The organism is Geomonas diazotrophica, assembly GCF_019063885.1.
GTDB lineage: Bacteria > Desulfobacterota > Desulfuromonadia > Geobacterales > Geobacteraceae > Geomonas > Geomonas diazotrophica.
Genome location: NZ_CP077684.1, coordinates 3,171,111 through 3,286,453 on the forward strand (window position 1 = coordinate 3,171,111; position 115,343 = coordinate 3,286,453).

The following is a 115,343-nucleotide window of genomic DNA, read 5'->3' on the forward strand; positions in this document are numbered from 1 at the left end:
GGAAGCAAAAAGGCCGCCAGAAGCGGCCCGCAGATAAATGGTGTCAGGTATCGTCTCATTGGACAGGGATCTGTAGGCTTTCCTGGTGGTAGACCTTGTTCTTGCCGCAGCGCTTGGCGAGGTAAAGCAACGAGTCCACGATATTGAACAGCTCGTCCATCTTGTCAGCGTTCTCGGGATAGCTCGCCACCCCGATACTCACCGTTACGCCGCGATTGGTCCCCTCCACCAGCCTGCTGGCGGTGCCGTTTTGCACGCTGTCGCGCAGACGCTCCGCCGCGAGGATGGCCTGCTCCAGGCGCGTCTCCGGCAAGAGCACGATGAACTCCTCCCCGCCGTAGCGGAAGGCGACGTCGACGCCGCGGATGGTCTGCAGGATCAGTTCACCCATCAGCTCCAAAAGACGGTCGCCGGCGGCGTGGCCGTAGCTGTCGTTGTAGGACTTGAAGTCGTCCACGTCCATCATGATGATGGAAAACGGCTTGTGGTAGCGCCTGGCGCGCGCCATCTCCTGCCGGAAGTACTGCTTGAAGTAGCGGTGGTTGTGCAGCCCGGTCAGCGAGTCGGTGATCGCCAAAAGCTTGGTCTGCTTGTGCAGCGTGGCGTTGTGGATCGCCATGGCGGCAAAGGAGGCCAGGATGGAGAGCAGGTTCAGCTTCTCCCGGTCGAACTGCCTCGGGGCGAAGTCGTCCAGGTAGAGAATACCCACGATCCGCTCCTGGAAGATAAGGGGCACGCAGACCAGCGAGCGGATCCCCTCGTTCAGGGCGATCGGGTTGTTGAAGAAGGGGGTTTTCTCGGTGTCCTCTATATAGAAGATCTCCCCCCCCCTGAGCACCTGCTCGGTCAGCCCCCCCGGGGCAACCTCCCAGCGCTCCTTCTTCACGAAGTCGGCCGTAAGACCCGAATGCGCGTGCAGACTGAGCTCGCGCTTCGCATCGTAATAGAGCGCAACGCTCCCCGCCGGGGTTTCGGCAAATCTCATCGCGGAGGTGAGGATGGCTTGCAGCACCGTGTCCAGGTCGAGCGTAGAGACGACGGCTTTGGCAACCTCAATCAGGTCTTTGAGCGCCTTAACTTGGGACTCGAGCGACTCTTTCTGGCTGTTGCAATCACACTGGGTCATGGAGGCTCCCGGCAGGAAAATTAGCCAGCCATTAATATCACAGCGACGCCGTGCTTGTAAATGGCCGAGCTGTGTAAACATCGGCAATTTCGTTTTTTATGAGGGGCGGAAATTTTAATCTATTAACGCTTGACTTCGTCATACATCTTGTGGTTTATTTCTGGCCGCCCACAAAATGTAGGGCCCCAAGCAAATGACATGGCTACATGTTGAATATTCCAAGGAGGACGAAAGGTTATGAAGAAAACAGTCGAAAAGGGTCAGATCCCGGGTCTCACCAAGAACGCATTGACGGTGCTGGAGAAGCGCTATTTGAAGAGGGACCAGACCGGGAAGCCCCTTGAGACTGCATCCGACATGTTCCGTCGCGTGGCCACGGCGATCGCGCAGGCGGACACCGTGTTCGACAAGAAGGCGGACATCTCGGCGCTCTCCGACAGGTTCTACAGCATGATGACCAACTTCGAGTTCCTCCCCAACTCCCCGACCCTGATGAACGCCGGTCGCGAACTGGGGCAGCTCTCCGCCTGCTTCGTGCTTCCCGTGGGCGACAGCATGGAGGAAATCTTCGAATCCGTCAAGTACACCGCGCTGATCCACAAGTCCGGCGGCGGCACCGGTTTCTCCTTCTCGCGCCTGCGTCCGGCAAACGACGTGGTCATGTCCACCACCGGCATCTCCAGCGGCCCCCTCTCCTTCATGAGGGTGTTCGACGTCGCCACCGAGACCATCAAGCAGGGCGGCACCCGTCGCGGCGCCAACATGGCGATCCTGCGCGTCGATCATCCGGACATCATGGACTTCATCATGTGCAAGAACGACCAGCGCCAGCTGAACAACTTCAACATCTCCGTCGGCATCACCGAGGAGTTCATGAAGGCGGTCGACGCGGACAAGGACTACACCCTGATGAACCCGCGCGACAAGAAGCCGGCCGGCTCCCTGAACGCGCGCAAGGTGTTCGCCCGCATCGTTAAGCAGGCCTGGGAGAACGGCGAGCCCGGGATCATCTTCCTGGACCGCTTGAACAAGGACAACCCGACCCCGCACATCGGCGAGATCGAGTCCACCAACCCCTGCGGCGAGCAGCCGCTGCTCCCGTACGAGTCCTGCAACCTGGGCTCCATCAACCTGGGCAAGTTCGTGGTCCACGGCAAGGTGAACTGGGACAAGCTGAAGGAGACCGTGCGCACCGCCGTTCACTTCCTGGACAACGTCATCGAGGTGAACAACTACCCGCTGCCGCAGATCGACGAGATGACCCGCTCCAACCGCAAGATCGGTCTGGGCGTCATGGGTTGGGCCGACATGCTGATCATGCTCGGCATCCCCTACGGCTCCGAGGAGTCCGTCGAGCTGGGCGAGAAGGTGATGCAGTTCATCAACGAGGAAGGAAAGATCGCCTCCCGCGAGCTCGCCAAGACCCGCGGCCCCTTCCCCAACTTCAAGGGTAGCGTGTACGACGTCCCGGGCGGCGATCCGATCAGGAACGCGACCGTCACCACCATCGCCCCGACCGGCACCATCTCCATCATCGCCAACGCCTCCTCCGGCGTCGAGCCGCTCTTCGCGGTCAGCTTCGTGCGCCAGGTGATGGACAAGAACATCCTGGTCGAAGTGAACCCGCTGTTCGAGAAAGTCGCCAAGGAGCAGGGCTTCTACAGCGAGGAGCTGATGCAGCGGATCGCCGAGCACGGCACCGTGCACGACATCAGCGCCATCCCCGAGGACGTGCGCGACGTGTTCGTCACCGCCCACGACATCAGCCCGGAAGAGCACATCACCATGCAGGCCGCCTTCCAGCGCCACACCGACAACGCCGTCTCCAAGACCGTGAACTTCCCGCGTGAAGCCACCATCGAGGACGTCGAGGAAGTGTACCGTCTGGCCTACCAGATGAACTGCAAGGGGGTCACCATCTACCGCGACGGTTCCCGCGACGAGCAGGTGCTCTCCGTCGGCAAGAAGGAAGAGCCCAAGGCCGCCGTGCCCCTGACCGCGGAAGAGAAGCGCAGCATCAAGCGCGAGCGTCCCAAGGCGCTCAAGGGTTGGACCTACCAGATGCAGACCGGCTGCGGTCCGCTGTACATCACCATCAACGAAGACGCCTCCGGTCTCTTCGAAGTCTTCACCACCATGGGCAAAGCCGGCGGCTGCGCCGCGAGCCAGTCCGAGGCCATCGGGCGCATGGTATCGCTCGCCTGGAGAAGCGGCGTGCAGGCCCGTCAGGTCGTGAAGCAGCTCCTCGGCATCTCCTGCCACAGCCCGAGCGGTTTCGGCGACAACAAGGTCCTTTCCTGCGCCGACGCCGTCGCCAAGGCGATCCAGTCGCACCTGGCCCTCACCGGTCATGCCGAAGTCATCGAAGCCCCCGCCTTCGAGAGAGGCGCCTGCCCTGAGTGTGGTGGTGTCGTGGAGCACGAAGGCGGCTGCGCAGTATGCCGCGTCTGCGGCTACTCCGAGTGTGCCTAGCGAGTCAGTTGAACGCTACTATTGCGAGGGGTCTTAGAAAGACAGGCTGAGCAAAAAGCATCAAATAGAAGTAGAAGCAAACGAAGGGGGACCCCACCAGCCATACGCCGTTTCAGCAGAGATGCTGCAGCGACGCATTGCGGTGCGGTCCCCCTTTCCACTTGGATCGCTCCTGACTTTCCACCAATCCCCTCTCCCTCCGGGAGAGGGTGCCCGAAGGGCGGGTGAGGGAGCGTGAACAGCGTCCTTTAAAAGGATCTCAGATGCCAACAATCTCAATTTTCTTCGGCATCATAATCAGAATGTACTTCTCTCCAGGCGAGCATCCGCCGCCACATTTTCACGTGTATTACAACGAGTTTAAAGCTTCAGTCGATATAAGGACTTGTGAGATAATGGAAGGAGAGCTTCCACGAAAGCAGGTAAAGCTGGTGTTGGCGTGGGCTGAATTGCACCAGGAAGAGTTAATAGCGGATTGGCAACTCGTCATGAACGGCGAGGCCCCCTTGAAGATCCAGCCTCTTCAGTAAAGGAGTGGATATGTATCCGGCGGTAATGGAAGTGATACCGGAAGATGATTATATTTTACGGGTTGTATTCGATAATGGTGAAACCGGGTTTCTCGACATGAAGCCCCTCTTGGAATTCGGTGTCTTCCAAAAGCTTAAAGATAGAGATGCGTTCAAGCGGGTGAAGGTTTCCTTTGACACTTTGGAGTGGGATTGCGGTGCTGATCTTGACCCCGAGTATGTCTACCAAAAGTGCACGGCAACAGAACCTGCAATGAAAAGTGTAGGTCCGACAGACCGGCCTGAGGCGGATTCTGCAGTGGGCGAAAGCGGGGAAAAGTATGGAAGGTAAGCCTCTCCCTGTTAACTCCGGTTTCCATCGTGAATATGTATGCTAAAGGTTTCGTGCCCCAGGTGGATGTTTCGGCATTTCAATAGTCCGCCGGGGATCCTCCAAGGAACCCGACAGGAACAAACGGAATGCCGGCATCCTCATGTCCCAGAAAAAAAGCCTCCTGAACTGTTCCAGGAGGCTTCTGTATCGTGATATAAGTGCCCCCCCACTACCCCACGCAGTTTACTTTCCCGCCACCTGAGTTAGAATCAACCAATCCCGCCGCCCAACTCGAACCGCTCCTCTGCACTTTCGCTACACGTAACGAGCATCACTTGGATTGAAAGGCTACAGAAGTCCGACGGCTATCGGTTTCCCGCAGCTATCACCCGTCTCAACTGAGACATCTAAGAGGTCAGCCATGGAATATTTCGTCTGTCGCTGTCGTGGCATCGGTGAGGTGTTTGTTGATGGCGTGAGCCAGGGAACCAACAAGGACGCAGACGGCAAGGTCTCGGTCAAGCTGTGCAATCCGGGATTACACATCATCTCGCTGCGCTGCCAAAACGGGGGGAACTGCGTCCCGAAGACGGTGGAGGTGAACATCTGCGATACCGACCCGATCTGCCCCAAGGAGGTGCACTTCAGATGTTCATGAGAACTTTGCCGCTGAAGCTGTTCCTATTTGCCGCCCTTTGCTGCGCCGGGTGCGCCCACTACCACGACAATCCTCCAGCCTCGTCCTCCCAGCCGGGCTATCGCTACGACACTGTGCGCCTGCCGCCAAGCAAGGAGAAACCTTTCGTCGTCCTTGCCTTTTCCGGCGGGGGAACCCGCGCCGCCGCCTTTTCCTTCGGGCTGATGGAGGAACTTCAGAGGGTCACATACACTGCGCCTGATGCCTCCAAGCGGTCCCTGCTCCAGGACGTGGAGATCGTTTCCTCCGTCTCAGGCGGCAGCTTCACTTCTGCGTACTACGCACTCTTCCCCGACACCTTCTTCACCGATTTTCCCAAAGAGGTGCTGACCCGGAACATCCAGGGAGCGCTGGTGTGGAGGATGTTCAACCCGTATAACTGGTGGCGCCTTGCTTCCCCTGACTTCAGCCGCATCGACATGGCCGAAGAGTACTACGACCATGCCATCTTCAAAGGGATGAGCTTCGGCGCGCTGCTTCAGCGTCCCAGGGGGAGTTCCCCCTTTCTGGTGCTCAACGCCACCGACATCGGCATCACTCACCGCTTCGAATTCACCCAGGATCAGTTCGACCTGCTCTGCTCAGACCTCTCAGGCGTCTCCGTCTCGCGGGGGGTTGCCGCCTCATCCAATTTCCCGGTCGCCTTCGCTCCGCTTACGCTCAACATCTACAAGGATGGCTGTGTTCCGCTGCCGCTTTGGGTCGAAGAAGCGCTCAAGCCCGGCAACCGCGACAAGCGCCGCATCGCCGACGCGACCGCCGCGCACTCCTACCGCGAACCGGACCGTCGTTACGCCCACCTGCTCGACGGGGGGCTCTCGGACAACCTCGGCCTGAGGGGGCCGTTCACCGCGGTAACGACGCTCGACAGCGCCTGGAGCTTGGTGAAGCAAATCAACAGAGAAAGGATCGGGCGGATCATCTTCATCTCCGCCAACGCGAAAACCACCAAGAAACGGAGTTGGGACGCGAAGAGTTCGCCTCCCGGCGTGGGAGCGGTCCTGGACGTGGTCATGAACGGTCCCATGGACGATGTCTCTTTCGACAGCCTGGAGAGCACCGACGGCCATTTCAACCAGATGAAGCAGTTGGGGCGGACCATCGATTCCTGCAACGCGCGGCTAAAGCAGGCATTCCGGCCCGCGGACGAGCAGGGAGGCACGGCGAGAGGCCCCGAGCCAGAACCGATCCCCAATCCCCTCACCACCGATTATGGCTTTGTCGAGCTTACCTTCGATGACATCCCCGACCCGCACCTGCGCCGCTGCCTGCAGGAGCTCCCGACCAACTTCTCGCTGCCGGAACCGACCACGCGCCTGTTGCGCGTCTCGGCCCAGTACCTGTTGATGAACTCGGAAAGGTTCCAGGAGGTCATGAAGCGAGTGGACGCGAAGTGGCAGCCGCACCAGGTCACCATCGACCAGGCACTCATCAACGAGGTGTGCGGCAAATACTGAACAAGACCAGGATGGGCCGAGCCAGTCCGGACAGAGTCCTCACCCCACCAGCCGCTTAACATCCGGGAGGTTTTATGCCGACAGTGGAACGGGTTGACAACATCTCCTTCTTTGACATCGACTTCGAAGGTGACATTTTATCGGACGCCCAGTTGTGTTTCCTCAGGCAATGGTCAGATCGGGAGTCGCCCAATATGGGGCAGTTTTGCTGCAGCTTCAGATGGGTCTTTGATTGGGCTGACGGGGAGGAGACGTGCCTGCGCGGCATGGAGCGAATGGACCTCTCTCAGATGTTTATGAACTCGGAGCTGAGAGCTTCCCTTCTGGTGAGTTGTGAATATGCCGTGGGGGTTCTATGCATTTGGGAGGCCACCCCTCATGGAGCCGATCCGCTGGACTTAAAAACAAAGGCCTGGGACAGCCACTACCTCGCCTATGAAAAGTTCAAGAGCACCCTCGAGGATACCATTGCCGCCTCAGGCTCCGGCGTCTTAATCCGGCGAAGCGAGCGCCGTTATCCGCTCACCGGCGTAAAAATCTCCGAACCTGTCGCTGACATCATGGACTGTCGGGAAAAACGGGTCAAGCTGGGGCGCTGGCTTACGGGAAACTATGAGGGACAAAAGGAAGCTGCGTTGCTCGCCGCAATCGAAGGGCAAAACCTCAGCGACCGTCAGTACGAAATGCTCTTTATACGCTGGACAGACGCGCTTGCAGTGTATGACGGCGGGGTGGGCGAAAACTATGAAACCGCCCTGTTGCGATCAGCCTTGGTATATGAATGCGCCATCATCCTCCGTCGCTCCCTCTGTTCTTTGGCTGACCGCATGGATGTGACCACAGCTTCGCTGCGCGCTTATCTGCCGAACCCTTGGATCGTAAACCGGCGTCTGGAATCCCTCGGCCGTATCAGGACCTCTTTCGTCACGCTCCCCCCGGTTCAATCGATCGAGGCCCAGCACCTGCTCAAGGCGGCCTACAACTCCTTCGGCATCCCAGCGCTCATCGATCACTCAATGGAGAAGGCCCGCATCCTCGAGTCCCGCTGGCAGTGGACAAAGACACAGTTTATGGTTGCTGTCGGTCTTGTCACTTACATCATGGACAAGGTGGGCATCTTCGAGCTGCTGAAAGGATTGTTCCGGAGCTGAAAACAGCCGTTTCATGCAGCAGCCAACCTCTCGCTGGCCAGGTCCGGATTTTTCCAGGTCGACGACCACGAAGGGCGTTGGTTCAGATACGTTCCCCGTTTACTACCTTTTTCTGCCGACATAGACCGCAATGGGCACGGTGTAGACGATCTTGCCGTCTTCCCTGCGGGCGTTGATCCCCAAGCTGTCGACACCGACGTCCGCCGTGACCATCTCCCGGATCACCTGGTCGTCCCCCGGCTTCGGGGAGGATGCCCGTATCTGCGTCTCCAGCTCGATATCCACGCCGTAAGTACTCCGGCGGCAGTCAACCAGACCGGAGCGCTGGAACAGCGTCGAGAATTCTTCCTCGGTCAAGGCATGGGTATGGGAAGGGTCGCGGATCAGCTCCAACCGGTCGTAGGCGGCCGATTTTGCCGAAGGAACGGCGACATCGGCCACCATTACCGCGCCGCCCGGCCGGCAGACCCGGATCATTTCGGCCAAAGCCCCCTGCGGGTCCAGGAGATGGTGAAAACTGTAGCGGGTGAGGACCAGGGAGAAGGAATCATCCGGGTAAGGCAGCGGAACGGCGGTGCCGATGTCCCAGGTGAGGTTGGCAAGCTGCTGTTCGGCTTGACGCTGCCTGGCCTGCTCGATCATGGCGGGGGTGATGTCCACTCCCGTCACCTGCCTGGCACGCCTGGCAAACGCGCAGGCAACCATCCCCGGGCCGCAGGCCACGTCCAGCACCTCATCCCGCTCTCCGACTCCCGACAATTCGACCAGCGCCTGCAGCGCATCGTGATGCCCCGGGACCTGGGTGAACGGTACGGCCTGCTGGGAGAATTGCTCTATGATCTTCTCCCGGTGCGCCTGCTCTTTATCGTTGGTCATCGTCCCCCCCTTTTCAAATGATGATCACAATAGCTTGCAATCGCCCTGGCTGTCTTGCTATATACGGCCAATGAGTGTCGCGAAACTGCCAAAACTGGCGCCCATTGAAATCGGCTGGAGAACGGACCCGCATTTGCCGATTATACCTCTGTCCATGGAGGTAAAACATGCCGGGTGTGCCGCGCCCCACGCCCACCCCCGCGGCCAGCTCATCTACGCCAGCCGAGGCGTGATGAGGGTGGTGAGCGGCAAAGAAGTGCTCGTGGTCCCTCCGTCTCAGGCGGTATGGGTTCCCCCCGATGTCGAGCACGAGGTCTATTTTCCCGGGGAAGTGTCGCTAAGGAATCTGTTCCTGGAGAGAGGCGTATCCGGCAGGTTGCCCAACGAGTGCACCATCCTCAAGGTATCCCCCCTCTTGCGGGAGCTGATTCTCAAGGCGGTTACCGTCGGCGAGAGCTATCTACCCGAGAGTTCGGGATATCGGCTCATGATGGTGCTCGTCGACGAGTTGTGCCAGGCCGAGCCGACCGAATTGCGTCTCCCCATGGGGCATGACGAGCGTCTGCAGCGGGCCATAGAGAGGATGATCGCGGACCCTGGCGGCATCGAGACCATCGAGGGGCTGGCCTCAGTCGCCTGCACCAGTCCCCGCACCCTGGCGAGGCTTTTCATCCGCGAAACCGGCCTTACCTTCGGGGCATGGAAGAAGCGGCTGATCCTGCAGGAGGCGATAGAGCGACTGGCAAGCGGACAGAGCGTGACGACAGTCGCCTTCGACCTCGGTTACCAAAGCCTCAGCGCCTTCATCGACATGTTCCGCCAGGCCCTAGGCGCCTCCCCCGGACAATATCTCAGCGGCAGCATGAACTGCAGTAAAATCGACCTCGGCTGAACACCGGCAAAGCTACCGCCTCTGCCCCTTGTTCGTGCCTAGCGGTCAAGGAAAACCGGCGCTCGTTTCTCAAGGAAGGCGCCCATCCCCTCCTTCTGGTCCGCCGTGGCGAAGCTGTAGCCGAAGAGTTCCGCCTCGTAGGCGCAGGCCCGGGCCAGGTCCATTTCCAGGCCGTTGACCACCGCCTCCTTGCAAAGCCTCACGGCAACCCGCCCCTTGGCGGCGATCTTGGCCGCCAGCCTCTGCGCTTCGCCCAGCAACTCCTGCTGCGGCACCACCTTGTTCACCAGACCGATGCGCAGGGCCTCCGCGGCATCGACCATCTCGCCGGTCAGGATGATCTCCAGGGCGCGCCCCTTACCGACCAGGCGGGGGAGCCGTTGCGAGCCGCCGAAGCCGGGGAGGATGCCGATGTTGACCTCGGGCTGTCCGAACCTGGCGTTGTCGGAAGCGATGCGGATATCGCAGGCCATGGCAAGTTCGCACCCTCCCCCCAGGGCGTAGCCGTTCACCGCGGCTATGAACGGTTTGGAAGAGCGCTCGATGGCGGCGAAGATGCCGTGGGCCTTGAGAGCCAGGTCGCGCGCCTGTGTCGAGGTCATGTCCCGCATGAGGCCGATATCAGCGCCAGCGACGAAGGCCTTTGCGCCCGCCCCGGTCACCACCGCGGCGCGGATCCCGTCGTTGCGCTCTATCTCGGTGACCACTTGCTGCAGTTCCTCCAAGGTCCCCGGCGTCATGGCGTTCATTGCCGTGGGGCGGTTCACCGTCACCGTCGCAATGTGGTCAGTAACTTCCAGAAGCAGATTTTCCAATTCCATTCTCCCCTCCTTGCCTGAAAGAGAGTCCTCTCCGTCGGTCTCTCTTGACGCAGATGAGCATACCCGGAAACCGGCAGACCCACCAGTGCCAGGTCTTGAAAAATCAGTTTTTGCTCTTTGCGGGAGATGTATCTCGAAAGACAAGATCCTCCATCCCTGTCAAAGATGAAGTGATCAATAGGGATTTCCTGACCGGAGCCCCTGAAGCAAGCGCGGGTTCGTGATCGACACGACCACAGAAAATCCTCTATCTCATAAAGCTCAACGCTGCCTTTTACCTACGCATCATGGCCCGCTTCGGCTTGAAGAATCGACGGGAAGCCTTACACTTGTTGTCATTGCACCTGCAGAAAGGAGGGGCGGCTAGGACGCAGGGATACGATCTTTGGTGTTTCACTATGCAGTGACTATCAAAGGAGGATTCTATGGCAATGATTATCTTGAAGAGACCGGCGATCCTAGGAATTCTACTGGCCTTCGTGCTCCTGGTGCCCGCGGGATGGGCCTCGGCACAGACGTCCTTCGACCGCATCGTGGTGTTCGGGGACAGTCTTTCCGATCCGGGCAACGCCTTCGTCTTCGTGGGCAAGGCAAACACCCCGCCCTACCAGCTGCTGGACCAGCTCCTCGTGCCCGACCTCCCCTACGCCAAGGGCGGCCACCACTTCAGCAACGGCGCAACATGGGTGGAACAGCTGGCACGACAATTCTCGCTTTCAGACAATACCCGCCCGGCCTTCAGGGACCTCGGTTTCGACGCGACCAATTACGCAATCGGTGGCGCCAGGGCCCACGACAAGGCTGGAGAGGCCACCATGACCTTCGAGGTCACCACTTTCCTCAACGTTTTCGGCGGACAGGCCCCGCCCAACGCGCTCTACGTGGTGGAATTCGGCAGCAACGACATCAGGGACGCACTGGAGGCCCAGGACCCCGCCATCGTCGAACAGGCGGTGGCCACCCTGCAGGCCAACATTGCCGCCCTCTACAACGCCGGGGCCAGGAAGTTCCTGGTTTGCAACGCACCGGACCTCTCGCTCACACCGGCGCTCCTCGCCACCGACAAGGCGATGCCGGGAGCGGCGGCCGCCGCGCATCAGTTGTCACTGTACTACAACTTCCTCCTCGACTACCTGCTGACGTCGATGTCCGCCCAGCTCACCGACCTGCAGGTGGTGAAGGTCGGCTTTTTCAGCAAACTCGATGAACTGGTCACCAATCCGGAGGACTTCGGTTTTAGCGTCGTCGACTCCCCCTGCCTGACCCCCGGCTCGCCTCCCTACGCCTGCAAGAATCCTGATACCTTCATATTCTGGGACGGCATCCATCCAACCGAAAAGGTGCATGGTGTCATTGCACAGCAGGCGCTCTCAGAGTTGGCGAAGTAACCGATCAAAAAGAAACCGGAGCCTCCGAAATAGGAGCTCCGGTTTTTTCGTTTGTCACGGCAGCTCCTGCGCTAACCGCGCCATGGAGATCGCGAACGCAACGCGATGTTTGCGATCCAGACCACGGAGATTGCGAACGCGACGCGACGGTTGCGATCCAGACCACGGAGATTGCGAACGCAGCGCGATGTTTGCGATCCAGACCACGGAGATTGCGAACGCAGCGCGACGGTTGCGATCCATACCACGGAGATTGCGAACGCGACCCGATGTTTGCGATCCATACCGCGGAGATTGCGAACGCAACGTGACGTTTGCGATCCGCACCACGGAGATCGCGAACGCGACGCGATGTTTGCGATCCAGACCACGGAGATTGCGAACGCAGCGCGACGGTTGCGATCCGCTCCACGGAGATTGCGAACGCGGCGCGACGGTTGCGATCCGCTCCGCAGAGATTGCGAACGCGGCGCGACGGTTGCGATCCGCTCCGCAGAGATTGCGAACGCGGCGCGACGGTTGCGATCCGCTCCGCAGAGATTGCGAACGCGGCGCGACGGTTGCGATCCGCACCACGGAGATTGCGAACGCGACGCGACGTTGTGAACGTGCTACGAAGATTGCAATCGCGGCCGATGTTGCTTCCTGTTAATTTTGTCGGGATTCGTTGAAAGGATGTGAAATGAGGCCGGTTCTCACATGAGGGTCCGGCCTTTTAGATGGGGTTTATGAGGGGCTAGGTTACGATGATGGCCACCGGTTCACTCCAGGGGCCGAGTTCGTTGTTGCCGATACTCCTAATCCGGAAGTAGTACCAGCTCGCCCTTTCCAGATTGCCGACGACGGTCCGGACCTTCTTCAGGTATCCGTAATCCGCGTACGATTCTTCGCCTTGGGGATGCCCCTTGCAGATCTGCAATAGATAGGAGCCGGCCCCAGGGTCTCTAACCCAGATCAAGGTAACCTCCCCGATGTTCGGCCCGTTCTTCGCCCTCAGCATCAATGCGACGGAGCCGACGGACCTGTCGTACGTCCTCTTTGTCTTTTCCTTCGGCTGGTACCCGTTGTTGTGGAGCCAGGCGTCATCTTTCTCATGCTTCGCCCTGAGGACGAGATAGCTTGCGTTGATGTGCACGTCCTCCAACGCGGCCGAGATCACCGCATCGAGCTCCTTGGTTGTCAACTGGTTCAGGGCGGTGGCTCTCTCCCATTCCCTTGAGATCGCCTCTTTGTGCCCCCTGAATTGATCCGCTCCCGGAACCCATCCGTCCTTTTGGGTACTGATCTTTGGATGCGCAGCTTGCAAAGTGGCAGCGTCATCGAGCCAAAGGACCAATTCCGGGGGATCCATGTCCGCATGGTTCATCACGAATTTATCGAATACGCTCATGCTTATTCCTCCTGTAAAATTTGAATTTCCTAATTTTACACAGGACTATGTGGCTGTCAAGGGGGACTTGAAACGTGTCATGGATTATGGCTATGGGGTGGAGTCTGCAAAACCGGGGGGGCCTGGCATACGAGGCCTCCCCGGCTCGGGCGGGGTCTACTCTATTCTCAACTTCGCCTTGATCTCCGGCGCGGAGGCGCTGGTCGCATAGACCGGGGTGCCGACGTCGAAGAGCTTGGACGCAGTCAATCCGCCCACTACGACCGGGTCCAGCCCCACGTTCCGGGCCAACTCGACCGCGGCTTCCACTGCTTCCTGATCGTCACCGGCGATCGGGATGCCGATCTTGTCGCCTTTACTGTTCACCGTCTGCTTCAGGTCTTCGAAATAGACCGTGTTGAAGGCCCGCACGATCCTAGCTCCGGGAAGCAAACGGGCCACCACGCTCCCCATCCCCCCCGGGTCCTGTCTCGCTTCCAACGCCATCGCCCCGTCCCGGTCAGGGTAGGGGTTGGAGGTGTCGATGACGATCTTCCCTTTCAAGGCCTGCTTCGTTTGGTTGTCCAGGTCCCGGTACGCCTTGAGCGGCACCGAAAGAAGAACGACATCGCCAAAGGCGATCGCTTCCGCTACGGTCCCGGCCCGGGCAGCAGGCCCGGCGGCCGTCACCAATTCCTGCAGGTTCTCGGGGTGCCTTGAGCTGAAGCAAACCTCGTAGCCCGCCTTGCCCAACAATATGCCCAAGTTACCGCCGATGTTGCCCGATCCGACGATGCCTATCTTTGTAATTCTCATGTTCGGATCCTCCTCGTTCGCTGATCTGCGCCCCCTCCTTCACTTACGAAATTTCCTCCTTTAAAGAGTATACTCCCTGGCGGCGTCCCGCTTCCAGGTCTTATAATCCTGGCAGATCGCTTGTAAGCCGGGGGCAGCCGACTGCCTGGGGAGAGACGCCAAAGACGCGCGTGTCAGGATTCGGCGCGCGTTCTTTTTCTTGTGACGGCAGGTTCGCTGTGTTACAGCAAAGGATGCAAGATCGTTATCGTCACTGGAGGGGTTGCCGTGGCAAACATAAAACGCAGCATCTTGGGTAACGTCGCGGAAATGGTCATTCACATCGAGGCCTACCCCAAGGGATTCGAGGCCTTCGGCTTTGACAAACTCGGCAGGAAGGTGATTTTCGCGCGGCGGACCACGCTGGAGCCGATCATCCTGGACGGCGCGCGGGTGGCGCAGGGCCTGGCCGACTTCGCAAGGAAGCCGGTAGCCCTGCGGGTCCAGTCGGAAAAAAGGGAGGATTTTCTCCCGAAAACGGCGTAAGGCGGCGCTGCCGCCGCTCAAGCGCCACTTGGGCAGGAGAAGCTGGTAGTAATGGAAAATTTCGTACTGATCGGGGTCTTCGTCCTTTTGGGGATGCTCTTTCGCCGCCTCGAGGCCTTCCCCAAGGACTCGGCTCAGACCCTCAACATGTTCGCTCTCTACGTCTCGTTGCCGGCGCTGATACTCCTCAAGGTGCCGCAGATCGCGTTCTCCCGTGAGATCCTGACCGCGGCGCTGGTACCCTGGGGGATGCTGTTCCTCTCCGTCGCGTCGGTGCTCTCCGCGGCGCGCCTGTGGCGCTGGGACCGGGCGACGGTCGGGGTGCTGCTCCTGGTGGTGCCGCTTGGGAACACCTCGTTTCTGGGCGTGCCCATGATCCAGGCCTTCTTTGGCGCCGCAGGGCTCCCCTACCTGATCATCTACGACCAGTTGGGGACGATGATCATCATGGTCACCTACGGTTCCTTCATCCTCGCCCTCTACGGCAAGGACGGCTCGGTGAAGCTCTCGGCGATGGTCCGCAAGATGCTCTTCTTTCCGCCGAGCATCGCCCTCATGGCGGGACTTTTGGCCCGCGGCTGGCCCTACCCCGAGAAATTCGCCCAGGCACTGCAGAACATCTCGCTTACGCTGGTGCCGGTGGTGATGACCGCGATCGGCATGCAGATGCGGCTGAGGCTGCCGCGCAGGGTGATCGGGCCGCTGAGCTTCGGGCTGGCCATGAAACTCCTGCTCGCGCCGCTGGCGGCCCTGGCGGTCTGCCGCTTGGCCGGGCTCGCCGGCATGGTGGTCGACGTCTCGGTCCTGGAGGCGGCCATGCCCCCCATGGTGACCGCCGGCGCCCTTGCCGTCGTCGCCGGCATGGAGGCGGATCTCGCCGTAGCCATGATCGGCATCGGCATCATCCTCTCCTTCGGTACCCTCCCCGCCATCTACTGGCTGACGCGCCTTGGGTCCTGAATAAAACTTTGGCCACGGAGAAAACGTGAAACCCTCCGTGGCCAATGGTCCGCTTCTAAATAATGCTAGAACAGGTAGTAAAGGGAAAGTCCGGCACGGAACCCGTCGGCGGAGCCGACGTGGATGTCGAGGTTCTTTTCCCTGGCGTCGGTCGCGACCACGTAGGCGACACTCGGCAGCAGGTAGAAGTTGTGCGCCATCTGGAGGTAGCTCGCCACTTCGAAGGTGAAGTCCTCGTTGGCGGTGACATCACGGGTTGCGGTGTTGAAGTTCGCGTCCATCTTGGCGTCGATGGTCACGGTGTGGCTCAGTTCCTTCTCGAAGCCCAGGGACAGGGTGTGGGTGTCCTGGTCGCCGTGGTTTCTGATGGTGGCCCGGTAGACGGCGTAGGGGATGTTGTGGTGCCCGAGGTTCGCGCTCGCCGCGATGAAGGGACTAACATCGGTGGTGCCGGTACCCGCCTCGCTGTCACCGGCGGTATCGAACTTCAGCCCCAGGCCGGCCACCACGGTGTACGGCGCCTCTTCGCCGCCCAGCAGGCGGTATTTCGCCTCGAGCGCGAAATCGCCGAAGCCGTCACGCTTCTCCTGTTCCGGGGCGAACCCGTCCATCTGCACCTTGACCCGCTCGCTGAAAACGTAGGGGAGGGAAGCGGAGACTTCCAGGCCGTGGCCGAGACCGACCCCCACGGAGTAGAGCGATTCGGTGGTGTTCGCGGTCACCTTCCCGGTTTCCCCGAGGCCGCTTATGTCACCTTTGGTGTGGGAGTACTCGAACTGCGCCTGTGCCTCGACCTGCTTCTTATCCAGGACATCCGTGACCAGCAGCTTGTGCTCCGCATGCGCGGTGGCCGTTGTCATAAGTATCCCGCCCAGTACTGCCAATACCATCTTCTTCATGTAACAGTCTCCTCCTGCATTGAAATTATCCGCCGACGTTGCCCGCAGGTGTGACGTATCAACCGGGAGCCGTGATCCGCCAGGCCCCGATGCGGCCGCACCTAAGACAACGAAGGGGCAAAAACTTTTAATACAACAGAACATCCCGATATTACAACCCTAAACGGCGCAGCACCGGCACCTTTTCCGAAAGAGGGCACGGCGCTTCGGCCGCCACCTCCCCATAAACGGCGTTTACAGCGTTTCGCACCCGCGCAGGGCTTTAGGGTGAGCACACCCCTCCCTTCTTTGCAAAGTCCCCATACCGCCGGGATTGACAAAAAAGAAGAAAAATAATACATTGTTCTAGCTCATGAAGAAGGGGCCGTTGACAGCGCCCCTCCGAGAGGAGCAGTTCCCGAACAAATCCGCAAAGGAGCAGGACAATGAGTCTCGCATTGCAATGCAAGTTTTTCGGCCACGTCATCACCGTCGACAAGGCGCTGGCCGTGAGGGACGGAGCGACGCCGGAACACCGGCACGCCCTCGTCTTCGAGTGCGACAAGTGCGGCAAGCCGGTACGCCCACGCGCGGCCGGCGACAAGCACGTCGCGCACTTCGTGCACATCAGGCAGAACCCCGAATGCTCCTACGCGGAGCCCTCCAGGGAGTACTAGCGAGGCTCGGGACGACCGGCGGCCACCGGGAAACCCGGTCCCGCAGCGGCGCGAAGCCGCTGCCCGGGTTCCCATACCGGCTGGAAAGAAAGCGGCTCCTGTGCTAGGATCGCTCGCATGACCGGTTTAAGCGAAACGGCCGCAAAGCGGCGCAAACAACTGCTGCGTTTCATCTCGACCGACCTGCTCGGGCCGATCGCGGGGAAGATGCCCAAGTCGTGCATCGAGTCCCTGGAAAAAGCGTCCTTCTATTCCAACATCAGAAAGCACATCCTGGACATCATCCCGGTGACCGAAGCGCGCATCGTGAGGCACGAGGTCGCCGCGGAGCTCCCCCCCTTCATCAGAACCGAAGCCGTCTTCGGAAAGCGCAACCTCTATCTGCTGCACGACGCCACAGCCTCGCCCCATTCCGGGATGGCCTGGATCGAAAACAAGATCCTCGAAGAGAGCGTGGGCTCCCTGCGCCGCATCATGGACTGGGGGGACGTGCAGCACGAGCCCCTGCTGCCGGCAAGCGAGCTCCGGCTCCCGGAACCCGTGGTGGTGTGCCATCCCGCCACGTACTACCACTGGCTCCTCGAGGTCCTGCCCAACGTGCTGTTCGCGGTGGCCGCCTTTCCCGGGGTGAAGATCGTGCTGCCTGAGAACTGTCCGCGCTACGTCTTGGAGGGGCTGGCAACGGCCCTCGGCCCCGGGGCGGAGCGCGACTTCGTCTTCTGCTCCAATCCCATCCGGGTGGAGCGGCTGGTGGTGCCGCAGTACCACACCCAGCCGGAATTCACGGACCCGCAGGTGCTGGAGCTCCTGAGATCGTCGGTGAAGGCAAAGGTGGTAGCGCAGGGACCTTCAGGCACCGGACGGAAGATCTACATATCGAGACAGAAAAGCAGGCGCCGTCTCGCCGGGGAACCGGAGCTCGAGGAGAGGCTGCAGAAGGTGGGCTTCACGGTACTGCACTGCGAAGAGCTCTCCTTCGCGGACCAGATCCGCGTCTTCCACGAAGCCGAGGTCGTGGTAGGGAGCCACGGCGCAGGACTCAGCAACCTGGTCTGGTCCGAGCCTCCCTGCCGGGTGATCGAGATCTTCCCGAAAAACTACATCCTCGACTGCTTCGCCTGGCTCAGTTTCAGCCTCGGCTTCGATTACCGCCACGTCATCTGCGACACCGGACACAAGATAGACCGCGACGCCATAGATGCCGTCATAGACGCGGTACGGTGAAAGCACAGCCGAGACTCTCATTCACGCTGACATGCCGCCACAAAGCTGAAAAGCTTGACTTGCTGTCAGAGAGGCATAGGCTTGTAACAGAGGTCTGTGCTATCTGGTCCTCTTTTAAAATTGCCCCACACGAAGGCCCTGCTCCACTGATACAGATCTCCCATACTTCGAGCAAAAAGGGTCACAGCCCGGGCGGTGGGCCCGGCACCCTTTAGCAGCACCACGCCGAAGAGGAGGGACCGCCATGAGATCTACAGGGAGAGTCGCGTCACTTACTGGCGCGGTCATGATGACGCTCGCCGTCATCGCCGGTTGCGCCACAGAACTGAACGGCCCGCAGAAAGCAGAATTGCAGTGGTACCGCAACAAGGGGATGGCCATCGAGGAGAAGGATGCATCGACTGCCGCATGGCTGGGAATACTCCCCGGGGGTGGCTCGTTTTACACAAGGAATTACGGTATTGGTGTCGTGAACCTGCTGTGCTGGCCTTTCTCCGTGCTCTGGGACCCGGCTAGCGGCTACAACGGCGCAGAGATGCTCAATTACACGAGCACGGTGTCCGTAGTTGAAAAGAAGCGGAACGCGGAACTGCGCGACCTGGACGCCAAGTTAGGTGCCGGTGTCATTACCAAGGAGGAGTACTTCAAACAGAAAGCAGCTTGCGAGAAGCGCTACACGCCCGATCTCTAGCGAGCTCAATCACCAGCACATGCACATGCCTCCGGCTCCCACACCGGGGGCATGCAGTCTCACGCGCATAATTTTCGCCACACGCGAAACAGCCGTTCCAGCCGTTACTCCCCTCACTGCCGCAGGATCCTGCCTTGCCGCACAAGTTCACTGTCCTGTACCTTTCCACTGCTATTTCTTGCAGCAAACAGTGTATACACTTTGTCGTTTACGAAAGACTTGATGCTGATTACTTTTTCGGCTATAAACGCCCCCGGCCGGTATTTGTAATACAAATATCAGCAGTCAAATCTTGCACTTAAATCAATTAATCCTTTCTACGAAAGAGAAACATCGGTGCACTGCCGGTGTTTTAAGCGCACCCGTCAATAAACGTCCTTCGTACAGTACCGTTTAGGGCATGTGGACGTTGCACTAATAAGGATAAATAGTGAAAGTAAGCATTGTAAAAAAGATCACGGCGCTCATTATTACCCTCGTAATCACGGCGGTGACAGTGACGACTTACATTTCGTTGGCGAAGATGCGGCAGGAAATGGTGCGCGTGGCGACGGCGTCGCAGGAGAGCAGGTTGAACACCTTCTGGGAGCTGTTGCGGCAAAAGGGTGAACTGAGGATCTCAGATAACCGCCTTATGGCCGGCGACTACGTCATCAACGACAACAACGAGCTTCCCGACAAGGTGGCGAAGATCTGCGGTGGGACGGCGACCATCTTCATGAACGACGAACGCGTGGCGACCAACGTCATCAAGGAGGACGGCAGCAGGGCGGTCGGTACCAAGCTGCAGGGACCGGCCTTCGACGCGGTGTTCCGCAAGGGCGTGCCGTACCGCGGCGTGGCGCCCATCCTGGACATCCCCTACTTCACCGCCTACGACCCCATCCTCGACGCGGGGGGGCACGTCATCGGCGCTCTTTACGTGGGTGTTAAGACAGCCGACTTCCTGCAGTCTTTCGAGCATACCAGGACCGTGGTGATCGCCCTTGCCATCGGCTTTACCATTTTGGCCAGCGGCCTTGCCGCCTGGTTCACGAAGATGCTGCTCGCCCCCCTGGGTAAGGCCGTGGCCATCACCGAGGCGGTGGCCGAAGGGGATCTCACCGTGGCCATCCCGGCCGGCGGCGGAGACGAGGCGGGCAAGCTCCTTACCTCGCTGAAGACGATGGTGTCGGGGCTGCGCGGCATGATCAGTCGCGTCACCGGCTCGGCCGGGGCGCTCCAGGGGATCTCCGGGCGGCTGGCCGCGGAAGCGGTGCACGCCGTGGCGGCCGCAAGGCACCAGCAGGACAAGGTGACCGAGGCCTCGGCTTACGTGCGGACCATAGCGGACAAGGCGGAGGAGATCCAGAACGGGACGCAGAGGTTGGCCCAGGCCGCCTCCGACTCCTCGTCGGCGATCCTGGAGATGACCGCCAGCACCGACGAGGTCGCCCTGAACGCGGAACGGCTTACGACCCTGGTGGCCGAGGTGACCGCGGCCATGATGCAGAGCGCCTCCGCCACCAGCGAAATCGGCGAGCACACCAGGTCCCTGGTCTCCTCGTCGCTTTCCACCGCCTCCTCCATCCTGGAGATGGAGGCGGCCACCAACAGCGTCAAGGGGAACGCTCTTTTGACCGCGGAAGTGGCCCAAGGGGTCGAGGAGGACGCCCTGAAGGGGGTGGAGGCGATGCGCGCCATGCGCCAGGGGATGAGCGATATACGCGCCTCCTCGGGCGTCACCAACCAGGTCATCGCGACCCTCACCTCCAGGACCCACGAGATCGGGGCCATCTCCTCGGTGATCGATGACATCGCCAAGCGGACCTCGCTGCTCGCCCTCAACGCGAGCATCATAGCCGCCCAGGCCGGAGCGCACGGCAAACCGTTCGGCGTCGTGGCCGAGGAGATCAAGATGCTGGCCTCGAGCACGGCCAACTCAACCAACGAGATCGCCGCCCTGATTGCCGCCGTGCAGCTGGAGACCGAGCACGCGGTGAAGGCGATCAAGGAGGCCGACCAGCGCATCGCGGCGGGAGATGAGCTCAGCTCCCGTTCCAGCGCCGCCCTGGAAAAGATCGTAAGCGGCGTGTCCAGCGCCCGGAGCCACGTCAGCGGCATCGCGCTCGCCACCGCCGAGCAGGCCAAGGGGACCAGCCTGATCCGAGAGGCGATGGACCGGGTCACCCAGATGACCGAGAAGATCGAAAGGGCGATCAGGGAGCAGGCCGGGGCCAAGGAGGCGATCATGTTCGCCGCCGAGGAGATGAGGGAGCTGGCCGCGCAGTTCCACTGCGCCACCCGGGAACAGAGCAAGGTGGGGCGTTCCATATCCGACTCGATCCTCGACGTGAGCGAGATGTCGAGGAAGATAGAGACGGCCTGCGCGGTGCAGGCGAGGGAGAACCAGCAGATAGCTGCGGCGGTGGCCGAGATCCACTCCGACGCCGACCGCTGCCTGCAGGCGGCCGCGCAGCTGGAGTCCGGCGCCAGCGACCTCGCCAGCCAGGTCGAAGTACTGCAGCAGGGCACCGCCGCCTTCCGGCTCTAAGGCAATAACCGCAGAACCTAACGGTGTGAAAGCAAAGGGCCGGCGGGAAACACAAACCGCCGGCTCTTTTTTGCGCCCGCAGCACGCCCCCGCCCCGTCCCTCCCTTCCCTCAACCGCCCCCCACAGCGACGCTGCAACTCCTCGCAATAGGGTTCAACTGCCCAAGCGAATCCCTGGCAACTGTTCCGGCGACGAGCTCCTTGCAAGAAGCTGCAGCCGGCCAAGCAAGCATTCGTCCGCGCGGCCGGCACGATGATGACAAATTCGCTAAAGAAAGGAGCAAACGATACCGATACTTCAGGCACTGGCACAACCAAACGCCGCACCGATCTGGCGGAGGAGATTATAGGATGAAACGTTTTCGCGATTGGGGGATATTTCACAAGATCATCAGCGCCACGCTGCTCTCCTGGCTGCTGCTGGTGACGATATCGGTATTCCTGCTGACACCGTACCTGCGCTCGCTGATCATGAACGAGCGCGAGGAAACGGTGCGCGCCCTCGTGCAGCAGGCGACCAGCATGATGAAGGGGTACCAGGACCAGGTAGACCGGGGGAGCCTGACCAGGGAGGAAGCGCAGCGCAGGGCAATCCAGGAGATCTCCGCGGCCAGGTACCAGGGAACCAACTACCTCTGGATCAACGACCTCACCCCGAGGATGGTGATGCACCCCCTGAAGCCGGAGCTAAACGGCAAGGACCTTGCGCAGTTCAAGGATCCCAAAGGAAAGCTGCTCTTCATGGAGATGGTGCGCGCCTGCAACGAGAACGGGAAGGGTTTCGTCAGCTACCGCTGGCCCAAGGGCGCGGCCGGCGCACCGGAGCCCAAGCTCTCCTACGTCGAACTGTTCCGCCCCTGGGGTTGGGTGGTGGGGACCGGGATCTACCTGGACGACGTGCGGGCCACACTATGGCGGACGCAGCTGTACATCGGCGCCGGGCTCCTCGTGGTGCTCGCCTTGACCCTCATGCTGACCTGGTTCATAGCGCGCTCCATCACCCTCCCCCTGAAGGAGATGGTGCAGGCGGTGGAGGAGATCGCCTCGGGGGACGGAGACCTCTCCCGGAGCATCGCCTGCGGCCGCTCGGACGAGTTGGGCGCGCTGGCCAGGAACATGAACATCTTCATCGAGACCCTCCATAGCCTGGTGGGGAGCGTGCTCAAGGTGAGCATCCACGTGGTGATCGCTTCCAGCCGGGTCCACGGCATGGCCAAGCAGATCAACAGCAACGCGGACGACCTGGCCGCCCAGTCGGTCTCGGTGGCCACCGCGAGCGATGAGATGTCGGCGACCTCGCAGGACATCGCCCGGAGCTGCGCCCAGGCGGCGCAAGGGGGAACCACCACGAGCCGCGTCGCCTGCGACGGTGCCCAGGTGGTCAACGAAACCGTGGCGGGGATGCACCAGATAGCGGACCTGGTACGGGAATCGGCCACGACCGTGACCGGCCTCGGGCGGCGCTCCGACCAGATCGGGGAGATCATCGGCACCATCGAGGAGATCGCCGACCAGACCAACCTGCTGGCGCTCAACGCGGCGATAGAGGCGGCGCGGGCGGGGGAACAGGGGCGGGGTTTCGCGGTGGTGGCCGACGAGGTGCGCGCCCTCGCCGAGAGAACCACCAGGGCGACCAAGGAAATCGGCGGGATGATCGGCGTCATCCAGGGGGACACCAGGGCGGCGGTGCGATCCATGGAACACGGGGTGACCGTGGTGGAGAAAGGGTCCCAGGGGGCACAGCTCTCGGGGCAGGCGCTGCAGGACATCATCGCCCGCATCGACGGCGTGACCGGGGACCTGGCCCAGATCGCGACCGCGGCGGAGGAGCAGAGCGCGACCACGCACGAGATAGCGGCGAGCGTGCAGCGGGTGACCGAGATCGCGCGTCACACCTCGGCGGAGACGCAGCAGACCACCCACGAGGCGAACCAGCTGCTGGCCATGGCGGAGGAACTGATGGCCCTTTTGGGCAAGTTCAAGATCAACGAGGACGCCGCCCTGGTTATCAGCAGGGCGCGGAGCGCGCACATGATCTTCGTGGGCAAGATCAAGGGGCACCTGGACGGCACCCTCAGGATCGACCCGCAGGCCCTCCCCACCCACCTCACCTGCGCCTTCGGCAAGTGGTACCAGAGCAAAGGGAGGGAGGACTGCGGCCACAGCGACCTGTTCCGCCAGATCGACGCGCCGCACGCCAAGGTGCACGAGCTGGGCAAGCAGGCGGTGATCGCCTGCAACAACGGCGACCGGGTCAGGGCGGCGCAATTCTGCGCGGAGATGGTCGCCGCCTCCGAACTGCTGCTGGGGATCCTGGAACGGCTCGAGGGGGGGTGCTCCGCCTGATCGGCGCCTGGTGCCGCGACACGTTGATTCGCTCTTTGGTCCGCTACGGCGGGACGCGGGCGGTTTAAGCCGTTGACATCCCGGTCGAAGCGTCATAGATTCGCCTCTCGGACCGCGGCACAGCCGCAATACCAAACGAGAGAGAAACCCTCATGAAGCTTGCCCCAAAAACCAATGCCGCGCTCGCGGCGCTCCTCGCGGCCCTGTTTCTCGGCACCCCGGGCTCCTTTGGCGTGGCCCAGGCAACCTCCGCGCCGGCCGGCGCACGGATCTGCGCCCGCCCCAACGACGCGGTGCGGGAGTACGCAGGGGTGATCGAGAAGACCAGGAAGGAGCAGCCGGAGCTCGCCGAGGCGCTGCGCCTGTTCCCCAAAGGGGGGGATCTCCACAACCACCTCTCCGGCACCGTTCCGGCGGAGACGTACCTGGCCCTGGCGGCGGCCGACGGCGCCTGCTTCGGCCCCGAGGGGAAAACGGGACGCTACACCCTGGAGGGGGGCACCTCCTCCGGCGGCTGCGGCGACGGCTTCAGCCCCGTCTCCGGCGCCTCCCCGGCGGAGCGGGAAGGGATCCTGCAGTCCCTCTCCATGTACCGCCTCGGCTATGCCGACACGCAGCAGGGACACGACCATTTCTTCGCCACCTTCGCCAGGTTCCGCGCCGTATCCGACAACGTATGCAACACCCCGCCCATGCTCGCGGAGGTGTTGAGACGGTCCCACCGGGACGGGGTGTCCTACCTGGAGACCATGCTCTCCTTCCAGTCCTCGGCGGTGAACGCGCTGGCCAGGCAGCTGCGGCAGAGGTTCCCGCTGGAAGCCTCCTACCGGGACAGCCGCCAGTTCCCCGCCATGCAGCGTTTCCTTCTCGACGCAGGACTCAAGGACGCGGTGGCCGCCGCCCGCACCGAGATCGCCCAGTACGTGAACAAGACCCGGACGCTGCTCAACTGCGGCACTCCCGAGGCGGACGGCGCCTGCGGCGTTTCCTACGCCTTCGTGTCGACCGTTAACCGCACCTCCGCCCAGGGGGACGGCACCCCCGACCTCGCCAAGGTGTTCACCCAGGCCGCCTTCTCCATGCAGCTCTCGTCCTCGGAGCCCCGCGTGGTCGGGGTGAACCTGCTCAGCAAGGAGGACGCCCCGGTCTCCCTGACGGGGTTCCAGGACCAGATGAGGATCTTCCGCTACTTCCACGACGCCTTTCCGGGGGTAAACATCGCCCTGCATGCCGGAGAGCTCACCCCCTGCTTCGTAGGGGGGGACAACCCGGCGCTCAAGGAGCACCTGACCGGCACGCTGAAGGCGGGGGCGAGGCGGATCGGCCACGGGGTCTCCTTCGCCTTCCTTAAACCGGAAGAGAAGTCGGAAGTGGCAGAGCAGATCAGGCGCAACAACGCCCTGGTCGAGATCATGTTCACCAGCAACGCACAGATCCTCGGTGTCGCCGGTGCGGAGCACCCGTTCGCGCAGTACCGCGTCTACGGGGTCCCGGTCGCCTTCGCCAGCGACGACGAGGGGGTGTCACACGCGAACCTTACCGACGAATGGATCTACGGCTTCGAGAAGTACGCCCTCACCAGGGACGACCTGCAATACCTCGGGCGCAACAGCCTGCAGTACAGCTTCATCCCCGGCGCGCCGCTGTGGGCCGACGTGGCGCAGGGAAAGCCGGTCGAGGCCTGCTCCGGAGACGCCCCCGGTTCCGCCACCCCGTCCCCGCGCTGCGCTAGCTTTCTGAAGCAAAGCGCGAAGGGGGCGGCGCAGTGGGAATACGAGGCACGGCTGAAGGAGTACTGGCACAACTACGGGAAGTATTTCGAGAAGAGGTAGGATGAACCGACCGCCAAGGCGGGAAAGCAAAGGGGGACGCGGCGCGGGCTGCGTCCCCCTTTTTTTTGGGCCTGGCTTGCTGCGGCGCCTGGCGCGGGGGCCTGTTTCGGAGAAGCCGGCAGCGCCCTCACCCGGCCTTCGGCCACCCTCTCCCAGAGGGAGAGGGAGAGGGAGAGGGAGAGGGAGAGGGAGAGGGAGAGGGGGTGAGAGGGAGAGGGATAACGCGAAGTGCTACATGAAGAGCATGAACCCGTTGGCGAATTGGACCAGGCCGCAGATGCCGACTGCGACGCCTGCCACCCAGACCGCCTTCTTCTTCAACAACGCGGCGATCGAGGAGAGCAGGATGGCGATCTGCAGGAAGATGACCGCGAGGCCGAAGGGGCGGCCGTGGCGCTGCGCCTCGTCCCTCTCCTTCTCGAGCTTCTTTGCTTCGTCCTGGATCTTGGCCTTCTCCTGGTCGTACTTGGCGATCTTCGCCTTCAGGGCCTGCGCCCTCGCCTCCATGGCGGCGCCCACCTGCCTGTCGCCGGTCCGGAGCAGCTCGCGCTCCAACTGTCCCTGCTCCATCTCGGCCAGGGACTGCTTGATGCTCTTCGCCTGGTAGAACGCCCACTGGTCCGAGGCCTGGCTCTGGGCCAGCACCGACCTGGTCGAGAAACCTCCCCCCTTGAAGGTGGCCAGCGTGGCGCAGACGGCCAAGATCACGGTGGTGAGTGCGAGATAGTTGAGCCAGGGCTCCTTTTTTTCTTCTGCCATTTTCATACCTCCTGCTGGTAATTAGTTGTCGCGGCGGCAGCTAGTGCTCATGCCGGTGATGTTGATCGGGCCAGTGCACGTGGGAATGGGTGACCGGCCGGTGCACGTGGAAGTGGTCATGCGGTTCCGCCTGCTCCCCTTCCGGGTGATCGTGATCGTGATGGTCGTCATGGCTGTGCCGGTGGGCGTGGGCCAGCTCCTCGTGGGTATGACGGTGGCGGTGCACCTCCACGTAGAGGAGAAGGATGCCGGCCAGCATGAGCAAGGTGGCGACCCAGTAGGCGGCGGGGGGGCGCTCGCCCAGGAGCGCCACCGAGAGCAGCGTCCCGAAGAAGGGGCCTACCGCGAAGAAGGTCGCGGTCCGGGCGGCGCCGATCTGGCGCAGGGCCTCCACGAAGAGGACCAGGCTGAGACCGTAGCTCATGGCACCGACCCCGAGCGCCCCGGCGACCTGCCCGGGCGTCGCGGTCCCCGTGGTGAAGAGAAGCGCCAGGATGACGGAGAAGAGCCCGGCGGCGAGCCCCTTCACCGACGCCAGGACCGTGGAGGAGATCTCGTCCACGTCGCGGGTCAGGTTGTTGTCGATGCCCCAGAAGACGCAGGCGACCACCACCAGGAGCCCGGACAGCGAGAAGGAAAGTCCCCCTTGTGCCCTCAGCACCACGAGGCCCGCGCCTACGAGGATCAGGACCTTGCCGGACCAGACGTAGGGGCCGATGTACTCCTTGAACACCAGCCAAGCGATGAGGGTAGTGGCCACCGTCTCCAGGTTGAGGAGCAGGGAGACCTCGGAGGCGGCCCCGTACTTGATCCCGAAGGCGAGGCAGACAGGGGCTACGATACCGCCGGCGACAACGGCGCCCGCCAGCTTCAGCCGGTGCCGGGGGGAGAGCAGGCGCAGTTCCGCGCTCGAGCTCTTCCCCTGGATCAGGAGCAGCACCTGCAGCCCGAGCCCGGAGCCGAGGTAGAGCAGCCCCGCCAGCAGCGCCGGCGACATGTCGCCGATGAGCAGCTTGCAAAAGACAGGCGAGACGCCGAAGAGCGCCGCGGAAAGCATGGCGAAAAGTTGTCCGGTGAAGACGGGCAGGCGGCACCTCCGCAAAGAATCGTCTTTCTTGGGAGAAGAACAATAACCGAATCGAAGGGATTTTTCCAGAGCGTAAACGAGAAGGAAAAGAAGACTTTACGTAGAGACGCCAAAGAGCAAACTACGGCAAAAGCATGAAAACAAACACCTTCAACGCAAAGGCGCAGAGGCGCTAGGACTGCACTAACAACAAGAATCACAAGGCATGAATGCCTGAAGGTTGGTTTCCCTTTGCGCCTTGGCGGCTGCGCGGCTTTGCGTTGAGGATGTTAAAAAGGGGAAGTATCTTTTGTGACCCGCATTTTGCTATAATTAGGCATCGGCACGAGAGGTGCCTGTCACGCTTTGCCTGACCGTAAGGGGGAACGTAATGAACATTTTCGATTGCGCCATAAAGATAGAGGAAGAAACCAAGGCATACTATCAAGGACTGGAAGCCGAAGCCATGGAGCCTGAGATGAAGATACTCTTCTCCATGCTGGCAGCCTCCGAAGAGGAGCATCAGAGGAAACTGAGAAGGCTCAGAAAGAAAATGGACGGTGCCATGCTGGATGGACTGACCAGCAACGTCTGCAGGTTCAGACCGCTGCTCAGCCAAAAAGAACTCCTGGAGGAAACCGGAAGGGACCCGAACCTGTACCGCTTCGCGGTGGGCAACGAGGAACAGGAGATCCGCTTCTACGAAGAACTGGCGTCGGCGGCGACGAACGAGAAGACCCGCAAGGGGCTGCGCATGCTGGCCCAGGAGGAACGGCGCCACCTGCAAAAGGTGACCAACATCTACTCCTTCGTGGAAACGCCGAAAACCTTCCTGGCCTGGAGCGAGTTCAGCAACATGCGGGAACTCTAACACCGCCTCTGCATGAACAAACGAAGAAGCCCGCCGCAAACGGCGGGCTTTCTCTTTTCACCCTCCCCTACCTTCAACAAAAAGCCGCAAAGGCAAACAAAACGAACCATCGGCCACGGAGAAAATCAGAACAAATCTGAGCTCACTCGGTTTCGGCCTTGGCGGGGTCGTAGGCGCTGTCCGGGTCGCACTCCGGACGGAGGTAGCGCTCCAGTCCTTCGTACAGGCGGTCGGAGGTCAGCTTGATCGCCATCACCATGTCCATCTCCTGAACACCCCCCTGCTTGAGGTAGCTCAGGTGCAGCCGGTCCACCAGCCCCTTCAACTGCTGCGACAAACAGTAGGCCTCCTTCAGCATGACGTAGTTGCTCTCGGAAAGCTCCTGCAGCCTTTCGTCTTTCAATCCTGTTGTCATGGTCCCTCCCGGGCGCGCGGCTCAATGCCAAGCGATGCAGTTGACCGGGCAGCTGTCTATGGCCTGTTGGATCTTCTCCCTGTCTGCGCCCCCCTGCCCGTGCACCTCGGAGACGCCGTCGCCGTTTAGCCTAAACAGCTCGGGCAGGATGCTCACGCAAAGCCCGCACCCTATGCAGATCTGCTGATCGACGTACACCTGGTTCGGCATCTGTGGCCCCTCCGAATCTAAGCTGCGAAACGGATAAAAGATACACGATGATCCTCAAATGTCTAACCCGTCCGGGGCAGGGGCGGGAGCCGAGGGCGGCGCTGCGGAAGGGGGCTGCGGTTCTTGGGGAATGGGGAGCCGGCGACGGGCTTATTTCGGTTTGTAGGTAAAGCAGTCGGGATGCGACTCGTGCATGCCGACGTCCACGGCGGGAGCCGTGCATTCGAGGGACTGGTTGTAGCTGCAGTTCTCCACCTTGCAGGCGCCGATGCCCCCCTGGACGTCGATGATCCCCCCCCTCTGGCTCCCCTGCATGAAGGTGTCGCACTCGGGGCAGGTCTCGCCGGGGCCGCCCACCGTGATGGCGAGCGTGTGGCAGGAATTGTGCTTATTGTAGGCGCACTGCGTTACGTTGCAGGAATTGATCTTCACCATCTGCTTCTCTTGCATGTTCTGCCTCCTTTTGCGGCCCCCTTCACGCATTAGGAGTTTTTTAACAGAAATGGTTTGATAGTCAAGTCGCCGAGAGCTACCCGCAGCACCCCCCGCCGCCGAAGCCCGGGATCTTCCTCTCCCTGAGCCACTCGTGGATCATGCCGCTGGCGCACCCGACCCCGGCATCGACCTTGAGGGCGGCGGCGGGACAGTTGAGGGCGCAGGCGCCGCACTCCATGCAGGCGTCACGGTCCACCATCACGGCCCGCTTCCCCTCCATGCGGAACACCTGGTGCGGACAGACCTCGACGCACCGGCCGCAACCGATGCAAAGCGGGGTGGAGAGCTCCAGCGTGGCCACCCCTTGCAGATACCTGAAACCTTTCATCCCTTCCTCCCTTTAGACCAGAAGCCTTCCGGCCATGACGATGAAGAGCGCGCCCCCCAGGGCACCCGCCATGACCGGGAGCCCCAGGCGCATCTCCTTCTTCACCCCGGACTTCGAGGTGTACGTGGTGCAGCCGGTGAAGTTGAGGGTGTAGAAGGAGGAGACCGCCGGGAGCGCCAGGAAGGCGGCCAGAGTCGCCGCCCCTCCCCAGCTCACCCCTCCGGCGAGGGCATAGAGGAGCGCGCAGTAGAGCGCTCCCGCGAAGGCCCCCTTGACCGCGAAGCTCCTGGTGGGCAATAACGGCAGCAGCAGCGGGCCGATGGCGACGCCGGTGCAGACCGCCCCCAGAAAGGCGAGCGCCGCGGTCGCCGCGGCATCCGCGCCCCAGACGAGCGTCGTCACGAGGTAGATGAGCGCCGCCGCCGGGAGCACCGGCTTGGCCGCGAGGACCAGTTCCACCGGGATGAGCACCAGGCGGTCGTACCAGTTGAAGCGGAGCTCGCGCATGGCGGGAGTGCTCGAACCACCCCGGTCCAGGTAGGCGGGGAGATCGGCCGCGCGCATGGTGGCGTAGGTGACGTCGAAGCCGCTTCTTTGTTTCACCCGGTGCGCCGACACCCCGGCGGCACCCAGGATGGGAAGGATGAGCCTACGGTGGCCGACCACCCGGTCGAGCCCGCTCTTTTCGATGCGGTGCACCAGCTCGCCGGTGCCGAAGGTCCCCTTCCCCGCCGCGCACCAGACGTTGATGCCGTAGGTCTCAAGGACCAAAAGCCACACGTTCCTGCCGCAAAGCGCACGGCGCACGAGGTCGTAGCTCATCTTGTAGTTCGCGGTCACAACGACCGGCGCCTCGCTGTCGGGCGCGCCGATGGCGTAGAGGCCGGGAGGGACCATGAAGGTCATCCGGTTGATCCCCCAGCGTGCAAAGCATGCACCCAGGTGGTCGGCGAGGGTGAGGCTGCCGCTGACCTGGGGTGCCCGGCCTGCGCCGGCCGGAATCCAGCGCACGAAACCGGGGACCTTTTCGCTGATTTCTCCGCCGCCCGCGGAGGTGGGTGGACCTCAGCAGGGAGGAGTCGCGGTGTTTCCCGCTACACCTGGCGCGCTGTCGCACGCTTTCTGCTTAACGGCGATTTTCTTGAACTGCCTGATCTCCATAGTCACCTCTTGCCCGTTTGTCTCAGACACCTTCTTTCTATAGCGGTTTTCTGAGGTACCGGTCAAGTCTATGTCCAGAAAAAAAAGAAGGACGGTCCGGGCCGTCCTGATCTTCCTGGCAAACAAGGTCCTTTTCCACCTCGTCAGGGAAAGGCGAGGTTGCCCTCCCTGTGGCAGGTGGTGGAGTCTCCGCCCCCGCAACTGCGGAAATGATAACTGGCATGGCTGTCGGTGACCTCCAAGCGAACCTGAACCCCATGCGCCGTGTCCGCCTCTAGTGCATGCTCGATACGGTGCAGGGGAACAGGCCTCTGTGCCATCACCATCATCACCACGAGGTTGATGGCGGCAAGCAGGAGCAGCAGCAGGTTCAGGTACCTGCCCCGGTCCTGCTCCTCCGGCGCCTCGCCCCCCCCCATTTGCTTTTCTTCGTGGTTCAGCATCCATTCCTCCAACCGGGCGACGCTCTTGCAGCTCAAACGATGGGAGTTCCGGCACGCCTTTTCGGAATTCCCGGTTGTGAACGGGCACCACCGCACCGCGCACCGCACCACCGATGCAGGCCCGGGCACTGCGCCAGGCCTGCTGACACGGCACGTGATACTACAACTAGAGTTTCTCGATCTTGCTCTTGCTGCGCATCCGGTCGACGCATTCTGCAACCGCCCTGCGCAAGTGGTCCTGCTTTAAGTACTGGGCGATCTTCTCCTTCACTTCCTCGAACTTCTCGGTGCCCGGGGCGATGCGATCGTTTACCTTGATGATGTGATACCCCATTTCGGATTCGACCACCCCGCTCATCTCACCTTTTTTCATGGCGAAGGCAGCCTTGTCGAACAAAGTGGAGACCTGCCCCTTGCCAATGACGCCCAAGTCTCCGCCGCGGGCCGCGCTCGGGCAGGTCGATTCCTTCTTCGCTACCTCGGCGAAGTCCTCGCCCCCCTTAACCCGCTTCAAAAGGGTCTCGGCCTTCTCCTTCGCCTGCCGTTTCAGCTGGGGCGCCGCTTTCTGGTCCACACCCACCAGGATGTGGCTTGCCTTGATGCGTTCCCCCTTCTTGAAATACTTGTCCTGGTTGTCGTCGTAGAATTTCTTCACCTCGGCATCGGTGACCGCCACCTTGGGCGCGACTTCCTTCTCGATGTACCCTGTGACCACGATCTCGTGGCGCATGGCGTCCTTCACCTCCTGCGTCGTCATGTTCATCGACTGGAGAGCCTTGTCATATTCCGCATCGCTCGGGTACTTGGCCCGGTTCTGGGCGTACTTCTCCTCGACAAGCTTGTCGAGGTCCTTGGGGGCCGATTGGGAGGCCTCCTGGTACAGGAGTTCCGCGGAGGTGAGCTGGATCAGTACCTGGTCCAACGCCTTTTTCATCTGATCCGGCGGCAGTTGCTGCGTCACGCCGCTTTGTGCCAGGAGCACCTTGAGAGCGCGGTCCACCTCGGGCTTGGTAATGGCAACGCCGTTGACCTTGACGACGGGTTCACCTTTTTTTTCAGCCTTTCCCGCGGTGGCCGAGCAGGCGGAGGTGGAAAAGAGGATCAGGGTGGCGCAGGCGGCGCTGGCAAGCTTTTTCAACGGTGACATCATTTTGGTTCTCCTTTGGGTGGTGTACATATGCAGAAACCGGGAGGTAAGCACATGGAAAGAGCAAAAGGCGTACCGGCTGGATCCCTTCCCTGCGTCCTGGTCGCGCTCCTGGCGGAGCCACCGGGCAAAGTGCGCAAAACAACATGTTATTTGAATACCAAGATGCATCCTGAAAAATCGAGCCCGCGCTGAAGCTCAGACGCAAACAGGTGGCGGCAATGATGTAAAGTGGGGCATTTGCCCCACAAGTCGGTAAAGAGGTAGCAAAAAAAAGCCCGAAGCTTTCGCTTCGGGCTTTGCATTGCAACAGCAATCAGACAAATCAGCGTTTACTGCAGGTTGTACACCGCCACGTTCTTGCTGGATACCAGGGTGGAGCCGTTGTAGACGCGGATGTTGGTGGTCCACTTGTACCCGGCCTGGTTGCCGGCGGTGTTCGGATCAGCATCGGCCACGGCGTACTTGGCGTAACGCGCGTAGGTGTGCTTCTGGCTGATGGAACCGTCGATGTCGGTGGAGGTGGTGCTGGCACTACCGTCGCCCCACGCGAAGGTGACGGAGGTGTAAGGACCGCTGATGGTCAGCGGGATGGTCGTTGCCTTGGCGGCGTCCACCGTAATGGTACCGACGGTGACCGGGTCCGCAGCGACGACGTTGACCTGCTGGTTCACGGTGGAGAACTTCCCTTCCTCGTCGACCACGTTGAGGGTCAGGGTGAAGAGGCCGGTGGTCGGGAAGTTGTAGGAGATGCTCTTGCCGGCAGGCAGGGAAGCCCCGCTGTTGAGCAGCCAGGAGTAGGTGAAGCTACCCGCCGAAGCCGCGTCGGCAGCGACCAGGTTGACGGTTGCGCCCTGGGTCACGGTGATGATCTGGCTGCCGCCGTTTGCTGCCTGGCCGGCAACGGTAGCGATGTCTGCCACCGGGTCAATGCCGATACCGTAGGTGGCCGCGTTGGCCACGGCAGCGGACTCGAGGTAGTTTGCGTACTCGCGACCGGACATGGCCACGGCACCGGTCTTCACAATGCCGGTCGCCGGGTCGATGTCGCCGATCTTGTAGTAGATCTTCGCTTCAGCACCGTTGTCGTCCTTCTCGTGCGGGTAGAGAGCGTCCGCACGCTGCATCGGTACCGTGTACACATACTCTTCGCCGCCGATGGTCACTTCTTGCTGGAACTCGGTGGTACGCGGCTGCCCCAGCTTGTTGAAGCCTTCGAAGGCGGTACGGAGGTCGCCTTTGTAGGCCTTCACACGATACGGCTCGAGCGGACGCTGCATCATGTTGCTTTCCATCGCGAAGTTGGTGTTCTCACCCCTGAGGTCGCGGGCGGTATCACCGTTGGCGTCCAGCACAGGAGCCAGCGTGTTCGCGTCATCAGCCGTCCCCTGGGTGACGAGCGGTGTGGTCGGGTTGTAGGTGCGCCCAGCGGGGATGGCACTACCGGTCATGGTGAAGTCGCCGTTGAAGAAGCCCTGGCCCGAAGCATGGCACTCGTTGCAGGTTTTACCTTTGACGTAGTTGCTCACACCCTGGACGTTGTGGGTGACCATGAACGGGTCGCCTACGAGGGCCAGTTCGGTGCCGGTCCACTTCTTGTCTTCCCTGGAAGTGAGGCTGTTGCGCCAGTTTTTGTAGTCGCGGATCTGGTCCGGTTCGGTGAAGACAACAGCGCCGCTCCAGATGGAAACGTACTTCCAGTAGTTATCGGTGGAGAACTTGCCGTTGCCGGAAGGATCGTACGCCATCATAGACGGCATCCCCGGAGCGCCGAAACCTACGGAAATGACGGAGAGGGCGGACGGACCGAAGTTGAAGCCTTCCTTCAGGTCACGCATGATCCACGGGTCGAAGATCGGCTCGTCGTAGCCCTGGGCGTTGTTCTTGTTAAGGAGCTCGCCAGTGAAGATGTCCCTGTAACCGGTGAGGGATGCCTTGCTGTTGTTCAGCTTGCCGCCCGGGGCGCCGTCGCCGTTGGCGTCGACGCTGGAGGTGTAGTTGTTCCAGATCGCCGCGACGATCGGGTTGGAGAGGTAGATCTTGCGGCGGAACTTCATGCTGGAGTTGGCACCGTTGGAGAAGTTGGCACCATCGCCCAGGTTGGTGGTGAGCGGAAGCTCGAGGTTGCCAAGCTTTTGCCAAACCATGAGCGGTTTCCACTGCTGGAGCTGTCCACCGATGACCTGGGTGCCTGCCGGGATGTATTCAGGACCATACCCCAGGGCCGCGTACATCTGGTTGTACTGCTGACGAGCAGCTTCATTGACCGCGTCCGGAGCCGGATCTTCGAACATGCCGAACATACCCTTGGACAGGTCGGTGCCGATAACGGACGGGAAGCGCATGCCACTGGTTGCATCAAGGGTACGGACCGCCATGGACTTTTTCTGAACGTGGCAGACGGTGCAATCCATGACGTCGAGGTGGTTACCGACGTCCAGCGTAGTTTTGCCCTGACGGGTGAAGTTGCTGTAGTCGGAAACGCCCTGGCCGCCGAAGGTGCCATGGAGTTCCTTGTTGTCGACTATCTGTACGATGTTGGCGGTGAGGCCTGCCGCAGCGTGCTTCGTGGTCGGGTTCGGTGCGCCGAAAGTTTCGATGGTCTGGCCGTAGTAATCCTTGCCGGTTACGTGGCAGAACTCGCAGCGTTTGACGGTGTTCCTGGTATCGTGCTTGTCAGGAGTCTCGCCGGCGATCAGGTTGCGGTTTTTCAGCGGCGGTACGCCGTCCTGGATACCTGCCATCATGTCGAAACCGCGGCCGGGGTCGCACTGGCTCTTATGGGTGCTGTCGCCGGTGAAATGGCAACCTGCACAGCCGAAGGCGCCATGAACGTCCTTGCCGTCCTGCCATGCGTCACCACGCTTGAACCACTCGGCACGGGGGAACGGCATGACGGAGAGCTTCATGGTGTTCTGATCCGGGGTCGCGCTTTCGTTGTAGTAGTACAGCGGACCGGTTTGGCCGGCATTGCCGCCGCCCAGGTCAAGGCTCGGGTAACTCGAACTGAAGCCGAGGGAGCTATCCCTGAAGGGGGTCGCGCCCAGCGCCTGCGGCCACGGCAGTTCCGGCATCATGTAGCTCATGTAGTTGTAGCCGGTGATGGCCTGAGAGAAATTACCTGCCGGCGTGAACGGGGCATTGAGGTCGTAGGCGACCATGCGCTTGCCCAGGGGGCCCATGCCGTGGGCGGGGTCGTAGATCATCGGGGCCGAAGAGAGGAAACCGTTGCTGGTGCCGGTGGTGCCGAACATCTCGGGGAGATTCTTCAGGGTCTTGGTGGCGTGGCACAGCATGCAGTTGTTGGAATCCGGCTGCTTCATGATCCGGGACAGCGCATTGGCGGAAAGGGAAACCATCGCAACGTTGCCGCGCTCGGAGGACATGTTTGCGAAGGACAGGTTGCCGTTCATGCCGTTGTAGCCCATGTAGGTGGGGCTTATCGGAGTCATGTCGAACATGCCTGCGCCTGCGCCAGGAGCGAAGGCGAGGTTGCCGGCCTGGGTCATCACCGAGGCGGAGATATTGTCGTAGCCCTTGAGATGGCAGAAGAGGCAGTCCATCTCCTTGACGTTCGGCATCATCAACTGCCCTTTCTTCAGGTGCATGATGGCGCCGGTGTTGGGGTCTCTCATATCCATATCGGCCGGGACCCAGCCAAGCGGGTTGCCCTGGGCATCGTTAGCGCCGTACACGGGAGCATTGGCCGGGTTGTTGCCCACGAACACCGGGTAGGCCCAGGGGGCAAAGGTCGGCTGGGAAATCTGCGCACCGGTTGCCGGGTCGTACTTCTCCCACACGGTGGTGGTAATCGGGTTGATCTTCGGCATGGTCTGGCCGGTCGGGTCCAGCATGGCCTGCTGCCAGTCGGCAAACAGTCTCTGCGGCAAGCGAATGCCCATCTCGCGGTCACGCTCGTAGAATACGCCGCCGACATGGCAGGTGCCGCACATGGTCGCCTGGTCCCAAAGGGAAAGGTCGACTTTGGGGTAGATCGCTGTGCCATCTGCGGCAGTGCCGCCGTTCAGGAATGCGTCGAAGCTCGGGTAGGTGATGTATTTGTTGTCGCGGTTAAGCTCGTAATCCGCCACCTGGCGGAGAGAGGGGACTCACCACTTGCCGTTGTGGCCATGAGACTGCAGCCACGGCTTCTGCGGGTTCAGGCCCGTCTGGGTCCCCTTGGGAACCAGGGAGTCGTTGGAACCGTCGCCGATGAACAGACCGCTGGGATCGTTATCCATCCACTCATTCCAGCCAAGAGCAGCGTGGAAGGCGTGCTTTGAGAGCTGGTCGTAACCGGCGTAGCCGCCGTGGCAGTTGGTGGCGCCGCCACCGGTACAGGTCTGTTTCGGGCTGTACGGCATGCCCTGGTTGTTGACACGGTTCGCCATGACCGGCATAGCGGGCTGACCGAACTGCTGCGCCACTTCTTCGTACGTGTACAGCGTTATCGAGTCGTGGGCGGCGGCGAGGGCCATACCTGCACCCATGGCCACGCCAGCGACCGTCGCTATACCCGTCAAAAGCGAACTTTTGCGAGTTCTTTTCATGTTGGGTCTTCCTCCGAATTTAATGGTACTACAGTGCTGTCATGCACCATCGCGGCATGGGGGTGCCGATAGACGGAGCACAACAGCTATTACAAGAGAGCCGTTTCATATTTAGCAAATGCGAGGCCAAGACCATTTCTGCGCAATATAGAAGTATTCAGAAAATGCAATAACAGGTTCGCGGTATCCGGGGCTAACCGCCTGTTATGGCCGCTTTTCTCGAGTCCGCCTCTGCCACAAAAGTTTTTTTACCACCGCCACGTCATCCCAGGCAAAACACCCCAAAACAAGTCGAAAACTAGGTATATCACCCTAGGAGACGGGTCGCCCCTTGCCCTTGAAAGCGAGAAACTGCGCTAGCTAACGCGAGTGATATCGCCCACAATGGGGGATTTGCCACCGCCACGTTCACGCCCCACGCAGAGGGTTAGATGGGGCTTGACTTTGTAAGTTTATTTGCATATACCACAACCAGCATACTATCGTGGCCAGGAGTGTATGGCCTCCCAAGGAGCGTGTCATGAAGAAGGTTTGTCTGCTGTTGTCCGCACTGTTATTGAATGGATGCCTGCACCCCTCTCCCCAGTCCCACCAGGCCGCGCAGGCGGCTCCGGCTGCCAGGCCCTATCTGACCCCCGAACTCGTGGCACAGACCATTACCAAAGGCAAAACCACAAAGGATGAGATCGTGGCCCGGCTCGGGGCGCCCAATTCCGTGTTGAAGAACGAGCGTCTCCCTACCGCGGAGCAGATCGCAAAAGCAAAACAGCCCCTCCCCCCCGTCGCTTACACGGTGGAATTCTGGAACTACTGGAACACCTCGGGTGAGATCGAAAAGGCCATGGTGGCCGGCAGTTCGGCTGAAGTCTATCGGCTCGTAGTGTTCATGGACAAAAACGGTGTGGCGGTTGACTACGCCGGCGAGATGCGCAAAGTAGAATTCACCAAGTAGGCCACCAGGAACTCCCATGCCCGCGACAGACCCCCAGCTATTTGAAACCATCGTAAGTACCCTCTCTGATGGCCTTTACGTCGTGCTGGACAACCTGGTCGTCTTCCTCAACCAACGGTTCGCCGACCTCTTCGGCTACTACGACACTACCGAGACCCTGATTGGCCGCAACCTCTTCACGGATCTCTACCCTGACCCCAGCAGCGTCGACCTCTTCCAGCAGGTGCATCACCAGGTGCTGGCCGGTGCCCCCCCGCGACTGGCCTGGGGGCAGCCCTCCGCCAGGGTCGACGGCACGCCCACCTGGATCGAAGTCGAGATCCGCCGCGTGGAGTTCTCGGGCAAGCCTGCCCTGATAGGGACCTTCCACGATCGCACCGACTGCAAGCTGATCGGGGAGGCGATGCACGCCTCGCAGGAGACCCTGCGCATGCTCCTCGATGCCATGGAGGACCGGGTCTACGTCGTGACGGACGACTACCGCATCATCTACGCCAACAGGAAGATGCAAAACGGTCTCTGCGGCGACATCGCCACCGATCCCTGCTACAAGGTATGCCGCGGCCTCAGCGAGCGCTGCGACGACTGTTCGACCGACGCCGTCTTCACTGATAACCAGCAGATCCACAAGGAGTTCTTCAACGAGATGACCAAACGCTGGTACTCGGTGATCGAACTTCCCATCCGGATGCCCGGGCTCTCCCGTCCGGCAAAGCTGGCGGTCGCGCGTGACGTTACCGAGAAAAAGGAGCACGAGAAGCAGATCCGGGCCCTCACCCACAGCCTCATCTCCGCGCAGGAGAAAGAAAGGCGCTACGTCTCCCGGGAACTGCACGACGACCTTGGGCAGCGGCTCAACGCCATCAAGCTCGGCATCGATACCCTGGAAGAGGACCTTGCCGATGCGCCTGAAGAGCTGACCTGCCGGGTGAAACGTATTTCCGGGATGCTCAGGGACTCTATCCAGGCGGTGCGGGGTATCTCGGGACGGCTGCGTCCGGGTTCGCTGGAGAGGCTCGGACTCGTGGGGGCGATTGAGCATGACTGCGCCGCGATGGCCCCGGAGTACGGGCTGAAAATAGATTTCAGGCCGGCCGGCATGACCGGGGTCAAACTGGAGCCTGAGACGGAAATCAACCTGTACCGCGTCTTCCAGGAGGCGCTTCACAACGTGGTCAAGCACGCCGAGGCCACCGAGGTTACCGTCTGCCTCGTCGCCTCGCACCCCAACATCAGGATGCGCATAGAGGATAACGGCAAGGGTTTCGACCTGAAACAGCGCCAGCGGGACAGGGGGGAAAGGCTGGGGCTGGTGGGGATGACGGAGCGCGTCGACCTGCTAAGCGGCACATTCCAGGTTTCCTCGCGTCCCAAGGTGGGCACCCGCATCGTGGTAGAGGTGCCGTACTGTCAGCCTGAAGTTAATTAAAAGGTTGACACCTCCTTGGCCATGGTGCTATTGGGAATGCATTTTGCCACCTCGCCGCACGGGCTGGCACGAAAGTAAAAACTATGCGAGGTGCGCGATGCGCAAAAAGAGCGTCCTGATCGTCGACGACCATCCCCTGTTCCGGGACGGGCTGAAGAGTCTTGTGGAACGCAGTACCGACTACCACACCATCGGAGAGGCCGGCAGCGGGGCAGAGGCGCTCGCTTTAGCGCGTGAGTTGCAGCCCGACCTGATCACCATGGACATCTCGCTTCCCGACATGAGCGGCATCGATGCGGCGCGCGAGATCATAATGGAGTTTCCCAAGATCGGGGTACTGATGCTCAGCATGCACCCCAAGGTTGAGTACATCTCCGAGGCGTTCAAGGCCGGTGCGCGGGGTTACGTGGTAAAGGAAACGACCAGTACCCGCCTGATACAGGCCATGGATGCGCTCTCCCGCGGGGAGTTCTTCCTTGACGGCCAGATCTCGCCGGAGACGGTGGGCAAGCTGATGGCGGGGACCCGCAAGGAGCATGGCTCGCAGGACGAGTGCTACGGCCTTTTATCACCGCGCGAACAGCAGGTGATGCGCATGGTGGCGGAAGGGGTGCCGACCAGGGAGATTGCACGTCGCCTGGTCCTGAGCGTGAAGACGGTCGACAACCACCGCACCAACCTGATGAGAAAGCTTGGGGTGCACAGCAAGATCGAACTCGTCAAGTACGCTGCCAAGCTGGGGCTGATCGACGTCGACTCATGGAAGTGACCGCCCCCCTCTCCTCCTGATTCCCCAGCTGAAACGGCCCACCGGGCCGTTTTTTTTTGCACCATCTCCGCCCCCCTCCCCTCCGGCGCCACTGCAAACCGCCGAAAAAAAGCCCGAAGCTTTCGCCTCGGGCTTTGCATTGCATCAGAGTCGGACAAGTCAGCGTTTACTGCAGGTTGTACACCGCCACGTTCTTGCTGGATACCAGGGTCGAGCCGTTGTAGACGCGGATGTTGGTGGTCCACTTGTACCCGGCCTGGTTGCCGGCGGTGTTCGGATCAGCATCGGCCACGGCGTACTTGGCGTAACGCGCGTAGGTGTGGCTCTTGCTGATGGAACCGCTGGTGTCGGTGGAGGTGGTGCTGGCACTACCGTCGCCCCACGCGAAGGTAACGGAGGTGTAAGGACCGCTGATGGTCAGCGGGATGGTCGTTGCCTTGGCGGCGTCCACCGTAATGGTACCGACGGTGACCGGGTCCGCAGCGACGACGTTGACCTGCTGGTTCACGGTGGAGAACTTCCCTTCCTCGTCGACCACGTTGAGGGTCAGGGTGAAGAGGCCGGTGGTCGGGAAGCTGTAGGAGATGCTCTTGCCGGCAGGCAGGGAAGCCCCGCTGTTGAGCAGCCAGGAGTAGGTGAAGCTACCCGCCGAAGCCGCGTCGGCAGCGACCAGGTTGACGGTTGCGCCCTGGGTCACGGTGATGATCTGGCTGCCGCCGTTTGCTGCCTGGCCGGCAACGGTAGCGATGTCTGCCACCGGGTCGATGCCGATACCGGTACCTGCAGCGGTGATGTTGTTGAAGTAGGTGAGCCAGTCGCCACGGCCGACATACTCGAGGTTGTTCACGCCCTTCAGTTTCTGTGCGGCGTAGAGTGCGCCGGAGAGGCCGAGCGGCCCGACATCGGTCTGCGGGTTCACACGCACTTCGTAGCCTGCAGCCGGGGTGATGACGAGCTGCTCAGAGCCACCGTCGGTGATGGTGAAGCCGTAGCCGTGGCTGTTGTTGGCAAAGCCGACGCTGTTCATGTGGGCGACCAGGGCGGCAACATTGGTCATGGTGTTGTCGGTGTTGGCGAAGGTGTAGGACTTGACGGTGCCGGTCGCTGTCTCCTTCACGTCGAGCTTGGTCACCCAGCCGGCGGTGCCGGTGCTCTTGTTGGTGGCGTCGTACCACGGGCTGTTGGCCACACCCACAGCGGGACGGGTGCTGCCGGTGATCGCGGTGGTGCTGAAGCCGGTGTTGATGTTGGTGAAGGTCCCTTCGTAAATCATGGCCGCGCGCTGGACCGCCTGGGTGTCGTCGGAGAGGTTGCCGGCGGCGGTCGGTGTGAAGATCGGTACGGCAACACTGCGGTTGCCCGCCTTGTTCACCACGTTCGGATGCATGTCGGTAGGCTGGGTCGAACCGTTGACCTTGGCGTAGTTCACCAACTGGCCGGCATTGTAGGTGAAGTTTGTCTTCGGCGATACCACGACCTTCTTGTTGAGGAAGGTGCTGGAAGCGCTATGGCAGTCAGCGCAGCTCTGGCCCAGTGCTTCCGCGGCCGGAGAAACGTTGTGGGTCCACTTGAAGGGGACCGCAAGGGCGGACAGCTTGATGATCGGGGGTTCGGTCGGATTGCCGATCATGGCGGGGAGCTGCGCCGTGATGGTGCTGATGTGCCCAGCGATTTCGTCGCCGGTTACCACGCCATCGTGGGTGAGGCTGTTGCGGTCGCTGTTGGCGACGTTGATGCGCGCGATGTGGGTCGGCAGGATCGGGTCGAGACCCGGGCCGCGCCCATCCTTGTTGGCATCGAGCATGGTGTTCATATCACGCCAGAAGAAGGAGGTCAGGAAGCTCCCCAGGAAGAGTTTGCCGTTGTTCCAGTAGAGCGAGTAGTTGTCGTACATCTCGCGCTCGACGTTGACGGTGTCGTGGGTTGCCAGACGCCCTTCTTCATCCTTGCCGGTGCCGTCAACCATGGCGCCGCCGGTGATGTGGAAGGAGGTGTAGCTCCTGAACACGCCGTTGGCGTCGTACAGCGGGAGCTGAACGTCGGTCTTTCTGGAGTGGCAGACGGTGCAATCGATGATGTCGAGGTGGCTTGCATTGGCGACGCCGTTGCTGACCAACTGGCCGGAGGCATTGAACTGCTTCTGCGCCACGATGGCGGTGAGCCCTTTCGCGGCGTGCGCTGCGGTGGGGTTCGGTGCGCCGTAGGTCTTGCCGTTGCCGGCGGTGCTCAGGTGGCAATCAGCGCAGTTTTTGAAAGCAACCTTGTCCATGGCGTTCCACTGCGCATCGTAACCGGAATCGCCGCCTTTGGCGGGGTCGCAAAGGCCGAGCTTCTTGTTGGCCGCAGCGTTGTTGGCGATACCGCTGGTACCGACCGTGGTCTTGTCGATTTCCCCGGTAGCGGTCAGGGTGTTGCGCTCGTGGCAACCCATGCAGCCGATGTTGCCGTGGACTTCGGAGGCGCCCCAGTAGTCGCCGCGCTTTTTCCACTCGACCTGGTACTTCTCCTTCTGGGTGGCGGCGTGGCAGGAGGCGCAGTTCTCGGAGGCAGGGACGCCGAGGATCTTGGCACCTTCAGTGGTGGAGAGCTTGTAGCCACCGCCCTCAGCGGCCACGAGCTTGGAGAGGTCATAGGTAACGGTCGTGGAGGGGGTGGAACCGGTGGAGTAGGTGCCGAAGCCGGCGCCGGTCACGCGCGAGGCGTCGAAGCCGAGGGCGCGTACGGCGTGCTTGCGGGCCTCCCAGTTGTACCCCTGCTGGTGGCAGGCGAGGCAGTCCATTTCCAGGACGCCGGACTGGGCGAAGTTGTTGTACTTGGGCTCGTAGGTGGCGCCTTTGCCGTCACCCTTCGGACCGAAGACGTCGATCAGGTAGTTGAAGGCCGTGTAGACGGTGTCCAGCAGACCCGCGCTGCGCAGCGGCACGCGGTTGGCCGGGTCCGGGGCTGCCGAACCGGGATACGCCCCACCACTCAGCGGACCGCCGACGACGCCGGCAGCGTAGGTCCCCAGGGGAGAGCCGATGCTGCCGTTGGCAATGTACTTGGGAATGTATTCCATCCCGCCGCCGCCTACGTGGCACTCCGCGCAGTCGTTCATGTTACCGAGCGCGGTGAGGTCGGCCGACTGCTTGAGGCCGTCCAGGCCGCTGAAGGGGAAGGGGATATAGGCCTGCGTCTCGTTGGTCAAGGTGGCGAGGTTGGGATTGGCAGAAGTAGCCGTCTGGCCAAAGTAAGCACTGATGTACTTGCCGTTGGTCTGGTCATAGGTCATGCCGAAGGAGTCTTTGAAAAGTCTCGACAACTGTCGAGCAGAAGGCGGTCACCAGTTCCCCAGATGGCCGGGACCCTGGACCCAGTTCTTGCCCTGCGGGCTCACGCCGCGGCGGAAGGCGTCGGCGTTGCCGTCCGGAGTGATCCCGTCCGGGTTCCAGTTGTTGAAGCCGCGCAGCTCGTTGGTGCCGTTCATGGCATGGTAGGAGTGGCGCTCGATCTCGTCGTAGCTGTAGGTTGCATTGCCGGCTGCAGTGGCATCGCCGTGGCACCCTACGGTACCGAAGCAGGTGGTCTTCACGCTGTAGGCGGGGCCTTTCCCGCTGGCGTCCAGTTGCACTAAATCGCCAGCCGGGTTCTTGAGCACGATGTTCTCGTGCGAGGCGTTGTAACCCAGAGCCGACCCTGCCGCAAGCGACATAAGCGCCGCGGTGGAGACGACGGTGGCTTTCACAGCCTTTTTCGTCGGTTGTCTCATTACGATCTCCTTTTGATTATTTCACTACGGCTGCATTGAATGTTTCCAACGACACCGGTGGGGGCCGGGACACGTCGCGTGTCATGTGCCGGAAGAGAGCAATTCACCCTATAGCACTGTCTGTGCCCATTTCGTTGCAGCCTCAGACAGGAGAAACCGCCGTACCGTTAAAACAGCAGCAACTTCAAGGCTTTTGAGAGACTGGGGTCACGAAGAGAAACACGAGGCGAAGGTTACCAGAGAGGATCGGAGCGGAAAACGATAGGGTAAATAACCCAACACCAGACAATACACTGGGTGATTTACCCTATACGACTTTTGAAGGTGGTATCAGTAGTACTTCGGGTTGGTGAGGTGAGTGGTGGGATGGCAGGTGACGTTGCAGCTCTTTGTCACAGAGTCGTAGGTCCCGCTCGTGACAAAGATACTTGAAAATTCGACTAAATGGGCATGAGCGGCATCGTTGATAGTGACACCATGAGAGGGGTGGCAGGCAATGCACGGGTACCCCTGGGTTACCACGTGTGAGTAGTGCTTAGGGAACTTCGTTTTCTCGGGGTGCAGCGGGTCAAGGATGTCTGCCTCCGCATGGCACCTAAGACAGAGGCTATATCCCCCGGCATCATACTGGTGCTGGGTCCGGTACTCATACCTGTTACCCAATAAAGGCGCGTAGTTGACACCGTTGGCGCCGTGGGGCTTATGGCAGATCTCGCAGCCATCGAGCTTGGTGGCATCGGCAGTGGAATGGACGTTGGCGCTCCAGCCGGATTTATTGTGGCAGGCGATGCAGAGCTGCGTGCCGTTTTTGTAGTTGGGCAGCACCAGAAACTTGCTGTTGGGAGGAGAAGGATCCTTGTGCGGGTTGTGACAGGTGGTGCACTGGACAAAATTGGTGTTCCTCTCCAGCCGGATTTCCGGGGGCAGCGTGGAAGGTGCGTTCAGCTCCAGGTCTTTAGTGGAAAGCATGCTGTCGTAGGGAAAAGAAACGGGGTGATCGTTCCTGAGGTCCGAACCGATGTAGGAACTGCGGTCCGGGGTGATGCGCGAGGTGATTCCGGGAAGCTGATAATTTCCCTTGAGCATGCCGAGGGCGATGGATCCATCATGACAGCTGAGGCAAAGCCTTGAGGTGCCGGTCGGCTGGCCCGGCTTGGTAGTCGCCTGCATGGTTTCGGAGAAATAGGGATCGTAGGTGACGGAAGACGCCTCCCTGCTCCACAAGGGGTTCACCTCGAGGCGCTTGTCCTCGTTTGCATGATGGGGTGTATGGCAGAAAATGCAGACACGAGTTTCAACGGTTGATTTAAGCTCACCGGGACCACTCACAGAAAGGTTGTGTTTTGTGTTAACAACGGACGAGGAGCCGTAGGCTGCCTGGCCCAGCGCCAGAAATGCGGTTTCGAGCAGTAATATGGCCACGGTTGCTTTCACTTCTCACTCCTTGCCTCAAGGGGGTCCATGGATAGCCCCTCGAAAATCTGGATCCTCTTGTTGTAGGAGTCGACGATGTAGAGCCGGTCATCCTGATCGATGTGAACGCCGATCGGCATCCAGAACTCGCCGGGGCGGCTCCCGCTCTGCCCGAAGGAGGCTACGTGCCGTCCGCGGAAATCAAAGACCTGCACCGTATCGGTGATGGCATCACTCACATACATCGCGCCCGAACTGTCGGCGGCCACCCCCTTGGCACGCAGAAAAGAGCCAGGTTCCGCCCCCACCCCGCCAAAGGAGAGCAGGAATTTCCCTGCGGGGGTCAACACCTGGATCCTCGAGTTGAGCGTGTCGTTCACGACGATCCGCCCGCACTTGTCCATGGTGATATCGGTGGGATAGTTGAATTCCCCCGCGCCGTCCCCCCTGCGCCCGATCCGGTACAGCACCTTCCCCTCCGGATCCATGACCACCACCTGGTGGCTTAGGGTATCAACCACGAAAAGCCTGCGCAGGTAGGTGTCGAAGACAATGCCGGTGGGCCGCTTGAGTTTCTGCGACGGTAAGCGCTCCAGCCGGTCCTCATCGACGTGATAGCGGTAGATCCATCCCGTTGCCGAATCGGTGATGTAGAGATGGTCGGCGTCGTCGCTGGCAAGACCAAGAGGTGACACCAGCCCGACCCCGTTCTGGGGACGGATGACCCTGTATTCCCTGCGCTCGGGGTCGAACACGTGCACCCGGTGGGAATCCGGATCGCTGACGAAGATCCTCTCGCGCCTGTCCACGTGTACTGAATAGGGCCTCTCGAAACGGACCGGTTCCTTGCCTACCAGGAACTCTTTCACGGCCGTCAACGGAGCCGGGTTGTAGACCGCATCCGTGCTGGTGCTGATCTCCTTCACCCAGCGTATCTGCAGCGGTCGCTGTGAACGCGACACCACCCAAAGCGGCTCGGAGCGCACCTCGGCCTGGCGGGCAAGGCAGCCGGCAAGCGCCGGCACCAGCAGGACGCCCAGAAGAAAAATCGCGATCCTGTTTCCCATCACATTCTCCTAGAAGTAACGCTTCAGCTCGATGCGCGCAGTGGCATTGCGCTGATACTGCTCTTTGTAGAAGCGCCAGTCCATCCGGACGCTGAAATCGATCTCGGCGCGGGCAAGACTGTAGCTGCCGAGCAGCCATGTGGAAAGAAGCTGCTGGCTGGAGGAGCGCCCTGAGGTGTTTTCGTACTGCCCCGAGACGCTCGCTTTGAGCCGTTCGCTGAAAATGCGGCGGTACATGCCGCTGGTCAGGAAGATGTTGTTCTGCCCCCCCTCACTCACCACCCCGCCCGACTCGGTCTTCTTGTACGAGGTGAGGACGTCCGAGACGTTCAGGGCGACAGCGCCCTCCTCCAGTTCCCGGTTGTACTTCCAGTACCCCTCCAGCCTCTCCTCGTTCAGCGAGATCGAGGAGAGCTTGCTGTACAAAAGGCCGGTACGGTAGTTTGTGTCATTGCGCTCCGCCTGCGCCGTGTAGCTGTTGGAGGAACCGACCGGGGCGACGTTGTCCTCGCCGGCAAGCTTTTTGATGGTGGCGCGGCTGTAGCCGGCAGTAAAGGTATACAGGCGCCCAAGCCTCAGTGATGCGTTCACGCTCTGGGTCTCGTTCAGGTATTTAAGCAGCGGGTTAACGTTGGTGCTGTAGTCGACGGAGAGGGCCTCCCCCAGTGCGATTCCCTGGCCGGGTTCGATGCGCAGCCGGGTCCGGCGCCCATCGGGCACGACCGTGTAATCGGTCCCGGCGACGAAGGTCTTGGTTCGGCTTGCGTTCCACACCACGATGGTGGACGCTATGATGTCCTCGCTGGGCAGATAGTTTTCGACCTCGTTGGCGGAGCCGTTAAGGCGCCGGTCGCGGTAGAAGACGACGCCGCTTTTAAACTGATTGTTGAAGGTGTGCTGACTGTAGCCATACTGCACCTGGAGATCGCTTTCGCTGGGCAGGCGCCTGAAATAGGTCAGGTTGATCCCCCCGCCGTACGAGTCCTGGCTCCCCGTGTCGAGGGTGGTGGAGCTGGCATCGCCAGAGAGCCTGGTGGTGATGGTGTCCAAAAGCCTGTGTTCCAGGGTCGTAGCCACACTGCGCAGGTCGCTGCCCTGGTTGTCGGACGAGGTCGAGTTCAGGTTGCCATCGATGGTGAGCCGGAGCACCTTGCCCAGCTCGCAATTGGCCCCCTCCTTCAGGTCGATGAATCTGCCGCTGTGAATCCCCTCTTCCCGGGTCCACCGGAACATCGAGTCGAGCGTCTTCTTGTATGGCGCCGTTGGCCACGGCTCCAACCGGTTGGTGAGGGTACCCGAAACCACATGCTGATTCTGGATGCTCCCGGTGGAGAGGTTTTCACTGGTGTTTTGCTCGGCAGAGAAACTCGCGTTGCTGTCGCTCATTCTGTTTTTGGCGAAGTGGGCGACCGTCGCGGTGACGCTGTGCAGCGATTCCCGGCGATCCTCCCTTTGTCCCGAGGTCTCCTGATTGCCGTGTTCGAAGGAAAGCGTGGCCGGCAGGAGGTCGTTTTTGGCGGAGATGGCCACACCTTGCCGCAAGCTTTGGAGCTGGTAGCTGCTGGCGAACAAGGGGCTGACATGGAGGGTATCGGAATTGAGGTGAAAATAGACCGATTGCGGCATGTAACGGAAAAAGGAGCCGTTGAGGTTGTAGTCGTACTGAAAATCGCTGCCTTTCCCGCTCCCCTGTGAGGTGCTGGTCTGTTGCTGCTGAGCCTCGGCTCCAAGAGAGATCTTGCCGTACAGCAGCGAATCGTCATAGACCGCGTAGTTTGTCTCGATCTCGTATTTCTCGGCTGGCGTGTGACGGCTGGTCGAAGATTTGGAATGCGCGCCCTCCTGAAGGAAGTCGTCGTACTGGTAGGAGAGCGTCACCAGTTGCTGGATCCCGAAAAGTTGAAGCAAGGCGCGATCCGCCCCCCACGCCTTTGCCGCGGGAAGAGCGGTGACGCAACAGGCGAGCACGATGGCGGGGCAAACAGATCTCAAGAAACCCTCTACTTCAGAAAGATTTTGCTCGAACTCGAGTGCGGGTCGTGGCAATCCACGCAAACCATCCCCTTGCGGCTCAGCCGTTCATGCATGGTCGCTGCCAGCCGCTGCTCTGTGTGGCACTCGGCGCAGATCCGGTCCCGACTGGTAATCAAAAGAGCGGGGTTGCTGGATGAATGGGGGAGGTGACAGGCAAGGCAATCCCCATCGGCTACCGGGCCATGCACACGGGGATGCTTTGCGATCTCGGGATGACACTTGAAGCAGAGCTTGTTGCGTGGGGCCACCAGACCGTCATTTACATCCTTTTCCTGACTGTGACAGTCGGGGCAGCGTTTCTCCTTGTAGGGAAGGTGAAGTACCAGGGTGACGTCCTTTTGCTGCTCCTTGGAACCAGTCGGTGTCTTGCCGCTCCCGTAGTCGCTGCAATACTCGTCGCTTCCCGGAAATGCCGGCACTTCGTTGAAGAAGATGGTCATCATCCGATGCCCAGTGCTGCCGCAGCCGGCAAGGCCGACAACCATGCCCACTAAAGAGATGAGCATGGCTCTTCTGCCGCCGCGCCTGACGCGGCGCTGTCCCCCCCACCTACTCATTTTGCTTCCGTTGTTCCTGTCTCTTTGCCGGAAGCCGGCGCAACCTTCTGCTTCTCCTTGAGCTCCTGAATCCTCTGCTGACGCTCCTTGAGGATGCGCTGGTACTCCTTGTCGTAGTCGATGCCCTTTTGCTTGCCGAAGCCGTAAATGCCTATCTTGGGGTCTCCGAACTGGTTGGCAACCACGACGATCTGCTCCACTTCAAAATTCTTTTCGGCCAGCCCCTGGTAGTACCCGCTAGTGTCCTTGCCTACCGCGACGCCAGCGGGAAGGTTCATGCCGCCGTACGGTATGACCCCGCCGAAATACATCAGGATCTGCCCCTTCTCGTTGAGGACCTGGACGTTTTGAAAGGCGGCATCCACGACGAAGAGGTACCCGTTGTCGTCGACGGCGATCCCCTTGGGACGGGAGAACTGGCCGAAACCATCACCGATGTCCCCGAACGCCGTGATGAAGTGCCCGTCCTTGTCGAAGGACATCACCTTGCCGTTACCCGCGTTGGTGACGCGGATGACACCCTTTGAGTCTATGGCCATGGTGATGGGCAGGCTAAGGGACTGCTCGGCGCTGTCACCGGTGCCGATTTCTTTCACCTGTTCAAAGGTTTGCCGGTCGAACACCCTGATGGCGCCCTTGCGGGTGTCGAGCACGTAAAGCCTCTCCGCGTCAACCGCCACCGAGGCCGGGGCTGCATCCCCCCCTAGCCCGACCGCCCTGACGAACTCGCCTTGCGGGTCGTAGACGAGCACCTCTTTCCTGCCGTTATCTGCCACGAAAAGGGACCCGAGCTCGTCGACCGCGAGCTGGATCGGCTTCTTGAGCTTGCCGATGCCGTTATCGCCTTTTAGCCGGGTAAAGGTCTTGTTGGCCGGGTCCGCGATCAGCACCCGTCCCCCGAGGTCCGCTATGTAGATCTTGCCTTTCCCCACGGCGACACCGTACGGCTTCACGATCGGGATCACCTTCTTTTGATCCACGCCGCCGATCGACAGCAGGGAAAGGGAGGTGTCCTTTCCCTCGACGTCGGCGGAGTTGCTGAAACCGCCCAGATACTGGATCCGCGGCAGGTCGGGGGCAGGCGGGAAGAAGACCGGGCCCCGGGCGCCCCGGGTGCCGGCGCACCCGGACAGCAACAACGAAAAAACAGCAGCAAAAAGACCTAGTCGGGCGCGTGACATCGAACGGACCATCCTTTTTCTCCTTCTTCGTTTTGAACTCCGCGGGTCGAGACGATATCACATTTCTCGCATGTATCAAAACTCAAAAATGCGGATACTTTCATAAAAAAGGGGCCGCCCAGAAGCGGCCCCTCCCATGAAATCTCGTAAACCCGGATTACTTGTTGTGGCACATGAGGCAGATGGCCGAACCTTCCTGCTTTTCGTACAGGAAGTAGGCTTCCTGGTTGTCCTTGTTGTGGACCTCGTGGCAGGAGGCACAGGTGAACATCAGCTTGCCGTCCTTGGTGTCGAAACCGATGCTGGTGAACGGCTGCCCGGTCAGCTTCGGGTTCGTGGTCTGCAGGGTGGTGTTGATGGCGCCACCGAAGATAGGCATACCGCCAACGCCAGCGCCCGCGTCCTGCCAGGCTGCGGCGGAGATGTCGAACCCGATCGGGTGGTCGCCGGCGAGGCTCTGGCCGGAACCGACGGCGACCTGCCCCCAGCTGTCGCCGGTCAGGTGGGTGTTGGAGGTGTTCATGGTGCCGGGGATGCCGTAGTGCTGGTCGATGGCGATGGCGCCGTCATGGCAGCTCATGCACAGGCGGCTCGGGCCGACCAGGGGATCGGCGACCACGCCGTCAAAGGTGTAGCTGGCGTACGCCTGGAAGCCGGTGCTTTCCTCGATGGTGTGGGACCAGAGCGGGTTGTAGTCGGCCACGGTGGAGTCGACCTTGTGGTGCGGGGTATGGCAGTAGGCGCACACGCGCTTCTGGCTGTCGGGGGTGCCGTAGTCGGCGCCTTTTTTAACTGCCAGGTCGTACATGTCGTGTTTGGAGCCCACGATACCGGAACCCGGGGTGGAGCCTGCGTAGGCGATGGTCGCCCCGAGGGCGAGTGCTGCAAGGGCGGTAAGGGCGGTTGCCTGCTTTTTCATGTTTTTCTCTCCTTTGGCTTTAATAGATTCAATTACAGTTAAAAACATTTCCAACTGGCTCTCTTCCTCTTCATCCATTTCTTGGGGCGGCGCTCTCCCCCCAGAGTAGCGCCCCCACGATCTGACGAGTCTCTATTTAGCAACTTGAGTGCCAAGTGAAATATTTACGTAAGTGATCTAAATCACAGAGTTCAACCGCACGAAGAGAAGCAGCGGATGGAGGAAGCTGGGGAGTAAGGCCCAAAAAGCCTGGGGCAAGCTGTGGCATTTCCCCCAGTGTGCGGACCTGCCAAAATAAAAAACGGCCGGGTCACCCTCTGGGGGACCCGGCCTTGGGGACGCAGCGGCTGGATCGTTTCACTTGGCCGTGTAGTCGATGGGCTTCTGACGGTCGTACTGGTAAGGTTTGTGGCACCCCGGGGCACAACCGCCCCCGGTGGCGGTTTTCTTGAACCGTGTCTGCACCTTCCATTTACCGAACCTCGTGCCTTCGGTGGCGACCAGGGCGTCGCCGGACGAGGCATGGATTTCATGACAGGTGCGGCAGGTCCGCCCCTTGGAACGATCTGCTACATGGACGAAATGGAGGTTACTGTCGCCGTTTCTGAATTTCGTGTACATCGTGGTTTCCTTGAACGTGAGGAGATTTTTGTCATGACACTTGAGACAGAGACCATAGGCCCCGTCCCGGTAAGCCGCGTAAAAGCCGTCCGGGTAGGCGCCGGTCAGAAGCCGGCCATAGTTCGAGGCGTGCGGATCATGACAGCCGTCACATCTCCCTTTGGCGATGGGACCATGTTGCTGCTTCTTCCCGGAGAGCTCCTGGGCGATGTTTTTGAGCGCTGGATTGCCCACCTTGTCGCTTCCATGGCACCCAAGGCAAACCTCCTTCTGCTCGCCGATGAGGAGTCCCTTTTCCTTTGAGAAGTGCGTCGAGTGGCAGTTGCTGCACCCCTTCCCCTCCAGTACCGGCTTGTGGGTACCCTTCGAGGCCTTCAAACGCTGATCCAAATTCTTATGGCACCCCATGCAGAGGTCCGGCATTTTCTCTTTCAACAGATAGCGGTAATCCCCGCTGTGCGGGTCGTGGCAGGACGTGCACGGCTTATCCTTTACCGGAGAGTGCACCCGCTTCGCCGTCTTCATCTCCTTGGCGAAGTCCTCGTGACAGCCAAGACAGAGCTCCTTCATCCCGTCCTTCAGGAGAAACTTGTTGGCGGAGTCGTGAGGGGAGTGGCAGGCGAGGCAGGTCCCTTCGGCCACCGGCCCGTGCACATACTTCTTCTTGTAAGGGGCCTGGTCGTGGCAACTAAAGCACAGAGCCCCCAGATCAGGTCCCACATCGAGCAGGTACCGGCCGCTGCCGCCGTGCGGCTTGTGGCAGGAAAGGCAGTCGCCCTCCTTCACCGGCGGGTGCACGACCTTCTGCTTCGCTATGCCGCTGTGGCAGCCGACACAGAGTTCCTTGCCCCCCCCGGCGATCTTGAAGGTTTTGCCCCCCTTAACCGGATGTTCCTTACCCTGCTGCACGTGGCAGGTGGAGCACTCGCCCCCCTCCACCGGGGCATGCCGGTATTTCAGTCCGGAAATCTGGGTATGACAAGCGGTGCTGATGCAGCTTTCGGCCAGCGCCCGCCCAGGTGCCCCAAGCACCGTCAAAAGGCACAAAAAAAGTACTGTCGTCTTCATGCTCCTCCCTGCCTCGTCGCCCCGCCGTTAGCCTCACATGTCCGCCACAGCGACGGCCACCACGAGCGGAGAGGTCCCCAAAGGGGTGAATTCACCCACATCGGCAGCAAAATACAGGCCAAACTGGGTCAGATGGCGCTTTTTGCCCGACCGTGGTTCTTAACGGTGCCGACCTGCAACAGAAGGTGCGAATCGTGGGGGGGAGAGCGGGGAGAATGGGCGACAACGCCTCCTGGGCGATTTCCCCCACACCCTCTGCCGACAGCGGCAAATCCCCCAAAAACGAGCCTCTAAAGCGGCGCGCCGGCAGATGCAGAAGCCCATCCTGACGCCCCCTACGGGACATAGTGCCGGTTGGCTTCGGAATTGCTAGGCATGAGCCCGACCTGCGCCCCGCCAGCGGCGGTGTGCAGCAGGCCATACACCACCACGGACATCACAACGAAAGGAGTACCTAGATGAAACGCTTGACCGTCAAATTTGCCACATCCGCTGCCGCGCTCCTTCTCGGCCTCACGGCCTGCACAACGACCACCGGGGGTATCGGCTCCAAGGAGGGGACACAAGTCGCCCCGGCAGTGCAGCAAGCCGTACAGACCGTGAACGGCGTCCCCATTACCAAGGCCGAGTTGGATCGGGCCATGCAGGTGATGCTGAAGCAATACAACATGACGCAGCCGCTCCCCCCGGAGATCCAGGCGCAGGCCAGCCAGGCGGCCCTGGAGCAATTGACCTCCACCGAACTGATCTATCAGGAAGCGCAGAAAAAACCGATCGCCGACCTGGAGCAGAAGGTGGAGCAGAGGATGGCTGAGACCAAGGCGCAGTATGCCACTGAAGCGGCCTTTCAACAGGCGCTCAAGGACGCGGGGATGACCCTGAGCGAAATGACCAACAACGCGCGCAAGGACATCGTGATCACCTCGTTCATCGAGGAGCACTTCGCGGCGCAGGCGGCGGTGAGCGACGAAGAGGTGCAGCGCTTCTACAAGGACAACGAGAAGAGCTATTTCACCAGACCCGAGACGGTGCGGGCAAGCCACATCCTGATCGGGGTAGACGCGAAGAACACGCCTGAGCAGAAGAAACAGGCCAAGGAGAAAGCCGAGGCGCTCCTCGCAAAGGTTAAGGCGGGCGCCGATTTCGCGTCCCTGGCCAAGACTGAGTCGACCTGCGCCAGCAAGGAGAAGGGGGGCGACCTGGGAACTTTCAAACGCGGCCAGATGGTTGCCCCATTTGAAAAGGCGGCCTTCGAAATGAAGCCAGGCGAGATCAGCGACGTCGTGGAGACGCAGTTCGGCTACCACATCATCAAGCTCACGGAAAAGAACCCCTCCGGGCTGGTGAGCCTTGACGAAGCGAAGCCGAAGATAGTGGACTATCTAAAAAAAGAGAGGATCCGCAAGCTGGTGCCGGCCTACATCACCGAATTGAAGGGCAAGGCGAAGATAGAGAAGGTGTAGCAGCCACTACCTGAAAAAGCAGGGGTGATGCTCCTGTGACCGTGTCTGTTACCTGCATTGCAGCCAGCGCCGCGTCTCTCTCGCGGGCTGGCTGCTTTTTTATGCCCATGCGGCTACGACGCGGACGACTCCATGCAGAAGATCGGGAGGTAGAGGGTGAAGGTGGTCCCCTTCCCCAACTGCGAGTCGAAGGTGACCATGCCGCCGTGCCTGGTGACGATGGAGTGCACGGTGGCGAGCCCCAGCCCGGTCCCCAGTTCCGCCTTGGTGGTGAAATAGGGGGTGAAGATGCTGGACTTGTGCTCGTCGCGGATGCCGCACCCCTGGTCCCGGAAGGAAAGCTCGACGTAACAGCCGCACAAGGGAGCCGGCAGCCGCTCCCGCTCGCTGGAGACCAGCCTCCCCCGCACGTTGAACTCCCCCCCCTCCGGCATGGCCTGCACCGCGTTGATGCAGATGCAGTTTAAGGCCTGGCGCATCTGCCCGTCGTCCACGAAGATCGGCGGGAGATCCTCGGGGAGCTCGATGGTGGCACGGACCCGGGTCCCCTTGGTGGAGAACTGCACCGCCTCCTCGACCAGCGCCGCGACCGGCACCCCCTTTTTCAGTGGGGCGCCTCCCCTGGCGAAGCACAGGAGCTGGTTGGCGAAACCGGCGGCGCGCATGGTCGCCTTCTCAGCCTGCAGCAGCAGCTCGTGGGCGCCATGTGCCGGCTCCACGAACTTCTTGGCGAAGGAGATGTACCCAAGCACCCCGGTCAGGGCGTTGTTGAAGTTGTGGGCGATGCCGCCGGCCAAGACACCGATCGATTCCAGCTTCTGGTTCCGGACGATCTGCTGCTGCAAAAGCTCCCGCTCGGTCATGTCGATCATGATGTCGACGATGCGGGTGCCGGAACGCTGGTTGCTGCAGTTCAGGTGGCGCGGGGAGCCGTCCCTGCACAGGGCGCTCACCTCGTAGAAGGTGACCAGGTTCCCCTGTTCCCACGCCGCGATGGCGGCGCGCCGCTTCTCGAGCACGCTCTCCCGGTAGGCCCGGTCCGGGCAGATCAGGGCGAAGAGCGCGTCCAGGTCCGGCGCCTGCTCCGGACCGTAGCCGAAGGTGTCGAGCAGGAAGGAGTTGAGGTACTCGATATCCCCGCGCTCGTCGGACCAGACGATCCCCAGGGGGAGCTGCTGCACCAGGTTCTTCAGCTCCTGGCGGGCCTGGGTCCTCTGCTCGATCTCCTTCTCCAGGTCGAGGTTGATGGAGACGAGCTGCTCCTTGGAGGCGACCTCGAAATCCATGGCCGCCATCAGCTCCGTGTGCAGGCGGCGGTTCTCCTCCTCGCGCTGCCTGAGCGCCTCGGCAAGCTCGTTCAGCAGGGCCGAGGCCCGCCCCGGCTCGTCATCCGACACGATGTCGATGCGCGAGACGTAATCCCCGCCATGGACCTTCTCCATCCCCCGCATCAGGGAGTTGAAGGAGGCGGTCACCCTCCTGAGGATGAGGTAGCAGGAGACGCTGACGAAGAGCCAGCAGGCCGCGGCCAGCAGCACGCTCAAGGCGGCCAGGCGCCTCCCTTCCCGCCACAGGTCGTCCGTGCCGCGATAAAGCCGCACCTCCCCGACCAGGTCCCCCGCCGCGGCCTGCTCCCCGGACAGGGCCTGCTCCGGCGAAGGGGCCAGGGCATGGCCGTGCACCTCGGCCCGCTCCCGAATCAACTCCTCGGGGGAGCCGGGGAGGGAGGGGGGGAGCCTGACCAGCACCTTGCCCCGTGCGTTGACGATCTCCACGGCCCTGATCTCGGGGAGCCCCATGGTTTCGGCGGCGTAGGAAAGCAGGAGGTCGGCGTTCTCGGCGTACAGGGGGAGGCGGACCGCATCGGCCAGGCCGTGTGCCTGCAGTTGGAGCATCTCCTTGGCATGGCGCTTGTTCTGGTTGATCTGGTGCAGCACGAAGAGCGTGCCGCAGACCACGGCGATCACCGCGGAGAAGAGGGTGAAGCGGATGAAGAGCTTGAACTGGAAGCTCGAGCGGAAGGAGCAAAAGCGCTGGGGCAACGACAACCTGTTCATGGCTGAGGCCTTCTCTGGCTTGACCCGGCAGCGGCCTCCTGGGGGATGGATGGCGGTGGCGAGGTCGTGGTCGACGCGAGCGCCCGGCAGCAGCTCGTGCCTGGGACGCGACGTTGGAGATCCGGATCGCAGTGAAGCTATTTGTAGAACAGCACTGTATGTGAGCAGTAAGAACTATAGCTAGAAGTTAGTATTTATCAACATAGACGAGGGCAACAAACAGCAAATATGACATAAATACTACTAATGCAAATTCTTTTGACAATAACCACTTAAACTGATAGGTATACGGCACCTTTTGTGACAGTTGTTCCAGAAAAAAACGCAGCTGTCAACGTTCTTTTTTACAACGGGCTGGATATTGACCGGCAAAGTCCTCCGCAAAATTTTGCTCGCCTCACTGTTGCTCCTTATCCCGCTGGCGCCGCTTAGCGCCAGGGGAGAGGACGGGGACGAGGTGACCCGCTCGCTCGGCCTCTCCGAGGAGGAGCCCGCCGGCGTCTCGCGCCTCCCCCGCCCCGCATCCCTCATCGCCGAAAACGTCACCGTAGTCACCGCCGAACAGATCGCCAGGCTGAACGCCCATACCGTGGCCGACGTGCTGCAGACCGTCCCCGGCGTGCAGCTCGACCTTTTGCAGACCCCGGGCTCCATCCTGCTCTACAACGTGCTCGGCTCGTCGAACCGGCACATCCTGGTGCAGATGGACGGGGTGCCCCAGAACTTCGTCAGCTCCGAAAACCTGGCCCACCTCGGCCTCATCCCGGTGCAGATGGTCGAGCGCATCGAGATCATCAAGGGGGCGGCGTCCGCGGCCTGGGGCTCGGCCCTTGGGGGGGTGATCAACATCATCACCAAGTCCCCGGCCACCGACCGGGGGGCCACCGGGCTCGCCTCCGCCTCCATCGGCACGGCATCGACCAGCGACCTGCGGGGCGAGATCAGCGGCAGCAGGGAGGGGCTCGGCTACTACCTGACCGGGGGGACCCTCCGCTCCAACGGGCTCGTCCCCGGCAACGACGTCGACTTCGGCCACGGCTTCGGCAAGCTCACCTACGACTTTGCCAACGGCGCCAGGGCGACCCTGGGCCTGGACGTACGCCATGCCGACCTGGGGCTGATGCGGGCGGCCAAGTACGACGTCTACGAAACGGGCGAGGTCCGCTACCTAAACGGCTACCTCTCGCTGCAGGTCCCGCTGGCGCAGCGCCTGACCCTTGAGGTGAACGGCCGCGGCGGGGTGCGCAACAGCGTGGACCGCAGGGGGCTCATCTCCCAGGGGATACTCTTCTTCACCCCCGAGGCGCGCGAGACGCACCAGGGGTATGCGGCCGACCTGAACTGGGGGGACGCGCAGAACGGTCTGAAGACCGGGGTGGAATTCGAGAGGATCGAGGTGCGTCAGCGCGAACCGCTGCAGCAGATCCCCGGGAGCAACTCGGACCTCGGGCTGACCCGTTACTCCTTCTACGCCAACGGCACCTACACCATCGGGAGGTTCTCGCTGCTTCCCGGCGTGCGCGTCGAGCACCTGAACCTGCTGGATGACCCGGTGAGCGCGACGCTTGGGGCGACCCTGCGCCTGGGCGACGACACGATCCTGCGCGGCTACGCCGCGCGCGGCTACAGCCTCCCCTTGATCAGCCGCTACGGCTCCCCAACCGGCGAGGTGCAACACGAACTGCAGCAGGTCGGCACCATCCAGGGAGGGGTGGAGAGTACGGCGATCCCCTATCTCTGGCTCAAGGGGATGCTGTTCCACAACAACGTCTGGAACATCCAGGAATTCGACTTCCAGGCCGGCCTGTTGCACAAGGGCAAGGAGCGCCGTCACGGCGTCGACCTGGAGCTGCGCACTTCCCCCTGGCATGGCCTGTCCCTCACCGGTGCCTACACCTTCACCGACGCGCGCAACCGCAGCACGGGGGAGGAGCTGGAAGGGGACCTGGCCGGGCCGCGCCATGCGGTGAAAGGCTCGCTAAGCTACGACAACCCCGATGCCGGCCTCACCTGCGTCCTGACCGCGAACTACTCCAACTGGAACCTCACCGTCCCGGGAGCCAGGGCCGAGGCCACCCTGTGGGACCTGCACCTGAACCAGAAGCTCCTGCCGGCGCGGGAAAACTCACCGGAGCTCTTCTTCTCGCTGCGCAACATCTTCGACACCAAATTCTACGAGTACGATTTCCGTCCCGCTGCTCCGCGGTGGTTCGAGGTAGGGGGGAGGTTCCGCTTCTGATGCGCTCCCTTTACCTTTGCATACTGCTGCTGTCCCTGGTGCTTCCGGAGGCGGCGCCGGCCACCGAGCTGCTGATCCTGCAGTCCAGCCGCAGCCTGGTCTACGCCGAGGCCTTGCGCGGCTTCCGCGCCGCCGCCAGGAGCAGCGAGCAGCCCCTGGTGCTCTCCGATTACGCCGAGGTGGACGTGCAGCGCCTGGTTCGGGAGGTGCGTCCGAGGATGGTTATCGCGGTGGGGGACAAGGCGCTGACCGCCTGCCGCAAGATCAGGGAGGTCCCCGTGGTCTCCATGCTGTCCCTGTCACTGTCCCAGAAGCCCCAGTCCGATCACGTCGGCGGGGTGACCATGGTGGCCGCCCCTGGCCGGTACCTGGAGCTCTTCGCCCAGCTCGGGGCGAAGCGGATCGGGGTCCTCTACGACCCGAAGGTTTCGGGTCTGTACCTGAAAAGGGCCGCCGCGGAAGCCGACGATCACAACGTCAGCCTGACCACGGAGCCGGTGCGCCACTCGCGCGACCTGCAAGGGAAGCTGGAGAAACTCAAGGGGGAGGTGGACCTCTTGTGGCTTCTGCCGGACAGTACCGTGGTTACCACGGTGAACATGGAGGCGCTGCTCCTTTTTTCCATGACCCAGGGGATACCCGCCGTGACCTTTACCGGCCAGTACCTCAAAAACGGAGCGGCGGCCTCTCTTGACATCGACCCCTACGACATCGGGGTGCAGACCGGCGAACTGGCCCTCTCCCTGTTGAGAAGCGGCCCCGACCAGAAGGTCCCGGTGCTGGACCCGCGCAGGGTCCGGCTACAGGTGAACGACAGCGTGCTGCGCAAGCTGCGTCTGCGCACCCCCTAGCTTCCCGTCGAGAGAACGAACGTGAAACGAACGAGAAGAGGCCAGCCGGTTGCCGGCTGGCCTCTTCTTTTTTCACTGGCGGCGCGCTCCCCGCTTAGCCGAGCACCTCGTCAACGGGGGTGTAGTCGAGACCGAACGCCTCGGCGACGCCGCGGTAGGTGACCTGCCCCAGGGCGACGTTGATACCCTCCCTGACCCCGGCATTCTGGCGCGCCACTTCGCGCCAGCCGCGGTCCGCCAGCGCCACCGCGTACGGGAGGGTGGCGTTGGTGAGGGCCGCCGTCGAGGTGAGCGGCACCGCGCCGGGCATGTTGGCGACGCAGTAGTGCAGCACCCCCTCCTCCAGGTAGGTCGGCTCGCGGTGCGTGGTCGGGCGCGAGGTCTCGAAGCAGCCACCCTGGTCGATGGCGACGTCCACCAGCACCGCGCCGGGCTTCATCGTCTTCAGCATGTCACGGGTGACCAGCTTGGGCGCCTTGGCCCCGTGCACCAGCACCGCCCCGATCACCACGTCCGCCTCCTTGACCAGTTCGCGGATGGTCGCCGGCGACGACATCACCGGGAAGCAGTTCTTGGGCATCACCTCGGAGAGGTGGCGCAGGCGCTCCAGGCTCATGTCCAGGAGGTACACCTTGGCCCCCATGCCGCAGGCCATCTGCGCCGCGTGGGTGCCGACCACCCCGCCGCCGATGACCACGACCGTGGCAGGTGCGACACCCGGGACCCCGCCCAGCAGGATGCCGCGCCCCCCCTGGGCCCGCTCCGCGTACTTGGCCGCCTGCTGCGCCGCCATGCGGCCGGCGACCTCGCTCATCGGGGTCAGAAGCGGCAGCGAGTTGCCCGGACCGGTGATGGTCTCGTAGGCGACCGCGACCCCCTTGCTCTTTATGAAGGCGCGGGTCAGCCCCTCGGCCGCCGCGAAATGGAAGTAGGTGAAGACGATCTGCCCCTCGCGGATCAGGTCGTACTCGCTTGGTTGCGGCTCCTTGACGTGCATGACCATCTCGCTGCGGCGGTAGATCTCCGCGGGAGTCGCCACGATCTCGGCGCCGGCCTTTCGGTACGCATCGTCCTGGAAGCCGCTCCCCGCACCGGCGCCGGCCTCCACCAGCAGGGTGTGCCCGTGGCCCACCATCACCTCCACCCCCGCCGGGGTCATGCTGACGCGATTCTCCTCAACCTTGATTTCCTTCAGAACTCCGACGATCATCTTCGCTTCCTTTCCCCTCTTTGATGGCTTTTCTCCGGACCGGCCGGTACTGTACAGAGCATACCAAAAGATGGCCGATTTTTTCTTGCGAATCAGGGAGAAAGACGCTAAATTTTCGTGGAATATGCGAATAAGCGAGGATCAAGATGAAGAATGTTGCGCAGGACGGCGTAGACAAGATCGATCGGGCCATTCTGACCGCGCTGCAAAAAGACGGTAGGCTCAGTAACGTTCAGTTGGCCGAACTGGTCGGCCTGTCGGAGTCGGCCTGCCTGCGGCGGGTGCGCATGCTGGAGCAAAGCGGCATCATCGACCGGTACGTGATGCTCGTGGACCAGGGGGCCATCGGCAAGCCGGGCAACGTATTCGTGCGGGTCACGCTGGACGGGCAGCAGCGGGAAAAGCTCTCCAGTTTCGAGGAGGCGATCACGACCGTGCCCGAGGTGATGGAGTGCTACCTCATGTCCGGCGACGTGGACTACCTGTTGCGGGTGATCGTCAAGGACACCGACGACTACCTGCGCCTGCACAACAAGCTGACCGGGCTCCCGGGCGTGTTGCGGGTGCAGTCCTCCTTCGCCCTGCGCACCGTGGTGAGCAGGACCTCCCTGCCGTTGTAGCTACCAGACCGGGTACCCCCCCTACAAACAGCAGCTCAGTTTCGGGAAAAACCGGGTGCGTGATGCTCATCCTGGCGCAATCATGCAATCCATCGGCTCGAGGCGTGGACGAGGACGAAAACCACCTGCACCAGCGCGCAAGGAATCAGGTAGCAGTATGCCATTCTCCCCCTCAACTTGATGGCTAAATATACGAAAAGGGGGAACGCCATGGCAACGTACCGCATGTACGACGTCAGGCTGCCGGTCATTGCGGGAACAAGGCCCATAACCAGCAGGTAGGCAAACATGGTCTTGTCCAGCTTTTTGTAGGACAGCACCGCGACCACAGCATAGAAGACGAAGAACACCCTGTTGAGGATGCTGGTGCTGAACCCGTTCAGGGTGAAGTCCAGGTAAACGAAATTGTTCAGGAACCAGTCAATCGGGTGCAGAAGGTTGAGCAGGGAATTGTTGGCAAGGAAGACCTTCTGGGCATCAAAGCCCGCAAAGGGATCGCCGGTGGAGAGATCCATCAACAGCAGGTAGGTACCGTACCCCGCTACGAATCCGGCAGGCGTGAGCAGCTTTTTCAGCTCGAAGCTCTCCTTTGCGCGGAGGCAGGGCAGAATGGCGGCCAGGGCGGGCACAATGACCAGGATCCCGGTGGGGCGGGTCAAAGGGAGCAGGAATGCACAGATGAAACTAGGAGTCGTCTTGTTTTCCCGGAGGTAATACAGCAGCATGAGCGCCAGCATCAGGAAAAGGGATTCGGTATACACCAGGCCCAGGTAAAAGCTTGTCGGGAAGGCAAGCAGCATCAGGCACGACCGGTAGGCGACCTCCTCGCCGTGGGTCTTCCCTATGAGCCGAAAGAGGTACACCACGGAGAGCACGGTGAATGTGGTCGAAAGGATCAATCCGGCAACCAGGTTATTCCCGAAGGTCAGGCTGCCCACCACCCGGACCAGAAAGGGAAACAACGGGTAGAATGCGTTGCTTATGTGATACGGCGAGTACCATGCGTCGGCCAGGTAGAGATAGTGATTGGCGTCCCAGGTCTTAAACGCGGAAGCCAGCGAAACAGGCTCACCGATCGGATAGATGAAATTGGCGTAGTGGGCTGGCACGTTGAAAGGCACCAAATAATATCCGGCACAGATTACGGCAAGAATCACCGCCTTGGTCAAAACGGTGATAATAGTGAGCTTCTTGATGTATGAATTCATGGCCCTTCCCATCGCTATTTTTTCAGTTCATTCAAGGTGGCAGACAGGCGGGCCCTAAACTCCGGTTCATTCGGGTTGAGCCTTACCGAGGCCTCGAACTGTTCCGCAGCCTTGTCCTTCATGCCCGCGTCGAGATAGGCCATTCCCAGATTGTAATGACTGTCTGCATGGGAAGGGTCCAGCCGTATTGCGGCTTCCAGATGCTCAATGGCCTTAGCGTATGCGCCCAGTTCTCCGTACAATGCCCCCAGATCGTTATGGGCCATGCCATTTGCCGGCTCCAGGGCGACGGCCTTTTCATACTGCCTGACAGCCTCCTGACGGTCGCCGGCCTGGTAATAGGCGCTACCCAGTTGCCGGAAGAACTCGGTACTGGCATCAAGCTGCGTTGCAAAGGTGATCTGCGCAATCGCCTCGCTGAGCCTCCCCATCGATTTCAGCGCCGCCCCCAGGTTAGCGTGCACGATGGCGTTGTCAGGCGATTTCAAGACGGTATCAGACCAAAGGGTGTAATTGTCCTTCCAGACCGTGTTGCGCCGAACGGTGGCGACGAGGTAGCAGCATCCCACGAGCGACAAGGCGACGCACCATGCCCTGACCGCCCTGGGACTCTGGATATGCTTCGAGAGCAGCCCCGCAAGGACCAGGACTGCACCGACCGAGGGAAGGTACAAGTAACGTTCGGCGAAGGGATACGGTATGGCGCGGATGTAAAAGGCCGGGAGCAGCGGCACGAACGCCAACACCAGACCGAATGCGACCGTTTTCGTTTTTCTGGCCACGCCGCACAAAAGCGCCACGGCAGCAACGACGGTCAATACGGAAAAAACGGCAAGCGGCTCGCTGAGCGATCTTACCGGATTGAACTCGTACATCGCGTTCAGCTCCACCGGCACGATCAGCTTCCAGGCATAACGCACGGCCAAGGGGAAAGTATTAAGGATCAGCTGGAAAGGAGAGAGGTCGGGATGCCGGTTTATGGGCGCGAATGCCCCAAGCACGCTTCCCCTGACAGCCAGATAACAAAGAGCCACAGCGAGGTATGGGGCGTATCGTGCCACCAGCCTGGAGAGCGGCGCAATTCTTTTCTCGACGAGGTAATCGACCACCAACAGGGCCAACGGAAGCGTTATTGCTATCTCCTTGGAGAGGAGTGCCAGTGCGAAAAGAGCCGCCGGCAAAAGTTTGTAATACCAGGAGCGGTCCAGATAGCGCACATGGAGATAGACGCAACCGATGTAAAAAAGCGTCAGCAGCAGGTCAGTCACGCACATGACCGCTGCCACCACTTCTGTATGTATCGGGTGAACGGCGAACAACATCGCAGCCAGCAGCGAGAAGGCTGTTACATGCCGGGAATTCTCCCGAGCCAGCACAGCCTCGCAGAGCAGGAACACCAGGATGGTGACCGCGGCGTGGAGCAGAATGTTTAGCGCATGGTAGCCCCAGGCTTTCAATCCAAAAAGGTAATAACAGGCCATGTAAACGACATGCAGCAGTGGCCGATAATAGTTGGAGACGGAACTGCCCTTGAATCCCCACACCTCGTTGGTGAATATAGTGGGCAGGAAGTGAAAGTCCCTGATCCAGGGGTTCTTGAGCACCTGGTATTCATCATCATAGACGAACCCGTTGGAGAGCGTGTTCCCGTACGCAACGCAGACGGCAAGGACTAGGATGAAGAAAATTGCCAGGCGGGTCCTGGATGAACGAAGTTCGCAAGTGGTCATTCGTTCCCCTCCCGATCGATGTTTCTCGTATCGCCCACCCAGTAAAGCGGTCTGCCCTGTGCCTGCTCGAAAGTCCTGCCGACGTAAGAGCCGATTATGCCGATACTGAAAAGGATTATCCCGTTATAAAAAGTCATGAGTATGATGATCGACGTCCACCCCGGAACGGTTACCTGGAAAACAAAATGATCCAGTAATGCCTTCACGAGATAGATGAGGCTGACAGCCCAGAGGGTAAAGGATGTCCAGGTGATGAACCGGATGGGACTGGAGGAAAAGCTCAAGATGGCGTTGATGGCAAGGCTGAGCATCTTGTGGAAGGGATAGTTGGTGCTGCCGGCATAGCGTCGGTCGCGGTCGTACTGGATGATGCACTGGCGGAAACCAATGATGGCGAAAATGCCCCGCATGAAACGGTGACGTTCCCGGAATTTTCGCACCACCTTCAGCACCTTTTCGTTGAACGCCCGGAAATCTCCACAGTTCTCCACGATATCCCTGGTCGATAACCGGCGCATCAGCTTGTAGAACAGCCAGGCGGTAGCCAGTTTGAATCCGCTTTCGCCATCACGCCTCGTTCTCTGGGCATGAACCAGATCAAAGCCTTGCTCCATCTTTTCCAGCATCCGGGGGATCTCTTCGGGCGGGTCCTGCAGGTCGGCATCGATGATGACAACCATATCCCCCCCGGCGAAATCCATGCCTGCCGTGATCGCTATCTGGTGCCCCATGTTTCGGGCAAGGTGCACAACCTTGACGCGCAAGTCACGCTCGGACAGTTCGTTAAGGCGGAGGGCTGTGTCATCCCTGCTTCCGTCGTTGACGAAAATGAATTCGAAGAGATAGTCTCCCGCCTTCTCTGCTACCCCGGCCATTCTCCGGTAGAACTCGTAGATGGTCTCAGATTCGTTGTAGCACGGTATGATCACGCTTACGGTCTTCTTGCTAACTGTAGTCACTCTTCAGCCTCGCACCACGTTGTACCTTGAAGAGATGGATTCACGACGTCTTGTCCACGCCCGCCCGTCTTCCACAGGCAGGAAGGATCGAAATGATTCACCAGGTAGAGAGGTCTCCGCTTGGTTTCGTTGAACATCCTGCCAAGATATTCGCCTATCATGCCGAGGGTCATCAATTGCACTCCCCCCAGAAACAGCATCACTACCATCAAGGAAGCATAGCCTTGCACGGGATCGCCGTAGGTCAGTTTCTTGAAGATGACGAAGCAGGCATAAATAAAGGCACCAGTCGCGGTCAGCAGGCCAATATAGGAAGCGATCTTCAAGGGAACGATGGAGAAGGAGGTAATGCCTTCCAGTGCGAAATTCCACAGACGCCAGTAGTTCCATTTGGTCTTCCCAGCGAAGCGTGGCGAACGCCGGAAGTAGACTGCAGCCTGCGGGTAACCTATCCAGGCAAACAGCCCTTTCATGAAACGATGCTGCTCACGCAGCAGCCCCAATGCCTGAACTGCCTTCCTGCTGAGCAACCGGAAGTCCCCGGTATCCTCCGGTATACTAATCCGGGTAAGCCTCTGGATAACTCGATAAAAAAGCTTCGCCGTAGATTTTTTCAGGCATGATTCCCCCTCCCTGACACTGCGTTTCGCGTAGACGACGTCGAAGCCGTCCTGCCATTTCGAGACGAGGTCCGGAATCAACTCGGGCGGGTCCTGAAGGTCGGCGTCGATCACCACCACAGCATCCCCCCGGGCATGGTCCAATCCGGCAGTCATGGCAATCTCTTTGCCGAAATTGCGGCTCAGGTCGATGGTAGCCACCCGTGGATCGCATAATCCGCGAATAACCTGCAGAGTACGGTCGGTGCTGCCATCATTTACATAAAGTATTTCCCAGTTGGCACCAAGGTTATTCATCACCGTCGAGAGCCGCCGGTGGAAATCAGGTAGCACTTCTTCTTCATTGTAAACCGGGACAACTACGGAAAGGGTGAATCCCTTTTGACTAGGCAAAAGAGCCTCCTTGTCAATAGATTGCCTTGATGCCAAATTCATACGAAATAGCCTATTACCGGTATCAATTCGGGGCTTAGAGGGTGCTGATTAGCTTGACTGGACGCAACTAGCAAGCGGACGAATCGGAGGGCTCCAGGGCTGGGTGACGCTCTTCTGGCTCATCGCTTTGGTGTCTATTCCCCAGGCTTTCTACAAGAGTGCTAGTCCATCTTATGGCCATTTTCAAGAGAATATGGAATGCTGGAACAGCGTAACCAGGTCGTTTTTATAGCACAGTAAATTATCATGGCACAAGAAGTAATAGCGATCGTGAGCGCACAGGAGTAACTCAGGGTGCGCGTTTGAAGGGTCGCAATAAAGCCGGCGTAGAATGTTCGGAGGATTTGCTATTTCTAACATACCGCTGAAGATTAAGCGAATCTCGTTCCGAAACAGGGGCAAGATTTATCGCGTAAGCTTCCCCGTCAAGTAGACATTTCATAAGTAGACTTTCTGGTGTAGCGAGTCATGTAATCAGCGGGTGTCAGATCCCCAAGGGCGTCGTGTGGACGCAGCTCGTTGTAGTCGTTCGCCCACCAGTAGGTAATCTCCCGGACCTCGCTCAGGCTCTGGAACACATACAGGCTCAGGATCTCCTCTCGATAGGTGCGTTGAACCTCTCGATGTAAGCGTTCTGGTTCGGTTCACCAGGTTGGATGTAGTGGATCATCATGCCGGCAGCCTCTGCCCAGGCAACGAAGTCGCCACTGAGGAACTCTGGCCGAAATGTCCTACTGCCCCAACTTACCCATTGGCCAAGTTCATTAAAATCAGGTAAAAGTTATCAGCATCCCCTAATTGGCGCTCATCTTCCGCATGGGAATCCGGCTCCCTGAATCGGGACTTAATTACATACCCCTCAGTTCCCACTGTCACAGGCAAGCAAACAAGCTGGACGCAGCATTGCACTCCAGCCGCAGCAGGAGGTCGCCTCTCACGGCAGAGTTTTACGACATATTTACCGTTTCGCCAGTGGCGAATAAATAGCTCAAAAGTGCTAATTTGAGATATAAATTTGATTTTCCAGGCTGACCCAATAGAATTTCGATTATGGCTAATCTCTTAGACATAGTCTACAGTCGCGGCACTCCGGGAATCTTGATCTTCAATCTGGCGGGAGACCTAATTTTTTCGAATGAGGTCGCGATCGAGATGCAGGTCGTGACGCCAGGAGATGGACACAAACAAGGATGGGTGCACGACGGGATTAAAAACTTATTACAATCCGTATTTAATTACTCGACGGACGACTTCGCATGCAGGGCCGAACACCAAAACGTTGTCAATGCAGGAAAGCTCCCGTACTCGGCTCGCCCCTTCCTCATCGGGGGGGACGGCAAAGGCAGAATGCAGACCTGCATCCTGGTCTTGGTCGAAAAAGTCGTAAAGGAACACGAGGTTAACGTCGCCAGGTCACGGCAGAAATTTCGACTCACCAAAAGAGAAGCCGAAGTGGCCAAGTTCATAAGCAAGGGCTTCTCCAACAGGGAAATATCCGACAAGCTTTTCATCTCAGAGTTCACCGTTAAGAACCACTTGAAGCAGATCATGAAAAAGACCGGGGCGACTGCCCGGAGTCAGATCTTCGCGTTGCTTCAGTAGTACCCTGACATACCTGCCAGGGGTTCACCTTTGCTCAAGACAGCGTCATTCTCTCTTGATCGGATTGCAAGTTTACCCCACCCTCGGCACTGTTGAGCCTCACCTGCTGTCCTAACTGTCTAATGTTTTGTTGTAGCTCGGTCATCTTTTGGACGCCGATAGGAGGGTAACTATTGGAACTCGGCTGACAAATTTCCATTTACCCCAACAGGCTACAGCACCAAGAGGATTTGGAAATTAGAAGGAGGCGACGGCAATGAAAACACCTAATAAAATGGGCGTTGTTCTCTTTTATTTTTTGTTATTGAATAGTATTGCTTATGCATCAGAGGGTAACATAACAGGTGTTGCAATAAATGGTTTCTTTGTTGATGTGAAAAATCCAGAAACTGGTACTCAAAAAGTCATCGGAAAAGAAAAAAATATAATCAAGAAGTGGATAGTTCAGTTCTCAGGACCAATTTATGAGGCTGACAAAAAAAAGATTCTGGATATCGGCTGCCGCATACATGATTACATCCCTGAGTTTGCGTTCATTGTCTCAATGGATGAAAAGACCAAGAATAGAGTAGATGGCTTTCCATTTATTCAAGGGGTGGTCAAGTACAATGCTGAGTACAAGATAGAAAAAAAACTCGCGGAGAAGATCAGAAAGAACGAAACGATAAAACAATTCCACATCAGGGCTGATTCCGCTGAAAATCTCTCGGTTATCCTGTCTGCTGTTTTAAAGAAAAAGGGTGTAATTCTGGATGTAGGACGGGCTGTGGCGAGAGTAAAGGTTGATTCGGGAGCAATCAACCAGATTGCAAACCTTGAGGAAGTAGCCTGGATTGAAGAAGCTGCAGATATGATGTTGCTGAACGATACTTCCAAATGGACAATCCAATCGTACACTCCTGAAAACACAACGATATGGGGCAAAGGTATACTTGGTGACGGGCAGATAGTGGGTATCGGCGACACCGGTGTCGACTATGACATGCCATGGTTTTATGATCCTTCGGGAGTGCCTATCGGCCCCACACATAGAAAAATTGTCGGGTATACGAGCTATGCAGACGATTATGACGGCACCTTCGGACACGGCACCCACGTATCGGGTACCGTTGCAGGCAATCGCACCCCAGTGGACGGCTTCTCTGACGCCAACGGAATGGCACCCGATTCCAAAATTTTCATGCAGGATTTAACGCCTGGTGATGAAAATTCCGTTTATCCTCCATCAGACCTCGGACTTTTGTTCAATACTCCCTATTACGCAGGGGCCAGGCTCCATACCAACAGTTGGGGGGCAACTGCCAATGCATATGATACGTTCGCCCGGACCGCCGATCTCTTTATCTGGGAGAACAATGATTTTCTTGCTTTCTTTGCCAACGGAAACTCAGGCGATGCCGCAGGTACAGTCGGTACTCCGGCTACCGCGAAAAATGTCGTCAGTGTCGGAGCCTCTGAAAATGGTCTTAATGCGGAGAATCTGGCATGGTTCAGCAGCAACGGCCCCACGACGGATGGCCGAACCAAACCAACGGTCACTGCTCCGGGGGTAAATATTGTCTCTGCCGATTCCGACGGCATTAAAAACAGCTTCAACAGCGGAACGATCGCCATGAGCGGTACTTCGATGGCAACACCTACGGTGGCGGGTGCCGCAGCCCTTGTGAGGCAATATTATACGGACGGTTACTGGCCCAACGGGACGGCAAACGCTGCCAATGGTTTCGAGCCCTCAGCTGCCATGGTCAAGGCAACACTCATCAACAGCGCTCAGAACATGACCGGCAATTACACCGATGCCCTCATACCTTCCACCGGACAGGGGTGGGGGAGGATAAACCTCTCCAATGTTCTTCATTTTTTCGGCGACAATAAGTTTCTCAATGTAACTGACGTTACTTCCGGCCTGCTAACCGATGCGACATGGAGTTGGCGCTATTTTTCAGCAGGCACCCAGATGTTAAAGGTCACGCTGGTCTGGTCAGATTACCCCGGGGCTGAGGAAGCGGCTAAAGCGCTCGTGAACGATCTCGACCTTTCGGTAACTGCACCTGACGGCACCACCTATAAGGGTAACGTCTTCCAAAATGGTGTGTCCATCGCCGGTGGCAGTGCCGACAGGCTAAATGTTGAAGAGCAGGTTTTAATACCGCCCACTTTGCAGCCAGGGAACTATACCGTATCGGTCACAGGCTACAATGTGCCATTCGGCCCTCAGCCTTTCACCGTGGTCGTCACGGGTGCCGCGGATATTACCTCAAAGGGATTCATCTATATTGACAAGACCAGATACAACGGCTCGGATACCATCAAGATCAATGTCGGTGACCGGGATCTAAATCACAACAGTTCGGTAGCCGAAACAGTGAGCGTAATCATCAAAAGCACAACAGAACCCGGTGGAGAGACTGTACAGTTGGTTGAGAGCGGGCCTGACACCGCGATGTTCACCGGTTCAATCGTTATCCGCAGGGGAGCGGCACAGACCAACAACGGGTATTTGGAGGTGGCGGAAGGGGATACCATCACAGCCACGTACCTTGACGCAGACAATGGCACCGGAACACCCTCGAGTACTTTTGCCACAGCTCTTGCGGATCTCAGTCCGCCGGTCATTTCGGCGATAACAATCAATTCAGTTGGCCAGGACAGCGCAACGGTCATGTGGACTACAAATGAACCGGCTTCGGCCGCCATCAATTATGGCGATACGAAGGGTTTAGGGGCATCTCGGTCCAATCCCTGGTTCATGACCTCACAGTCCTTAACCATCAAGAATTTGAAAGAAGCCACTACATACTACTACGAGGTAAATTCCACTGATGAGGCGGGAAACATCGGTCGCGACAACAATGGTGGCGCCCTGTATACATTTACTACGCTCAGTCTGCCTCCTGCCATAACAGTAAATTCATCTAATTTCACGGTGACGTACCAGCCCGAAACCGTAATTTACGGTACTGCCAGCGACCCCTCGGGCGTTGCCGTTGTTGCGGTCAACGGCCAGCCTGCCTCCTATAGGCCCAGCGACGGCTATTACGAACTTACGGTCCCCCTAACCATTGGAGAAAATTTCTTCACTGTAACTGCAACCGATACCCTCGGTAATTCAAATACACTCAGCATAAAGGTTATCCGCAATGTGCCGCCTGATCTTGTGATAACCTCGTTGGTCAGCCCGGTGAAAGGAGGGTGGAACGAGCCCATCCACATAGAGAACAGCGTGTGCAACATCGGTTCAGGGACTTCTCCTGGCACGGGATATATCACATGGGTTCTGTCGGCCGACACAGTCATTTCTCCCGCCGAGGACAGAATGATCGGCGCGCTCATATATGGAGATGACATTCTACCGGGAGAATGCGTATCAATACCTGTTGATATCCAGCTTTCGCTCCCTGTAAGTTTTGTATCAACCGCCTATTACGTGGGGGGCTGCGTTGATGCTTCGGATGATATATGGGAATCAGACGAAACGAATAATTGTCGCACGGGCAATCAAATGACCATTGAAGGTCCTGATTTGGTCGTGAGTTCCGTGTCTAACCCGGCCACTGCACTTACCGCAACCAATTTCACCGTCTCAAATACTGTCACCAACATTGGTGTGGGAGCGAGTCCAACGGTTGACGTCTTGGTATACCTTTCCACTGATCCCATAATCACGAGGTCGGATATTATTATCGGCTACAGGCATATTCCCCTCCTCGAACCCGTTGGTTCACCCTCTAAATATCCTTCTGAGTCACGCGATGACACTGTCGTCACGATCCCCAGTACAGTTCCCGGGGGTACTTATTACATCGGTGTCATTGTGGACCCCTATAATACAGTCAAGGAATCTAATGATGCAAACAATGCCCGGACAGGTACCCCCGTCACCGTAATCGGGCCTGACATTGAAATGGCTTCCGTGAGCGGCCCTGCCAGCGGCTCTATTGGTCAGGCCATCACGGTCAGTAATACGGTCATCACGAGTGCAACCGGCGGCGGTTCGTCCGGATTTAATGTAGCCTTGTACCTGTCGACAGACAGCATGATCAGCACTTCTGATATCTACCTTGGAAGTCGTTATGTGAATGGTCTTGTGGCGGGCGGGTCAAGCACGTCCGAGATGACGCTCACCTTGCCTTCTTCAGCATCTCCCGGAACGTACTATATTGGCGCCATAGCGGACTATGATAATAAGGTGTCGGAATCCAATGAGATGAACAACGCCATTGCTGGAAACCAGATCAAGGTTGCCGCTAGCAATCCCCCTGGTGTAGTGCTCACCCCGACGACAGTGTCGGTCACCGAAGGAGGCGCCACCGCCACCTATACTGTGGCGCTCGCGAGCCAGCCATTGGCAACTGTAACCATTACCGCCACACCCGATAGCCAGGTTACCGTGGACAAAGCCGCCCTCACTTTCACAACGAGCAACTGGAATGTGGCACAGAGCGTTACGGTTACGGCAGTAAACGATGCTGTGGCTCAAGGGGCACATACCGGCACTATCACGCACCGGGCCTCCGGCGGCGGCTATGATGCCGTGGTGATCAGCAGCGTCACGGCAAGCATTACCGATAACGACATCGCCGGGGTTGTAATCAACCCGACGACAGTGTCGGTCACCGAAGGGGGCGCCACCGCGACCTATACTGTGGCGCTCGCGAGCCAGCCATTGGCAACTGTAACCATTACCGCCACACCCGATAGCCAGGTTACCGTGGACAAAGCCGCCCTCACTTTCACAACGAGCAACTGGAATGTGGCACAGAGCGTTACGGTTACGGCAGTAAACGATGCTGTGGCTCAAGGGGCACATACCGGCACTATCACGCACCGGGCCTCCGGCGGCGGCTATGATGCCGTGGTGATCAGCAGCGTCACGGCAAGCATTACCGATAACGACATCGCCGGGGTTGTAATCACCCCGACGACAGTGTCGGTCACCGAAGGGGGCGCCACCGCGACCTATACTGTGGCGCTCGCGAGCCAGCCATTGGCAACTGTAACCATTACCGCCACACCCGATAGCCAGGTTACCGTGGACAAGGCCGCCCTCACTTTCACAACGAGCAACTGGAATGTGGCACAGAGCGTTACGGTTACGGCAGTAAACGATGCTGTGGCTCAAGGGGCGCATACCGGTACTATCACGCACCGGGCCTCCGGCGGCGGCTATGATGCCGTGGTGATCAGCAACGTCACGGCAAACATCACCGACAACGACACCGCCAAGCCTGATCTGGTTGTGAGCGGGCTGTCCAGTACTGCGCAGACAAAAAATGGAGTCACAATCACGGTTAAAAATACGGTTAGCAATATAGGTGGAGCATCTTCTGGCGGCTTTTTAATCGGGATATACTTGTCGAGTGACAACATAATTACAAATTCTGACATCTATATTGGAAGTCGCTATGTAGGATGGCTCATGGCGGGTGCTTCGAATACGGGCAGCACAACAGTTACTTTGCCTTCTTCACTAGGGGCAGGTACATATTATATCGGAGCCATAGCGGACTATAACAATGAAGTGTCGGAACAAGTCGAGACAAACAACATTTTTGTTGGCAATAGCAGGCTACGCATAAAGTAAGGGCAACACAAGTATCAAGGTGATCTGCATCTGATGACTGACTATCACCGCGACTGAATCCCATGGTACACATGGAACGAGAAATGGGTTAGCCATTATGGCTAACCCATTGATTTTTTTGGTTGCAGGGATAGGATTTGAACCTATGACCTTCGGGTTATGAGCCGTTTTTGATTGTACTGACTTTCGCAGCCAGATCAGGTGGTTGCTGGTATATCAGATATTTAGTTCCGGCACGAGCCTTTCCATCTTGCCCATGTTTATCAGCTTTCCCAGATTTTGGTACACACTTTGGTACACACCTCTCCCCCTACCCCATCAATGCTTAGTGCCCTCTTAACCTACACCTGAAAATATAAAAGCGGGAAACGGGGTTCGAACCCAGCAAGCGCCAAGAGATACCCCCAACAACAGTAGATAAAATATTCACAAAATCAAACGATTAGCACTGGCTTCCCTTGTGATTTCCGTCCAACGAAATGCAGGGAGTTCAATCAGAAGACAGCACAACCTGCGAAAGTATTGCGAAAATGCTGGTTCAATCTTAACCTGCTGGTTATTAGGAAATTACCTAAAAACCCGCGCCTAAACAATTTAGCTGCTTAAGCACAATGAAGATTGTTCTAACAGGTGGTCTTACAATGTCAAACCTGCCCTCCCTACTGTGGCGGCTGCTCGGCGGGGGGAGTATGCGGTACCCAGTTGCTGCCGTCGAAGATGTACTCGATGTTGCTGGTGCTGTCCACCCAGATCATGCCCACTACCGCCTTGGGCGGAGCGGTGTCGCTCACCACCTTGCCGCTTGGCGGCAGTGACGGGAGGTCGCTTTCCGTGGCCAGCGTCGTCCCCCCGGGTACCGGTTCCGCAGCGCACACCGTGGCCCACAACAACAGAGTTCCCATAAAGCCGGACGCAATCAAGATCGTCACAAACCGTTTCATTCGGATATCCTCCTCAGATAGTTCCCGCTCGTAATCTCCCAGCACGGCTCGGACCGAGATCAGCGGTCCGAGCCCTCCCCTAGTCTAGTGGCACCCGAAGCAGGTCGACTTGAAGGCCCCCTGCACGTTGAGCGTGCCGTTTCGGTGCTGCGTCGGGTTGGTGATCGTCGTACCCTGGCCGTTCACGCTGCTCACGTCGGGGTGGCACAACTGGCACTGGTTCAGGCTCGAGGTCGGACCCTGGTTGCCGTGGTTCCCGCTGTGCCATACCCTGCCGTCCGCAGGCGGATTGCCGTGGCAGGCCGCGCACTGCTGACCGGTCGCGTTCCAGGCCGGGGTCCGCTGCGCACCACCGTAGTTCACCGTGATCAAATCGTAGTCATCGCTTCCCGCGTTGTACGAGTAGTAGCTGAAGCTGCCGGCCTTCACAGCGTGGCAGGATACGTTCGAGCAACTCTTCCCGGAATCGTACAGCGGCACAGAACCCGCAGTGAAGCTGTACTGGGTATCGACGGCAACAGTCACGTTCGACTGGTGGTCGTTGATGGGGAGCACCATGAGGTGGCTGGCCGCCCCGCCGCTGTGGCACGGCGTGCAGTTGTTCCACCCCTCCGAAGCCTTGGCCGTCTTCGCCACGTGCGACAGGTGCGCTCCGCCGCCGCCCGAGTAGGACTCGAAGCGTGCCCCGGACCAGTTGTTCATAGTGCCGAAGCGAAGACCGGCGCGCTTGGGCACTGGCGGATAGCCGTGGCAGGCGTCGCAGGTGCCAAAGGGCTTGAAGGCACCTCCGGCAGCGTTATGCCGGTGGCAGTTCAGGCAGCCGGTGGTCGGGTGGCCGGTCTCCGGGACCCCGTTCCGGAAGTGCGCGGTCACGGTGTGGCAAACCTGGCAAAGCCCGAGGTTGGTCCCCAGGTCGACCAGCCCCGTGGTGCTGTTGGTAAAGGTGATGGCGACGCCATTGATCATGGATCTGATCATGGAACGGTTGGCGCTGCCGTGGGTGTCGTGGCAGGCGACGCACCCCATGGTCTGGCCGCTCCCTTTGGCGGTGAAGTGGCTACTCATGTTGAGGAATGCCGGGCGAACCAGAGCCGCGTCGTTGTGGCAGGAGGCACACAGGGCATTTCCGGAAACGGACAGGCGAGTGTAGGAACCGAGCGCCCCGGAGATGTGCCGGCTGTTTTGATCGTGGCAGTCGGTACACCTGCTGCTTGAGGCGTAGCGGCCATGACCGGTGCTGTCGAAGTTCGCCTGGTACGGTGCGGCTACCCCGTTCGGCAGTACCGACGGCTGCGCCGCGTGACAGGAGGTGCAGGACAACCGGCCGACGCTCCAGGAGGGGAGGCCGCCCGGATGGCAGCCGACGCAGGCGGAACCCGCGCCGTTGACGAGATCCACCGAGCCGTTTAAGTGGGTGGCAGGATCGAAGCTGTGGCAGTTCTGGCAGGCAGTCACCCCGTTACCGAAGTAGTTCCCCGGGCCATAGGCGAGGGTTACGTGGGCGCTGTGCCCACCGGTGGCCATCGGCTTTGCGCTGGCCGCGCTGCCGCCGTGGCAGGTGGTGCAGCTGTCTTTCACCTGGTAGCTGGCGAAGCTGTCCGCCATGGCCTGGCTGATGGCACCCGAGGCGACGAGATTGGGGATCGCCAGGGTTGCTACCGAGTTGTCCAGCTGGGCGTTGTCGAGGTAATCGAGGGAGTCGAGCAGTAGTTGCTGCGCATACATCGGGTTGTGGGCGTAGGCCCCTGGCTCGCTGGCCAGGAGCACGTAGTTGAAGGCGGCCCCCATGGTGTTGGCCCCGTTCTCTCCGGAGCCCCAGTTGGTGGTGCTGAAACCTGCAGTCGGGGAGGTCGTACCGAAGCCTTTGGCGGCAAGCTGCGCCTTGAGGATCTCCAGCCCGTTCAGGAAGGCGGCGCGCTCAGCGGCAAGCCCCGCCTCGCTAAGGGAGCTACCGTGGCAGCCGGCACAGACCGGCAGCGCCCCGGTGACGAAGGTGTGGCCGTTGCCGGCGTTCTTGTGGCAGGCGACACAGGGACCGTTCGCGTCGCTTAGGCCGAGCCTGGTGTGGGTAGACTCGCCGCTGTAGCTGCGCCCTGGGAAGTGGTACCCACCCTTGGCGTAGCTGGTGCCGCCCACCGCCATGAAGTGCGGATCGATGAACTTGAGGTTGCCGAAATCGGCGAAGTTATCGCGCCGGACCGCGATGCTCTGCCCGTTGTTGGTGCCGCTGTGGCAGCCAAGGCAGATGTTCGACTTGCCGAGGTTCGGGTACTGGTAACCGGGGTCCTCGGCATAGGGGCGCACCGGAGTGACCGAGCGCAGGATCCCGTTGCTGATGTCGCTGTGGCAGCCGACACAGCTCAGCACCTCCTTGGTCTTGTCGGCCGCGCTTCCCCAGGCTGCGGTAATCTTGGCGCTGGACCAGGCCACAAAGCCGGTTGTGGTGTGGCACTGCACGCAGCCCGCCTTGGTCTTGAAGTCCTCCCCTTTCCAGGGAGCATCAGCGACTGCGGCGTGTGCCGAGCGCGCCCACTGCTGACGCACCGCAAGGTTTGAGCTGCTGTCGGCATGGCAGTTGGAGCAGTTGGAGCGCGAGGTCACGTAGGAGGCCGGGTAGCCGGCGGCGGTCATGGTGTTGAAGTGCACGGGGGTCGCCCCTGCGGCACTTCCTGCTGTACTGTGCGGGTTATGGCAGGCGATGCAGGGATTGGCGCCGATGGCAAACGGGTGGTTGGCGACGTTGCCAGTGGAGTCACGGTGGCAGCCGTTGCAGACGCTGTCGGCGACGTCAGGCCGGTGGCCGCCCCCCGTGTGGCAGGTCGAGCAGGTCAGGCCGTTGGCATTGTGGGGCGAGCCGGAAAATGCCGTGACGATCGAGGTCGGGTGGCAGGTGGCGCAAAAATTGGATCCGACGGTCCCGGCACTTGCGTAGGCGATCGTGAACGTGGAACCGTTCACCGTGTTGGTGTTGACCGGCGTCGGCATCGCCGAATTGGTGTGACAGGTGATGCAGTGTATCCCGGCCGTCCTGTGCGATCCGGTCGACCACAAAGAGAACGCCGTTGAAGGGTACACCCCGTGCGAGCTGTGGCAGCCGTTGCAATTGGTGCGCATGTAGCCGGTTACCGAGTTGGTGACGGTGATCTGTACCGTGTCAGAGGCAAGCGTCTTGGCCCCCGCCATCTCCGCCAGTTGCAGAACGTAGGTGCCCGGAACGACAGGGATGAATGAGGGGGTCAGGGTGTTCCAGGCGCTTGTGTCGACGGTGGCGGGACCGCTTACAAAGCTCCAGGCGAGGGTACCGCTTCCGGTGAGGGTACCGGTCAGGTTGACCACCTGGTTGGTCTGCGCTACCTGGTCCACGCCGGCATTGACGGCGGCCTGCATGAACGTTGCTGTCACCGTTCGCGGCGCGATGACGTTGGCGACGGTGATCTTGACGGCACCACCGTAGGGGTAGCTGACAGGACTTCCGTAGATATCGGCCACGGTGCCGCCGGTCACCCCCATGAGGTAGCAGTTGGTATAGGTTGGCGTTGCCGTCAGAACAGCCGAGTTGTTATAGGAGACCAGTACGGAAGTGGCAGAGATGCTGCCGGGCCCTATGGCCGAGGCAGTTACCTGGTACTGCCTCGCGATGAAACCGGCCACCAGGGATTGCGTGGTGCCGTTTGCCTTGTTGAAGGTCGTCGCATACTGGGTGGTGTAGTTGCCGAGAGGCACCGCAGTGCCGCTCTTGGTCAGGGCGGAGATCTTGTATCCCACATTCGCCGAGACCGTCACCGGCACGTTGGCGCTGGTGGTGAAGTTGGTGTACACGACACTGCCGGCAGTGGTCTGGGTGGCATTGTTGCGTACCTTGAGCGTTCCACCCGTGGTACTCAGCTTCGTCTGCAACTGCCATGTGGTAGCGGCCCAAGCATACAGCCCCCCCGCCGTCAGCAAGCAGACGAGAACAGATAGTACTCTCTTCAACATAAAGCCCCCCTTGTCTTTAGTAAAGACGGTCAGCGGCGACTTTCCGCTGAACGCGGTGCCATCTTGAAACATTTCCCGAACCATCCGTACAACAACTCTTAACGCTGCGCTGCAGTTGTCAGGGGCATAGTCGGGCTCCTGTCACAAAGCAGCTGATAAGCTCAATCCAATGAGCACATAGCGACCTTAGCGACCACAGGCACCTGTTTTCCCGACGAGGACTGCACTCAAATACTAAGACCTAGACCTAATCAACCTCTAATTACAAAATTTGGTCCAAAATACTACAATGAATACAATTTTAAAAAAACTCTTCAAAAATAGCTGGATGAGGGAGTCGGCAGACTGGAGACAAGTGACACTGCCAGTGGGACCTGTCTTTTGGCTGGAGCAACCGCGAATTCACTAATGCGAAACGTGATGCTGTGCCAGCGTAAGCTTCACAGATTCGGTGCGATGCCCGATATTGCCCCTCCCGTGGTCATAACTTCAACCTTGTTCATTTGCCGTAGATGAATAGATATACACGAAACTGTTTTAAAAAGCATGCGTACTACTGACCACAGTGCCCTACGGAGACTGTAGTTATAATTGTGACTGCCACTGATGGGATTTGAGATAGGGAAAACGGGGATTTCCGGGGACAGGATTTCCGGAAGATTTCCGGGGACACAATACCTATAATTTTGCAACACATGAGGGGCAGAAGATTGGTCCCCCGATTTCCGTGGCCACACCACTCATTTCTGCGGTTTCGCCGGCCTACCAGGATGACCTTTTCTGAGGTCCCGTCCCGTAATCGCTTCCACTCTTTTTAGAAAGTTCTGACTTCCCACAGGCCTGCCAGTCTTTACTCCAGCTCGAACTCTGTCGTTTGCCTCAGCATCCTCTCCTTGAAGCAATTCGCCCCAGTCCTTCACCAGCCCTAGCAACGTCCGGTCGGCAACGAGAGGATCGGTCCCCCCCATATGGAACTTGGCGCTCGACCACTGATAATCCCAAGGTTTTCGCACCATCTTTGCGCGAACTGGGTTCTGCTCTATATATCGCGCCGCCGCTATGAGGTGCTGCTCGTCTAGAACGCAGGAGCTAAACCGGCCTTGAAATAGATAGCCCCTAACATCCTGGCGAAAGTTCTTCATCCTCGTGTACAACCTGTGCGCTTCGCCAAAAGCTTTCGCCAGGGAGGACTCTTCCTCGGGAATAGCGATAAAGTGAACGTGGTTCGTCATCAGACACCAAGCAAGAATCTCGACACCGCAAGCTATGGCGTGTGTCTTGATCAACTGCAGATAGACTTGCCGGTCGTCCTCGGTGTCGAAGACATTCATCGACCGGACCCCTCTCTGCGTCACATGATGAGGATGTCTGGGCACTACGACCCGGGATATGCGCGCCATGGCCACAAAATACAGGAAGAAATTAATGTGTCAACATTTAATAGGTATTGTGTCCCCGGAAAAGGAGGGAGGAGAATGAGGGAACTGCGGACAAACAAAAAGGCGGACAAACAAAAAGGCACTTAGCCTAATCAGCCAAGCGCCTTTATTATTTTTTGGTTGCGGGGACAGGATTTGAACCTGTGACCTTCGGGTTATGAGAGCAACCTGCCGTCCTCATCCCACTAAAAGAAAATCAACAACTTGCTAAAATGTCGAGCGGTTAGCCGGTCACTGATGATTTACCGTGTATCACATGTTAACCATGTTTGCAAGACTTTAGGGTACAACACAGGGTACAAAAAATTGCTTCGAAGGCTGACGAGAAACAAGATCGGATTCCAATTAACCCACCATAGAGACTTATTTCCTGATGTTTCCCCAGTAGCATCGCGCGTTTTCAACTGACAGATTCCACTCGATCTGAGCTGTGGACGCCGCCCACCAACAAACTTCTTGATGCCACTTCACCTGGCGCCAAACCATAGCTGATTGAATGGCGCTTACGCGCCACGCTCCCTCCTTAGTGCACGCAAGCAAAGGGAGGCGATCCACACGTCGCCTCCCTTCTATCCCTTTACTTACACCCGAAACAAGGGCAGTCGGCTCGTTATGATAACTTGCTCTTTAAAAATTCCAGCCCCTTATCCAGAAATCCTCCTTCAGGAACGACGCCATCTGGCGTAATTTTATCTACAATATCTGGCAACTGCTCTGAAAGCATGGCTGTCACTTCTTCAGTTGACATCCCTGCCTTGGCTGCTAGATTCTGGATTCTTTCGCTCCCTAACCCTTCTTCAATTTGTTCGGGAGAAATTGGCGTATTCTGCCCCCCACTCGTTTAATTATTTAACCACCGGCACTGTAGCATCTTTTACAGCGTTCGCATCAGCCTTAGCTTTTTCCTTTACTCCTTTTGCATCAGCTTTGGCCTTGGCTTTTGCGTCTTTTGCCTCTTTGGTTTTCGCTTCTTTGGCTTCTTTAGCCTTTGCAACTGCATCAGCTTTTGCCTTTGCTTTTGCAGATTTTACCTCATCAGCCTTGGCTTTTGCATCAGCTTTTGCCTTCCCTTTAGCTACTTTCGCATCGTTAGCTTTTGCGGTAGCTGCATCTGCACCTTTCTGCACATCGCCAGCAGCCTTGTTTACAGCAGCAGGTACATAAGACGGATTGGTAGCTTCAGCAGCGAACGCTACAGCAGTAAAGGACACGGCTACCAGGGTGGCAACTATTGCAGACAGGACTTTCTTCATGGGTAACACCTCCAGATGATTTTGCGAACGTATTTAACGCTGTAGGCAAATATCATAATACTTGCAATTTGCTAAACCGCTAATACTCATTCTGACTTTACTCAGCCAACCTAGGATACATGTAATACCGAGTACACTACCTTCTGCAAAATGTCATTCTTCATCTACTGAAACTTTTTTTGACATCAAAAACAATAGCCGCACCTAATTAATCTTCATGGCGATCATGTTTCTTATGTTTTTTATGCTTTTTGTGACCTTTATGTTTGCCATTATCTGAGTGCTCAGTAACCACTTTTTCTTTTACAATCACGCGGTCTCGCTCAACAATTCTTACAGGTTGAGGTTGAGGAGAGCCCACCTGTACTTGTACCCCAGGAGTACTGACGCCAACATTGACACCAGCAATAGCAAAACTTGCGGTTGCTCCAACCAGGACAATGCCACCAATCATTTTTTTCAACGTAGGTTCTCCTTGTGACTATCGTTAAAATGTTGCACTCGCGTAAGAGTCTTAATTGTTACCACTGTTCTCAGCCCGAGCCTTCTCGTTAGGAGTAATCTCTAGTTGCACACGGCGGTTTAATGCGCGATTCGCATCAGTATCGTTGGGTACTGCTGGGCGGCTTGAGCCATAGCCTATCGCAGTCATACGAGAACTTGGCACCCCGTTCGAGACTAAAAAGTCGCGAACGTGATCTGCTCGTCTTTGGCTCAACGGTTGGTTGATGGCGTCGGTTCCGCTAGAATCCGTATGCCCCTGAATTATTATGGTGGTTTCTGACTTTGCAAGTGTAGCTGCAGCCTTGGCCAGTGAGTCTCTCGCCGCCGGTTTGAGGTCATCCTTGCCTGTATCAAACAATATCCCCGACGGCAGCGCAACAAACACCTTGTCCCCGTCCCTTACTACCTCGGCTTCAGGCATACTCTTCTTCAAAGCAGCCGCCTGCCGGTCCATGTAGTTGCCGATACCGCCTCCGACGACCGCGCCGGTAAGGCCACCGATCGCTGCATTCCGTCCTCGATGGGACTTCCCGCCAACCAGCGCACCCACACCCGCACCAAGTGCAGCGCCACCGAGCGATCCGATAGCAGTCTTCTGCCACTCGGTGCTACCGTCTGGGTTTGTCGCGCAACCACTAGCCAACATTGCAACCAAGGTGCACCCAATTACAATTTTGCCCAACATCTTTGTTTTCATGCTCTTTCTCCTTCAGGTTACATTAGTATGCCGAGGTAAGAGGCTTATTATCCCAAGCATCGGAACATAACGGCTCATCCACATTCAATTATCTGCCACTCTTCAGCAGATCCCTGATTTCACTAAGCAGTATCTCTTCTCTAGTTGGTGTGGGTGGTACCTCTAGTGCTGCGGCTTCTTTTTTCTTGAGAGAGTTTATACCTTTGATTGCAACAAATACAGCTGCCGCGACGATAGTGAAGTCTATTATGGTCTGGATAAATTTGCCATAACTGATCAGTACGGGAGGCTTTTTGTCAACCCCCTCCTTCACAATGATGGACAGTTGGGAAAAATCAACTCCTCCCAGCATGACTCCGATTGGCGGCATAATAACGTCGCCGACAAAGGACGACACTATTTTGGCAAATGCTGCACCAATGATGATACCCACCGCCATATCGACAACGTTACCTTTTACAGCAAACTCCTTAAATTCTTTGACAATGCTCATGTTTATGCCCTCCGTGAGGATTATGAGTTAGGCCCCACCCGCCAGAGCGGCCAGATGGGGATTGGTGTAAGGCGTCGTAGTTGTCATAGCTCATCTCAAGGAGATGAAGGGGGCAGCATAGGATTTGTCGCCCCCACGGGAACAGTATCCCTGTTTTCGTTTTGATTCCTGGCAAGCTGCATCTACTCATTGCTGGATCCGAGAAAGCGGTAAATCGCACCACCAGCTACCGCCCCGACAATTGGGGCAATCCAAAAGAGCCACAGTTGCGAAATGGCCCATCCTCCGACGAATATAGCAACCCCCGTGCTGCGTGCTGGGTTTACCGATGTGTTGGTGATTGGAATGCTGATGAGGTGGATCAAGGTAAGCCCCAAGCCGATGGCAATCGGCGCAAATCCCTGTGGTGCACGTTTGTCAGTTGCTCCCATGATGATAAACAGGAACATCATGGTCATGACAATCTCTGTGATAAGTCCAGCGAACATCGAATACCCGCCGGGGGAATGCTCCCCATAGCCATTTGAAGCGAAGCCCGCAGCAACATCAAACCCCATTTTTCCGCTCGCAATCAGGAAAAGTACTGCCGCACCAGCGATCCCCCCGAGCACCTGAACAATGATGTACGGCACAAGGTCTTTAGCAGGGAAACGTCCGCCTGCAAAGAGACCGATGGAAACCGCCGGGTTCAGATGGCAGCCCGAAATATGTCCAATAGCGAATGCCATCGTGAGGACCGTCAATCCGAAAGCCAGAGCGACGCCATGTAACCCAATCCCAACATTCGGGAAAGCAGCCGCGAGGACCGCACTACCACAGCCACCAAGAACCAACCAGAATGTACCGATGAACTCAGCGCAGAGTCTCTTTGACATTGTGATTCTCCTTCCAGGTAAGAGTGCGATGAAACATGAGAAATCATAGCAAAACACCCTCCTAGAAATAATTCCAAAAGGGTGTTTGCTTGTTAGCGTCGGTAGCAATGATTACTAATTGTTGTTACAGGTGAAGTTGGATTCAATACGACGATTCTGTGCTTTCCCTGCTTTGGTCTTGTTGCTGGCTATGGGCTTTGTAGGACCATATCCAACAGCTTTGATTCGCTCAGGAGCGATCCCGAATTCTTTGACAAGATAATTACGTATCGTATCTGCGCGTCGCTGAGAGAGTTTCATGTTAAGTGCTTTGGGGCCAACATTGTCAGTGTGTCCCTCAATCACCCCAGTGGCTTTGGGAAACTCGTTCAAAAAGTCAGCCAGAGTTTTCATTTCATTGCGATACTGGGGCTTGAGATCGGCCTTGTTGGTATCGAACTGGATGTTTATGACTGCAGGGCTGCACAGCTTCGGAGCAGGTGCAGGAGGAGCAGCTACTACTGGAGCGGGCGCCATCACCGCAACTCTTGCTGCGCTCTTAGCAGTGCCGCCATCACCATTGCAGGTTAGGGTATATGCAGCATTGTCAGCCGGGGTAACCGTCATGGAGCCCTGTGGCGGAACAGGGCCGATTTCCGGTTGAATCACGCAGTTGGTAGCGTTGCTCGAACTCCACGTCAAGGTGGCAGTTTCGCCTTTGGTAATCGAACTCGGTGCAACCGTCATGTTGACAGAAGGAGCCGGAGGCACCGGCACTGGGGCAGGAGCAACTACCGGAGCCGGAACTGGCTTTTGCACAGGAGCAGGCTCAACAACCGGTTCAGGCGCAGGTGCAGGAGCCGCCACTGGTGCAGAAGCGGTCTTGCCCCCAAACAAGAAGGTCAGACCCGCTGTGTATTCCCAGTTGTACTTGGGACTGTCAGGGCTCTCCAGTAAGAACAGCTGGCGAGCGTCAGCGCGCAGAGCTACCGAGTCGGTCACAAAGTACTTGACCCCACCGCCGGCATTGATAGTCGCATCGGTGGTTCTGTCACTGATTTTAAGCCCTTCACGGCCGTGCCCATAGGTAATCCCCCCGCCGCCCACGGCAAGGTATGGTACCAGCGGCCCTTCAGGGAGGAAGTTGTAGAGGATGTCCAAGCGATAGGACAGTGCGTTGAAACTCCTGTCATTGCGCGTTCCTTCGGTCGCAAGGTAATCAGCGACGGCCTCTACCCCCCAGTTCTTTGTCAGGTCATACCCCAGACGCAGCCCGAAGACAGGGGCGGTTTTCAGGTGTTGCTCACCATCAAAGGTGTAACCACCGGCGAACGGAGAAATAGAGAATGCCCCCTCTCGCTCTCCAGCGATTGCGGCAGTCGCCACAGTCAGCACTGCAGCGCAGGCAAACATCGATGAAACAATCTTTTTCATACACCCTCCTTTGAACAAATTAGATATCTGCAATCTCAAACGCCATGCGGCGTCGAGCATCACTAAAGAGCATAACAAACCTCCGCCCCAAAAGCAACTTTCATTAATGCACAACTATGTGTGGCCCATTTTGTCTATCGGAATCCAATTTCAACCCACCATCGACAATTATGAGACCTACCCGCAATCTAGTAACGGAAAAATATTTCACAGAGTGTGGGCAACCCGGAACGCCAATACTGTGTTAAAATTCGAAGCCGACCCACAAGCTGAAGGGGGCGAAGACTTTGGATGCTAAGCTATAGCAAGGGTTGGGCTTGAGGTAGTCGGTGATGATGTCGCTTACGAACATGTACTTGAGCTTGATGGCGCTTGGCCTACTTCTACTGGTCCAAACAATGTGTCGATGGTCATAGTGCTTCCTCCAATGTTTTTAATGTTTAATACTGACGACGTGAAATACTGACCTTAGATGTCTACTTTTCACCATGTGATTCGAGCAACTCCACCTCCATATGTTTGCTCCAGATATATAGCGTAACCAGAAAGCGAATTCAAGTCACAAGAGATAAATTTTAGACGTAATTACAGTAAGTTAGAAAGATGCGCAGAAAACGTGCAAGTTGCAAAAGTACCTATTTTTGCGACACAACCAAAACATTTATCCACAGATTATTGGGATTTTTCCACAGGCACAGTTGAAAGGTGTTGCAATTGTCACGTTACAATACAATAATTAGATTGAAGACAATGTGATAGTACCAGCGGTGGATCGCCTGCTCAATGCAACAAAGCAGAAGGCAAGTGAATGCTTTGAAGCAAGAAGATGATGGGGACAATTGTCTACAGCTTTATGCACCGGCTGCTGATATACATACAACACAAATTTTGAGCGTTTAACTCAACAACGAGGCTCTTATGAAACAGGACGAATCTGCCGGACCTAAAACGATACTTCTTGTTGATGACGAGGCCCAAATGAGGTCCTTGCTCTATACCCTCCTTACTAATTATGGTTACAACGTCATACAGGCGGTTGATGGACAGGATGCGCTAGATAAGTTCGAGCTAAACCAGCAGTGTATCAATTTGGTTGTAACTGACATCGTCATGCCTAGAATGGATGGTATCTCTAGCTTTAAAGAAATGAGCAAGAGAAATGCATCAGTTCGCGTACTTTATATGAGCGGATATATTCCAGAGCGGCCACTTCCGGAAGGCGTTAGTATCCTCCTAAAGCCATTCTCTCCTCTAGACTTTCTTCAAGCGGTTCACTCCATCCTTGGCGACTAGACCAAATTTCATTTTTTTACCTCAGGTGCTCAATCAGCTTCATGGTTGCAAATCGGATTCCAATTTTAACTCACCTTCCTCCTGCCGGGTGCTCGGCGGGGGAAGATTTGCCTTTTTCCTGCTCAGGCGTGTCGATCGGCATCCAACTTTAACCCACCATCGGCATCTTGAGACCCACCCCCTCAATCTGTAAAGCCTCAATATTTCACAGGGGGTGGGTCACCCTTGGACGCCGATACTGGGTTAAAATTCGAAGCCGATCCACAACAACCGTCGGCGGGAGTCCACCAAGCTATAACTGCCTATCATCAGGAGTCAAATCTTGATACATTCCCGAGACATCCACCTGAGCAGCAACACCATTTACCCTGCACCAAGCTCCCCACACGTAGTCGCCGTCAGCGTCATACCCCGACCTGCCCGTGAGTACGTACACCCTCCCAGATCTCGTCACACATTTCCTCGTCTCGGGATCATAGGAAACGATGGCGGTGCTCACCCGGCCCTCAAAATCATACCGGTTGTAGCCAACGATGTGGCGTTCTCCTGCACAGGGCCCTTCAATCACCTCGAGAATCCGCCAGCGCTCTATGACGACCTCAGGCTGCTCTGCCACAGAAGGGGTTTTCCAGAATCCGCCGATGATGAGCATTTCGCTCTCCGGTTTTTTTGTCATATTCCTTTCTCCTTATCAGCCGTAACATCGACTCCCATGTCGTGAGCAAAAACATAAAACATCCGAACTGCCAGCAGCCTCTCCAGGTAGCGCTGCTGCATAACGCGCGCTTCTCGAAGCCAGCTAAGTACTTTGTGGTTTCGACTGCTGCCCTTTAGCATTTCCTTTTCCAGCTTGAACATGTGACCAAAGGCTGGATTCAGGGCCGAACCGTAGAAAACATCTACATCCAGTTGCCTTGCTGGTAACGCCATATGCCGGTCCTCCGACCAATGATCCAACAGCAGCTTCGCCGAGGCGGTGAAGACATAGCTAGGGATGTGGCGGTGCCGGAACTCCCACTCGCTCACCCGAGTCTCAGGAACAGGGGAATAAGGGACCCCCTGGGAGTAAATGGCGATCTGTTCACCCATTTGCTTCATGGTGAGATCCAAGGTCTGCCTGATTCTCCTGATATCAACCGGAACAATCTGCTTTTGCTTGTCATTCATGGTTTACCTCCTTTTTTTTCATACTCCGGACCAGTATTTCCTGAGATCTTCAAGCCGTGTTGCACGCGCCACATACTCCTGGGTCAACTCGAGCCTCCGCACTGCGTAAAGAAGCCCATTACACTCCCCTGCAAGCGCACGGAGCCTCACGTGGAGTTCCCTGTGCAGCCTTGGAGGCAGGGCTACAAGGTTCGAAGGATCGTTGTCATCTTTCCGCTCGTTTACGTGGTGGACAAACCATCCCTTCGGGACTTTTTTCCCGTTGACCATTTCCCACACTATGATGTGCTCCATTCGCCGGATCACGGATTTTCCAACCGGAAGAAGCCGCTCTATGTACCCACTCGAAGTTACGATCGCCCGTGCTTTTTGAAACCAAGCCGGATCGCTGCTGTCTATGGCGAGTTCGGCGACACGCACAGGCGCCACAACCTGTTTACCCTTGCCAGAGTGATGCTTGTTTCCAGCCACAGCCAGGTCCGTCATGCCAGTCCCCCCATCGCTCCGTAAAGCATCTTTGCTTCCACGAACGCCCTGCTGTTCAAAAACCGATACCCACCAAAGTCGAACAGTGGCACATCGGGCACTCCCTGGACGCGATCGTGCACCATCTGGATTTTGACCCGGAACTCCATGAGAAAAGCAACCACCTCCCGCCGGGAATTCGGCGGGGGAAGATTTGCCTTTTTCCTGCTCAGCCGCAAGCCCTGCTCTGCGACTTCGAGAAAATCACGCGTCTGTTCTGTTGCCAGATTGTGCAGGACATCGGCGACCTCCGGATCAAGCTGGTCCAAGGTCATCCCAACGTTCTGCCCTACCCATTGCCGAACATCCTTTTTCCCTCTCATGTTCATGGTTCCCTCCCATGCGTTAAGTTCGTTCACAGAAGATCAACCCCCGTCAACTGTTCACAAATGCCATTATATCACGTCGCGTGCGCGAACTCAACAAAAAGTTCACGTGCGCGAACATCTTCTTGATACTCATCCACCGCTATGCTAAAAATGGGGCATGGAAAAGATCATCGACCAGCAGATGTTTATCGACCGCTTGCGCGATCACATGGTATCTAAAGGATTCAGCCAGGCAGCCCTTGCCAGGGCCGCGGAACTCTCCCCATCTGTCCTCAGCATGTACTTTTCCGGCACCCGAACCCCAAATAGGGAGGCGCTCATGCGCCTTGCCAAGGCGCTTGATTGCTCAGTCGACTATCTTGTGGGGCGCAAATCGAGGTCCGAAATCGAAGACCTGGTTCAACAGGAAAAGATTCAAGAACTTATCGCAGAGTTCAGCGCCCTTTCCGCACATGACCAAAACCGCATCATGGATATGATTCGCCTGCTGCGTGCCGGCACCACATCTGAATAGCTCCCCTTCCGCCGTCCCTTCATGCACAATAAAAAACGGGGCTCGCCCGCCACTGCGTTGCAGTGACAGACGAGCCCCGTTCACTTTGTGATGGCTCCGTTGCTGGATAGATTGCCTAGCGGCAGTAGTGGGAAATGACATCGATTCTGCCGTGCCCGAGATCCCTGGCAATGGCCTCGCGGTCAACGCCAGCCGCTTTCAAAGCCTGAGCGTACCCATGCCTGGCAAGGTGCGCATTCGCACCATTCTCTTTCGTGGCACCCGCGCGATGCAGGGCATTACGCTGAAAGTCATAGGCCTGCTTGAGGGTCATGCTGGCGGGGATCAAGGATTTTGCTCCTGTTTCGGCCAAATGTTGCTTAAGAGTTGCCAAGGCAGCGCCTTTTTCAGGTGTATCAACTGTAAGGCTTCGAGGCCGACCGCCTTTTGTACCTTCAATCTTGAGCAAAGTCCGGCCACGAGAGTCTTCAAAGGTGGTTTTGGAAAGAAGGCCTTCTTTCGCGCGAACGCCGAAGGCAGCGCGAAGGTCACTTGCGATTCCCAACCACTCTGCCTTTTCGTACAGAGCCTGGCGTACCTCAGCATCTTTTCAACATTTGGCTCCTTCGGCTGAAGGCGAGTCCCGGCTCTGGAACCTCCCAATGCTCCGTTGTCTCGGGGGACGATATTAGCCTTCCCGATAGCACCGGCGAGCGTTCTCATTGCTGTAGCGTACCCGCTGATAGTTGATGGAGACAAGCCTTCAGACTTGAGCTTTTCAAATAGGTCGTTCACGAACTTGCCACCAACCTGGTCCATATGCTGGTAGCCCTTTTGGGCGGCAAATTCTGCGATACGATTAAGATTTCCGAGAAGTTTTTCACGGGTCAATGACGCGCCATTCCAATTTTTCCCTATCACGTTCCGTGCTTCCTGTTGCAGTTTCTCTGTGTGCGTTCCCATAAATTGACCTCCCGTAAGTGATGTGCTGCGGCATGCGTTCCTGATTTGGCAATCAGGAGCGCATGCCGCAGCACACCGCCTAGCCCCAGCAGATGCTGTTGAGTGTAGGTGTCTGTGGTCTTCAGTTTAGAAAACCACCGAATGCGGGCCATAGTGGTCCGCATCGCCACAGGTTTTAGCCTCGTCTCGTAAGGCGAGGATCCCCATCAGGGGCATTCCTGCGTGACATTTGCCGCCCCGATCGCGATCGGGACAGGCTGGGGATGAGTCATATGGAAACGCGCGTTGCGCGGAATTGTAGGAGTGCAAGGTGGCGGGGGAATCGAAATTGAGAATTTCGAAGTCGGCAGCATTAAGGAATTGCCTGCCGTCTCTTTCTCAACGCTTCGCTTATGAGTAAAGAGACGGCAGGTCACTCTATTCTGCGTCAACGCAGGTTGTGGTGGTAGAATAGACGGACCGCAGAAGAACCCGCGGTCCGGCAAGCTCTCGCTTGCACCAGTGCAGAGCATCAAGGAAGCATTTTGATGCCAAGGTGGAGATCATGAAGAGTGCGGTTGAATCCGGCGTGGCAGCATCCACTTAATGTATGCCAAAACAGTTTTTTGAGGGAGGGAGCCCTCCGGCAAACGCTCTACCAGAGGGCATCCTTTAGGAATTATCAGGACCACTGCAATCCCAGCGGCGACCGTCACTTCACGTGCTTCACGGTATTCCAGCCGCTGTTTTTTGCACCAGTCGCTTTACCTTATTATAGTGGCAAGTGAATTTTCCCACCTGCTTGTCGATGTGCAGGTGGCCGAAATGCCAACTCCCAAAGGTCAGTTGCTCGTATATCTTTTGCAACATATCCTCAGTGGGGTCAGGAACGCGTCCCAATTTAAGAAAGTCCGGGCGCAGACTGGCCGGGCATGTGTGGGTTATCACATGATCTACAACCCAGCCTACCCTGTCTAGGTTGCGGCAGGCATTGTCATAATCATCTTGCGTAGGCAATTCTTCCGGCCACCAATTCACCCCCTCTTTTCGGGGAGGCAGGTAGTCATAACCACCCTCCCAGCCAAGTGAGGGTATCTTGGCGCCGAACCGGTCGCGGCTGATTGCTCCACCGAAGGCGAGGAATGTCTCCCCTTCGATTTGGAATACCTCGCCACGCTTGAGATAGAATACGTTCTTACGAATTTGGTAGGCGCGTCCACCGTACAGATTCACCAGAGGAAATTCTCCGCCAAACAGTCGCGCGAAGTTTTCATGATTCCCGTCCACGGTCAGCCAGGTAACTCGCTGCCGAAGCCGTGACTCAAGAAAATAATCTTCCTGGCGCCTATGGTTCTGGTTCAGGTGGTAATCGTGGTACCAGACTCCACCGAAATCGCCACAGCACAGCACGATGTCGCCTTTTTTCGCAGGTTTAAAATTGGCAGACGACACATGCCAAGATGTTTCGCCGCCGTGCAAGTCGCCGGTAACATAGATCATGATTGGCTCGTCATCTAAAGAGTGTGGTCCACGGCGCATAACAAGCAGCTATCGCGAACGCGCCCTCAAAGAAACAAAATCATCGCCACGTGTTCCCCAAAAGATGCTTTGGCGGAGTGCATCTTTCACCTGGCTCCGGCTGGGGAATTGTTGCCGGGAGCTGAAAATCCGTATCGGAAATAAAAATCTATCAAAAGAACAGCTTAAACTTCTCAAACTTCTGCTGCATTTAGCCCTTCCAAGATGGGCCGAAGAATCCCGGCAAGTTCCCCATGCCAGTTCTATACTATCTCGACGGTGTCACAGACTTTTTGGATAACGAAGGCTGTGAATTCTTTTCCAAGCCCGGTTTCAGGCTGATTCATCAGAGCATGCCTGAACGACTGATTGGTGAACCCCAAGGGAATCGCTGGCCCGGATATAGTTGCGTGGAGACCGTCGGGGCCGTATAGCCCTTTGCTTTTGCCGCAAAAACAAGAGCGTTCTTGCCTACGTAATGCCACGACATCGCCACACTTAATGCAATAAATAAGCTTCATCGCACTACCTCCTTAGAGAACTACCCCGCCCCCACGGCCCTAAAATACCACTGATAACCGCGTCCCTGGCTCAAAGCCCCTTATTGACGATGGTATGCGGGTTGCCTTCGCCATCATGCGGCCTAACCCAGCAGTCCACCTGGCAAGCTTGCTCGTACCCTTCCCTAGTTTGCGCGTGCAGAGCGCCCATCCTGCCAATCGCCTTGAAAAGCGAGACATTATCGATGGCTATAGAGAACCCTCGCCCGTTGACCTCTGCATGCCTTTCGTCGAGGTAGCGGCCTTTGACGCGACCGCACCGACAAGAGCGCACGTTGAGCGAGAGACTGAATATATCGCTGCACTCGGTACAAAAGACAAGCTTCATGTTGACATTACCCTTTCATGACAGCGTAAGCCACGCCTGTGTGATGACGTAATAAAACCATAGCCCAACTAATATCATCTTTGCAACACTTTTTTGCTACTAAGGCTTTTTTTGACGCGAATATACCAAATTTGGTACACACTTCATATCGATACATTCACACTATACTTTCACAATTCAAAATTATGATAGTTTTTTTAATACAATTTATGGTGTTTTTTCAGTAACCAAAAAATTAAGTCATTGCTGGCCTGCACAATAACAGTAGCCACTACATAAGCGATGCGCTGCAGCAAGCTAGAGCAGCACGTCAAGGGAGAACTGTTATGAAAAACAATACAGGCACCAAAGAGGTCCGGCCAGGGGAACCGGTGTTTATAACGCCTGAAGAACTTGCACACCGCTGGCACTGCGCCCGAACCAGCGTGGACAGGATCGTAAGACGCGAAAACCTTTCCAGGGTCTGCCTCGGAACCGGGAGAAATGGCATGGTCCGGTTGCTTTTGAGAGAAATCCTGGCATACGAGGCGGCACGAACGGTTCGGTAATCCGAAGCGGTGATGCTTTTCAGCCTCCCCTTAGCGGAGCAGCCTTAGCGAGATCCGACGATCCCGCCAAGGCTGCTTCAAAAACATGCCAGAGTCATCCATTGCCTGACATGCACATATGACACTCGGTACAGTTCACACGCGCGAGAAACATCTAGCTATTATTGACCACCAACTTCAAGAAACCTCTTCGTGGCGGTTCCGCACTGGACTGGGACACAGCAGAAGTTGGTGAAGGCATCTCATCTGTGGGAAATTCGACGCTTTCCATAAGTGATTCCGGCATGAGGGCCGCGTAGTGCTTTCTGCATATCTCCGGAGAATTACCCATTAAACTAGATACTTTATACAAGCTTTCGCCCTTCATCGCCAACTGGCTGCCAAAGGTGTGGCGATAATCCAGACAGGACCAGGACAGACCATGCTTCGAGTTGCTCTCCCGCAGGAGTTCAGAAAAGTTATCTGGATCCCACTGCTTCCCCCGGGGAGCACAAAAGAACCAGGTCCCCGGCTTCCTTATTTCGCGGTAAGAGTCCAGATACTCCCTGAGGGTTTTACTTATGGGCACCGGGCGGTCCTCGCCGGTTTTGGGCATCCACGTTTTGCCATCGATCGTCTTCCCTCGCACCATGATGACTCCGTGGTTGCCCATGCTCCACTCAAAGTCATCAGGAGTCAGCCACAGGGCCTCTTCCCGGCGAAGACCAGCGTAGATGAAAACGGCAACCATCGTCTGAAGCTGGGTATCGTTTGCGAGCACGTCAAGCTGAGTGCGGATATCCTTAAGCTTGAGAAAGGTGATCATGCTTTTGGGTACCTTGTAGCACTTGACGTCAGCTACCGGGTTTTTCCCGCCAGGAAAGCGCACCCCACCTTCCCGCTGAGCCCAGTTGCACAAAGTGACTATGGTCTGACGATAGTGGTTGGCCGTCCTCGGAGAGACGCGCTTGTCCTTGATGAGCTCGGAAAGGAATGTGGACAGGACTTCGGCGCTGAGATGCTCGATGTGGGAGATGGAGATGATAGAGGCAGAGCCGGCACTCGGACACTTCACGGCCTTTTGCGCGATGGCCTGGTTGCGAACCTGCAACGCTTCGCATACCGGACCGAAGGCACCGCGCAGGTAGGTGTTTATCTTAGGGATGTTCTTGTCCCTGCTGTGCCCGCTTTTGTACTTGATGTACTTCTCGAGGATGTCGCCGATGGGGGTTTTGGTGGTAAGGGGAATCTCCTCTTCGCGGAACTGAGCCGACTCGATCTGGCGCAGTTTCTCCTTCGCGACCTGGAGGGACTCCGTGTGCAGGTTCACCCTCTTCTGTTTGCCGTTGTCGTAATACTGGGCGTAGTAGGCCCTGCCCCGCTTCTTCAGACTTGCCATAAAAAAATCCTCCGCAAGTCCTATTGTGCAGGCCAGAAACCCCTTTCCCGCGGACGGGGTACAAAAAAGGGTACAGGCATGAAAAAAGGGACTTGCAACGATGTGCAAGTCCCTGATTTTCTTTTGGTTGCGGGGACAGGATTTGAACCTGTGACCTTCGGGTTATGAGCCGTTTTTTATTGTTCTGACGTTGCCCTGTCAGATAAGGTAGTTGCAGGTATACCAGACATTTAGCCCCAGCGCAAGCGTTTCCATGTTTACCATATTTTCCAGCTTTTCCAGATTATGGTACACACTTCGGTACACACGTACCACAATACAGCACCAAGCCGCAAAGACGCCGGAGCCCCCTCAAAAGCCGTGCAGGGGAAACGGGATTCGAATCCACCCGACCCCGCCCGCTCCGGGGGGCAGCAAGCCGAAAATCTTTTAAATCTCAACGTCTTAAAATCAACCTTTCGGTCAACTTTCGTTTACAGATGCAACTGATAGCAACATCTACCAAGGCTTTGGTAAAGGTTTCGTCGTCTTATCGGATTCTTGTTCTTTGCTTATACACCTGTCCCAGATTCGCGTCCCCCTCATGCCAGTTTGGTTCTACACTTAGGACAGCGACAGGAGAACAATGCTCCTCCCCCTCCGCAGCTGTAGTGAACCCAGAGATTGCAGGCACTGCAGAATTCCATTTTGTCCGGCCAATCCGACTCCCGGCAAATCGCACATTGCGCCTTTGGCATACGCCCCTCCTTAGTGATAATATGTCAGATTCTGTTCCAGTAATAGGGAAGCTTCTACGATGCGAGGAGCAAGGGAAGAACCCGTCTGATCGGCATCACTTCATTGATCACACTTATCAGCATTCGTTTATACCTTTTCGCAACGAGCGCGTTGTCTCGCATGGATATGAAATGGTGCACCAGTTTCCGTTATGTAACACGTCCCACCTATAAACGGCCCGCACCTCCGCTGATAACGGTCTAATTGCCCGCCTTTTTAAATTCGCAAATCACTGCGGACTTCCTTACTGATATCATGGGCAAGATAGGCAATAATGTCGGAATATTGTATTGGGATGGATGTGGGGCCTCTGAACATCTCCGTGACGCCAATGGCAACCTTCGAGATGAAGCCTTTTTTATAGAACTGGCTCGTCATGATGGCCTTCCCGAAGTCGTTCCGGCCGCTTTTGTTGATTCCGTTAACGCACGCCTGGACGATGGAGTCGGCAAGCTTGACGTTATTGGCTTCGCGGGCGATCATTGCCAAACGCCCAAGCCCTTCGACGCTAAACCTGCAGTTTCGAGGGATGCACGAAATCTTGCCCAGCAGTTTACCTGGCAACTGGATTCCAGTAGAGGCAATGAGACAAATTACCTCTCCATTGACGCCTGCCTGTAGAAGCGCCACCTCTTCTTTGCTCGCCTTCAGTCCCTCTGATCCTTTATGCACGATGTGGTGGAGAATGTTCCAGAGCGGCGTGTCCGCCGGGGCGTGCTCCTTGATTCGCCTCTCCCATGTCGATCTAAGCAAGTCGTCGTTGTGACTGTCTGAGAACAACACCTCAAGGATTAGAGACAATTCTCTGCCTGATATTGTGATTGTGGAGCGAGGGAGTGACAGGTCGAAGAACACGCCAAGACCTCCAGCGCTTTGGGCGATCCGCCAAAGCCTCTGGTAATTGGGTGCGACGTTGAGATTATCCAGAATGTCCCGCAACATCCTAAGTTCGCCATCGTCCAAAGCCTCCGTCGGGCTGGCTTCTCCCGTATCTCTGTATATGCACGAGGCGTACGCCAGTATGGGATTTTTGATAATAGTGCGGTGAACTGCATGGTGAAAAAAGATTTTTGCTTCCCCTGAAGAGTCCCTTCTTGCCAGCACCTCGACGAGATAGCCATACTGCTTTGAGGTCAGAGGTCGGGCATTCGCCATCTCAATGAAGAGTGTCCACAAAGTACGGTCAGAACTGTGGGTGGTTTTAGTCCTCCCGGAAGCTATGTAAGCAAGATGCTTTCCGAGTTGGTCAAGCTCGAAATTTGCACCGCTAAAAGCTGACAAGACGACCAACTTACTGAATAAAGTCGAGTTGTAAATAGTGTCTTTACTGACTGAAGAGAAAGTCTTTTGGGCGACTTCAGGTGTTACGTAGAATTCATATTCGTTTATATTCTTGTACAGGTCGGAAACGATTTGGAGGGAAACACAGACTTCCATGATTTGACAGGCAACGAAAGGCACTCGCGTGAGCCATTTTCGCAGCAAAAAGTCCAAAACATGACGGTACTCATTTTGGTACGCTTTAAGAAAACGTCCCAAGACTGTTCGATCACAACCACCGTCAAGTATCGAGGCGAAGAGCCTGTCGCAGGCGCAGTTGCTCATAACATTAAGAAGGGTCTCGTCTTTTTTTTCCACGAAATCCTTGTATCCTAGCCAAAACAGATACGGCTCTGCCTCTTTCTTCCAAGAATCCAGCCATCCGAATCTAGGGCCGTCTGCGGCATAGAGACCTGTCCAGTTTTTGCCATGTTCGGACTTCTGAACCGCCTCAAGTAACTTTTTCACGACGACATCGACATGTTGGGACGGAACCGGGAGATCTTTAAGTCCGGGCAACTCGCGGGGAGAAATCGCTTCGGTTGCGCCGACCAACTGCTGCACCGACTTCACTGCCCACCGGCAATTCAGACTCCCTTCTTTTTCAGCGTTGATGGCCTCTGTCCAGGTATCCTTCCATTCGACGCTATCTGTCATAACCAGAAAGTCGAAGCATTGCGGCTTGTGCAGATTTTCCAGTAGCAATCGGAATACTTCAGTATCCGATGGAGAGGGAGGGACTAATGACGCTACGGAACTGCAACAGTCAGCGTCAATCCAGTCAAGGTACTTGTAGAACTTAAGTTGGCTATTCACCTTGCCGAGTACCTGGTGGACGGCGGTATTCCAATCGACGCTTATGCCAAGGGAATCGTACCGAGAATACTCAGGTAGGGCCTCCGAGATGACGTTAACAACATCCTTAATAGTTGTGCAGCCTTCGGTGGTTCTTCGTAACCACTCCAGATAAAGGACACCCCGCTCGAGATCTTCCCTCCCAATTTCCGGCCCCTTAGTGCCCTCCTCTAGTTCCTGTATCCCCCCAGACGCGAAGATAACATGGGCGAGACGTAATTCGCTCGTTTCGATGCCTATTAAACCAGCTCCGAAAGGGATTCGCCACGCCAGGGTCTTAGGAAGGCACAGCAAGGCAGTGGCCACCGAGGCCAGAAAATCCTTTATCGGCAGCGCCAATTTTCTAACGTAAAAAGGTTGTCCAGTGAGCAGATGTCCGAGAACGCGGGAAACATCTTCGAACCAGCCTTTCGTCAAAACAGAAGGGCCATTGCTAATGGGGAGCCGCAAAGGACCTAGAGTCCCTTCCGTTCCTTTCACGACGGGGGTGGCTTTGAAACGGTCACATAGCGCACTGATGCATCCAGGGTCCCAATCTTCTATAGGAACCGCACCGTACTGTGCCTGGTGATAAAGTCTCCGCGATCCGCCAGTCCGTTCTTTCAAGTCCAGCCCCTCGCCATCTTCATCACGCAATTTCATGCGTGCTACCAGCATGTACCCAACCTGCTCCGATACAGCCTTAGGGAGGCAGATGACTCCGCCACCTTCTTCTTTCCAAGGATATTTTTCCCAACGCCAATCCACCATCCCGCCCAAATGTGGGGGCGGCGCCCCCAGTCCTGTCTTTGCTGGGACACAATAATTAATAAGTTCCTGTGGGAACCCAGTAGTCATCACAACTCCGTGATCAGGTCCCCTAACGATCGGGCCATTTTCATCGCCCTCCACAAGCTTGCCGTAGACGAGTCTTTCTAATGACAAATATTTTTCTTCCATTGTCACAATTCCTAGTTTAGTTCAGCTTTATAACTCTCGGATCATGATCCAGTTTTTCGATCCTCGGTTCAGGAGTTATTTTCACTGGATTTTGATCACTAAGTTGCTTTTCGGGCAACCGTTTCGCTTGTGGTCGTTTCGCTGTGGACTCTTTCCGGGCTTGATGCCTTTTCTTGTGCCTTTGTAATATTTTATCCTTATTGTTAATATTTATTACAACTGAAGAGTATGTTTCGAGTATATACTCGCTCCCCGCTTCATCGTCGTACACGTACACACTTAGGTAATACCTTCCAGGATCAAGTTCTGCTTCCAGTGTCTCCGGGTTTGCATGCGTAGTGGCGGAGTTGAGGAGGTTTCCTTTACTGTCGGCGAGCATTATGTCAAGGTCTTGGTGCTGGCGCCTCGTGGTTAGAACAAATCTCATCCTGTTTTTTTCATCTAGGTCAAGGTAGTACCACACTTCCTTAACGTTTGCGATGCTGCCCACGGCACCGTTCGTTGCTGCTGCCTCCCCTAATCGAGTCGCGGTGGTCATCTGCACGCGTGGAAGCGAACGTTTCTTTATGATCCTGTCAACTCTCAAAGTGAACCGGCTTGCATTGTTATTGTACGGCCTGACTTCGATGTAATAGATACCTGCGGGACCTTTGACAGTAACATTCTCGCTCTGTGATCCAGGATTTTTGCTCGACGCCACTTCTCGCTTGAAATTATCGTAGACATAGAGATCAAGGTCTTGTCCTCCATCGAGGGAAAGATGGAAAGAGAGTTCCGTCGTGTCATATACTCTCAGTAGATAAGCGGCGCTCGCCCCATATCCGGCAAAGCCAACAACTTGGGTATCTATGGATATCGATGAAACACTAGAAAATTTGTTAGTGGCAGAAACGTGCTCACTGGGCGCTACCCGATATTTTTGCTTGCTGGTCGTACCGCATCCGTTCAAGACTGGAAGGATACTCAGGACCAAAAAGAAAAAGTAGAGACAGTCTCTTGCAAAGCGGTTGAATAGCAGGATGATCCCCTGAAGTTTCGTAAAGCTGGCTGGTGGAGTTGTCATAATTTTCTTAGGGAGCTCAATTCTCCCGTCGCCATATAGATGTAAGGATCAAGGACTTGGAAGGGCTCCCAAAGCCGAAAAGCTACAGACGGGTCATCCGTTTGTTGCCCGTGGAAGAGAAATCCACCGGTGCTGATGTCAAAATTTGCTTGTCCCTTGTCGATAAAACCGTAGGTAGAGGCTATGCCTACGGCGATATCGGTTCCTGGAAGGTTTGACTTAATGTCTCTTAGCAGGAAATGGGTCAAGTGATCTTGAGCTATTCTGGAAGGATCGGCTTCCACTGCTCGTGCGTAAGCATCTTGTTCTTCGGCCAGGAAATACCTGTCGATCTGAAGAAACACGATGCAAAACTTTTTTATCTGGGTATGCTTGCGTATCTGTTGGAATAGATGCCGCAATCCGGAATCGATGCTATCTATTTTGCCTTTTGTGTCATTTACGTTAAGACAAAGAATTATTCCGTCGGCAGTTTTTGCTTTTTCGATAATTTTGTCGCGACATTCCTCCTCATTCCCTGTAATGCTCAGTTCGGCCTTGTCAGGGAATACGGCCCCACCGGGACCATCAATGAATTCGAAGGTGGTGGCGTGGACCACCCCTTTGGAGTTGGTGCAGTTGAGGGAAAAGAGGTAATTGGTAATCGTGTGACTCGCCTCAAGCGGATAGTCGCCACCGCTGCGCAAGATGCTAATAGCCTTGTCAAACAGTCGTGCGGTTTCGGGATTTTCAGGATGAATCGAGACGTCTCTAATTCGCGTGTTGTCGGTAAACTGCCTAGCGGCGTGCGCGAGACAGGCGACCGAACCGGTTTTTCCCGCTACGGAGGGGCCTATGATAAGGACGGATTTAGTGCTTTCCTGTTGGACGGGATCAATGGCGATCTCGATTTTCGGCAAAATGTTCACGATGGTTGCAGCCAGAGAGAAGGTGAGCCCCCAGACGTAGAGAATCCTGGCTCCCGATATGTTTAGTATGTTGAGATACAGGAGGAACAGCACCGCAAATCCCAGCAGGATGGAACCACTCCAAAGTATAATGGTGCCGCCCCAAAACTTTTTACCACTTGCTCCATTAAACGCATGGACGATTGCCATTCGTTTCTCAGGACCATAGGGTCGTGTTACCACGGACGATAAGGTCAGGATCAGAAAGGCCGATCCGATACTGAGAGGGGTTCCGAGCGCACTCAAGATTTGCTCATGAAACAGAGAGGAAATGAAAAAAGTTATACCAGCACATGCGAGATAGGTATTTATGTTTTTTTCTGTCAGAAATAGAAATGACTTAATTATCCTGTTTTTCATGATGCGCGCTCCCGTTCTCAGTTGTTTCTAATGGCTTCAGCCGGAGCCATGTTCGCTGCTTTCCAGGCAGGGCCGGATGCTGCCGAACCGCATACGACTATGGCCAGAACTATCGCCAGTGGACAAAAATACGGCGGTACCACGAAGAGGGTAGGCTCCATATTTGAAAGCCACAAGTGAGATATTGCCTTCATCACAAGGCTTCCTCCCAGGAAACCGACAATTCCGGCGATAGTGGCCGTAATGGCACTTTCGGACAGTACGATGGCAAGGATCGTCCTTCTGGACGCTCCATATGACCTGAAAATCGCGAACTCCCTAACTCTGCGCAGAACCGAGGCGTAGGTTGCATTGAAGATGCTTATAGAACCGGTGAAGAGGGAGATACCGCCGAGAGTTCCAAGGAAGACATAGATGATAATCGATATTTCCTTCAGCTTGCCTACCGTATCCAGCACGGAACTGGTACGGTATCCCTGATTTTCAAGGTCCTTGCGGATACGAGGAACCTCCTCAAGACTTTTGGCATACACCGTCACGTTGTCGTAGACAAAAGGATTGTCCGCTTCCTTCTCCTGTCCGTTCTGCCAGAGGCATAGCTCCTCAATGAACTCAAGAGGTAGATAACAACGTGAAAACCGTGTCTTGCGTGCGACGCCGGCAACTTCCACATCGACTGTCTTTTTTTCCATTTTTTTGCCCACAGATCTGGAAAAGATGAGGGTGAGCTTCTTACCGTATGCGTCACTGGCGGAATGAAATTTTAGGTCTCCCAGTAGCGTCTCGGGAATCACTATACTGTGTTGTTTCTGCACGGGGATCTGCTTCAAGGCCCCTTTGTCGGGGGCAGGTTTCCCGGTTTCCGTCCCCACAAACTCCGGTATGCTAGGCGTCCCTTGCTTCGCCAGCTGGCCTGCATTCCCTGCCTGCCAGGACAAACGCTGCATTTCCGGGTCATCGCTCCCGGTAGAACTCGACAGGGAAACCACCACCGACTCCAATCCGGGCGAGGATAGGTCGCCGAAAAGTCCTTGGACCAGGGGGACAGTCTGTGTCACGCCGTCAAGCATCCGTACTTTCGCTACCTGATCGCCCGTCAGTTTGGGCACGTCCGGTTTGTTCGGCACTGAAGTGATTTCGATCGCGTTGGCGGACGCTTCCTCCTTCATGACACTGCCAGAATACCGTAGTATCCCCTGTGCCAGGCTCAGCATCACCACAACCATGAGAACGCCCACGCTGATCGCTACGATGTTCGCAATGAAAAAGGGTTTCGTTCTCGAAATATTGCTCAGGGTAATCCGGACGAGATCTTTTATGGACATGATCAACTCCTGGCTCGCGAGTCGTTCATTGATGGCCGGTCGTAATTTCTGCCGTCGACTATGGTAATGGTCTTGCTGGCGATGTCCGCGACCCTTTGGTCGTGCGTCACGATCACTGTCGCTAGACGATACCTCTTATGTATGGTCCGGAGTAGGTCCAGTACGTAGTCAGCGGAAACGGAGTCCAAGTTTCCCGTAGGCTCGTCTGCCAGGAGCAGTGTAGGCTTCGAAATCACCGCCCTCGCCAAGGCCACTCTTTGCTGCTCTCCTCCCGACAACTGGCTCGGGTAATGGTTAAGCCGCTGCTGCAGCCCCAGATCCTCCAACAGTTCTTCCGCCTGTTTCTTTCGCTCGTTCAGGCTGATTTTCCTGAACACCAAGGGGAGTGCGACGTTCTCCCAGGCGCGCATTGTCGGCAGCAGGTGGAACCCCTGATACATGATCCCAATTTCGCTCCCTCTCAGTCGGGCAAGCTCCCTTTCGCTGAGGTCATTGAAACTGCGCGTAATCGATTCCGAAGCGAAGGAGATATCTCCACCGGTTGGTCTATCCAGCCCCCCCATCAAATGGAGTAGGGTCGATTTCCCAGATCCCGAGGGCCCCACGACCGCCAGGAAATCACCCTGCCGCACCTCGAGGGAGACGTTGAAGAGCGCCGCGGTTTTGTTTCCGGATTCGCTTTGGTACGTTTTGGAGACGTTGTGGAAGCGTAAAACCGTCATGTTTTTCTCCCTCAGTTCACCAGTTCGATTGGTATCGTGCCAAACCCGTACTGGTCCCAGTTACTGCTGTTTTGAAGGTACTCGCGCATGACGGCAATTTTACGCTGGTAGCGCTCCTGGTTCCTCCGGATATCCGCCGGGTTCTGCTGGGCCACCGGTATCGGGGCCAGCTTTCCGATCAGTTGCAGGACGTTGAACGACTTATTTTCTGTGTCAGTACCGCTGCCGATGTTCAGTTTCAAGACATTTTCCAGTATCTCGCGAACCGGATCGTCAGACTTGTCCTGCTTCAGATTCTGAACCGAGTTCTGCAATGCCTCTATGCGGGCTGCGAACTCGGCTTTGCTTATGGAACAGAGGCCGTACGCATCGTCACCCATTCTGAGTTCCTGCGTCCAACCTATGGCAGCCCCCTTGTCGGTGCCGTCCATGTTCCTGTAATCGAGAGCTACCTGGAACTTAGAGCCTTCCGATGCGATGATGGGGAAAGGGTACTGGTAGTCCCGTGAATCTCCCTTCAGCATGAAGTTCGGGCGCGGGGAGTTGATCTCGTTTTTGTTGACCCAGAAGTACTGGTTAACGGATGGGCTCTTCGCCGCAAACTGGATGGCCTGATTGGTAGACCACATAAGGGCGTCGTTTTTCCTGACCCAGCCCACAACGCTACCCTTGTCGAAGGGGTTTGAACCGATTTTGTAAAAAGATTCTTTAATGTCGAATACGTAGTATGGTTTGTAAAAGTCGACTGTGCTTCCCGTGCCGCTATTGGATGTCGCATCGGATGAGACGAAGGCGTGGGGAAACTTAGAGATGATTATCTTAATGGGGATCAGCCCGGAATCGTCAGTCTTGCATTGGTATTTGCTTCCCGACTTCGAGCAGCCTGGAAGCACAAGCAGGAAACCGAGGAGATAAAAGAAAAAACAGCGAGCGCTTCGCGTCGTCATAACTATGTCCTCTCCTGTACGTTTCATTTCATCTCTCGCTTTTGGACCAGAGCCATCAGCGAGGGGATTGTAGCCCGGATATGGAGATAAGGCCTTCGGGGTTGATCAATAGAGAAAAGCCTTTCCCCTGCTTTTCATAAGTTCTTTCCAGATCCTCCATGGTGTAGCGAGTGGAGAGGCACAGGATCCTCTGGTTCGCGGAACCGCGCCACATGAGCCTGTCATGGTACTGCTTCGAGTCAAACGGGCCATCGACCAGAATGTCTGTCAACTCAAGGAACCTCTTGGTCGAACTGTCCGTTCGCTTTGCCAGCCATTCGTAACTACGGCCACTGTAGACCATGGTGGAGAGCCCACTGTAGCGTGCGCCCTTCAAAATCTCGATAACAGCGGGAAGTTGGTCCGTCGGTTCTCCCCCCAGTATGGTGATCCCGTCCACCTCCCGGTACGATCGTTTCACTGTGTCGAGGAGCGCTTCCATCACCTGTGAGGCGGGATATGCGTACCCCCCGGTGGGGGAGAGAAAGTCCGGATTCAAGCAGTTTTCGGTGCAGCGCAGGGAACACCCCTGGGTCCAGAGATTGATCCTCCACCCCGGCCCGTTAGTCAGGCTGGGCGCCAGGGACGAGAGGGGATGACCAAGACGGATACTTAGGTTATAATGATCCACCAACTAGACTCCCGATTGGTGCTGGTAGTAGTCTTCAGTTTCCTTTTCGAAATGCGGCTGTTCCTCGCGGTATTGGTGCAAGGTTTCAGGAGTGAGCGGGTTGCTTTCTAGCCAGTCAGCGAGGACTTTGACCCCGGAGTCGCCTTTGGGATTTCATGAAGGTGAAGAATGCCGATATCTCTTCTCTTCCCGAGCCGCCTTCAAACATCTTTGCTACCATTTGCTCGTTCAGGTCCTGCGATCATGTGGTCGCGGAACGGGCACCACTTTCGGCTATGGACGCTGCTGGTAGTAAGCTTCGCACTCCCTTTCAAACGTTAGCTGATCTTTTTGATACTTTTGAACAGCTTCCAATGTTGCAGAGTCGACAATGTTGCTATTTACATAATCAACAACACTTTTGCGGGTCAAAATTATCTGTGTATCGTCCTGCTCCTTCAAAATGGTAAATAGCGTGTCTATGTCTCTCCCAGACCGTCCATTCAACAACTCTGAGATAATCTCTATTGTCACATCCTCTAGAAGGACGTCTGTGCCTATGTAACGGCACGACTCGATTTGTTTTCGGATCATAGCCTGTCTTGCAGAAGGTGAAGGAAGTCCGATGTAAAACTTGCGCTTGAACCTACTCCTAATGGCTGGATCTATGTGTTCAGAGTTATTAGTATCTGCAACGAAAACAATATTTGTATGCACCGATCCATCCGGGGGGCTCAACATTTGTTTCATTGTAAGTATAATATCCTCATTATACTGATTTGGAACTAGCAACCCGTCTGCTTCATTAAAATAAACAATGCAAAGCTCCTCGGCCTTCCACTTTTGATACATATCATTCAGCTTTTGGACTCCCTTGCCCACCAACCCCTCTGTACCTATGTCAGATGCGGTTACAGGATACACTTTGACATGAGGTCCTAACAGGTTCGCTATGACATTAACTAGCGTTGTTTTACCTGTGCCTGGAGGGCCATATAGCAGTGAGTAGTTGAGACTGAATTTCTTTTCATATTCTTTTTGTGCAATGACTATGGCTTCATCCTCTGACCTTCCAGCCTTCATGCTTTGCCTAATCCTTGAGTGGATCATCTCATCTTTGTCGTTTATCCGACTTTGTACCTCCTTAACGTGATTCCAGATCCTCTCAGGGGCGATGTAATCTTCCGGTGCTATGCCTCGATGGGCCGATACCTTGGCACGTACGGGAATGTTTTTGAAAGCTTCGTACAGGTTTTGAGCTCCCGCCGCTTTTCCGAGATAGCGGCCCATGACGTTTTTCCTGTCAAAGCCGGGCCACCCTAAGACAGTGCAGTTATTAAGGTTCCATCCAAGCTTAGGAAAGGAAACGTCCACCCCAGCAAGGATGTTGCCTTTCCCCAGGTTTTGCACCATCACCTTGTCATCGCAAAGGAGGAACAGGTCCATCTTCCCCCCTTTACAAGTTCCTGGGAGGTCTTTGAAACGCTTCTCTATTCCCCGACGTGCGTCTGCGAAATGCCGATCAGAAGGATAACGCTCCTCCGATATTTGCGGAAATAGATAACTGAAGTCGACAACTACCGCTGTCCTTGTTGCATGAGGGTCTTTAGCTTCTTTGTACTTTTGAGGGCCAGACATCCAGTTGACCCCTGCTCTCACCTCCACCTCCTTCAGAAACTCCTCTATCCGCACGGGCCATTGCTGGTGCTGGCAGATGTAAATACCCCTAGTGACGGGTCCATCTGACACAACATTGGCCATAACTGCGTCCAAATCGCCAAAGTCACCATAATCTCGTGAGGTTTTATCCTCGATGCTGCCACGAAACAGCCAGATTGCCTCACGATTTCCTACGGTCGTGTTGCCGATCTCCCACTCTGGGAGATGACCGCCGCACTGTTGACCAGTGCAGACAAGGATGTGCTCATAACATGTCCCCGCCGCAAGGAAGGTGAGCACCGCTTCTAAGAGAGTCTCGGTCGGAGTTCGGGCAAGGCCTGCGTAGAAGGGTTTTTCGCCTCCGGATATGACAGCGACCCTCCCTCCACCGGCTTTCGCAATGTCATGAATTTCTCCTACCTCCTGAAGGGTATGGCTCATAACTGCTCACCAATTTTGCTTAAATTATTGGCAACTTCGGTGTGCTTCAGTTCGGATCGCGGGTGTTCCAGAGGACGGCGGTCCGGATTGTCGTCGTCGGGCTCGCTCATCTTCGTGACCGTCGAGTGGCTGCTGAGGGCTTTTGTTAGCGATGCCATGTGGTCCCTGCAGCTATCGGTGTCGTTGTTCCAACTCTGCACTTGATAGTTGCCATCTATTCCAAGGATAATTTCGACTTTTGCCTTCCCGAAATCACATGCCAGCACCCGCGGTGATTTTGGGTCCTTGTTTTTGTCAAGGTAATCCGCCACAACCCTCGGCGTCGCGCCAAAGACTTTGACTACCGACGCGAGAAGCTTCTTCCCCTCCTCAATCCGCTCCAGGTCCCGTTTTTTCAGAATGGGCGCGGTTGCCTTCATGTTGAGCACCTCATTCCGTACCCGCCGGAGTACTTTTTCATGGCCAAGAGCGGTTGCGGCCAGACGATCGTGTTGCGCGTAGCCACCATGCACGTCCTGGCTCAGCTTGTCGAGTATCTGCACAGTCTGCGCCGCCTCGGCCCTGAAGAATTCCTGCAACTTCTCGTCTGCCATCTCCCCCTTGAGCGCGACGGCATCTTCCAGTATTCTTTCCTTTGTTTGCTCCAGCTTCGCCGCACGCCGGGTCGCTTCGTGCTCCAGCGCGAGCGCCTGCCCGAAGGCGACACCTGAGATGGCGAGGGAAGCGGAGGAGTCATTGTTTGCCAGGAGCGCCTTTGCCTGGCCCAACTGCCCCCGAACGGACTGGATCTCCCCATGCAGGTCAAGCGGTTCCGCCTGCCCTTGGTGCTGTTCCAGCATCCCCTCCACCAGCTCAATCTGGGTCTTGGCCCGTTCCTGCTCGTTTTTCTGCTTTGCCAGGCGTGCCCTGCGATCATCCTCGACTTTTTCATCAACGGCCCGGATCGCCTTCCTCAAACGGTTTTCCGTCTCGACACGGCGCTTTTCCGCCTCGGCGAACCGGTGATCCATCTCCTTTTGCACCTCGTCAAAGGCTTTCTGGACCACCCTGACATGCTCCTGGTGCGCCCGCTCCAGATCATGCACGCTTTCCTGGGTGCAGCGGATGCTGTCCCTGACCTCCTGAAAATCCCGCTCCATGCGCGCCCCCATTTCCTGCTGGATGTTCTCCAGTCTATCCTGGTCGGACCGCATCTCTTGGACCCTTTGCTGTAGCGCCTGATGGAGCTGCTCCAACCGGCGCGCGTCCCCGTGCGCGGCCTCCATCTGCACGTACAGCCTGGAAATTTCCCCGGCAAGGCGGTTGTTGACGAGATTGAGCTCCTCTGCCTTGTTGCGGGCCTCTTGCTCGTAGTAGATGCGCTGGGCGCGATCACGGTCCTGTGCCGAGGAATAGTACTGCCCGTTGAAATAGTAGCCGCTCATGTTCTCCTCCAAGCCAGTGCTTATCCTATAAGATTGTCCAGAAGCTCACGGTACCCTGCGAGAAGGCCCCTGTCCCGTTCCAAATTCGTCACAGTCTCTTCGAGTGCGTCGCTCTCGGCCTCAGCCTCCTCTGCCTCAACCGCGAAACTGGAAATCGCCTGAGTGAGCGCCTCCACTAGCTCGGCGGTGACCGGCCGCCCCTCGAATATCCCCACCTGCTCCGCCAAATCCGGGAAATCCTCCGGAATCGCAAGGGGGCCGAGTTTGAGTTCCCGCCTCATGGCCGCGGCGATCATCCCAGTACTTGCCTCCACCCCTCCGTCAGGCGCTGCAAGGACCGGCAGTTGGCGGAACTCAGCCTCCAACGCGCTTGCTTCCAAGCGCACCGGCTCTCCTGTGAGGAATCGCTTCTTGAGTGCCTCCAACCTACTCTCAAACACGACTATTTCCATTTTTGCCGCTCCGTTTCAATGACGTTGGCCGGGACCTCCCATTTCTTCTCCAGGGCAGCGTCACGCGCCTTCGGTCCGAGCACCGCATTGAGAAGATCTTCCTTCTGATGGGGCTGCAGATCCTTGAGGGATTTCATAACCTCGGGGCTTACCCGGTGCATGTCACTCAGATGTTGGCTATGCTCGGCGATCTCCGCGGAGAGAGCGTCCCGCATTTGCCGCAATTCCTCGTTCTTCCCCAAGGTGGCACCGTGGTCGCGCGCCTTGGCGCAGACTCGCTCCAGGTCAGCCTCCTTCTCCCGCTTGATTCGGGCGACCCTTTGCCGCAGGCCGGGGACCGCCTCCTTTTCGAACTGGAACGGCGTTAGCGACCCGAAGTCGCGATCGAAGAAGGCCGACACCGCCGCGATAGTGCCGAGGTCCTCCTGGAACTGAAATCGTCGCTTCATCTCGGAGAGGAGGTTCTCGCAGCGATCCAGCGTACCGTGGGTGTCCTCCTGCTCGGCCCGGGCGAGTTCCATCTGCAGCTCGCGCAGCGACGAATCCAGTCCCCGGACCCGGCCGCTCAGTTCGTCATACTGCTCCTTCCACACAGCTAGCGCTGCGGCGAGCTCCTCCACCTTTATTTCCCAGGAATCGAGATCCTGCATCGACTCTATGAGCGCCTCCACGCTCCCGAGGCGCACTCGCAGGTTGGACTCCTCTTCGGCGGTTTTCAGATGCCACTCGCTCTTGAGCGCGGCTCCCCACTGTGTAAATACCTTCACTGGATCGATGCCGTTCATGGTTTTATGACAACTCCTCTTTAAGTTTGGCGATTTCCGCCGCCAGGAGTTCCAGTTTTTCCTTCAAGTGCGAAAGATCGCCTGTAAAATGGGCGTCTTCACCCGAACCGACAAACCCGGCGATCCCTGCCCGCACCCCATCCGCCTCTCCTACAACAAGGGCGACCCGGTCGACCAGAAGCGCTTTCTCCCTTAGCAACCCTTCGTGACGTTTTTTGAGGACTGTTGCCTGTTCGGAGCGCTCGGCTAGGGCGCGATGCTCTGCCTCCCGCTGCAAGAGCCGCTCACGCAATTCTTTGATCCGATCCGTCTCAACGGGCGCCGCCGGTTGGTCCAGGCTTCTTTTCACAGCCATGGCGAGTGGCAGAGCCTCTTTTCCCCACAGGTTCCCCAGAGATAGCAGGGTGCGGGTGTGGACGTCACCGGGATCCGAGACGATGTCCGCCCGGATGGCGAAGACCAAAGCATCCGGGCCCTCCGTCCGCAAAATCTGACGCCAACGGTTGGTGATTTCAACTATGGCGCTCATGCAAGTACCCTCGCCATCGCAAGGCGGGCCGTTGGGCTTTCCATCCATGTGACCGCCTCCCCCAGCGCCGCCTGGACCCCTGCCTGATCCGCCTTGGCGGTTATCACCTTTAATCCCTCGCAGGACGCGAGCGCATCCAAGAGCCTTGTCTGCATGTGAAGGTAGGCAAAGTACTGGGACCTCTCGATCTCGCTGATACGCTCACTGTCAGGAAGATCGTCGTGGGTGAGAAAGATATACACTATCGGAATTCCCAGATCCTTTCCTCGTTTCAGTTGTTCATACCACGCCGGGTTGGAGTCCCGGGCGGAGGTGTAGAAATCCTTCCGCCCCAGTTCCACCCGGTTCAGATTCCTCAGCGGACCCGCTTGGGTAGGACAGGTGGGAGGGGAGTTGCCGATGATGATCACACCCGCCGGATCGTTCTCGATCGCCTTCATCCCTATCGTGAGCCCCTGCTCAGCCGCATCCCAGAGATCGATCCCCGGAGAATAGGTCATGGCGCTGAACAGGTGCTGCGCCCCCTTCGCGTCGGACTGTCCTGAGAGGGAATACGCTCGTTCCGGTGGCTGGACCCCTTCCGGCATCTGCAACCCTTCGCAGCCGACGTCAGCGAACCAAGCGGCATGCACCGTGATCTCTCGCTCATCGAGGGCCGCTGTCAGGCCGGGACCTATGGCAGTGCGTATCTCCCTGTTGAAGCCAGGGTAGGAAACCGTTGCCCCCACTTCGTCCCCCGCACCGGTCCCGTCATCGACTCCGAACCCCATCTTGGAGCTCATCGTTTCCTCTAGGGAACTAAAGGTTCCGAGAGCGACGTCCCTGGCATTGCGCCAGTTAGACCTGTCGGGGCAGGTACGATCCAACACCACCGCGAGCTTCCCGGAAATCGGCCCATGAGGTGGGGGCGAAACCTGTGCCGCGACCTTCCCTGCGTAGCGCACACTCCAGATGTCCGCCCCGTCGCGGCGCGGAATGATGCCGATTTCGAGCGTACCCCGCTGCGGCCCCGCGAGATAGAACCACGCCTCCACGGGAAGGGGAACCGTCGATTGCTGGGCCTTGGCCCTGATCCCCAAGTAGCAGCCTCGTTGTACCGGACATTCGACCTCCAGCGTCTTTGGCAAGGTGATGTGCGGGAAGTCGTGCTTGAAGGCGCCTTCCACGGTCAGGATGGTCCGGTTAGGGATGGTCGGGACGGGCGGGACCGGATCCCCGCAAAAGAAGAGTTCCCCCTCGGCATCCTCGAACATCCGGTGTTCTTGGACGAAGAGGGCGCATTTATCGCCGAAGGCGCAGGCGATCTTCTCCTTCTCCTGCTGCGGCGCATCCTTGCGCACCACATACGCTATGGGCGCCTCCAGGGCAACCGAGTGGGCGACTATCTCAGCAAGTGTCAGCTCCACAGTCGTGACCTCTACTGTCGCAAAGCCATGGCGCGCCCAGACGCGGCGGAACACCTGCGTGATGGTCATGGAATCCCTGAAATCGACCAAGGTGAAAGGGGTGTCTTCCGGGAAATAAGAGGCTATTTTCTGTATCATGAATATGATCCTTCCTCAGTATCCGCTGCGCTTGGCAGCCCCTCCGTCAGGGCAAGTTCGCTCCAGTGTTCCCACCCAGGCAGGGTGGATACCGCTTCTATCCAGGCGGGGCGCCTTCGCGCCAGTTCCCGCGGGGGAGGGGCGACCGGAACGCTCGACTCCCGCGGGAGTAAGCGAAGAATGTGCGGCAAGAGAAGATTTTCGTCGGGGTCGACCTCATCGCGGCTCAGCACTACCCTCAGCACGTCTCGGACAGGATGCAGGACTGGAAGGAGTGCCTGCAACTCCGCTGCGGTGAAGGGAGGCATCGGCTCCTGACGCCGCCATTCGAGAAGTTCTGCTTTCAGCCAGTTCCTTTTACTCTCCGGCAGTACCGCAGAGGAAAGGAGTATCCGCAATGCGGCTTCCCGTTCCTTTGCCACTTCCCGCGAGACGGCCCGCAGTCCTACTTGGCGGCAAACAGTCTCAGCACTGAGCCCCCCCGAGACGATGTGAAGCTCCGCAAGAGTAAGTAAACGCCCTTTTGCGGATAACTTGACAGCTTCAACCAAGGTTGCGTTCGCTTCACTGGCAATTTTTTCCGATAGCCACTCCAGCACCGTTTCCGGTATCCCCTCAGGCCATCGCCCCCAGAATTCGGGCTTGCCACAGGCCGTGGCAAGGAGGGGGGAGATACTCTCGTCCCATGGCTCAGGAGGAGCAGATGGTGGATTTGCGGAGCAATCGATCAGGGCAACTAGACCATTGAACCCGGCACTTTGCAAAAGCATCAGGGGGAAGCCCCGTTGTACCGCTCCGAAGAGGTCCCCCAGGTTGAAGAATCCCCTCTGGACTAGGAAGGAGAGGATCTGCCCTGTCGCTTCATCCGGTTCCGTGAGATCAGGCGTGCCATTCAGGATTTCTTTTGCAACCGGATAAGCTCGCTCAAGGTTGAGCGCCGACCAGAGGGTGCGCAGGACGTACGGCGTGGGCGGGTGGGGGGAAACGTGCCATTTCTTTAGCAAGCCCAGCCCCTCATCGACTGTCAGCTCTCCGTCTGCAACTGCCCCCTGGAACCACCAGCGCCACTTGCCGGTATACCTTTCGGTACGGGAAAGCCACTCTTCCCCCTCCACGTTTTCCGGGTGACAGGATATGGCACGCACCCACCAGTCGCGCCACTCCTTCTGCTTGCACATCCAATCCCCTGCGCTCTCCAGAAGGTGGTAGGAGATGCCACCGATCCAAGACGCTGCCGGGTCTAGCTCGGGGATGGGAGGGTGTCCTCCGGGCGTAAGTCCCTTGAAGAGTAGGTCGAGGACCTCCTCTGTGTACCCGGCGTTGCGCAGGGCCGTGCGCCAGCAAGTCTTCAGCGTGGGGCCGAGGTAGGTTCCCATGAGTGGAGCCAACTCCAAAACGGACAACTGTTCCAAAAGGCCAGAGTCGACGAGCAACGCTTCTCCGGCGACGGGACAGGAGCCGCCCAATGCCTCGCGCGACTTTATCTTCCGCCACAACTCCGCAGCATCAGGAGGGAGGAGGGTCTCGATGCCGGAAGCACCCTTGCCGAACAGTTCGACAAACAGGCGCAGGTCTTCCGGCCCGGTCCCGAGCAGTTGCGCCACCCGCTCACTTTCCCGCACCGAAAGACGGCAGCGCAGTTGTGTCAGATCTCCCCTGGTAAGATGGCCCCCTCCGAGGAGGAGGGAGATCTGGTCGCCGCTCGCATAGGCGAGTGCCGACTTGCGCCCAGGCGGAGCGTTAAGGAGCCAGAGGACCTCCGACATGGAGAGATCGCCCGGCTCTGACAGCGGTCTTCCTCCTGCAGCCATCAATAGGAGGTCGGTCCTCCGCGAAGGGGGCACGCCAAGTCCCATGAGTCCCACGCAGTCAAAAGCGGAAATGTCGCCGATTTCCTGCGCCAAGGCAGTCGACTGGAGCGGAGGATCCCACCCGGCGGACGTCAGCACCAACCCCGGGCCTTGGGGGAGGTTGGTAGGCAAAGACTCCGCCAGCAGCACGAAGTTGAGGGCGTCCATGCCGATATGCGAAATGACCTTGCTCGCCGTGGCAGGGTTGCCGACCCTCGGGGTGAGGCAGTCCCCCGTGATGACTGCAACTGTCGCGCAAACCTCGTCCCGAGGCACCGCCGGTGTCGATTGGCTGTTGAAGGGTATAGTGACTCCGGCGACATCGTTTTTGTCCGGCCTTTTTGCGGTGAAGGCGCCAACTATGATATCGGTGGCATGACGCGAAAGGACATCGGCGGGCAGTGCCCCAAAGGCGACGTAGCTTAGTACCCTTCCCGAGGCATCCATTCCCGCCTCGTTGGCGGCACGCAAAAGCCAGTACTCTTTTCCGATCTTAACGATAGCTACCGTCTGCTTGTTCCTTGCATTCACATGGACCTGCAGCCAATCTTCGGCCCTCTTTCTGAGCTCCTCCGGCAACAAGGCGGAGTCGGCGGTGAGAAAAGTAAAGTCCGTGACGGAGGACTTTTTACCAAAGACATGCACCTCTGTGATGCTCACGGACTCGGGCGTAGTCATGGAATGAGCCCTAGCTCTCTGAAGATGAAATAGAAGGGCACCTCTACCCCCTTTGGGTTGATGCGGAAGGGGATGAGCTGACCGAACTCTCCGAGTATCGCACACGGCATCCAGGTTTCGTTGTCGTATCCCCACGAAGAGGTGGGCCATACCGCTGTGCCGAAGAGGGAGATGACCTGGGAATGCGGCGCCAACGCAGGGTTTTCCCGCCACCACTCCGGGAATGCGTCCCATACCTCCGAGACTGCCTCGAAGGTTTTCTCGCACTTGGTGAAGACGAGGGCTTTCGGACGCTTGTCGAACATGGTGACGATGGTGCTCACCGCGTTGAACTGGTCGGCCATGTTGCGGCCATTCCATTCTAATACGAAGATGATGGCATCGGACCCGTCGATTATCTTCAACTTCTCGTTGTGGTCCTCTCCGGAGGCGATCGCCCCGCGGACATCCCTGAAGTGGACCTCGGTTCCCCCTTTGCAGGTCAGCCTAATGTCGATCTTGGCCGATGAAGTCGGGGGAGTCGGCATCCCCTTTTGCAGGAGGCGCCAGATCGGAGCCAGGGTTTGCCCGAGCTCGGCGTTAGAGGCATTCAGGTCAAGGAGGTCGAAACCGTGGTACTGGGAACAGAGGGCCGCAGCCAGCAGCGTCGTCTTCCCGACCTGGGTGTCTCCCCAAAGCGCAATGGTTTTCTTAGTCATCTGCTCTACACCTCAGGCACAAGATGGTACTTCAGTAATTCTTCGACTACCGGATCCTGCACTGAATACCCTTCCGGTTTCTGCGGCCATCCCAGTTCGTTTTGAGGAAAACCCGCATGTCTCAGGTAGCCGAAAATCCAGTTGATGATGATCGTGGTATCGGTTGTGTGTGCCAGCGGCTGATGCGGAATGGCAGAAGCAATGCTTGGATTGCCACCTACTGCGGAGAAAAAGGCGGTAAATCGTAGTCTCAGTTCAACGCCGAGGTCCGTGAGCATCTGCGGCGTGGAATCGTATGCCTGCTTCACGACCTTCGGCAACTTTTCATACAGGTTCAAAACCTCCCTCAGCTGATCTGCATCACCTTCCAGGAGTTGTTCCATCGAGCTGCAGGTAGCTGCTCTTAGCAGCATCTGCTTGAGATCCGGCTCGCCCGTGGGCTTTACGAGCCAAGAAAGCTTAGCGGGAGGTTCTTGGTTCGCGGCTCCAAACCACCTTACCCTATGCGACCAGATCCTGTAGAGAACGTCCATCCTCTCCGAAAGCTTCACCAGCCCAGATAGGTCCTTGTTCTCGTATAACGCCTGCAGGTGGGCCAAGAAGACGGCGCTTTCGCGTGCTACTTTGTGCCCCGCTATCGCGTCCCGGATCTCGGCCAGCCGCCGGTATAATGCCTGAGCGGCTGCGGTCAGCCTGGCTCGTATCGCATCAAGAGAATCTTGCATGGCGAGGAGGCCCGACAATCTGCGATATTCCGATGGGTACGCCATATCGTTCGCCGCACTCACCCCGGTGACGCCGGCTAGCCGCTCCGGCCTCAGGTCTCTCAGCGCCTTTTCCAGTTCGTCTAGAGTGGCCAGGACAATCGGATCATCCGCTAGCAGACGCAACGTGCTGATTTCATTCTTGAGTTCCTCCAGTTCGCAACCAAGCCTGTCAGCCACCTCTTTTCCGTGCGCTATGAAAGCGTCCCGTAGGTCGTCTACTCCCGACCGTCCGTCGATTCCCAGTCTCTGCAGGAGCCTTTCATCGCAGCGCTTCATGATGTCCCGCCACGGCTTCATTCTTTCGATGCTCGCGACGCGCAGCTCCCGCAGTGCTGTAACTGCCGCCATGACGTGATGCAGGTTGGCGCGCAGATCGCCCGCGAGGTGCCGAATCTCCTCGCGCTGCCTGGACATCTCTACCCGATCTCCCTTTGTGGCTTGGTCCCCTCTAGCCTCATCGATGGCGCCGAGGACCATCTCCCTTAGTCGGTCAAGAGAACAACTGAGGGAGATGCTGTCGAGCGAGGACGCCACCTTACCGGTTATACGTGCCACGGCTGCTGCCTCGGCGAGGTCTGGCGAT

The 115,343-nt window shown here is 57.8% G+C and carries 95 protein-coding genes and 1 pseudogene (2 of these 96 cut by a window edge); 29 read left to right on the top strand and 67 right to left on the bottom strand.

Translation table 11 applies throughout. From position 1 onward, the window contains the following. Together KP003_RS13750 and KP003_RS13755 are read right to left on the bottom strand one after the other, a co-directional pair. On the bottom strand, window positions 1-59 hold the 5' end (the start) of the coding sequence (locus KP003_RS13750) for a beta-helix domain-containing protein (protein ID WP_239027535.1). 1,288 nt of this gene lie to the left of the window's left edge; 59 of the gene's 1,347 nt are visible here — the first part of the coding sequence; its start codon is at window positions 57-59; its stop codon lies beyond the left edge, outside the window. Continuing rightward, window positions 56-1,126: a sensor domain-containing diguanylate cyclase gene (locus KP003_RS13755; RefSeq protein ID WP_216500674.1), complete on the bottom strand. Its 1,071-nt coding sequence runs from the start codon at window positions 1,124-1,126 to the stop codon at window positions 56-58. Before KP003_RS13755 ends, KP003_RS13750 begins: the two co-directional genes overlap by 4 nt. Window positions 1,127-1,363: 237 nt before the next feature. On the opposite strand from KP003_RS13755, the gene KP003_RS13760 reads away from it, so the two are divergent. The 6 genes from KP003_RS13760 (at window position 1,364) to KP003_RS13785 (ending at window position 7,746) form a co-directional block, all read left to right on the top strand. Further along, window positions 1,364-3,598, top strand: a complete 2,235-nt coding sequence (locus KP003_RS13760) for a vitamin B12-dependent ribonucleotide reductase (protein WP_216500675.1) — start codon at window positions 1,364-1,366, stop codon at window positions 3,596-3,598. 263 nt (window positions 3,599-3,861) lie between these two features. After that, window positions 3,862-4,128, top strand: coding sequence for a DUF4160 domain-containing protein (locus KP003_RS13765; RefSeq protein WP_216788806.1), 267 nt, complete (start codon window positions 3,862-3,864; stop codon window positions 4,126-4,128). Between the two features lie 10 nt (window positions 4,129-4,138). Continuing rightward, on the top strand, window positions 4,139-4,459 hold the full coding sequence (locus tag KP003_RS13770; protein ID WP_216788808.1) for a DUF2442 domain-containing protein: 321 nt from the start codon (window positions 4,139-4,141) through the stop codon (window positions 4,457-4,459). A gap of 403 nt (window positions 4,460-4,862) precedes the next feature. Further along, complete coding sequence (locus KP003_RS13775; RefSeq protein WP_216500676.1) at window positions 4,863-5,099, top strand: hypothetical protein; 237 nt, start codon at window positions 4,863-4,865, stop codon at window positions 5,097-5,099. Then, window positions 5,090-6,595 carry a patatin-like phospholipase family protein gene (locus tag KP003_RS13780; RefSeq protein ID WP_216788809.1) on the top strand — a complete coding sequence of 502 codons (1,506 nt, stop codon included), beginning with the start codon at window positions 5,090-5,092 and terminating at the stop codon, window positions 6,593-6,595. Before KP003_RS13775 ends, KP003_RS13780 begins: the two co-directional genes overlap by 10 nt. 74 nt (window positions 6,596-6,669) lie before the next feature. Next, window positions 6,670-7,746, top strand: coding sequence for a hypothetical protein (locus KP003_RS13785; protein ID WP_216788811.1), 1,077 nt, complete (start codon window positions 6,670-6,672; stop codon window positions 7,744-7,746). Between the two features lie 102 nt (window positions 7,747-7,848). Here KP003_RS13785 and KP003_RS13790 read toward each other — a convergent pair whose 3' ends face one another. Then, window positions 7,849-8,622 carry a class I SAM-dependent methyltransferase gene (locus KP003_RS13790; protein ID WP_216788813.1) on the bottom strand — a complete coding sequence of 258 codons (774 nt, stop codon included), beginning with the start codon at window positions 8,620-8,622 and terminating at the stop codon, window positions 7,849-7,851. A 133-nt stretch (window positions 8,623-8,755) separates the two neighbouring features. On the opposite strand from KP003_RS13790, the gene KP003_RS13795 reads away from it, so the two are divergent. Beyond that, window positions 8,756-9,514: an AraC family transcriptional regulator gene (locus KP003_RS13795; RefSeq protein ID WP_239027536.1), complete on the top strand. Its 759-nt coding sequence runs from the start codon at window positions 8,756-8,758 to the stop codon at window positions 9,512-9,514. 38 nt (window positions 9,515-9,552) lie between these two features. On the opposite strand, the gene KP003_RS13800 is transcribed toward KP003_RS13795, so the two are convergent. After that, window positions 9,553-10,335, bottom strand: coding sequence for an enoyl-CoA hydratase-related protein (locus KP003_RS13800; RefSeq protein WP_216788816.1), 783 nt, complete (start codon window positions 10,333-10,335; stop codon window positions 9,553-9,555). A 425-nt stretch (window positions 10,336-10,760) separates the two neighbouring features. On the opposite strand from KP003_RS13800, the gene KP003_RS13805 reads away from it, so the two are divergent. Next, entirely contained in the window at window positions 10,761-11,723 is a 963-nt protein-coding gene (locus KP003_RS13805) for an SGNH/GDSL hydrolase family protein (protein ID WP_216788819.1), read from the top strand. Window positions 11,724-12,459: 736 nt separating this feature from the next. Here the strand turns inward: KP003_RS13805 and KP003_RS13810 are convergent. After that, the gene (locus KP003_RS13810; protein WP_216788822.1) at window positions 12,460-13,113 is read right to left on the bottom strand and encodes a fibronectin type III domain-containing protein; all 654 of its coding nucleotides are present in this window, start codon (window positions 13,111-13,113) and stop codon (window positions 12,460-12,462) included. 156 nt (window positions 13,114-13,269) lie between these two features. After that, the gene (locus KP003_RS13815; protein ID WP_216500685.1) at window positions 13,270-13,908 is read right to left on the bottom strand and encodes an NADPH-dependent F420 reductase; all 639 of its coding nucleotides are present in this window, start codon (window positions 13,906-13,908) and stop codon (window positions 13,270-13,272) included. 267 nt (window positions 13,909-14,175) lie between these two features. Here KP003_RS13815 and KP003_RS13820 point away from each other — a divergent pair, with 267 nt between their 5' ends. Both KP003_RS13820 and KP003_RS13825 read left to right on the top strand, forming a co-directional pair. Continuing rightward, a complete protein-coding gene (locus tag KP003_RS13820) occupies window positions 14,176-14,433 on the top strand; it encodes a hypothetical protein (protein WP_216500686.1) in 258 nt (85 codons plus the stop codon). 51 nt (window positions 14,434-14,484) lie between these two features. Beyond that, a complete protein-coding gene (locus tag KP003_RS13825) occupies window positions 14,485-15,393 on the top strand; it encodes an AEC family transporter (RefSeq protein ID WP_216788824.1) in 909 nt (302 codons plus the stop codon). 65 nt (window positions 15,394-15,458) lie between these two features. Here the strand turns inward: KP003_RS13825 and KP003_RS13830 are convergent, their stop codons facing one another. After that, window positions 15,459-16,292, bottom strand: a complete 834-nt coding sequence (locus KP003_RS13830; protein WP_216500688.1) for a transporter family protein — start codon at window positions 16,290-16,292, stop codon at window positions 15,459-15,461. Window positions 16,293-16,717: 425 nt separating this feature from the next. On the opposite strand from KP003_RS13830, the gene KP003_RS13835 reads away from it, so the two are divergent. The 6 genes from KP003_RS13835 (at window position 16,718) to KP003_RS13860 (ending at window position 25,574) form a co-directional block, all read left to right on the top strand. Next, window positions 16,718-16,948: a hypothetical protein gene (locus KP003_RS13835; RefSeq protein WP_216500689.1), complete on the top strand. Its 231-nt coding sequence runs from the start codon at window positions 16,718-16,720 to the stop codon at window positions 16,946-16,948. 117 nt (window positions 16,949-17,065) lie between these two features. Next, window positions 17,066-18,172: a glycosyltransferase family 61 protein gene (locus KP003_RS13840; protein ID WP_216788826.1), complete on the top strand. Its 1,107-nt coding sequence runs from the start codon at window positions 17,066-17,068 to the stop codon at window positions 18,170-18,172. 244 nt (window positions 18,173-18,416) lie between these two features. Next, entirely contained in the window at window positions 18,417-18,863 is a 447-nt protein-coding gene (locus tag KP003_RS13845; protein WP_217299711.1) for a hypothetical protein, read from the top strand. Between the two features lie 496 nt (window positions 18,864-19,359). Continuing rightward, on the top strand, window positions 19,360-21,396 hold the full coding sequence (locus tag KP003_RS13850) for a methyl-accepting chemotaxis protein (RefSeq protein ID WP_216788829.1): 2,037 nt from the start codon (window positions 19,360-19,362) through the stop codon (window positions 21,394-21,396). Window positions 21,397-21,747: 351 nt separating this feature from the next. Beyond that, entirely contained in the window at window positions 21,748-23,742 is a 1,995-nt protein-coding gene (locus KP003_RS21505) for a methyl-accepting chemotaxis protein (RefSeq protein ID WP_217299712.1), read from the top strand. A 152-nt stretch (window positions 23,743-23,894) separates the two neighbouring features. Then, the gene (locus tag KP003_RS13860; protein WP_216500693.1) at window positions 23,895-25,574 is read left to right on the top strand and encodes an amidohydrolase family protein; all 1,680 of its coding nucleotides are present in this window, start codon (window positions 23,895-23,897) and stop codon (window positions 25,572-25,574) included. A 231-nt stretch (window positions 25,575-25,805) separates the two neighbouring features. Here the strand turns inward: KP003_RS13860 and KP003_RS13865 are convergent, their stop codons facing one another. Then, window positions 25,806-26,333 (bottom strand): DUF4337 domain-containing protein, encoded by a 528-nt coding sequence (locus KP003_RS13865; RefSeq protein WP_216500694.1) that lies wholly within the window; start codon window positions 26,331-26,333, stop codon window positions 25,806-25,808. A 40-nt stretch (window positions 26,334-26,373) separates the two neighbouring features. After that, entirely contained in the window at window positions 26,374-27,390 is a 1,017-nt protein-coding gene (locus KP003_RS13870; protein ID WP_216500703.1) for a DMT family transporter, read from the bottom strand. Window positions 27,391-27,790: 400 nt separating this feature from the next. Between KP003_RS13870 and KP003_RS13875 the strand changes: the two genes are divergently transcribed. Next, window positions 27,791-28,270 carry a ferritin-like domain-containing protein gene (locus tag KP003_RS13875; protein ID WP_216500695.1) on the top strand — a complete coding sequence of 160 codons (480 nt, stop codon included), beginning with the start codon at window positions 27,791-27,793 and terminating at the stop codon, window positions 28,268-28,270. 142 nt (window positions 28,271-28,412) lie between these two features. Here KP003_RS13875 and KP003_RS13880 read toward each other — a convergent pair whose 3' ends face one another. The 9 genes from KP003_RS13880 to KP003_RS13920 form a co-directional block, all read right to left on the bottom strand. Continuing rightward, on the bottom strand, window positions 28,413-28,685 hold the full coding sequence (locus KP003_RS13880; RefSeq protein ID WP_216500696.1) for a hypothetical protein: 273 nt from the start codon (window positions 28,683-28,685) through the stop codon (window positions 28,413-28,415). A 21-nt stretch (window positions 28,686-28,706) separates the two neighbouring features. Beyond that, on the bottom strand, window positions 28,707-28,895 hold the full coding sequence (locus tag KP003_RS13885; protein WP_216500697.1) for a ferredoxin: 189 nt from the start codon (window positions 28,893-28,895) through the stop codon (window positions 28,707-28,709). Between the two features lie 150 nt (window positions 28,896-29,045). Then, a complete protein-coding gene (locus KP003_RS13890) occupies window positions 29,046-29,345 on the bottom strand; it encodes a DUF1540 domain-containing protein (RefSeq protein ID WP_216500698.1) in 300 nt (99 codons plus the stop codon). Between the two features lie 79 nt (window positions 29,346-29,424). Continuing rightward, complete coding sequence (gene hgcB / locus KP003_RS13895; protein ID WP_216500699.1) at window positions 29,425-29,718, bottom strand: mercury methylation ferredoxin HgcB; 294 nt, start codon at window positions 29,716-29,718, stop codon at window positions 29,425-29,427. A gap of 12 nt (window positions 29,719-29,730) precedes the next feature. Then, a complete protein-coding gene (gene hgcA, locus KP003_RS13900; protein ID WP_275423194.1) occupies window positions 29,731-30,879 on the bottom strand; it encodes a mercury methylation corrinoid protein HgcA in 1,149 nt (382 codons plus the stop codon). Between the two features lie 143 nt (window positions 30,880-31,022). Then, window positions 31,023-31,322, bottom strand: a complete 300-nt coding sequence (locus KP003_RS13905) for a hypothetical protein (protein ID WP_216500700.1) — start codon at window positions 31,320-31,322, stop codon at window positions 31,023-31,025. Window positions 31,323-31,488: 166 nt separating this feature from the next. After that, window positions 31,489-32,472 (bottom strand): peptidylprolyl isomerase, encoded by a 984-nt coding sequence (locus KP003_RS13910; RefSeq protein ID WP_239027538.1) that lies wholly within the window; start codon window positions 32,470-32,472, stop codon window positions 31,489-31,491. 329 nt (window positions 32,473-32,801) lie between these two features. Beyond that, the gene (locus KP003_RS13915) at window positions 32,802-36,560 is read right to left on the bottom strand and encodes a PKD domain-containing protein (RefSeq protein ID WP_216788841.1); all 3,759 of its coding nucleotides are present in this window, start codon (window positions 36,558-36,560) and stop codon (window positions 32,802-32,804) included. An 18-nt stretch (window positions 36,561-36,578) separates the two neighbouring features. Then, window positions 36,579-37,019, bottom strand: coding sequence for a cytochrome C (locus tag KP003_RS13920; protein ID WP_216788843.1), 441 nt, complete (start codon window positions 37,017-37,019; stop codon window positions 36,579-36,581). Window positions 37,020-37,539: 520 nt separating this feature from the next. Between KP003_RS13920 and KP003_RS13925 the strand changes: the two genes are divergently transcribed. From KP003_RS13925 to KP003_RS13935, 3 genes are all read left to right on the top strand, one after another. After that, entirely contained in the window at window positions 37,540-37,971 is a 432-nt protein-coding gene (locus KP003_RS13925; RefSeq protein ID WP_216499683.1) for a hypothetical protein, read from the top strand. Window positions 37,972-37,987: 16 nt separating this feature from the next. After that, window positions 37,988-39,400, top strand: coding sequence for a PAS domain-containing sensor histidine kinase (locus tag KP003_RS13930; protein WP_216499682.1), 1,413 nt, complete (start codon window positions 37,988-37,990; stop codon window positions 39,398-39,400). A 97-nt stretch (window positions 39,401-39,497) separates the two neighbouring features. Continuing rightward, entirely contained in the window at window positions 39,498-40,169 is a 672-nt protein-coding gene (locus tag KP003_RS13935; protein ID WP_216788844.1) for a response regulator, read from the top strand. A 166-nt stretch (window positions 40,170-40,335) separates the two neighbouring features. Here KP003_RS13935 and KP003_RS13940 read toward each other — a convergent pair whose 3' ends face one another. The 9 genes from KP003_RS13940 to KP003_RS13980 form a co-directional block, all read right to left on the bottom strand. Continuing rightward, window positions 40,336-43,440, bottom strand: coding sequence for a PKD domain-containing protein (locus KP003_RS13940; RefSeq protein ID WP_217299713.1), 3,105 nt, complete (start codon window positions 43,438-43,440; stop codon window positions 40,336-40,338). A gap of 48 nt (window positions 43,441-43,488) precedes the next feature. Next, window positions 43,489-43,917 (bottom strand): cytochrome C, encoded by a 429-nt coding sequence (locus KP003_RS13945; RefSeq protein ID WP_216499679.1) that lies wholly within the window; start codon window positions 43,915-43,917, stop codon window positions 43,489-43,491. A gap of 330 nt (window positions 43,918-44,247) precedes the next feature. After that, window positions 44,248-45,351: a cytochrome c3 family protein gene (locus tag KP003_RS13950; RefSeq protein ID WP_216499678.1), complete on the bottom strand. Its 1,104-nt coding sequence runs from the start codon at window positions 45,349-45,351 to the stop codon at window positions 44,248-44,250. Next, window positions 45,348-46,397: a 6-bladed beta-propeller gene (locus tag KP003_RS13955; RefSeq protein WP_216788850.1), complete on the bottom strand. Its 1,050-nt coding sequence runs from the start codon at window positions 46,395-46,397 to the stop codon at window positions 45,348-45,350. Before KP003_RS13955 ends, KP003_RS13950 begins: the two co-directional genes overlap by 4 nt. A gap of 9 nt (window positions 46,398-46,406) precedes the next feature. Then, window positions 46,407-48,389, bottom strand: coding sequence for a hypothetical protein (locus KP003_RS13960; RefSeq protein WP_217299714.1), 1,983 nt, complete (start codon window positions 48,387-48,389; stop codon window positions 46,407-46,409). Between the two features lie 8 nt (window positions 48,390-48,397). After that, complete coding sequence (locus KP003_RS13965) at window positions 48,398-48,988, bottom strand: cytochrome c3 family protein (RefSeq protein WP_239027539.1); 591 nt, start codon at window positions 48,986-48,988, stop codon at window positions 48,398-48,400. After that, a complete protein-coding gene (locus KP003_RS13970; RefSeq protein ID WP_217299715.1) occupies window positions 48,985-50,181 on the bottom strand; it encodes an NHL repeat-containing protein in 1,197 nt (398 codons plus the stop codon). The genes KP003_RS13965 and KP003_RS13970 overlap by 4 nt, the downstream gene beginning before the upstream one ends. A 145-nt stretch (window positions 50,182-50,326) precedes the next feature. Then, on the bottom strand, window positions 50,327-51,088 hold the full coding sequence (locus KP003_RS13975) for a cytochrome c3 family protein (protein ID WP_217299716.1): 762 nt from the start codon (window positions 51,086-51,088) through the stop codon (window positions 50,327-50,329). 357 nt (window positions 51,089-51,445) lie between these two features. Then, the gene (locus KP003_RS13980; RefSeq protein WP_216788860.1) at window positions 51,446-52,777 is read right to left on the bottom strand and encodes a cytochrome c3 family protein; all 1,332 of its coding nucleotides are present in this window, start codon (window positions 52,775-52,777) and stop codon (window positions 51,446-51,448) included. A 458-nt stretch (window positions 52,778-53,235) separates the two neighbouring features. Between KP003_RS13980 and KP003_RS13985 the strand changes: the two genes are divergently transcribed. Then, window positions 53,236-54,240 (top strand): peptidylprolyl isomerase, encoded by a 1,005-nt coding sequence (locus KP003_RS13985; protein ID WP_217299717.1) that lies wholly within the window; start codon window positions 53,236-53,238, stop codon window positions 54,238-54,240. Between the two features lie 113 nt (window positions 54,241-54,353). On the opposite strand, the gene KP003_RS13990 is transcribed toward KP003_RS13985, so the two are convergent. Next, entirely contained in the window at window positions 54,354-56,297 is a 1,944-nt protein-coding gene (locus tag KP003_RS13990; protein WP_216499670.1) for a sensor histidine kinase, read from the bottom strand. Window positions 56,298-56,658: 361 nt separating this feature from the next. Between KP003_RS13990 and KP003_RS13995 the strand changes: the two genes are divergently transcribed. Together KP003_RS13995 and KP003_RS14000 are read left to right on the top strand one after the other, a co-directional pair. Then, window positions 56,659-58,536, top strand: coding sequence for a TonB-dependent receptor plug domain-containing protein (locus tag KP003_RS13995; protein ID WP_239027540.1), 1,878 nt, complete (start codon window positions 56,659-56,661; stop codon window positions 58,534-58,536). Further along, window positions 58,536-59,387, top strand: a complete 852-nt coding sequence (locus KP003_RS14000) for an ABC transporter substrate-binding protein (RefSeq protein ID WP_217299719.1) — start codon at window positions 58,536-58,538, stop codon at window positions 59,385-59,387. Before KP003_RS13995 ends, KP003_RS14000 begins: the two co-directional genes overlap by 1 nt. Before the next feature lie 94 nt (window positions 59,388-59,481). Here KP003_RS14000 and ald read toward each other — a convergent pair whose 3' ends face one another. Then, a complete protein-coding gene (gene ald / locus KP003_RS14005) occupies window positions 59,482-60,597 on the bottom strand; it encodes an alanine dehydrogenase (RefSeq protein ID WP_216499667.1) in 1,116 nt (371 codons plus the stop codon). Between the two features lie 146 nt (window positions 60,598-60,743). Here ald and KP003_RS14010 point away from each other — a divergent pair, with 146 nt between their 5' ends. Further along, window positions 60,744-61,217: an Lrp/AsnC family transcriptional regulator gene (locus KP003_RS14010; RefSeq protein ID WP_216499666.1), complete on the top strand. Its 474-nt coding sequence runs from the start codon at window positions 60,744-60,746 to the stop codon at window positions 61,215-61,217. An 80-nt stretch (window positions 61,218-61,297) separates the two neighbouring features. Here KP003_RS14010 and KP003_RS14015 read toward each other — a convergent pair whose 3' ends face one another. The 5 genes and pseudogenes from KP003_RS14015 to KP003_RS21350 form a co-directional block, all read right to left on the bottom strand. Then, window positions 61,298-62,425 carry a glycosyltransferase family 39 protein gene (locus KP003_RS14015; protein WP_217299720.1) on the bottom strand — a complete coding sequence of 376 codons (1,128 nt, stop codon included), beginning with the start codon at window positions 62,423-62,425 and terminating at the stop codon, window positions 61,298-61,300. Window positions 62,426-62,439: 14 nt separating this feature from the next. Further along, the gene (locus tag KP003_RS14020; RefSeq protein WP_217299721.1) at window positions 62,440-64,155 is read right to left on the bottom strand and encodes a tetratricopeptide repeat protein; all 1,716 of its coding nucleotides are present in this window, start codon (window positions 64,153-64,155) and stop codon (window positions 62,440-62,442) included. After that, window positions 64,152-65,084 (bottom strand): glycosyltransferase family 2 protein, encoded by a 933-nt coding sequence (locus tag KP003_RS14025; RefSeq protein ID WP_216788866.1) that lies wholly within the window; start codon window positions 65,082-65,084, stop codon window positions 64,152-64,154. The genes KP003_RS14020 and KP003_RS14025 overlap by 4 nt, the downstream gene beginning before the upstream one ends. 26 nt (window positions 65,085-65,110) lie before the next feature. Beyond that, window positions 65,111-66,127 (bottom strand): glycosyltransferase family 2 protein, encoded by a 1,017-nt coding sequence (locus KP003_RS14030; protein WP_236026976.1) that lies wholly within the window; start codon window positions 66,125-66,127, stop codon window positions 65,111-65,113. Between the two features lie 467 nt (window positions 66,128-66,594). Further along, window positions 66,595-66,890: pseudogene (locus KP003_RS21350) on the bottom strand (integrase core domain-containing protein); the annotation flags it as partial. 329 nt (window positions 66,891-67,219) lie between these two features. Here KP003_RS21350 and KP003_RS14045 point away from each other — a divergent pair. Both KP003_RS14045 and KP003_RS14050 read left to right on the top strand, forming a co-directional pair. Then, complete coding sequence (locus tag KP003_RS14045; protein ID WP_216788871.1) at window positions 67,220-67,771, top strand: helix-turn-helix domain-containing protein; 552 nt, start codon at window positions 67,220-67,222, stop codon at window positions 67,769-67,771. A 256-nt stretch (window positions 67,772-68,027) separates the two neighbouring features. Then, window positions 68,028-73,355, top strand: coding sequence for a CARDB domain-containing protein (locus tag KP003_RS14050; protein WP_217299722.1), 5,328 nt, complete (start codon window positions 68,028-68,030; stop codon window positions 73,353-73,355). Between the two features lie 659 nt (window positions 73,356-74,014). Here KP003_RS14050 and KP003_RS14055 read toward each other — a convergent pair. The 10 genes from KP003_RS14055 to KP003_RS14100 form a co-directional block, all read right to left on the bottom strand. After that, window positions 74,015-74,296 (bottom strand): hypothetical protein, encoded by a 282-nt coding sequence (locus KP003_RS14055; protein ID WP_216788873.1) that lies wholly within the window; start codon window positions 74,294-74,296, stop codon window positions 74,015-74,017. Between the two features lie 84 nt (window positions 74,297-74,380). Then, window positions 74,381-78,274, bottom strand: a complete 3,894-nt coding sequence (locus tag KP003_RS14060; RefSeq protein ID WP_216788874.1) for a multiheme c-type cytochrome — start codon at window positions 78,272-78,274, stop codon at window positions 74,381-74,383. Between the two features lie 740 nt (window positions 78,275-79,014). Further along, window positions 79,015-79,605: a transposase gene (locus KP003_RS14065; protein WP_239027541.1), complete on the bottom strand. Its 591-nt coding sequence runs from the start codon at window positions 79,603-79,605 to the stop codon at window positions 79,015-79,017. A gap of 718 nt (window positions 79,606-80,323) precedes the next feature. Next, window positions 80,324-80,530, bottom strand: coding sequence for a YidB family protein (locus KP003_RS14070; RefSeq protein WP_224963051.1), 207 nt, complete (start codon window positions 80,528-80,530; stop codon window positions 80,324-80,326). A gap of 28 nt (window positions 80,531-80,558) precedes the next feature. Further along, window positions 80,559-80,966 (bottom strand): hypothetical protein, encoded by a 408-nt coding sequence (locus tag KP003_RS14075; RefSeq protein ID WP_216500817.1) that lies wholly within the window; start codon window positions 80,964-80,966, stop codon window positions 80,559-80,561. A 208-nt stretch (window positions 80,967-81,174) separates the two neighbouring features. Next, entirely contained in the window at window positions 81,175-81,429 is a 255-nt protein-coding gene (locus KP003_RS14080) for a hypothetical protein (RefSeq protein ID WP_217299725.1), read from the bottom strand. Window positions 81,430-81,480: 51 nt separating this feature from the next. Beyond that, entirely contained in the window at window positions 81,481-82,167 is a 687-nt protein-coding gene (locus KP003_RS14085; protein ID WP_217299726.1) for a YiaD family glycine zipper/OmpA-like lipoprotein, read from the bottom strand. A gap of 88 nt (window positions 82,168-82,255) precedes the next feature. Next, the gene (gene mscL / locus KP003_RS14090; protein ID WP_217299727.1) at window positions 82,256-82,660 is read right to left on the bottom strand and encodes a large-conductance mechanosensitive channel protein MscL; all 405 of its coding nucleotides are present in this window, start codon (window positions 82,658-82,660) and stop codon (window positions 82,256-82,258) included. A gap of 182 nt (window positions 82,661-82,842) precedes the next feature. Next, window positions 82,843-83,535 (bottom strand): aquaporin Z, encoded by a 693-nt coding sequence (aqpZ, locus tag KP003_RS14095; protein ID WP_216500821.1) that lies wholly within the window; start codon window positions 83,533-83,535, stop codon window positions 82,843-82,845. A gap of 114 nt (window positions 83,536-83,649) precedes the next feature. Beyond that, the gene (locus KP003_RS14100) at window positions 83,650-84,948 is read right to left on the bottom strand and encodes an OmpA family protein (RefSeq protein ID WP_217299728.1); all 1,299 of its coding nucleotides are present in this window, start codon (window positions 84,946-84,948) and stop codon (window positions 83,650-83,652) included. 918 nt (window positions 84,949-85,866) lie between these two features. Here KP003_RS14100 and KP003_RS14105 point away from each other — a divergent pair. After that, complete coding sequence (locus KP003_RS14105) at window positions 85,867-86,241, top strand: response regulator (RefSeq protein WP_216500823.1); 375 nt, start codon at window positions 85,867-85,869, stop codon at window positions 86,239-86,241. A gap of 292 nt (window positions 86,242-86,533) precedes the next feature. Here the strand turns inward: KP003_RS14105 and KP003_RS14110 are convergent, their stop codons facing one another. The 4 genes from KP003_RS14110 to KP003_RS14125 are packed head-to-tail and all read right to left on the bottom strand — an operon-like array spanning window position 86,534 to window position 88,262. Then, complete coding sequence (locus KP003_RS14110; protein ID WP_217299729.1) at window positions 86,534-86,917, bottom strand: hypothetical protein; 384 nt, start codon at window positions 86,915-86,917, stop codon at window positions 86,534-86,536. Further along, complete coding sequence (locus KP003_RS14115) at window positions 86,914-87,408, bottom strand: helix-turn-helix domain-containing protein (protein WP_217299730.1); 495 nt, start codon at window positions 87,406-87,408, stop codon at window positions 86,914-86,916. Before KP003_RS14115 ends, KP003_RS14110 begins: the two co-directional genes overlap by 4 nt. An 18-nt stretch (window positions 87,409-87,426) precedes the next feature. Further along, window positions 87,427-87,894: an HNH endonuclease signature motif containing protein gene (locus KP003_RS14120; protein ID WP_216509958.1), complete on the bottom strand. Its 468-nt coding sequence runs from the start codon at window positions 87,892-87,894 to the stop codon at window positions 87,427-87,429. Beyond that, the gene (locus tag KP003_RS14125; RefSeq protein WP_216788897.1) at window positions 87,891-88,262 is read right to left on the bottom strand and encodes a hypothetical protein; all 372 of its coding nucleotides are present in this window, start codon (window positions 88,260-88,262) and stop codon (window positions 87,891-87,893) included. The genes KP003_RS14120 and KP003_RS14125 overlap by 4 nt, the downstream gene beginning before the upstream one ends. 157 nt (window positions 88,263-88,419) lie before the next feature. Here KP003_RS14125 and KP003_RS14130 point away from each other — a divergent pair, with 157 nt between their 5' ends. Next, window positions 88,420-88,776, top strand: a complete 357-nt coding sequence (locus tag KP003_RS14130) for a helix-turn-helix domain-containing protein (protein WP_216509960.1) — start codon at window positions 88,420-88,422, stop codon at window positions 88,774-88,776. Window positions 88,777-88,891: 115 nt separating this feature from the next. On the opposite strand, the gene KP003_RS14135 is transcribed toward KP003_RS14130, so the two are convergent. Then, complete coding sequence (locus KP003_RS14135; protein WP_217299731.1) at window positions 88,892-89,320, bottom strand: integrase domain-containing protein; 429 nt, start codon at window positions 89,318-89,320, stop codon at window positions 88,892-88,894. Between the two features lie 1,103 nt (window positions 89,321-90,423). Beyond that, on the bottom strand, window positions 90,424-91,197 hold the full coding sequence (locus KP003_RS14140; RefSeq protein ID WP_217299732.1) for a metallophosphoesterase: 774 nt from the start codon (window positions 91,195-91,197) through the stop codon (window positions 90,424-90,426). A 1,232-nt stretch (window positions 91,198-92,429) separates the two neighbouring features. Between KP003_RS14140 and KP003_RS14145 the strand changes: the two genes are divergently transcribed. Then, the gene (locus KP003_RS14145; protein WP_217299733.1) at window positions 92,430-92,651 is read left to right on the top strand and encodes a hypothetical protein; all 222 of its coding nucleotides are present in this window, start codon (window positions 92,430-92,432) and stop codon (window positions 92,649-92,651) included. Window positions 92,652-92,805: 154 nt separating this feature from the next. On the opposite strand, the gene KP003_RS14150 is transcribed toward KP003_RS14145, so the two are convergent. The 17 genes from KP003_RS14150 to KP003_RS14230 all read right to left on the bottom strand — a co-directional run. After that, entirely contained in the window at window positions 92,806-94,029 is a 1,224-nt protein-coding gene (locus tag KP003_RS14150; protein WP_217299734.1) for a tyrosine-type recombinase/integrase, read from the bottom strand. Window positions 94,030-95,022: 993 nt separating this feature from the next. Then, complete coding sequence (locus KP003_RS14155) at window positions 95,023-97,920, bottom strand: hypothetical protein (protein WP_217299735.1); 2,898 nt, start codon at window positions 97,918-97,920, stop codon at window positions 95,023-95,025. Between the two features lie 16 nt (window positions 97,921-97,936). Beyond that, window positions 97,937-98,983, bottom strand: coding sequence for a pre-peptidase C-terminal domain-containing protein (locus KP003_RS14160; RefSeq protein ID WP_217299736.1), 1,047 nt, complete (start codon window positions 98,981-98,983; stop codon window positions 97,937-97,939). Next, window positions 98,980-100,290: a M48 family metalloprotease gene (locus KP003_RS14165; RefSeq protein WP_217299737.1), complete on the bottom strand. Its 1,311-nt coding sequence runs from the start codon at window positions 100,288-100,290 to the stop codon at window positions 98,980-98,982. The genes KP003_RS14160 and KP003_RS14165 overlap by 4 nt, the downstream gene beginning before the upstream one ends. Window positions 100,291-100,307: 17 nt before the next feature. Continuing rightward, a complete protein-coding gene (locus KP003_RS14170; protein ID WP_217299738.1) occupies window positions 100,308-101,615 on the bottom strand; it encodes an ABC transporter permease in 1,308 nt (435 codons plus the stop codon). A gap of 2 nt (window positions 101,616-101,617) precedes the next feature. Beyond that, on the bottom strand, window positions 101,618-102,337 hold the full coding sequence (locus tag KP003_RS14175; RefSeq protein ID WP_217299739.1) for an ABC transporter ATP-binding protein: 720 nt from the start codon (window positions 102,335-102,337) through the stop codon (window positions 101,618-101,620). Between the two features lie 11 nt (window positions 102,338-102,348). Next, window positions 102,349-103,311 (bottom strand): hypothetical protein, encoded by a 963-nt coding sequence (locus tag KP003_RS14180; protein ID WP_217299740.1) that lies wholly within the window; start codon window positions 103,309-103,311, stop codon window positions 102,349-102,351. Between the two features lie 28 nt (window positions 103,312-103,339). Further along, window positions 103,340-103,954: a 4Fe-4S single cluster domain-containing protein gene (locus KP003_RS14185; protein WP_217299741.1), complete on the bottom strand. Its 615-nt coding sequence runs from the start codon at window positions 103,952-103,954 to the stop codon at window positions 103,340-103,342. A 273-nt stretch (window positions 103,955-104,227) separates the two neighbouring features. Beyond that, entirely contained in the window at window positions 104,228-106,033 is a 1,806-nt protein-coding gene (locus tag KP003_RS14190) for an ATP-binding protein (protein ID WP_217299742.1), read from the bottom strand. Further along, the gene (locus KP003_RS14195; protein WP_217299743.1) at window positions 106,030-107,457 is read right to left on the bottom strand and encodes a coiled-coil domain-containing protein; all 1,428 of its coding nucleotides are present in this window, start codon (window positions 107,455-107,457) and stop codon (window positions 106,030-106,032) included. Before KP003_RS14195 ends, KP003_RS14190 begins: the two co-directional genes overlap by 4 nt. 20 nt (window positions 107,458-107,477) lie before the next feature. Next, complete coding sequence (locus KP003_RS14200) at window positions 107,478-107,909, bottom strand: hypothetical protein (protein ID WP_217299744.1); 432 nt, start codon at window positions 107,907-107,909, stop codon at window positions 107,478-107,480. Then, window positions 107,900-108,694: a hypothetical protein gene (locus KP003_RS14205; protein ID WP_217299745.1), complete on the bottom strand. Its 795-nt coding sequence runs from the start codon at window positions 108,692-108,694 to the stop codon at window positions 107,900-107,902. The genes KP003_RS14200 and KP003_RS14205 overlap by 10 nt, the downstream gene beginning before the upstream one ends. 4 nt (window positions 108,695-108,698) lie before the next feature. Continuing rightward, window positions 108,699-109,223, bottom strand: coding sequence for a hypothetical protein (locus KP003_RS14210; protein WP_217299746.1), 525 nt, complete (start codon window positions 109,221-109,223; stop codon window positions 108,699-108,701). Further along, on the bottom strand, window positions 109,220-110,767 hold the full coding sequence (locus tag KP003_RS14215) for a hypothetical protein (RefSeq protein WP_217299747.1): 1,548 nt from the start codon (window positions 110,765-110,767) through the stop codon (window positions 109,220-109,222). The genes KP003_RS14210 and KP003_RS14215 overlap by 4 nt, the downstream gene beginning before the upstream one ends. Next, window positions 110,764-113,295: a hypothetical protein gene (locus KP003_RS14220; protein WP_217299748.1), complete on the bottom strand. Its 2,532-nt coding sequence runs from the start codon at window positions 113,293-113,295 to the stop codon at window positions 110,764-110,766. The genes KP003_RS14215 and KP003_RS14220 overlap by 4 nt, the downstream gene beginning before the upstream one ends. After that, window positions 113,292-113,993 (bottom strand): GTPase domain-containing protein, encoded by a 702-nt coding sequence (locus tag KP003_RS14225; RefSeq protein WP_217299749.1) that lies wholly within the window; start codon window positions 113,991-113,993, stop codon window positions 113,292-113,294. Before KP003_RS14225 ends, KP003_RS14220 begins: the two co-directional genes overlap by 4 nt. Before the next feature lie 5 nt (window positions 113,994-113,998). Continuing rightward, on the bottom strand, window positions 113,999-115,343 hold the final stretch of the coding sequence (locus tag KP003_RS14230; protein WP_217299750.1) for a hypothetical protein. The gene runs 1,715 nt beyond the window's last position; 1,345 of the gene's 3,060 nt are visible here — the last part of the coding sequence; its start codon lies beyond the right edge, outside the window; it ends in the stop codon at window positions 113,999-114,001.

Bases quoted from the DNA above. Each gene is read 5' to 3' on its own strand.
- KP003_RS14045 (WP_216788871.1), top strand. From the start codon at position 67,220: ATGGCTAATCTCTTAGACATAGTCTACAGTCGCGGCACTCCGGGAATC.
- KP003_RS14100 (WP_217299728.1), bottom strand. From the start codon at position 84,948: ATGAAAAAGATTGTTTCATCGATGTTTGCCTGCGCTGCAGTGCTGACT.
- KP003_RS13815 (WP_216500685.1), bottom strand. From the start codon at position 13,908: ATGAGAATTACAAAGATAGGCATCGTCGGATCGGGCAACATCGGCGGT.
- KP003_RS13865 (WP_216500694.1), bottom strand. From the start codon at position 26,333: ATGGCAGAAGAAAAAAAGGAGCCCTGGCTCAACTATCTCGCACTCACC.
- KP003_RS13775 (WP_216500676.1), top strand. From the start codon at position 4,863: ATGGAATATTTCGTCTGTCGCTGTCGTGGCATCGGTGAGGTGTTTGTT.
- KP003_RS14200 (WP_217299744.1), bottom strand. From the start codon at position 107,909: ATGGAAATAGTCGTGTTTGAGAGTAGGTTGGAGGCACTCAAGAAGCGA.
- KP003_RS14190 (WP_217299742.1), bottom strand. From the start codon at position 106,033: ATGAGCCATACCCTTCAGGAGGTAGGAGAAATTCATGACATTGCGAAA.
- KP003_RS13810 (WP_216788822.1), bottom strand. From the start codon at position 13,113: ATGAGCGTATTCGATAAATTCGTGATGAACCATGCGGACATGGATCCC.
- KP003_RS13875 (WP_216500695.1), top strand. From the start codon at position 27,791: ATGAACATTTTCGATTGCGCCATAAAGATAGAGGAAGAAACCAAGGCA.
- KP003_RS13790 (WP_216788813.1), bottom strand. From the start codon at position 8,622: ATGACCAACGATAAAGAGCAGGCGCACCGGGAGAAGATCATAGAGCAA.
- KP003_RS13925 (WP_216499683.1), top strand. From the start codon at position 37,540: ATGAAGAAGGTTTGTCTGCTGTTGTCCGCACTGTTATTGAATGGATGC.
- KP003_RS13910 (WP_239027538.1), bottom strand. From the start codon at position 32,472: ATGATGTCACCGTTGAAAAAGCTTGCCAGCGCCGCCTGCGCCACCCTG.
- ald (WP_216499667.1), bottom strand. From the start codon at position 60,597: ATGATCGTCGGAGTTCTGAAGGAAATCAAGGTTGAGGAGAATCGCGTC.
- KP003_RS14105 (WP_216500823.1), top strand. From the start codon at position 85,867: ATGAAACAGGACGAATCTGCCGGACCTAAAACGATACTTCTTGTTGAT.
- KP003_RS21505 (WP_217299712.1), top strand. From the start codon at position 21,748: ATGAAACGTTTTCGCGATTGGGGGATATTTCACAAGATCATCAGCGCC.
- KP003_RS13760 (WP_216500675.1), top strand. From the start codon at position 1,364: ATGAAGAAAACAGTCGAAAAGGGTCAGATCCCGGGTCTCACCAAGAAC.
- KP003_RS13870 (WP_216500703.1), bottom strand. From the start codon at position 27,390: ATGCTTTCCGCGGCGCTCTTCGGCGTCTCGCCTGTCTTTTGCAAGCTG.
- KP003_RS13780 (WP_216788809.1), top strand. From the start codon at position 5,090: ATGTTCATGAGAACTTTGCCGCTGAAGCTGTTCCTATTTGCCGCCCTT.
- KP003_RS13935 (WP_216788844.1), top strand. From the start codon at position 39,498: ATGCGCAAAAAGAGCGTCCTGATCGTCGACGACCATCCCCTGTTCCGG.
- aqpZ (WP_216500821.1), bottom strand. From the start codon at position 83,535: ATGTCAAAGAGACTCTGCGCTGAGTTCATCGGTACATTCTGGTTGGTT.
- KP003_RS14015 (WP_217299720.1), bottom strand. From the start codon at position 62,425: ATGAATTCATACATCAAGAAGCTCACTATTATCACCGTTTTGACCAAG.
- KP003_RS14130 (WP_216509960.1), top strand. From the start codon at position 88,420: ATGGAAAAGATCATCGACCAGCAGATGTTTATCGACCGCTTGCGCGAT.
- KP003_RS13985 (WP_217299717.1), top strand. From the start codon at position 53,236: ATGAAACGCTTGACCGTCAAATTTGCCACATCCGCTGCCGCGCTCCTT.
- KP003_RS14020 (WP_217299721.1), bottom strand. From the start codon at position 64,155: ATGACCACTTGCGAACTTCGTTCATCCAGGACCCGCCTGGCAATTTTC.
- KP003_RS14215 (WP_217299747.1), bottom strand. From the start codon at position 110,767: ATGATACAGAAAATAGCCTCTTATTTCCCGGAAGACACCCCTTTCACC.
- KP003_RS14160 (WP_217299736.1), bottom strand. From the start codon at position 98,983: ATGACAACTCCACCAGCCAGCTTTACGAAACTTCAGGGGATCATCCTG.
- KP003_RS14075 (WP_216500817.1), bottom strand. From the start codon at position 80,966: ATGAAGAAAGTCCTGTCTGCAATAGTTGCCACCCTGGTAGCCGTGTCC.
- KP003_RS14175 (WP_217299739.1), bottom strand. From the start codon at position 102,337: ATGACGGTTTTACGCTTCCACAACGTCTCCAAAACGTACCAAAGCGAA.
- KP003_RS13885 (WP_216500697.1), bottom strand. From the start codon at position 28,895: ATGCCGAACCAGGTGTACGTCGATCAGCAGATCTGCATAGGGTGCGGG.
- KP003_RS14170 (WP_217299738.1), bottom strand. From the start codon at position 101,615: ATGTCCATAAAAGATCTCGTCCGGATTACCCTGAGCAATATTTCGAGA.
- mscL (WP_217299727.1), bottom strand. From the start codon at position 82,660: ATGAGCATTGTCAAAGAATTTAAGGAGTTTGCTGTAAAAGGTAACGTT.
- KP003_RS13755 (WP_216500674.1), bottom strand. From the start codon at position 1,126: ATGACCCAGTGTGATTGCAACAGCCAGAAAGAGTCGCTCGAGTCCCAA.
- KP003_RS14110 (WP_217299729.1), bottom strand. From the start codon at position 86,917: ATGACAAAAAAACCGGAGAGCGAAATGCTCATCATCGGCGGATTCTGG.
- KP003_RS13990 (WP_216499670.1), bottom strand. From the start codon at position 56,297: ATGAACAGGTTGTCGTTGCCCCAGCGCTTTTGCTCCTTCCGCTCGAGC.
- KP003_RS13765 (WP_216788806.1), top strand. From the start codon at position 3,862: ATGCCAACAATCTCAATTTTCTTCGGCATCATAATCAGAATGTACTTC.
- KP003_RS14055 (WP_216788873.1), bottom strand. From the start codon at position 74,296: ATGAAACGGTTTGTGACGATCTTGATTGCGTCCGGCTTTATGGGAACT.
- KP003_RS13940 (WP_217299713.1), bottom strand. From the start codon at position 43,440: ATGACCTATGACCAGACCAACGGCAAGTACATCAGTGCTTACTTTGGC.
- KP003_RS14010 (WP_216499666.1), top strand. From the start codon at position 60,744: ATGAAGAATGTTGCGCAGGACGGCGTAGACAAGATCGATCGGGCCATT.
- KP003_RS13905 (WP_216500700.1), bottom strand. From the start codon at position 31,322: ATGCTGAACCACGAAGAAAAGCAAATGGGGGGGGGCGAGGCGCCGGAG.
- KP003_RS13770 (WP_216788808.1), top strand. From the start codon at position 4,139: ATGTATCCGGCGGTAATGGAAGTGATACCGGAAGATGATTATATTTTA.
- KP003_RS14085 (WP_217299726.1), bottom strand. From the start codon at position 82,167: ATGAAAACAAAGATGTTGGGCAAAATTGTAATTGGGTGCACCTTGGTT.
- KP003_RS13860 (WP_216500693.1), top strand. From the start codon at position 23,895: ATGAAGCTTGCCCCAAAAACCAATGCCGCGCTCGCGGCGCTCCTCGCG.
- KP003_RS14000 (WP_217299719.1), top strand. From the start codon at position 58,536: ATGCGCTCCCTTTACCTTTGCATACTGCTGCTGTCCCTGGTGCTTCCG.
- KP003_RS14115 (WP_217299730.1), bottom strand. From the start codon at position 87,408: ATGAATGACAAGCAAAAGCAGATTGTTCCGGTTGATATCAGGAGAATC.
- KP003_RS13975 (WP_217299716.1), bottom strand. From the start codon at position 51,088: ATGAAAAAGCAGGCAACCGCCCTTACCGCCCTTGCAGCACTCGCCCTC.
- KP003_RS13955 (WP_216788850.1), bottom strand. From the start codon at position 46,397: ATGGGAAACAGGATCGCGATTTTTCTTCTGGGCGTCCTGCTGGTGCCG.
- KP003_RS14150 (WP_217299734.1), bottom strand. From the start codon at position 94,029: ATGGCAAGTCTGAAGAAGCGGGGCAGGGCCTACTACGCCCAGTATTAC.
- KP003_RS13845 (WP_217299711.1), top strand. From the start codon at position 18,417: ATGAGATCTACAGGGAGAGTCGCGTCACTTACTGGCGCGGTCATGATG.
- KP003_RS14225 (WP_217299749.1), bottom strand. From the start codon at position 113,993: ATGACTAAGAAAACCATTGCGCTTTGGGGAGACACCCAGGTCGGGAAG.
- KP003_RS14060 (WP_216788874.1), bottom strand. From the start codon at position 78,274: ATGTTGAAGAGAGTACTATCTGTTCTCGTCTGCTTGCTGACGGCGGGG.
- KP003_RS13980 (WP_216788860.1), bottom strand. From the start codon at position 52,777: ATGAAGACGACAGTACTTTTTTTGTGCCTTTTGACGGTGCTTGGGGCA.
- KP003_RS14180 (WP_217299740.1), bottom strand. From the start codon at position 103,311: ATGAAACGTACAGGAGAGGACATAGTTATGACGACGCGAAGCGCTCGC.
- hgcB (WP_216500699.1), bottom strand. From the start codon at position 29,718: ATGAAAGGTTTCAGGTATCTGCAAGGGGTGGCCACGCTGGAGCTCTCC.
- KP003_RS13805 (WP_216788819.1), top strand. From the start codon at position 10,761: ATGGCAATGATTATCTTGAAGAGACCGGCGATCCTAGGAATTCTACTG.
- KP003_RS13840 (WP_216788826.1), top strand. From the start codon at position 17,066: ATGACCGGTTTAAGCGAAACGGCCGCAAAGCGGCGCAAACAACTGCTG.
- KP003_RS14145 (WP_217299733.1), top strand. From the start codon at position 92,430: ATGAAAAACAATACAGGCACCAAAGAGGTCCGGCCAGGGGAACCGGTG.
- KP003_RS14210 (WP_217299746.1), bottom strand. From the start codon at position 109,223: ATGAGCGCCATAGTTGAAATCACCAACCGTTGGCGTCAGATTTTGCGG.
- KP003_RS14140 (WP_217299732.1), bottom strand. From the start codon at position 91,197: ATGATCTATGTTACCGGCGACTTGCACGGCGGCGAAACATCTTGGCAT.
- KP003_RS14195 (WP_217299743.1), bottom strand. From the start codon at position 107,457: ATGAGCGGCTACTATTTCAACGGGCAGTACTATTCCTCGGCACAGGAC.
- KP003_RS13830 (WP_216500688.1), bottom strand. From the start codon at position 16,292: ATGAAGAAGATGGTATTGGCAGTACTGGGCGGGATACTTATGACAACG.
- KP003_RS14205 (WP_217299745.1), bottom strand. From the start codon at position 108,694: ATGAACGGCATCGATCCAGTGAAGGTATTTACACAGTGGGGAGCCGCG.
- KP003_RS13825 (WP_216788824.1), top strand. From the start codon at position 14,485: ATGGAAAATTTCGTACTGATCGGGGTCTTCGTCCTTTTGGGGATGCTC.
- KP003_RS14120 (WP_216509958.1), bottom strand. From the start codon at position 87,894: ATGACGGACCTGGCTGTGGCTGGAAACAAGCATCACTCTGGCAAGGGT.
- KP003_RS14220 (WP_217299748.1), bottom strand. From the start codon at position 113,295: ATGACTACGCCCGAGTCCGTGAGCATCACAGAGGTGCATGTCTTTGGT.
- KP003_RS13970 (WP_217299715.1), bottom strand. From the start codon at position 50,181: ATGGTCCGTTCGATGTCACGCGCCCGACTAGGTCTTTTTGCTGCTGTT.
- KP003_RS13835 (WP_216500689.1), top strand. From the start codon at position 16,718: ATGAGTCTCGCATTGCAATGCAAGTTTTTCGGCCACGTCATCACCGTC.
- KP003_RS14165 (WP_217299737.1), bottom strand. From the start codon at position 100,290: ATGAAAAACAGGATAATTAAGTCATTTCTATTTCTGACAGAAAAAAAC.
- KP003_RS14050 (WP_217299722.1), top strand. From the start codon at position 68,028: ATGAAAACACCTAATAAAATGGGCGTTGTTCTCTTTTATTTTTTGTTA.
- KP003_RS13800 (WP_216788816.1), bottom strand. From the start codon at position 10,335: ATGGAATTGGAAAATCTGCTTCTGGAAGTTACTGACCACATTGCGACG.
- KP003_RS13930 (WP_216499682.1), top strand. From the start codon at position 37,988: ATGCCCGCGACAGACCCCCAGCTATTTGAAACCATCGTAAGTACCCTC.
- KP003_RS14155 (WP_217299735.1), bottom strand. From the start codon at position 97,920: ATGGAAGAAAAATATTTGTCATTAGAAAGACTCGTCTACGGCAAGCTT.
- KP003_RS13920 (WP_216788843.1), bottom strand. From the start codon at position 37,019: ATGAAAAGAACTCGCAAAAGTTCGCTTTTGACGGGTATAGCGACGGTC.
- KP003_RS13785 (WP_216788811.1), top strand. From the start codon at position 6,670: ATGCCGACAGTGGAACGGGTTGACAACATCTCCTTCTTTGACATCGAC.
- KP003_RS14065 (WP_239027541.1), bottom strand. From the start codon at position 79,605: ATGAATGTCTTCGACACCGAGGACGACCGGCAAGTCTATCTGCAGTTG.
- KP003_RS13945 (WP_216499679.1), bottom strand. From the start codon at position 43,917: ATGAGACAACCGACGAAAAAGGCTGTGAAAGCCACCGTCGTCTCCACC.
- KP003_RS13965 (WP_239027539.1), bottom strand. From the start codon at position 48,988: ATGAGTAGGTGGGGGGGACAGCGCCGCGTCAGGCGCGGCGGCAGAAGA.
- KP003_RS13880 (WP_216500696.1), bottom strand. From the start codon at position 28,685: ATGACAACAGGATTGAAAGACGAAAGGCTGCAGGAGCTTTCCGAGAGC.
- KP003_RS14125 (WP_216788897.1), bottom strand. From the start codon at position 88,262: ATGAACATGAGAGGGAAAAAGGATGTTCGGCAATGGGTAGGGCAGAAC.
- KP003_RS13890 (WP_216500698.1), bottom strand. From the start codon at position 29,345: ATGCAAGAGAAGCAGATGGTGAAGATCAATTCCTGCAACGTAACGCAG.